This window comes from Streptomyces sp. NPDC059247 (genome assembly GCF_042754005.1).
Taxonomy (GTDB): Bacteria; Actinomycetota; Actinomycetes; order Streptomycetales; family Streptomycetaceae; genus Streptomyces.
Genome location: NZ_JBHYZW010000016.1, coordinates 3,937 through 119,279 on the forward strand (window position 1 = coordinate 3,937; position 115,343 = coordinate 119,279).

The 115,343-nt window shown below is 73.3% G+C and carries 91 protein-coding genes (1 of these 91 running past the window's edge); 60 read left to right on the top strand and 31 right to left on the bottom strand.

Features of this window, described 5'->3' with window-relative positions:
- The 8 genes from ACFXGN_RS24805 to ACFXGN_RS24840 form a co-directional block, all read left to right on the top strand.
- Nucleotides 1–4,929: HAMP domain-containing protein (locus tag ACFXGN_RS24805; RefSeq protein WP_384863060.1), on the top strand; the 4,929-nt coding region annotated here is incomplete at its 5' end.
- A gap of 317 nt (nucleotides 4,930–5,246) precedes the next feature.
- Complete coding sequence (locus ACFXGN_RS24810; RefSeq protein WP_030694290.1) at nucleotides 5,247–5,918, top strand: two-component system response regulator; 672 nt, start codon at nucleotides 5,247–5,249, stop codon at nucleotides 5,916–5,918.
- Between the two features lie 125 nt (nucleotides 5,919–6,043).
- Nucleotides 6,044–8,863: a DNA translocase FtsK gene (locus ACFXGN_RS24815; protein WP_384863063.1), complete on the top strand. Its 2,820-nt coding sequence runs from the start codon at nucleotides 6,044–6,046 to the stop codon at nucleotides 8,861–8,863.
- A gap of 343 nt (nucleotides 8,864–9,206) precedes the next feature.
- The gene (locus ACFXGN_RS24820) at nucleotides 9,207–10,037 is read left to right on the top strand and encodes a helix-turn-helix domain-containing protein (protein WP_384863067.1); all 831 of its coding nucleotides are present in this window, start codon (nucleotides 9,207–9,209) and stop codon (nucleotides 10,035–10,037) included.
- A 92-nt stretch (nucleotides 10,038–10,129) separates the two neighbouring features.
- Nucleotides 10,130–11,629: a 30S ribosomal protein S12 methylthiotransferase RimO gene (rimO, locus tag ACFXGN_RS24825; RefSeq protein WP_384863069.1), complete on the top strand. Its 1,500-nt coding sequence runs from the start codon at nucleotides 10,130–10,132 to the stop codon at nucleotides 11,627–11,629.
- Entirely contained in the window at nucleotides 11,626–12,297 is a 672-nt protein-coding gene (pgsA, locus tag ACFXGN_RS24830) for a CDP-diacylglycerol--glycerol-3-phosphate 3-phosphatidyltransferase (protein WP_384863072.1), read from the top strand. Before rimO ends, pgsA begins: the two co-directional genes overlap by 4 nt.
- Nucleotides 12,294–12,830, top strand: coding sequence for a CinA family protein (locus tag ACFXGN_RS24835; RefSeq protein ID WP_384863074.1), 537 nt, complete (start codon nucleotides 12,294–12,296; stop codon nucleotides 12,828–12,830). The genes pgsA and ACFXGN_RS24835 overlap by 4 nt, the downstream gene beginning before the upstream one ends.
- A 94-nt stretch (nucleotides 12,831–12,924) precedes the next feature.
- Nucleotides 12,925–13,308: a helix-turn-helix domain-containing protein gene (locus tag ACFXGN_RS24840; protein WP_384863077.1), complete on the top strand. Its 384-nt coding sequence runs from the start codon at nucleotides 12,925–12,927 to the stop codon at nucleotides 13,306–13,308.
- A gap of 746 nt (nucleotides 13,309–14,054) precedes the next feature.
- On the opposite strand, the gene ACFXGN_RS24845 is transcribed toward ACFXGN_RS24840, so the two are convergent.
- From ACFXGN_RS24845 to ACFXGN_RS24855, 3 genes are all read right to left on the bottom strand, one after another.
- The gene (locus ACFXGN_RS24845) at nucleotides 14,055–14,822 is read right to left on the bottom strand and encodes an SDR family NAD(P)-dependent oxidoreductase (RefSeq protein WP_384863080.1); all 768 of its coding nucleotides are present in this window, start codon (nucleotides 14,820–14,822) and stop codon (nucleotides 14,055–14,057) included.
- A gap of 172 nt (nucleotides 14,823–14,994) precedes the next feature.
- The gene (locus ACFXGN_RS24850) at nucleotides 14,995–15,810 is read right to left on the bottom strand and encodes an Fpg/Nei family DNA glycosylase (RefSeq protein WP_384863083.1); all 816 of its coding nucleotides are present in this window, start codon (nucleotides 15,808–15,810) and stop codon (nucleotides 14,995–14,997) included.
- Nucleotides 15,811–16,003: 193 nt separating this feature from the next.
- Nucleotides 16,004–20,656: a DEAD/DEAH box helicase gene (locus ACFXGN_RS24855; RefSeq protein ID WP_384863085.1), complete on the bottom strand. Its 4,653-nt coding sequence runs from the start codon at nucleotides 20,654–20,656 to the stop codon at nucleotides 16,004–16,006.
- A 91-nt stretch (nucleotides 20,657–20,747) separates the two neighbouring features.
- Here ACFXGN_RS24855 and ACFXGN_RS24860 point away from each other — a divergent pair, with 91 nt between their 5' ends.
- The 3 genes from ACFXGN_RS24860 to ACFXGN_RS24870 all read left to right on the top strand — a co-directional run bounded on the left by ACFXGN_RS24860 (nucleotide 20,748) and on the right by ACFXGN_RS24870 (nucleotide 23,111).
- Entirely contained in the window at nucleotides 20,748–21,584 is an 837-nt protein-coding gene (locus ACFXGN_RS24860) for an AraC family ligand binding domain-containing protein (RefSeq protein ID WP_384863088.1), read from the top strand.
- 391 nt (nucleotides 21,585–21,975) lie between these two features.
- Nucleotides 21,976–22,806 carry an AzlC family ABC transporter permease gene (locus ACFXGN_RS24865; RefSeq protein ID WP_384863091.1) on the top strand — a complete coding sequence of 277 codons (831 nt, stop codon included), beginning with the start codon at nucleotides 21,976–21,978 and terminating at the stop codon, nucleotides 22,804–22,806.
- Nucleotides 22,803–23,111, top strand: a complete 309-nt coding sequence (locus ACFXGN_RS24870; protein WP_384863094.1) for an AzlD domain-containing protein — start codon at nucleotides 22,803–22,805, stop codon at nucleotides 23,109–23,111. The genes ACFXGN_RS24865 and ACFXGN_RS24870 overlap by 4 nt, the downstream gene beginning before the upstream one ends.
- A 79-nt stretch (nucleotides 23,112–23,190) precedes the next feature.
- Here the strand turns inward: ACFXGN_RS24870 and ACFXGN_RS24875 are convergent, their stop codons facing one another.
- Entirely contained in the window at nucleotides 23,191–24,120 is a 930-nt protein-coding gene (locus ACFXGN_RS24875) for a hypothetical protein (RefSeq protein WP_384863097.1), read from the bottom strand.
- Nucleotides 24,121–24,199: 79 nt separating this feature from the next.
- Here ACFXGN_RS24875 and ACFXGN_RS24880 point away from each other — a divergent pair, with 79 nt between their 5' ends.
- Both ACFXGN_RS24880 and ACFXGN_RS24885 read left to right on the top strand, forming a co-directional pair.
- Entirely contained in the window at nucleotides 24,200–24,394 is a 195-nt protein-coding gene (locus ACFXGN_RS24880; protein WP_351791127.1) for a DUF3046 domain-containing protein, read from the top strand.
- A gap of 426 nt (nucleotides 24,395–24,820) precedes the next feature.
- Nucleotides 24,821–26,044: an AI-2E family transporter gene (locus ACFXGN_RS24885; RefSeq protein WP_384863330.1), complete on the top strand. Its 1,224-nt coding sequence runs from the start codon at nucleotides 24,821–24,823 to the stop codon at nucleotides 26,042–26,044.
- A 103-nt stretch (nucleotides 26,045–26,147) separates the two neighbouring features.
- On the opposite strand, the gene ACFXGN_RS24890 is transcribed toward ACFXGN_RS24885, so the two are convergent.
- Nucleotides 26,148–27,746: an IucA/IucC family protein gene (locus ACFXGN_RS24890; RefSeq protein ID WP_384863099.1), complete on the bottom strand. Its 1,599-nt coding sequence runs from the start codon at nucleotides 27,744–27,746 to the stop codon at nucleotides 26,148–26,150.
- A gap of 63 nt (nucleotides 27,747–27,809) precedes the next feature.
- Here ACFXGN_RS24890 and ACFXGN_RS24895 point away from each other — a divergent pair, with 63 nt between their 5' ends.
- Nucleotides 27,810–29,483 (top strand): IucA/IucC family protein, encoded by a 1,674-nt coding sequence (locus ACFXGN_RS24895; protein WP_384863102.1) that lies wholly within the window; start codon nucleotides 27,810–27,812, stop codon nucleotides 29,481–29,483.
- A gap of 83 nt (nucleotides 29,484–29,566) precedes the next feature.
- On the opposite strand, the gene ACFXGN_RS24900 is transcribed toward ACFXGN_RS24895, so the two are convergent.
- From ACFXGN_RS24900 to ACFXGN_RS24910, 3 genes are read right to left on the bottom strand one after another with little or no spacing between them, the layout of a single operon-like run.
- Complete coding sequence (locus ACFXGN_RS24900) at nucleotides 29,567–30,472, bottom strand: NAD-dependent protein deacetylase (RefSeq protein WP_384863105.1); 906 nt, start codon at nucleotides 30,470–30,472, stop codon at nucleotides 29,567–29,569.
- A gap of 60 nt (nucleotides 30,473–30,532) precedes the next feature.
- Nucleotides 30,533–31,042 (bottom strand): DUF3291 domain-containing protein, encoded by a 510-nt coding sequence (locus ACFXGN_RS24905; RefSeq protein WP_384863107.1) that lies wholly within the window; start codon nucleotides 31,040–31,042, stop codon nucleotides 30,533–30,535.
- Between the two features lie 32 nt (nucleotides 31,043–31,074).
- The gene (locus tag ACFXGN_RS24910; protein WP_384863110.1) at nucleotides 31,075–31,878 is read right to left on the bottom strand and encodes a helix-turn-helix transcriptional regulator; all 804 of its coding nucleotides are present in this window, start codon (nucleotides 31,876–31,878) and stop codon (nucleotides 31,075–31,077) included.
- Nucleotides 31,879–32,149: 271 nt separating this feature from the next.
- Between ACFXGN_RS24910 and ACFXGN_RS24915 the strand changes: the two genes are divergently transcribed.
- The 3 genes from ACFXGN_RS24915 (at nucleotide 32,150) to recX (ending at nucleotide 34,746) form a co-directional block, all read left to right on the top strand.
- A complete protein-coding gene (locus ACFXGN_RS24915; RefSeq protein ID WP_384863113.1) occupies nucleotides 32,150–32,599 on the top strand; it encodes a PTS glucose transporter subunit IIA in 450 nt (149 codons plus the stop codon).
- A 445-nt stretch (nucleotides 32,600–33,044) separates the two neighbouring features.
- Nucleotides 33,045–34,175 carry a recombinase RecA gene (gene recA, locus ACFXGN_RS24920; RefSeq protein ID WP_384863115.1) on the top strand — a complete coding sequence of 377 codons (1,131 nt, stop codon included), beginning with the start codon at nucleotides 33,045–33,047 and terminating at the stop codon, nucleotides 34,173–34,175.
- Between the two features lie 4 nt (nucleotides 34,176–34,179).
- Nucleotides 34,180–34,746 carry a recombination regulator RecX gene (gene recX / locus ACFXGN_RS24925; RefSeq protein WP_384863118.1) on the top strand — a complete coding sequence of 189 codons (567 nt, stop codon included), beginning with the start codon at nucleotides 34,180–34,182 and terminating at the stop codon, nucleotides 34,744–34,746.
- Nucleotides 34,747–35,195: 449 nt separating this feature from the next.
- Here the strand turns inward: recX and ACFXGN_RS24930 are convergent, their stop codons facing one another.
- From ACFXGN_RS24930 to ACFXGN_RS24965, 8 genes are all read right to left on the bottom strand, one after another.
- Nucleotides 35,196–35,603, bottom strand: a complete 408-nt coding sequence (locus ACFXGN_RS24930; RefSeq protein ID WP_384863120.1) for a rhodanese-like domain-containing protein — start codon at nucleotides 35,601–35,603, stop codon at nucleotides 35,196–35,198.
- On the bottom strand, nucleotides 35,600–36,241 hold the full coding sequence (locus ACFXGN_RS24935) for a cysteine dioxygenase (RefSeq protein ID WP_384863123.1): 642 nt from the start codon (nucleotides 36,239–36,241) through the stop codon (nucleotides 35,600–35,602). Before ACFXGN_RS24935 ends, ACFXGN_RS24930 begins: the two co-directional genes overlap by 4 nt.
- Before the next feature lie 94 nt (nucleotides 36,242–36,335).
- Complete coding sequence (locus ACFXGN_RS24940) at nucleotides 36,336–36,422, bottom strand: putative leader peptide (protein ID WP_315986099.1); 87 nt, start codon at nucleotides 36,420–36,422, stop codon at nucleotides 36,336–36,338.
- 32 nt (nucleotides 36,423–36,454) lie between these two features.
- Nucleotides 36,455–38,305 (bottom strand): FAD-dependent monooxygenase, encoded by a 1,851-nt coding sequence (locus tag ACFXGN_RS24945; RefSeq protein ID WP_384863125.1) that lies wholly within the window; start codon nucleotides 38,303–38,305, stop codon nucleotides 36,455–36,457.
- A gap of 189 nt (nucleotides 38,306–38,494) precedes the next feature.
- Nucleotides 38,495–39,385, bottom strand: coding sequence for an amino acid ABC transporter permease (locus ACFXGN_RS24950; protein WP_384863129.1), 891 nt, complete (start codon nucleotides 39,383–39,385; stop codon nucleotides 38,495–38,497).
- Nucleotides 39,382–40,056: an amino acid ABC transporter permease gene (locus ACFXGN_RS24955; RefSeq protein ID WP_384863132.1), complete on the bottom strand. Its 675-nt coding sequence runs from the start codon at nucleotides 40,054–40,056 to the stop codon at nucleotides 39,382–39,384. Before ACFXGN_RS24955 ends, ACFXGN_RS24950 begins: the two co-directional genes overlap by 4 nt.
- A 120-nt stretch (nucleotides 40,057–40,176) precedes the next feature.
- Nucleotides 40,177–40,998, bottom strand: a complete 822-nt coding sequence (locus ACFXGN_RS24960) for a glutamate ABC transporter substrate-binding protein (protein WP_384863135.1) — start codon at nucleotides 40,996–40,998, stop codon at nucleotides 40,177–40,179.
- 53 nt (nucleotides 40,999–41,051) lie between these two features.
- Nucleotides 41,052–41,837, bottom strand: coding sequence for an amino acid ABC transporter ATP-binding protein (locus ACFXGN_RS24965; RefSeq protein ID WP_384863137.1), 786 nt, complete (start codon nucleotides 41,835–41,837; stop codon nucleotides 41,052–41,054).
- Between the two features lie 266 nt (nucleotides 41,838–42,103).
- On the opposite strand from ACFXGN_RS24965, the gene ACFXGN_RS24970 reads away from it, so the two are divergent.
- Entirely contained in the window at nucleotides 42,104–42,814 is a 711-nt protein-coding gene (locus ACFXGN_RS24970) for a response regulator transcription factor (RefSeq protein WP_384863140.1), read from the top strand.
- Between the two features lie 18 nt (nucleotides 42,815–42,832).
- A complete protein-coding gene (locus ACFXGN_RS24975) occupies nucleotides 42,833–44,263 on the top strand; it encodes an ATP-binding protein (protein ID WP_384863143.1) in 1,431 nt (476 codons plus the stop codon).
- On the opposite strand, the gene ACFXGN_RS24980 is transcribed toward ACFXGN_RS24975, so the two are convergent.
- Nucleotides 44,242–45,240, bottom strand: coding sequence for a TAXI family TRAP transporter solute-binding subunit (locus ACFXGN_RS24980; RefSeq protein WP_384863146.1), 999 nt, complete (start codon nucleotides 45,238–45,240; stop codon nucleotides 44,242–44,244). The genes ACFXGN_RS24975 and ACFXGN_RS24980 overlap by 22 nt on opposite strands.
- A gap of 445 nt (nucleotides 45,241–45,685) precedes the next feature.
- A complete protein-coding gene (locus ACFXGN_RS24985; RefSeq protein ID WP_384863148.1) occupies nucleotides 45,686–47,335 on the bottom strand; it encodes a glutamate--tRNA ligase in 1,650 nt (549 codons plus the stop codon).
- A gap of 224 nt (nucleotides 47,336–47,559) precedes the next feature.
- Between ACFXGN_RS24985 and ACFXGN_RS24990 the strand changes: the two genes are divergently transcribed.
- From ACFXGN_RS24990 to hemL, 13 genes are all read left to right on the top strand, one after another.
- Entirely contained in the window at nucleotides 47,560–48,804 is a 1,245-nt protein-coding gene (locus ACFXGN_RS24990) for an MFS transporter (RefSeq protein ID WP_384863151.1), read from the top strand.
- On the top strand, nucleotides 48,801–49,718 hold the full coding sequence (locus tag ACFXGN_RS24995; protein ID WP_384863154.1) for a TIGR03619 family F420-dependent LLM class oxidoreductase: 918 nt from the start codon (nucleotides 48,801–48,803) through the stop codon (nucleotides 49,716–49,718). Before ACFXGN_RS24990 ends, ACFXGN_RS24995 begins: the two co-directional genes overlap by 4 nt.
- Before the next feature lie 27 nt (nucleotides 49,719–49,745).
- Complete coding sequence (locus ACFXGN_RS25000; RefSeq protein ID WP_384863157.1) at nucleotides 49,746–50,681, top strand: LysR family transcriptional regulator; 936 nt, start codon at nucleotides 49,746–49,748, stop codon at nucleotides 50,679–50,681.
- Nucleotides 50,682–51,148: 467 nt separating this feature from the next.
- A complete protein-coding gene (locus tag ACFXGN_RS25005) occupies nucleotides 51,149–52,084 on the top strand; it encodes a DMT family transporter (RefSeq protein WP_384863160.1) in 936 nt (311 codons plus the stop codon).
- Nucleotides 52,085–52,270: 186 nt separating this feature from the next.
- Nucleotides 52,271–52,843 (top strand): LuxR C-terminal-related transcriptional regulator, encoded by a 573-nt coding sequence (locus ACFXGN_RS25010; RefSeq protein WP_366444279.1) that lies wholly within the window; start codon nucleotides 52,271–52,273, stop codon nucleotides 52,841–52,843.
- A gap of 74 nt (nucleotides 52,844–52,917) precedes the next feature.
- On the top strand, nucleotides 52,918–53,349 hold the full coding sequence (locus ACFXGN_RS25015) for a 4-oxalocrotonate tautomerase family protein (protein WP_384863162.1): 432 nt from the start codon (nucleotides 52,918–52,920) through the stop codon (nucleotides 53,347–53,349).
- A gap of 418 nt (nucleotides 53,350–53,767) precedes the next feature.
- On the top strand, nucleotides 53,768–54,391 hold the full coding sequence (locus tag ACFXGN_RS25020) for an arylmalonate decarboxylase (protein WP_384863165.1): 624 nt from the start codon (nucleotides 53,768–53,770) through the stop codon (nucleotides 54,389–54,391).
- On the top strand, nucleotides 54,388–55,641 hold the full coding sequence (locus tag ACFXGN_RS25025) for an FAD-dependent oxidoreductase (protein WP_384863168.1): 1,254 nt from the start codon (nucleotides 54,388–54,390) through the stop codon (nucleotides 55,639–55,641). The genes ACFXGN_RS25020 and ACFXGN_RS25025 overlap by 4 nt, the downstream gene beginning before the upstream one ends.
- The gene (locus ACFXGN_RS25030; RefSeq protein WP_384863171.1) at nucleotides 55,610–56,410 is read left to right on the top strand and encodes an aspartate/glutamate racemase family protein; all 801 of its coding nucleotides are present in this window, start codon (nucleotides 55,610–55,612) and stop codon (nucleotides 56,408–56,410) included. The genes ACFXGN_RS25025 and ACFXGN_RS25030 overlap by 32 nt, the downstream gene beginning before the upstream one ends.
- Nucleotides 56,411–56,673: 263 nt before the next feature.
- Complete coding sequence (gene hemB / locus ACFXGN_RS25035) at nucleotides 56,674–57,693, top strand: porphobilinogen synthase (protein ID WP_384863173.1); 1,020 nt, start codon at nucleotides 56,674–56,676, stop codon at nucleotides 57,691–57,693.
- A 4-nt stretch (nucleotides 57,694–57,697) separates the two neighbouring features.
- Nucleotides 57,698–59,206, top strand: coding sequence for a glutamyl-tRNA reductase (gene hemA / locus ACFXGN_RS25040; RefSeq protein ID WP_384863176.1), 1,509 nt, complete (start codon nucleotides 57,698–57,700; stop codon nucleotides 59,204–59,206).
- Complete coding sequence (locus ACFXGN_RS25045) at nucleotides 59,203–61,284, top strand: acetate--CoA ligase family protein (RefSeq protein ID WP_384863178.1); 2,082 nt, start codon at nucleotides 59,203–59,205, stop codon at nucleotides 61,282–61,284. Before hemA ends, ACFXGN_RS25045 begins: the two co-directional genes overlap by 4 nt.
- Nucleotides 61,281–62,582: a glutamate-1-semialdehyde 2,1-aminomutase gene (hemL, locus tag ACFXGN_RS25050; RefSeq protein ID WP_384863181.1), complete on the top strand. Its 1,302-nt coding sequence runs from the start codon at nucleotides 61,281–61,283 to the stop codon at nucleotides 62,580–62,582. Before ACFXGN_RS25045 ends, hemL begins: the two co-directional genes overlap by 4 nt.
- A 169-nt stretch (nucleotides 62,583–62,751) precedes the next feature.
- Here the strand turns inward: hemL and ACFXGN_RS25055 are convergent, their stop codons facing one another.
- Nucleotides 62,752–63,168 carry an Ohr family peroxiredoxin gene (locus ACFXGN_RS25055; protein ID WP_384863184.1) on the bottom strand — a complete coding sequence of 139 codons (417 nt, stop codon included), beginning with the start codon at nucleotides 63,166–63,168 and terminating at the stop codon, nucleotides 62,752–62,754.
- 233 nt (nucleotides 63,169–63,401) lie between these two features.
- Between ACFXGN_RS25055 and ACFXGN_RS25060 the strand changes: the two genes are divergently transcribed.
- On the top strand, nucleotides 63,402–64,487 hold the full coding sequence (locus ACFXGN_RS25060; protein ID WP_384863187.1) for a CaiB/BaiF CoA transferase family protein: 1,086 nt from the start codon (nucleotides 63,402–63,404) through the stop codon (nucleotides 64,485–64,487).
- 166 nt (nucleotides 64,488–64,653) lie between these two features.
- Here the strand turns inward: ACFXGN_RS25060 and ACFXGN_RS25065 are convergent, their stop codons facing one another.
- Complete coding sequence (locus ACFXGN_RS25065) at nucleotides 64,654–65,322, bottom strand: DedA family protein (protein ID WP_384863189.1); 669 nt, start codon at nucleotides 65,320–65,322, stop codon at nucleotides 64,654–64,656.
- A gap of 155 nt (nucleotides 65,323–65,477) precedes the next feature.
- Entirely contained in the window at nucleotides 65,478–66,230 is a 753-nt protein-coding gene (locus ACFXGN_RS25070) for a GntR family transcriptional regulator (protein WP_384863191.1), read from the bottom strand.
- Between the two features lie 283 nt (nucleotides 66,231–66,513).
- Between ACFXGN_RS25070 and ACFXGN_RS25075 the strand changes: the two genes are divergently transcribed.
- The 7 genes from ACFXGN_RS25075 (at nucleotide 66,514) to ACFXGN_RS25105 (ending at nucleotide 74,812) form a co-directional block, all read left to right on the top strand.
- Nucleotides 66,514–67,668 carry an ABC transporter substrate-binding protein gene (locus tag ACFXGN_RS25075; protein ID WP_384863194.1) on the top strand — a complete coding sequence of 385 codons (1,155 nt, stop codon included), beginning with the start codon at nucleotides 66,514–66,516 and terminating at the stop codon, nucleotides 67,666–67,668.
- A complete protein-coding gene (locus ACFXGN_RS25080) occupies nucleotides 67,668–68,690 on the top strand; it encodes an ABC transporter permease (protein ID WP_384863196.1) in 1,023 nt (340 codons plus the stop codon). The genes ACFXGN_RS25075 and ACFXGN_RS25080 overlap by 1 nt, the downstream gene beginning before the upstream one ends.
- Nucleotides 68,691–69,352: 662 nt before the next feature.
- Nucleotides 69,353–70,159 (top strand): ABC transporter permease, encoded by an 807-nt coding sequence (locus tag ACFXGN_RS25085; protein ID WP_384863335.1) that lies wholly within the window; start codon nucleotides 69,353–69,355, stop codon nucleotides 70,157–70,159.
- A 1-nt stretch (nucleotide 70,160) separates the two neighbouring features.
- Nucleotides 70,161–71,312, top strand: a complete 1,152-nt coding sequence (locus tag ACFXGN_RS25090; RefSeq protein ID WP_384863199.1) for an ABC transporter ATP-binding protein — start codon at nucleotides 70,161–70,163, stop codon at nucleotides 71,310–71,312.
- On the top strand, nucleotides 71,309–72,043 hold the full coding sequence (locus ACFXGN_RS25095; protein ID WP_384863202.1) for an HAD family hydrolase: 735 nt from the start codon (nucleotides 71,309–71,311) through the stop codon (nucleotides 72,041–72,043). The genes ACFXGN_RS25090 and ACFXGN_RS25095 overlap by 4 nt, the downstream gene beginning before the upstream one ends.
- 3 nt (nucleotides 72,044–72,046) lie before the next feature.
- Nucleotides 72,047–73,567, top strand: coding sequence for a tRNA (N6-isopentenyl adenosine(37)-C2)-methylthiotransferase MiaB (miaB, locus tag ACFXGN_RS25100; RefSeq protein WP_384863205.1), 1,521 nt, complete (start codon nucleotides 72,047–72,049; stop codon nucleotides 73,565–73,567).
- 504 nt (nucleotides 73,568–74,071) lie between these two features.
- Nucleotides 74,072–74,812, top strand: a complete 741-nt coding sequence (locus ACFXGN_RS25105; RefSeq protein WP_384863208.1) for a class III extradiol dioxygenase subunit B-like domain-containing protein — start codon at nucleotides 74,072–74,074, stop codon at nucleotides 74,810–74,812.
- Nucleotides 74,813–74,988: 176 nt separating this feature from the next.
- Here ACFXGN_RS25105 and ACFXGN_RS25110 read toward each other — a convergent pair whose 3' ends face one another.
- Entirely contained in the window at nucleotides 74,989–75,246 is a 258-nt protein-coding gene (locus tag ACFXGN_RS25110) for an antitoxin (RefSeq protein ID WP_384863211.1), read from the bottom strand.
- 62 nt (nucleotides 75,247–75,308) lie between these two features.
- The gene (locus ACFXGN_RS25115) at nucleotides 75,309–75,503 is read right to left on the bottom strand and encodes a hypothetical protein (protein ID WP_384863214.1); all 195 of its coding nucleotides are present in this window, start codon (nucleotides 75,501–75,503) and stop codon (nucleotides 75,309–75,311) included.
- 179 nt (nucleotides 75,504–75,682) lie between these two features.
- Here ACFXGN_RS25115 and miaA point away from each other — a divergent pair, with 179 nt between their 5' ends.
- The 6 genes from miaA (at nucleotide 75,683) to hflX (ending at nucleotide 84,947) form a co-directional block, all read left to right on the top strand.
- Nucleotides 75,683–76,621, top strand: a complete 939-nt coding sequence (gene miaA, locus ACFXGN_RS25120) for a tRNA (adenosine(37)-N6)-dimethylallyltransferase MiaA (RefSeq protein ID WP_384863216.1) — start codon at nucleotides 75,683–75,685, stop codon at nucleotides 76,619–76,621.
- A 108-nt stretch (nucleotides 76,622–76,729) separates the two neighbouring features.
- Complete coding sequence (locus ACFXGN_RS25125; protein WP_384863338.1) at nucleotides 76,730–77,248, top strand: hypothetical protein; 519 nt, start codon at nucleotides 76,730–76,732, stop codon at nucleotides 77,246–77,248.
- Between the two features lie 210 nt (nucleotides 77,249–77,458).
- Complete coding sequence (gene dapF / locus ACFXGN_RS25130) at nucleotides 77,459–78,328, top strand: diaminopimelate epimerase (protein ID WP_384863219.1); 870 nt, start codon at nucleotides 77,459–77,461, stop codon at nucleotides 78,326–78,328.
- Nucleotides 78,329–78,558: 230 nt separating this feature from the next.
- On the top strand, nucleotides 78,559–80,892 hold the full coding sequence (locus ACFXGN_RS25135; RefSeq protein ID WP_384863221.1) for a RelA/SpoT family protein: 2,334 nt from the start codon (nucleotides 78,559–78,561) through the stop codon (nucleotides 80,890–80,892).
- 945 nt (nucleotides 80,893–81,837) lie between these two features.
- The gene (locus ACFXGN_RS25140; protein ID WP_384863224.1) at nucleotides 81,838–83,328 is read left to right on the top strand and encodes a M1 family metallopeptidase; all 1,491 of its coding nucleotides are present in this window, start codon (nucleotides 81,838–81,840) and stop codon (nucleotides 83,326–83,328) included.
- A gap of 122 nt (nucleotides 83,329–83,450) precedes the next feature.
- The gene (hflX, locus tag ACFXGN_RS25145) at nucleotides 83,451–84,947 is read left to right on the top strand and encodes a GTPase HflX (RefSeq protein WP_384863227.1); all 1,497 of its coding nucleotides are present in this window, start codon (nucleotides 83,451–83,453) and stop codon (nucleotides 84,945–84,947) included.
- 268 nt (nucleotides 84,948–85,215) lie between these two features.
- Here the strand turns inward: hflX and ACFXGN_RS25150 are convergent, their stop codons facing one another.
- Complete coding sequence (locus ACFXGN_RS25150; protein ID WP_384863230.1) at nucleotides 85,216–86,376, bottom strand: trypsin-like serine peptidase; 1,161 nt, start codon at nucleotides 86,374–86,376, stop codon at nucleotides 85,216–85,218.
- A gap of 277 nt (nucleotides 86,377–86,653) precedes the next feature.
- Nucleotides 86,654–87,826 carry a trypsin-like serine peptidase gene (locus ACFXGN_RS25155; protein ID WP_384863233.1) on the bottom strand — a complete coding sequence of 391 codons (1,173 nt, stop codon included), beginning with the start codon at nucleotides 87,824–87,826 and terminating at the stop codon, nucleotides 86,654–86,656.
- A 663-nt stretch (nucleotides 87,827–88,489) separates the two neighbouring features.
- Between ACFXGN_RS25155 and ACFXGN_RS25160 the strand changes: the two genes are divergently transcribed.
- Together ACFXGN_RS25160 and ACFXGN_RS25165 are read left to right on the top strand one after the other, a co-directional pair.
- A complete protein-coding gene (locus tag ACFXGN_RS25160; protein WP_384863236.1) occupies nucleotides 88,490–89,884 on the top strand; it encodes a diaminobutyrate--2-oxoglutarate transaminase family protein in 1,395 nt (464 codons plus the stop codon).
- A gap of 38 nt (nucleotides 89,885–89,922) precedes the next feature.
- The gene (locus tag ACFXGN_RS25165; RefSeq protein ID WP_384863237.1) at nucleotides 89,923–92,205 is read left to right on the top strand and encodes an IucA/IucC family protein; all 2,283 of its coding nucleotides are present in this window, start codon (nucleotides 89,923–89,925) and stop codon (nucleotides 92,203–92,205) included.
- Nucleotides 92,206–92,630: 425 nt separating this feature from the next.
- Here the strand turns inward: ACFXGN_RS25165 and ACFXGN_RS25170 are convergent, their stop codons facing one another.
- A complete protein-coding gene (locus tag ACFXGN_RS25170) occupies nucleotides 92,631–92,765 on the bottom strand; it encodes a hypothetical protein (RefSeq protein ID WP_384863349.1) in 135 nt (44 codons plus the stop codon).
- On the opposite strand from ACFXGN_RS25170, the gene ACFXGN_RS25175 reads away from it, so the two are divergent.
- The 3 genes from ACFXGN_RS25175 to ACFXGN_RS25185 all read left to right on the top strand — a co-directional run bounded on the left by ACFXGN_RS25175 (nucleotide 92,706) and on the right by ACFXGN_RS25185 (nucleotide 97,804).
- Nucleotides 92,706–93,404 (top strand): GNAT family N-acetyltransferase, encoded by a 699-nt coding sequence (locus ACFXGN_RS25175; RefSeq protein WP_384863341.1) that lies wholly within the window; start codon nucleotides 92,706–92,708, stop codon nucleotides 93,402–93,404. The two genes, ACFXGN_RS25170 and ACFXGN_RS25175, sit on opposite strands and share 60 nt — an antisense overlap.
- Nucleotides 93,405–94,016: 612 nt before the next feature.
- The gene (locus tag ACFXGN_RS25180) at nucleotides 94,017–95,780 is read left to right on the top strand and encodes an IucA/IucC family protein (RefSeq protein ID WP_384863344.1); all 1,764 of its coding nucleotides are present in this window, start codon (nucleotides 94,017–94,019) and stop codon (nucleotides 95,778–95,780) included.
- 50 nt (nucleotides 95,781–95,830) lie between these two features.
- Nucleotides 95,831–97,804, top strand: coding sequence for an ATP-dependent DNA helicase (locus ACFXGN_RS25185; protein WP_384863240.1), 1,974 nt, complete (start codon nucleotides 95,831–95,833; stop codon nucleotides 97,802–97,804).
- A 94-nt stretch (nucleotides 97,805–97,898) separates the two neighbouring features.
- Here the strand turns inward: ACFXGN_RS25185 and lexA are convergent, their stop codons facing one another.
- Nucleotides 97,899–98,687: a transcriptional repressor LexA gene (gene lexA, locus ACFXGN_RS25190; protein ID WP_366444238.1), complete on the bottom strand. Its 789-nt coding sequence runs from the start codon at nucleotides 98,685–98,687 to the stop codon at nucleotides 97,899–97,901.
- 495 nt (nucleotides 98,688–99,182) lie between these two features.
- Between lexA and nrdR the strand changes: the two genes are divergently transcribed.
- Both nrdR and ACFXGN_RS25200 read left to right on the top strand, forming a co-directional pair.
- Nucleotides 99,183–99,692, top strand: a complete 510-nt coding sequence (nrdR, locus tag ACFXGN_RS25195; protein WP_384863243.1) for a transcriptional regulator NrdR — start codon at nucleotides 99,183–99,185, stop codon at nucleotides 99,690–99,692.
- Nucleotides 99,693–99,863: 171 nt separating this feature from the next.
- Nucleotides 99,864–102,758, top strand: coding sequence for a vitamin B12-dependent ribonucleotide reductase (locus tag ACFXGN_RS25200; RefSeq protein WP_384863246.1), 2,895 nt, complete (start codon nucleotides 99,864–99,866; stop codon nucleotides 102,756–102,758).
- 550 nt (nucleotides 102,759–103,308) lie between these two features.
- Here the strand turns inward: ACFXGN_RS25200 and ACFXGN_RS25205 are convergent.
- A complete protein-coding gene (locus ACFXGN_RS25205; RefSeq protein WP_384863249.1) occupies nucleotides 103,309–103,839 on the bottom strand; it encodes a TerD family protein in 531 nt (176 codons plus the stop codon).
- A 308-nt stretch (nucleotides 103,840–104,147) separates the two neighbouring features.
- Here ACFXGN_RS25205 and ACFXGN_RS25210 point away from each other — a divergent pair, with 308 nt between their 5' ends.
- Nucleotides 104,148–104,753: a YdbC family protein gene (locus ACFXGN_RS25210; RefSeq protein WP_384863252.1), complete on the top strand. Its 606-nt coding sequence runs from the start codon at nucleotides 104,148–104,150 to the stop codon at nucleotides 104,751–104,753.
- 225 nt (nucleotides 104,754–104,978) lie between these two features.
- Nucleotides 104,979–105,638 carry a histidine phosphatase family protein gene (locus tag ACFXGN_RS25215; RefSeq protein WP_384863255.1) on the top strand — a complete coding sequence of 220 codons (660 nt, stop codon included), beginning with the start codon at nucleotides 104,979–104,981 and terminating at the stop codon, nucleotides 105,636–105,638.
- 19 nt (nucleotides 105,639–105,657) lie between these two features.
- On the opposite strand, the gene ACFXGN_RS25220 is transcribed toward ACFXGN_RS25215, so the two are convergent.
- The gene (locus ACFXGN_RS25220) at nucleotides 105,658–106,188 is read right to left on the bottom strand and encodes a DUF4240 domain-containing protein (protein ID WP_384863258.1); all 531 of its coding nucleotides are present in this window, start codon (nucleotides 106,186–106,188) and stop codon (nucleotides 105,658–105,660) included.
- 520 nt (nucleotides 106,189–106,708) lie between these two features.
- On the opposite strand from ACFXGN_RS25220, the gene ACFXGN_RS25225 reads away from it, so the two are divergent.
- From ACFXGN_RS25225 to ACFXGN_RS25235, 3 genes are all read left to right on the top strand, one after another.
- The gene (locus ACFXGN_RS25225) at nucleotides 106,709–107,617 is read left to right on the top strand and encodes an ADP-ribosylglycohydrolase family protein (protein WP_384863261.1); all 909 of its coding nucleotides are present in this window, start codon (nucleotides 106,709–106,711) and stop codon (nucleotides 107,615–107,617) included.
- 372 nt (nucleotides 107,618–107,989) lie between these two features.
- On the top strand, nucleotides 107,990–108,700 hold the full coding sequence (locus ACFXGN_RS25230) for a ribonuclease HII (RefSeq protein ID WP_384863264.1): 711 nt from the start codon (nucleotides 107,990–107,992) through the stop codon (nucleotides 108,698–108,700).
- Nucleotides 108,701–108,808: 108 nt separating this feature from the next.
- The gene (locus ACFXGN_RS25235) at nucleotides 108,809–109,444 is read left to right on the top strand and encodes a hypothetical protein (protein ID WP_384863267.1); all 636 of its coding nucleotides are present in this window, start codon (nucleotides 108,809–108,811) and stop codon (nucleotides 109,442–109,444) included.
- Between the two features lie 78 nt (nucleotides 109,445–109,522).
- On the opposite strand, the gene ACFXGN_RS25240 is transcribed toward ACFXGN_RS25235, so the two are convergent.
- The gene (locus tag ACFXGN_RS25240; RefSeq protein WP_384863269.1) at nucleotides 109,523–110,152 is read right to left on the bottom strand and encodes a hypothetical protein; all 630 of its coding nucleotides are present in this window, start codon (nucleotides 110,150–110,152) and stop codon (nucleotides 109,523–109,525) included.
- A gap of 227 nt (nucleotides 110,153–110,379) precedes the next feature.
- Nucleotides 110,380–112,563: a RecQ family ATP-dependent DNA helicase gene (locus tag ACFXGN_RS25245; RefSeq protein WP_384863272.1), complete on the bottom strand. Its 2,184-nt coding sequence runs from the start codon at nucleotides 112,561–112,563 to the stop codon at nucleotides 110,380–110,382.
- A gap of 140 nt (nucleotides 112,564–112,703) precedes the next feature.
- On the opposite strand from ACFXGN_RS25245, the gene ACFXGN_RS25250 reads away from it, so the two are divergent.
- The gene (locus ACFXGN_RS25250; RefSeq protein ID WP_384863275.1) at nucleotides 112,704–114,167 is read left to right on the top strand and encodes a DUF4192 domain-containing protein; all 1,464 of its coding nucleotides are present in this window, start codon (nucleotides 112,704–112,706) and stop codon (nucleotides 114,165–114,167) included.
- A 115-nt stretch (nucleotides 114,168–114,282) separates the two neighbouring features.
- Nucleotides 114,283–115,343, top strand: the 5' portion of a protein-coding gene (locus ACFXGN_RS25255; RefSeq protein ID WP_384863278.1) for a glycogen debranching N-terminal domain-containing protein. The gene runs 1,015 nt beyond the window's last position; only the first 1,061 of its 2,076 coding nucleotides appear in the window; the start codon lies at nucleotides 114,283–114,285; the stop codon falls past the right edge of the window.

Genomic DNA, 115,343 nt, shown 5'->3' on the forward strand with positions numbered 1-115,343 from the left:
GCGGTGACCCGGGTCGCCGTCGAGGTGGGTACCGACGGAAAGCTGGGCGGGCAGGCGCACGTGCGGGGGGTGTCCGGTTCGTGGAAGGACCTCACGGACTCGGTCAACACGATGGCGAACCGGCTGACGGCGCAGGTGCGGGACATCGCCCTGGTGACGACGGCGGTCGCCAACGGCGATCTGTCCCAGAAGGTCACGGCGAACGTGGCCGGGGAGATGCTGGAGCTGAAGAACACCGTCAACCGGATGGTGGACCAGCTGTCGTCGTTCTCCTCCGAGGTGACCCGGGTGGCCCGCGAGGTGGGCACGGAGGGCGAACTGGGCGGTCAGGCGGAGGTGGCAGGGGTGTCCGGGGTCTGGAAGGACCTCACGGACTCGGTCAACACCATGGCCGGGAACCTGACCAACCAGGTGCGGGACATCGCCCTGGTGACGACGGCGGTCGCCAACGGCGATCTGTCGCAGAAGGTGCGGGTGTCGGCGCGCGGGGAGATCGCGCAGCTCGCGGACACCATCAACCAGATGACGAAGACGCTGCGGATCTTCGCCGACGAGGTGACCCGGGTGTCGGGCGAGGTCGGCGCGCAGGGGCTGCTCGGCGGTCAGGCGCAGGTGCCGGGCGCGGCGGGGACGTGGAAGGACCTGACCGACTCGGTCAACACCGTCTTCCGGAACATCACCACGCAGGTGCGGGACATCGCCCAGGTGACGACGGCCGTGGCCAGTGGTGATCTGTCGCAGAAGGTCACGGTGGACGTGGCCGGGGAGATGCTGGAACTGAAGAACACCGTGAACACGATGGTGGACCAGCTGTCCGCCTTCGGTTCGGAGGTGACCCGGGTGGCCCGGGAGGTCGGTGTCGAGGGTCTGCTCGGGGGGCAGGCGGAGGTGCCCGGGGCGGCGGGGACGTGGAAGGACCTCACCGACTCGGTGAACACGGCCTTCCGGAACCTGACCAACCAGGTGCGGGACATCGCCCTGGTGACCACGGCGGTCGCGAACGGCGATCTGTCGCAGAAGGTCACGGTGGACGTGGCCGGGGAGATGCTGGAACTCAAGAACACCGTGAACACCATGGTGTCGCAGCTGTCGTCGTTCGCGGACCAGGTCACCAGGATGGCGCGGGACGTGGGCACCGAGGGCAGGCTGGGCGGGCAGGCACGGGTGGACGGCGTCTCCGGGCGCTGGCGGGAGCTCACCGACTCGGTCAACTTCATGGCGGGGAACCTGACCTCGCAGGTGCGGCAGATCGCCCAGGTGACGACGGCCGTGGCGCGCGGTGATCTGTCGCAGAAGATCGACGTGGACGCGCGCGGCGAGATCCTGGAGCTGAAGAACACCATCAACACGATGGTCGACCAGCTCTCCGCCTTCGCCGACCAGGTGACGCGGGTGGCCCGTGAGGTGGGCACCGACGGACGCCTCGGCGGTCAGGCGCAGGTGCCGGGCGTGGCCGGGGTGTGGCGCGATCTGACGGACTCGGTGAACGGCATGGCCGGGAACCTGACCACCCAGGTCCGCAACATCGCGCAGGTCGCCACGGCGGTCGCGCGCGGCGATCTGTCGCAGAAGATCGACGTGGACGCGCGCGGCGAGATCCTGGAGCTGAAGAACACCCTCAACACGATGGTGGACCAGCTGTCGAACTTCGCCGAGCAGGTGACCCGGGTGGCCCGTGAGGTGGGCACCGAGGGGATGCTCGGCGGTCAGGCCGAGGTGCAGGGGGTCTCCGGCACCTGGAAGGACCTGACCCAGTCGGTGAACTTCATGGCGAACAACCTCACCATCCAGGTGCGGCAGATCGCCGAGGTGACGACGGCGGTCGCCAAGGGCGACCTGTCGAAGAAGATCACGGTCGACGCCCGGGGCGAGATCCTGGAACTGGTGACGACCGTGAACACGATGGTCGACCAGCTGTCGAACTTCGCGGACGAGGTCACGCGGGTGGCCCGCGAGGTGGGCACGGAAGGCATCCTGGGCGGTCAGGCGCGGGTGCGCGGGGTCACCGGCACCTGGAAGGACCTCAGCGACAACGTCAACCTGATGGCCAACAACCTGACGAGCCAGGTGCGGAACATCGCCCGGGTCTCGGCGGCGGTGGCCAACGGCGACCTGACGAAGAAGGTGACGGTGGAGGCGCGCGGCGAGGTCGCCGAGCTGGCCGAGACCGTCAACACGATGGTGACGACCCTGTCGTCGTTCGCGGACGAGGTGACCCGGGTCGCCCGCGAGGTGGGCACCGAGGGCGAACTCGGCGGCCAGGCGAGGGTCCCGGGCGTCGCGGGCACCTGGAAGGACCTCACCGAGTCGGTGAACTCGATGGCGTCCAACCTGACCGGTCAGGTGCGGCAGATCGCCGCCGTGACCACCGCCATCGCCAAGGGCGACCTCACCAAGAAGATCGACATCGACGCGCGCGGTGAGATCGAGGAGCTGAAGAACACCATCAACACGATGGTCGACCAGCTGTCGAACTTCGCCGAGGAGGTCACCCGGGTGGCCCGTGAGGTGGGCGTCGAGGGCATCCTCGGCGGTCAGGCGCACGTGCGGGACGTGGACGGCACCTGGAGCGATCTGACCGAGTCCGTCAACGAGATGGCCGGGAACCTGACCCGTCAGGTGCGGGCCATCGCGGCGGTCGCCACGGCGGTCACCCGGGGCGACCTCAACCTGAAGATCAACGGGGTCGACGCGGCGGGCGAGATCCAGGCCCTCCAGGACAACATCAACACGATGATCACCAACCTGCGCGACACCACCCTCGCCAACGAGGAGCAGGACTGGCTGAAGGGCAACCTGGCCCGTATCTCCGGTCTCATGCAGGGCCGCCGGGACCTGGACGACGTGGCCTCGCTCATCATGAGCGAGCTGACGCCGGTGGTGTCGGCGCAGCACGGGGCGTTCTTCGTGGCGATGCCGACCGGTTCCGCGCACAGCGACGCGGAACTCGTCGGTGAGGGCGACGGCTCGTACGAGCTGCGGATGCGCGGGAGTTACGGGTACTCCACCGGTTCCATGCCGACCTCGTTCCGGCCGGGCGAGACCCTCATCGGTACGGCCGCCGAGGAGAAGCGGACCATCCAGGTCAATGTGCCGCCGGGGTATCTGAAGATCTCCTCGGGGCTCGGCGAGGCGGCTCCCGCGCACGTGATCGTGCTGCCGGTGCTCTTCGAGGGCAAGGTCCTCGGGGTGATCGAGCTGGCGTCCTTCCAGCCGTTCACCCAGATCCAGCGGGACTTCCTCAACCAGCTGGCCGAGCTGATCGCGACGACCGTCAACACGATCAGCGTCAACACCAAGACCGAGGTGCTGCTCCAGCAGTCGCAGCGGCTCACCGAGCAGCTCAAGGAGCGGTCGGCGGAGCTGGAGCACCGGCAGAAGGAGCTCCAGGGCTCCAACGCCGAACTGGAGGAGAAGGCCGAGCTGCTGGCCCGGCAGAACCGTGACATCGAGGTGAAGAACACCGAGATCGAGGAGGCGCGGCAGGTGCTGGAGGAGCGGGCCGAACAGCTCGCCGTCTCCATGCGGTACAAGTCCGAGTTCCTGGCGAACATGTCGCACGAGCTGCGCACCCCGCTCAACTCGCTTCTGATCCTGGCCAAGTTGCTCGCGGACAACGCCGAGACCAATCTGACGCCGAAGCAGGTCGAGTTCGCCGAGACCATCCACGGCGCCGGTTCCGACCTGCTCCAGCTGATCAACGACATCCTCGACCTGTCCAAGGTGGAGGCGGGCAAGATGGACGTGTCGCCGACCCGGATCGCGCTCGTCCAGCTCGTCGACTACGTGGAGGCCACGTTCCGGCCGCTCACGGCGGAGAAGGGCCTGGACTTCTCGGTGCGGGTCTCGCCCGAGCTGCCCGCCACGCTCCACACCGACGAGCAGCGGCTGCTCCAGGTGCTGCGCAACCTGCTGTCCAACGCGGTGAAGTTCACCGACACGGGCGCGGTGGAGCTGGTCATCCGGCCGGCCGGGGCGGACGTGCCGCAGTCGATCCGCGAACAGCTCCTGGAGGCCGGTTCGCTGCGCGATCCGGAGGCCGATCTGATCGCGTTCTCGGTCACCGACACCGGAATCGGGATCGCCGCGAGCAAGATGCGGGTCATCTTCGAGGCGTTCAAGCAGGCGGACGGGACGACCAGCCGGAAGTACGGCGGTACGGGTCTGGGGCTCTCGATCAGCCGGGAGATCGCTCGGCTGCTCGGCGGTGAGATCTACGCGGCGAGCGAGACGGGCCGCGGTTCGACGTTCACGCTGTATCTGCCGCTGAGTCCGATCGAGTCCCCGTCGCCCGGTCACGGGCAGGGGGCGCAGGACGCCGACGAGCCGCAGGGCGGCGGGGCGGCGGGCCTCCAGTCGTTCCCGTACTTCCCGCCGCCGTCCGGGCGCTCGGAGGACCGGTCGGGCGCCGGGGCGCTGTTCCGGCACCGGCGGAAGGCCGCGGCGGAGGCGACCGGGGCGGGCACCGTCGTGCCGCAGGGGTCCGGCCGGGCGGAGGCGCGGGAGCGGGCGGAGCGGGAGCCGGAGCCCGAGAAGCGCCGGGGCTACGGCTTCTCGGGCGAGCGGGTGCTCATCGTCGACGACGACATCCGCAACGTGTTCGCGCTCACCAGCGTCCTGGAGCAGCACGGGCTCGCGGTGCTCTACGCGGAGAACGGCCGGGAGGGCATCGAGGTCCTGGAGCAGCACGACGACGTGGCGCTGGTCCTGATGGACATCATGATGCCGGAGATGGACGGGTACGCGACGACGACCGCGATCCGGCGGATGCCGCAGTTCGCGGGGCTGCCGATCATCGCGCTCACGGCGAAGGCGATGAAGGGCGACCGGGAGAAGGCGATCGAGTCGGGCGCCTCGGACTATGTGACGAAGCCGGTGGAGTCCGACTACCTGCTGTCCGTGATGGAGCAGTGGATGCGGGGCGAGTGACCCCGTGCGGGGGCCCGTGGCGAGGGGAGGACACCGCGCGCCACGGGCCCCCGCACGCACCCGGGGAGGCCGTCGGACGGCTTCGGTGAGAAGGGTGTGAGAAGGCCGCGCACGGGGAACCTTCTGATCTCCCACCGCGTTTCAGGTACGTGCGCAGTGACATCGCGGTGACAGGGTGTGGCGACGGGCGGGGTGCGGCTACGATGACCGGCACAAGGACGGACGGCGTCAGAGAGTCGTCCCCTGGGGCGGCGCCCGGTGCCACCCCCGGTTCGGGGAGCCGGGGAGAGCCGTTGCCGGGGCGAGGAGGACGGGGCATGGTGCAGAAGGCCAAGATCCTCCTGGTCGATGACCGGCCGGAGAATCTGCTGGCGCTGGAGGCCATTCTCTCCGCGCTCGATCAGACGCTGGTGCGGGCATCGTCAGGGGAGGAAGCGCTCAAGGCGCTGTTGACGGACGACTTCGCGGTCATCCTGCTGGACGTCCAGATGCCGGGGATGGACGGTTTCGAGACCGCCGCGCACATCAAGCGGCGTGAGCGGACCCGCGACATCCCGATCATCTTCCTCACCGCCATCAACCACGGTCCCCACCACACCTTCCGGGGATACGCGGCCGGCGCGGTCGACTACATCTCGAAGCCGTTCGACCCGTGGGTGCTGCGCGCCAAGGTCTCCGTCTTCGTCGAGCTGTACATGAAGAACTGCAAGCTGCGGGAGCAGGCGGCTCTGCTGCGGCTCCAGTTGGAGGGCGGCGAGGGCGGTCACGGCAAGGAGTCCGCCGGGCTCCTCGCCGAACTCTCCGCCCGGCTCGCGGCCGTCGAGGAGCAGGCGGAGGCGCTGTCCAAGCAGCTCGACGACGACTCCGCCGACGCCGCCGCGGTCGCCACCGCCGCGCACCTGGAGCGGAAGCTGACCGGACTGCGCCGCGCCCTGGACGCGCTCGAACCGGGCACGGGAGCCGCGCCGACGCTGCCCGCCCAGGGCTGACGTACCGTCACGGCCGGTTCTGACGGCCGTCGTCCGGGGCGGGACGGCGTCACCTTCGTGCCCCGGCGGGGCGACACGTTCGGGTGAGGCGGACAGCGGCTGCTCACACCGGTAACCTCGGCACCATGGCTTCACGTACGTCCGGCAAGGGTTCCCAGGGCACGGCGGGCACCGCCAAGCCGCGCGCCGGCCGTACGGCGGGCGCCGCGAAGAAAGCGGCCCCCGCGAAGTCCCCCGCCAAGCCGCCCGCGAAGAAGGCGCCCGCGAAGAAGGCCGCGCCCGCCAAGCGCGCGCCCGCGCGGAAGACCGCGGCGAAGAGGGCCCCGGCCCGGCCCGCGCCGTCCCCGACCGGGGGCGTGTACCGGCTCGCGCGGGGCGCGTGGCTGGGGGTCGCGCACGGCGTGGGGGCGATGCTGCGGGGGATGGGGCGGGGCGCCAAGGGCCTCGATCCGGCCCACCGCAAGGACGGTCTCGCGCTGCTCCTCCTCGGGCTCGCGCTGATCGTCGCCGCCGGTACCTGGTCCAATCTGCGGGGTCCGGTCGGCGACCTCGTCGAGATGCTGGTCACCGGCGCCTTCGGCCGGCTCGACCTGCTCGTCCCGCTGCTGCTCGGCGCGATCGGCGTACGGCTGGTCCTCTATCCGGAGAAGCCGGAGGCCAACGGGAGGATCAGCATCGGCCTCTCCGCCCTCGTCATCGGTGTCCTCGGCCAGGTCCACATCGCGTGCGGCTCGCCGGGGCGCGGCGACGGCAGCGCCGCCATGCAGGACGCGGGCGGGCTGATCGGCTGGGCCGCTTCCCAGCCGCTGGTCTTCATGATGGGCGAGGTCCTCGCCGTACCGATGCTGGTGCTGCTCACGGTCTTCGGGCTGCTGGTGGTCACCGCCACCCCGGTCAACGCGATCCCGCAGCGACTGCGCGCCCTCGGCGCCCGGCTCGGCATCGTCGAACCCGCGTACGACCCGGTGCGGGCCGAGGGGTACGAGGGGCACGAGGGGTACGACGAGGACTGGCGCGAGGCCCGTTCGGGGCCCCGCGCGGCCGGTCCGGTGCGGCGGCGCGGCCCCGCCGAGCCGTACGACGTGGACCGGGCCGAGGAGGAGATGCTGGAGCGGCGCAAGGGCGCGGCCCGGCGTCCGGCCGAGCGGCCCGCCTTCGACGACGGCCCGGACCCGGTGGACATCGCGGCGGCGGCCGCCGCCGCGCTCGACGGCGCGGTCCTCAACGGGATGCCGCCGTCCCCGATCGTCGCCGATCTGACCAGGGACGTCACCGCCGACCGGAAGGCCGCCGCGCAGGCCGCCGCCGGGGGTGGGCGGGGGCGGGGGGGAACGGGGGTCGGAGGTGCGCCCGTGCCGCCTGCTCGTGGGAGTGACCAGCGGCCCGGCGGAGGCGTACCGGATCTGACCAAGCCCGCTCCCGAGCCGACGGATCTGCCGCCCCGGGCGGAGCAGCTCCAACTGGCCGGGGACATCACCTACGCGCTGCCGTCGCTGGACCTGCTGGAGCGGGGCGGGCCCGGCAAGACGCGCAGCGCCGCCAACGACGCCGTGGTGGACGCGCTCTCCAACGTCTTCACCGAGTTCAAGGTGGACGCCGCCGTCACCGGTTTCACCCGGGGGCCGACGGTCACGCGGTACGAGGTCGAGCTCGGGCCCGCCGTGAAGGTCGAGAAGATCACCGCCCTGACGAAGAACATCGCCTACGCGGTGGCCTCCCCGGACGTCCGGATCATCTCACCGATCCCCGGCAAGTCCGCGGTCGGCATCGAGATCCCGAACAGCGACCGCGAGATGGTGAACCTCGGTGACGTGCTGCGGCTCGCCGCCGCCGCCGAGGACGACCACCCGATGCTGGTGGCGCTCGGCAAGAACGTCGAGGGCGGCTACGAGATGGCCAACCTGGCGAAGATGCCGCACGTCCTGGTCGCCGGGGCCACCGGCTCCGGAAAGTCCTCGTGCATCAACTGCCTGATCACCTCGATCATGATAAGGGCGACCCCCGAGGACGTCCGGATGGTCCTCGTCGACCCCAAGCGGGTCGAGCTCACCGCGTACGAGGGCATCCCGCACCTGATCACCCCGATCATCACCAACCCCAAGCGGGCCGCCGAGGCCCTCCAGTGGGTGGTGAAGGAGATGGACCTCCGCTACGACGACCTGGCGGCCTTCGGCTTCCGGCACATCGACGACTTCAACCAGGCCATCCGGGACGGCAAGATCAAACTGCCGGAGGGCAGCGAGCGCGAGCTCAACCCCTATCCGTACCTGCTGGTCATCGTCGACGAGCTGGCCGACCTGATGATGGTCGCGCCCCGGGACGTCGAGGACTCGATCGTCCGCATCACCCAGCTCGCGCGCGCCGCCGGAATCCATCTGGTCCTCGCCACACAGCGGCCGTCCGTGGACGTCGTCACCGGTCTCATCAAGGCCAACGTGCCGTCCCGGCTGGCCTTCGCGACCTCCTCGCTCGCCGACAGCCGGGTCATCCTCGACCAGCCCGGCGCCGAGAAGCTCATCGGAAAGGGTGACGGACTGTTCCTGCCGATGGGCGCCAACAAGCCCGTCCGCCTCCAGGGCGCCTTCGTCACCGAGCACGAGGTCGCGGCCGTCGTGCAGCACTGCAAGGACCAGATGACCCCGGTCTTCCGGGAGGACGTCACCGTCGGCACCCGGCAGAAGAAGGAGATCGACGAGGACATCGGCGACGACCTCGACCTGCTGTGCCAGGCGGCGGAACTCGTCGTCTCCACCCAGTTCGGCTCCACGTCGATGCTCCAGCGCAAGCTGCGCGTCGGCTTCGCCAAGGCGGGCCGGCTGATGGACCTGATGGAGTCGCGGAACATCGTCGGGCCGAGCGAGGGATCGAAGGCGCGGGACGTGCTCGTGAAGCCCGACGAGCTGGACGGGGTGCTCGCCGTGATCCGAGGCGAGTCGGGGGCGTGAGGGCGGGGCCGCGAGGGTGCGGGGACGCCGGGGCGCGCGGGGACGTCGGTGTGCGTGGGTGCGTGGGCAGCGGGTGCGGGGGGCGTGAAGACGGGGTGGCGTGGCGGGTGGGGCGGGTGTGGTGCCCACCGGGCGGGGTACCCGGTCGGGACCGGGCCGAGACTCACTCGTAAGGGAACGGCGGGCAACCGTTTCCCCTGGCCGTACGTCAAGTTGGACGGAGGGACAGCAGGATGTCCCAGCCTCATGGCGTACAAACAGCACCCGCCCGGTTGCCCCACCCTTTCGTACCACCCATAGACTGAACGTCCAGCAGGTGGCTACACGCTCGAAAGGCGCTCTCGTGTCCATCGGCAACTCCCCCGAAGACGACCGGACCTTCCCGGCAGACGACCGGGACTCGATCGGTCGCGCTCTCCAGCAGACCCGCATCGCCGCCGGTCTCACCGTCGAAGAGGTCAGTGCCTCCACCCGTGTCCGGATTCCGATCGTGCACGCGATCGAGGAGGACGACTTCTCGCGCTGCGGCGGCGACGTCTACGCCCGTGGGCACATCCGTACCCTCGCGCGCGCCGTCGGTCTCGATCCGGCACCGCTGATCGAGCAGTACGACGCCGAGCACGGAGGCCGCCCCGCGCCCACCCCCGCCGCCCCGCTCTTCGAGGCGGAACGCATCCGCCCCGAGCCCCGGCGGCCCAACTGGACCGCCGCGATGGTCGCGGCCATCGTCGCCGTCGTCGGCTTCGTCGGCTTCACGATGTTCAACGGGAACGACGACACGAAGGGCGCCACCACCGCCGCCGAGGGCGGCCCGGCGCCCGCCCCCGACAAGGCCACCTCCGCCGCCAAGCCCAAGCCGGTCAAGCCCGTCGCCCCGAAGCCCACCGAGAGCGCCATCGCCGCCGTCCCCCAGGACAAGGTCACGGTCAAGCTCTCCGCCCTCGACGACAAGAGCTGGATCTCGGCCAAGGGCCACGACGGCAAGGTGCTCTTCGACGGGCTCCTCCTCAAGGGCGAGTCCAAGACCTTCCAGGACGACGAGCGCGTCGACCTCGTCCTCGGCAACGCCGGAGCGATCGAGCTCTACGTGAACGGCAAGAAGCTCGCGGACAAGTTCGAATCCGGTCAGGTGGAGCGGCTGACCTACACCAAGGGCGACCCCGAGGCCGGCTGAGCCCCGCCGGAAACGGCGCCGGATGTGACCCCCGTCGCTCAGGTGAACCCTGCGCGACGGGGGAACGGCCGGGACGAAGTAGTCTTGAGTCCATGCCCGAACGCCGTACCGTCGCCCTTGTCACTCTTGGCTGCGCCCGTAACGAGGTGGACTCGGAGGAGCTCGCAGGCCGCTTGGCAGCGGACGGCTGGGAGCTCGTCGAGAACGCCGAGGACGCGGATGTCGCCGTCGTCAACACCTGTGGGTTCGTCGAAGCCGCCAAGAAGGACTCCGTCGACGCCCTGCTCGAAGCCAATGATCTGAAGGACCACGGCAAGACCCAGGCCGTGGTCGCCGTCGGCTGCATGGCCGAGCGGTACGGCAAGGAACTCGCCGAGGCCCTCCCGGAGGCCGACGGCGTCCTCGGCTTCGACGACTACGCCGACATCTCCAACCGCCTCCAGACCATCCTCAACGGTGGCAGCGTCGAGGCCCACACCCCCCGCGACCGGCGCAAGCTGCTGCCCCTGTCGCCCGTCGAGCGGCAGCAGGCCGCCGCCGCGGTGGCCCTGCCGGGCCACGGCACCGTGGCGGCCCCCGAAGCCCCCGAGGACGTACCGAGCGACCTGCCCGACGGGCTCGCGCCCGCCTCCGGGCCCCGGGCCCCGCTCCGCCGCCGCCTCGACACCAGCCCCGTCGCCTCCGTGAAGCTGGCCTCCGGCTGCGACCGCCGCTGCTCCTTCTGCGCCATCCCCTCCTTCCGGGGCTCCTTCGTCTCGCGCCGTCCCTCCGACGTGCTGAACGAGACGCGCTGGCTCGCCGAGCAGGGCGTCAAGGAGGTCATGCTGGTCTCCGAGAACAACACCTCGTACGGCAAGGACCTCGGCGACATCCGCCTCCTGGAGAGCCTGCTGCCCGAGCTGGCGGCCGTGGACGGCATCGAGCGCGTCCGCGTCAGCTACCTCCAGCCCGCCGAGATGCGCCCCGGCCTGATCGACGTCCTCACCTCCACCGAGAAGGTCGCGCCCTACTTCGACCTCTCCTTCCAGCACAGCGCCCCCGACGTGCTGCGGGCCATGCGCCGCTTCGGCGACACCGACCGCTTCCTGGAGCTCCTGGAGACCATCCGCTCCAAGGCCCCGACCGCCGGTGCCCGCTCCAACTTCATCGTCGGCTTCCCCGGCGAGACCGAGGCGGACTTCGCCGAGCTGGAACGCTTCGTCACCCACGCCCGCCTCGACGCCATCGGCGTCTTCGGCTACTCCGACGAGGACGGCACCGAAGCCGCCACGTACGAGCACAAGCTCGACCAGGACGTCGTCGACGCACGGCTCGCCCACCTCTCCCGGCTCGCCGAGGAGCTCACCGCGCAGCGCGCGGAGGAGCGCATCGGCGAGATGCTGGAAGTGATGGTCGAATCCGTGGACGACGAGGACGGTGTGATCGGCCGCGCCGCCCACCAGGCGCCCGAGACCGACGGACAGGTCCTGCTCACCACGGCCGACGGCGCGAGCCCCGACCTGGCCCCGGGCCGTATGGTCAGGGCGAAGGTCGTCGGCACGGAGGGTGTCGACCTGGTGGCCGAGTGTCTTTTCGAGGAGGCGGGCAGATGACCGGAGTCCCGGCATCCGCGACGGGCGGGACCGGAAGGCCGACGCCCCGAGGCAAGCTGGGCACGGCGGCCGTCAACCAGGCCAGTCTGTGGAACATCGCCAACATCCTGACCATGATCCGGCTCGTCCTCGTACCGGGCTTCGTGCTGCTGCTGCTCCAGGACGGCGGTCACGACCCGGTCTGGCGCGCCTGGGCCTGGGCCGCGTTCGCCGTCGCCATGATCACGGACATCTTCGACGGGCACCTGGCCCGTACCTACAACCTGGTCACCGACTTCGGTAAGATCGCCGACCCGATCGCCGACAAGGCGATCATGGCGGCCGGGCTCATCTCGCTCTCGATGCTCGGGGACCTGCCCTGGTGGGTCACCGGGGTCGTCCTGGCGCGGGAACTGGGGATCACCCTGATGCGCTTCTGGGTGATCCGGCACGCGGTCATCCCCGCCAGCCGCGGCGGCAAGATGAAGACGCTGGCCCAGGGCACGGCCGTCGGCATGTACGTGCTGGTGCTCACCGGGCCCCTGGCCACCCTGCGCTTCTGGGTGATGGCGCTGGCCGTCGTCCTGACGGTCGTCACGGGCCTGGACTACGTCCGGCAGGCCGTCGTGCTGCGCCGTGAGGGGCTCGCCGCCGAGCGGGCGAACCGGCCGGAGACGGCGGCACGGTGACCGAGGCCGCCCGGGTGCTGGCGCTGCTCGCGGAGCGTGGTCACACGCTGGCCGTGGCGGAGTCGCTCACGGGTGGTCTGGTGGCCGCCGAACTCACCTCGGTGCCCGGCGCCTCCGCCGTCTTCCGGGGCTCCGTCACCGCCTACGCCACGCCCCTCAAGCACGAGCTGCTCGGCGTCGACCCGGACCTCCTCGCGGCGCGCGGAGCGGTCGACCCCGAGGTCGCGCTGCAGATGGCGGCGGGTGTGCGGGACCGGCTCGGCGCCGACTGGGGGATCGCGACGACCGGGGTCGCGGGCCCCGACCTCCAGGACGGACAGCCCGTCGGAACCGTCTACGTGGCCGTCGCCGGACCCGCCGCGACGGACGCCCGCGCCGGGAAAGTGGCCGCTCTGCGATTGAACGGCGACCGCGCGGAAATCCGTAGAGAGAGCGTACGGAGCGTGCTGGAGCTGCTCCGTGGGGAACTCCCGGCGAATGCGCGGGCACAGGATACGGAACACGACGGGGAGAATGGATGTTTGCAGCCCTGAGTGAACACGACATCGCTCCCCGCACGGCTGCGGCGCGAGGCGGTACGGTGGGGCGTGAAGGATGCGGCTACGCGGTCCGAGGAGGGAGCCACCGATGATTCTGCTCCGTCGCCTGCTGGGTGACGTGCTGCGTCGGCAGCGCCAGCGCCAGGGCCGTACTCTGCGCGAAGTCTCCTCGTCCGCCCGAGTCTCGCTCGGCTATCTCTCCGAGGTGGAGCGGGGGCAGAAGGAGGCTTCCTCCGAGCTGCTCTCCGCGATCTGCGACGCGCTGGACGTACGGATGTCCGAGCTGATGCGTGAAGTGAGCGACGAGCTGTCCTTGGCCGAACTGGCCCAGTCGGCAGCGGCGAGCCAGCCGGTGCCGACGCCGGTCCGCCCGATGCTCAATTCGGTGTCGGTGACGTCGGTGGGCAGTGTGCCCACCGAGCGGGTGACCATCAAGGCACCCGCGGAAGCGGTCGACGTCGTCGCCGCCTGAACCGAAACCGGACGGAACCCCGGTCGGCACCCTCCAGAGGGCGCCGACCGGGGTTCCGTCTTCGTGCGTCTTCGCGGGGTCCTTCCACGGGCGGGGTGTTCCCGTGATCTTCCGTGCGGGGCGTTCCGCGGTCCTCCCGCGAGGACGTCCTGTGGTTGCCGTGTGCGGGAGTCCCGTGGTCGTCGTGTGCGGCGGTGCGGTGGTCCGCTCTTCGTTTTGTGGCGAGATGCCTGAGATGCCGGGTTCTGGTCGGGCTGCCATGGTGGGGGGAACGTGCGACCGGGCCGTGTGCGCCGGGTCTGCCTCCGGTGCGCCCTCCCGCGGGGTGATCCCGCCGGTCTAGCGTCGACGGCAGGAGGCGGCCATGGTACGGCGACGGGTGCCGCCGGCGACGCTCGCGCTGGTCGCGGTGGGGCTGGTGGCCGGGGGGCTCTGGTGGTGGGCGGTGCTGCGCCTGCTGCTGGTGCCCGGCGAGGCCGGACCGGTCGAGGGGGCGGTGGCGGCGGGGGGCTGGGGGCTGAGCCTGCTGCCGGTGCACGCGGCGGCGGCATCGGTCCGGGCCGGGAGGGTCGGGGGGGCAGGGGGATCCGGAGGGTCAGGAGGGTTGTGGTTCGGCCGGGCCCGGGGGTCGGGCGATGCGGGGGCGGGTGGTTCCGGGGCGGGTTGTTCGGGGCCGGGTGGTGACTCGGCGCGGGCTCCCGACTCCGGTGGTGCGGGTGGTGCGGGGCGTTTCCGGGTGCGGGGGATCACCAGGGCATGGCCACGCCGCCGTTCGGGCGGAGGATCTGGCCGGTCGTGAAGGCGGAGGCGTCGCACGCGAGGTGCAGGACCGCGTGCGCCACGTCCTCGGCCTCCCCGACCCGCCCCAGCGGTGAGTGGCGGACCATCGCCGCCTCCGCCTGTTCCTGGGCCGCCGGGTCGTGCCGGTCGGTCATCGGGGTGCGGATCCAGCCCGGGGCGACCGCGTTGACCCGGATGCCGTAGCGGCCCGCCTCCACCGCCAGGGTCTTCGTCAACTGGACGACGGCTGCCTTGGCGACGCTGTAGCAGAGCAGCCCCGGGCTCGCGGTGTCCATCGCGCCCGACGCCATCGTGACGATCGAGCCGGGCACGCCCGCGTCGATCATCGAGCGGGCCGCCTCCTGGCAGGCGTGGAGGACGCCCTTGAAGTTGACCGCGAGGACGCGGTCCAGATCCTCGTCCCGGGTCTCCAGGACCGTGCTCGTGTGCATGATCCCCGCGACCGCCGCCATCACGTGCAGCGGTCCGGCCGCGCGGACGGCGGCGGCCAGTGCGGCGCGGTCCGTGACGTCCAGGACGTGCGCGTACGCGATGCCCCCCGCCCGGGTGATCAGCGCGGCGGTCTCCTCGGCGCCCCGCGCGTCGAGGTCCGCGCCGTGCACGGTGGCGCCGGACCGGGCGAGGAGGAGCGCCGTCGCCCGCCCGATGCCGCTCGCCGCGCCGGTGACGAACGCGGTGCGGCCGGTGAGGTCGTACGCGGGGAGAGCCGTCATGACCGGACCGTACGGGCAGATCTGACGGATCGTCAATTGGTGCGCGTGGGTGGGATGGACGGGATGGACGGGGTGGGCGGGGCAGTGAGGTTGTCTGGAGCTGGTGGAGCTGGTGGAGCTGGTGGAGCTGGTGGAGCTGGTGGAGCTGGTGGAGCTGGTGGAGCTGGTGGAGCTATGGGGACTTGGGGGCTTGGCGGGCTTCGGGGGCGGGGCCGTGCTGGCAGCCGGGGCACCAGTACGTCACCCGGTCGTTCAGCTCCGCCTCGCGGATCGGGGTGCCGCAGCGCAGGCAGGGGCGGCCCGCCCGGCCGTAGACGTACAGCGGTGTCCCCGGGTGGCGGGTCGTGGTGGTGCGGCGCTCCGGGTGGGCCTTGTTCGCCTCCAGGAGGCGGTGGGCGGTGGCGGCCAGCCGGTCGGGGACGTCGGGGGCCAGTTCGCCCATCGGGAGCCAGGGGGTGACGCCCGCGAGGAAGGCCAGCTCCGACTTGTACACGTTGCCGATGCCCGCCAGGTTCCGCTGGTCGAGCAGGGCCTCGCCGAGCGGTCGGCCAGGGTCGGCCCCCAGGCGGCGCGCGGCCTCCGCCGGGTCCCAGTCGGGACCCAGCAGATCCGGACCGAGACGGCCCACCGCGCGGGACTCCTCGGCCGTGCGGATGAGTTCGAGCACGGGGAGCCGGTAGCCGTACGCGGTCCACTCCGCGTTTCCGAGGACGGCCCGGATCTGGTGGTCGGGGCCACCGCCCGGGCGCCGCCCGGTGACGTACACCCGCCAGGCACCGTCCATCCGCAGATGGGAGTGGAGGGTCAGTCCGCCCTCGATCCGGGTGAGCAGGTGTTTGCCGCGCGGGGTGACGTCCAGGACCGTGCGGCCGGTCAGGTCGGCGGTGGCGAACCGGGGCACCCGGAGGTCCGAGCGGGTCAGCACCCGCCCGGCGAGCGCGATGTGCAGGCGCCGGGCGGCCTGCCAGACGGTGTCTCCCTCGGGCACGGTTCCATTGTGCCGGGCGGGCGAGATCCGTAACGGGTGGACCGGTGACCCGGGGCGGAAGCTCCTCGGCGGCTCCTCCGCCGGACCGACCGGTGGCCGTGCCCGCCTCCGGTCATGGTGCGGCTCGACCCGGCATCGTGTGCGGCGGCGCCGGGGGCCGTACGCGATGCCGGTCGAGGACCTCTGGCCCGGGTCACCCCGCGCGCAGGCGCAGACCTCTGGGGGTGGCCACGAAGCCCGCCGTCTCCAGGGGGCGGGCCAGCGGGGACGTCAGGGCCGTCGCGCCGTTGATCCGCTCCACCGTGACCGTGCCGAGCGTGCCCGTCCGCGCCGCCTCCGCCAGGGCGCCCGCCGCCGCCGTCAGGACCGGGTCGTCCGGCTCGGCGGGCCAGCACAGGAGCGTCTTGCCGCCCCGCTCCATGTACAGCGTCAGCTCGCCGTCGACCAGGACCACCAGCGCGCCCGCCTTCCGGCCCGGCTTGTGCCCGGCGTCGGTGGGCGGCTCGGGCCAGGACAGGGCGGCCCCGTACGCGTTCGCCGGATCGGCCGCCGCGAGGACCAGCGCGCGCGGGCCCGCCGCCGCCTCCACGCCCCGGTCGCGCGCGGTGGCCGCCGCCCGCAGCCGGTCCACCGCCCCGTCCACCGCGAACTGCGCCGCGCCGAGCCCCTCCACCACGTATCCGCGCCGGGCCTGCCCGCTGTCCTCGAAGGCCGCGAGGACCCGGTACACCGCCGAGAAGCCGCCCGCCACGCCCTCGGCGGCCACCGCGCCCCGGGTGACCACACCGTGCCGGTCCAGCAGGGTCCTGGCCAGGGCGTGAGCCCGGTGCGTCGGCTCCGGTTCCGGCGGGGGCAGCAGCGACCAGCGGCCGGAGACCGTCGGCGGGCCCGTCCGGGACGCGGGACGGGCGGCGCCCGTCAGCGAGCCGTACCGGCCGCGAGGGACCGTGCGGCGCGCCCGGTGGGCGGTCGCCCCCGCCGTACGGCCCGAGCCGAGGACCGAGCGCAGCGGGGCGAGGGTGTCGTTGGTCAGCCGCCCCGACCAGGCCAGGTCCCAGACCGCGTCGGCGAGCTGCGGATCGGTCGCGTCCGGATGGGTGGTGGCCCGGATCTGGTCGGCGATCTGCCGGAAGAACAGGCCGTACCCGCCGGACAGCACGGTCAGCACCGACTCGTGCAGCGCGGACAGCTCCAGGGGCTGCGGCGGCGGCAGCAGCAGCGGGGCCGCGTCCGCGAGGTACAGCGAGACCCAGCCGTCCTTGCCGGGCAGCGAGCCCGCCCCGGCCCACAGCACTTCGCCGGTGGTCGTCAGCTCGTCCAGGAGCCCGGGGGAGTAGTCCCGCACCCGGGACGGCAGCACCAGCTTCTCCAGGGCCGAGGCGGGCACCGGCGCGCCCTGGAGCTGTTCGACCGCGCGGGCGAGGCCGTCGATCCCGCGCAGCCCGCCGCCCCCCAGGTGCTGCCACTGCGGCAGGAACGTGGCGAGGGCCGCCGGGGGCACCGGCTCCAGCTCGTGGCGCAGGGCCGCGAGGGAACGGCGGCGCAGTCGCCGCAGCACCGTCGCGTCGCACCACTCCTGGCCGATGCCGGAGGGGTGGAACTCGCCCTGGACGACCCGGCCGGACGCGGCGAGCCGCTGGAGCGCGCCGTCGGTGACGGCCGCCCCCAGCCCGAACCGGTCGGCGGCCGACGAGGACGTGAACGGGCCGTGGGTACGGGCGAACCGCGAGAGGAGGTCCCCCAGCGGATCCTTGACCGGCTCGGTGAAGGCCTCGGGAACCCCCACCGGCAAGGCCGTGCCCAGGGCGTCCCGGAGACGGCCCGCGTCCTCGATCGCGGCCCAGTGCTCCCGGCCCCCGATCCGCACCCGGATCGCCCGCCGGGCCGCCCCCAGCTCCGGCGCCCAGACCGCCTCCGCACCGCGCTCGGCCAGCTCCGCTTCGGTGAGCGGCCCCAGCACCCGCAGCAGGTCGGCGACGCCCTCCACGTCCTTGATCCGCCGGTCGTCCGTCAGCCACTGGAGCTCCCGCTCCAGCTCCGTCAGGACCTCCGGGTCGAGCAGCTCGCGCAGCTCCGCCCGGCCGAGCAGCTCCGCGAGCAGCCGGGAGTCCAGGGACAGCGCCGCCGCCCGCCGCTCGGCGAGCGGCGAGTCGCCCTCGTACAGGAACTGCGCCACGTAGCCGAAGAGCAGCGAGCGGGCGAAGGGCGAGGGCTCGGGGGTGGTGACCTCGACCAGACGGACCCGGCGGGCCTCGACGTCCCCCATCAGCTCCACGAGTCCCGGCAGGTCGAAGACGTCCTGGAGGCATTCGCGGACCGCTTCGAGGACGATCGGGAAGGAGCCGAACTCGCTCGCCACCTGGAGCAGTTGGGAAGCGCGCTGGCGCTGCTGCCAGAGCGGGGTGCGCTTGCCCGGGTTCCGCTTCGGCAGCAGCAGGGCGCGCGCCGCGCACTCGCGGAAGCGGGACGCGAACAGCGCCGAGGCGCCCACCTGGTCGGTGACGATCTGCTCGATCTCGCCCCGGTCGAAGAGGGTGTCGGCCGCGCCGACCGGCGCCGTGTCGGCGTCGTACGTCGTGTCGAGGTGCCGCCCGGGATCGACCGGCTCGTGGTCGAGCAGGTCGAGGCCCATGTCCAGGCCCATCAGATCGGCGTCGGGCAGCCGCAGCACGATGCCGTCGTCCGCGTGCATCACCTGCGCGTCCATGCCGTACCGCTCGGCGAGCCGCGCCCCGAGGGCCAGCGCCCACGGGGCGTGCACCTGTGCCCCGAACGGGGAGTGGATGACGACCCGCCAGTCCCCGAGCTCGTCCCGGAACCGCTCGACGAGGATCGTCCGGTCGTCCGGCACGTGCCCGCAGGCCTCGCGCTGCTCCCCGAGGTAGGCGATCACGTTGTCCGCCGCCCAGGCGTCGAGCCCCGCGGCCAGCAGCCGCAGCCGGGCGTCCTCCTCCGGGAGGGCGCCGACCTCGCGCAGGAACGCGCCCACGGCCCGGCCCAGCTCCAGCGGGCGGCCCAACTGGTCGCCCTTCCAGAACGGCAGCCTGCCCGGCACCCCGGGCGCGGGGGAGACCAGGACCCGGTCACGGGTGATGTCCTCGATCCGCCAGGAGGTGGTGCCGAGCGTGAACACGTCGCCGACCCGGGACTCGTACACCATCTCCTCGTCGAGCTCCCCGACCCGTCCCCCGCCCTTCTTGGGGTCCGAACCCGCCAGGAACACGCCGAACAGACCCCGGTCGGGGATCGTGCCGCCGGAGGTGACGGCGAGCCGCTGGGCGCCCGGCCGTCCGGTCACGGTCCCGGCGACCCGGTCCCAGACCACGCGCGGGCGCAGCTCCGCGAAGGCGTCCGACGGATAGCGGCCCGCGAGCATGTCGAGCACGCCCGTGAACGCCGACTCGGGCAGGGACGAGAACGGCGCCGCCCGGCGGACCAGCGCCAGCAGGTCGTCCACCTGCCAGGTGTCGAGGGCTACGGTCGCCACCAACTGCTGCGCCAGTACGTCCAGGGGATTGGCGGGGATCCGCATCGACTCGATCGCCCCGGCGCGCATCCGCTCGGTGACCACCGCCGCCTGCACCAGATCGCCCCGGTACTTGGGGAAGACCACGCCCGTCGACACCGCGCCGACCTGGTGCCCCGCGCGGCCCACGCGCTGGAGCCCGGAGGCCACCGAGGGCGGTGACTCGACCTGCACGACCAGGTCGACCGCGCCCATGTCGATGCCCAGCTCCAGGCTGGAGGTGGCCACCACGGCGGGCAGCCGGCCCGCCTTCAGGTCCTCCTCGACCTGGGCGCGCTGCTCCTTCGAGACCGAGCCGTGGTGGGCGCGGGCGAGCAGCGCGGGGGCGCCCCTGGCGGCCCCCGACTGGGCCATGACCTCGGCCGGGGGAGCCCCCTCGGGCAGCGGTTCGCCGGTCGCCCGCTCGTACGCGATCTCGTTGAGCCGGTTGCACAGGCGCTCGGCGAGGCGGCGGGAGTTGGCGAAGACGATGGTGGAGCGGTGGGCCTGGACGAGGTCCGCGATCCGCTCCTCGACGTGCGGCCAGATCGACGGCCGGTCGCCGCCGTCCTTGCCCTCGGACGCGGGCGAGCCGCCCAGCTCGCCCATGTCCTCGACGGGGACGACGACCGACAGGTCGAACTCCTTGCCCGACGCGGGCTGGACGATCTCCACGGCCCGCCCCGGCGACAGATAGCGCGCGACCTCGTCCACCGGGCGGACCGTCGCGGACAGGCCGATCCGGCGCGCCGGGCGGGGCAGCAGCTCGTCCAGCCGCTCCAGGGAGAGCGCAAGGTGGGCGCCGCGCTTCGTGCCCGCGACCGCGTGCACCTCGTCGAGGATGACCGTCTCCACTCCGGAGAGCGCCTCGCGGGCGGCGGAGGTCAGCATCAGGAACAGCGACTCGGGGGTGGTGATCAGGATGTCCGGCGGGCGGGTGGCGAGGGCCCGGCGCTCGGCCGGGGGAGTGTCGCCGGAGCGGATGCCGACCCTGACGTCCGGCTCGGGCAGGCCCAGCCGCACCGACTCCTGGCGGATGCCGGTCAGCGGCGAGCGCAGGTTCCGCTCGACGTCCACGGCGAGGGCCTTCAGCGGGGACACGTACAGCACGCGGCAGCGCTTCCTCGGCTCGGCGGGCGGGGGCGAGGAGGCCAGCCGGTCCAGGGAGGCGAGGAAAGCGGCCAGGGTCTTGCCCGAGCCCGTGGGGGCGACGACGAGGACGTCGGAGCCCGCGCCGATGGCGGTCCAGGCGCCCTCCTGCGCCGCCGTGGGCGCGGTGAAGGCCCCGGCGAACCAACCACGGGTCGCGGGGGAGAACGAGTCGAGCGCGGACCTGACCATGCCCTCCATCGTGCACCCGCCCACTGACAACCGCCCGGACCTGGGGAAACCCGTTCGCGCCCCGGTGGGTCGGCTGCCGCAGAATGGAGGCATGACGAGCGGGGAGCGGGCCCGGTACTGGCAGTACCCCGAGCTGCCCGGGGTGGACCTGCTGCACGCCCGCTACGTCCGCAAGGTCTTCGCCCGGCACACCCACGAGACCTTCGTCTTCGCGGCGGTCACCGAGGGCGTCGAGGCCTTCCACTACCGCGACGACCTGGTCCGCACGGGCCCGGGGCAGGTCGCCCTGGTGAACCCCGACACCCCGCACACCGGGCACGCGGGCGTGCCCGAGGGCTGGACGTACCGGACGATCTACCCCGACGCGGAGATCGTCCGGTCCATCGCCGCCGACGTCCTCGCGCTGCGCGGCTCGGTCGGCTTCACGCTTCCCGTCGTCGACGACCCGGCCGCCGCCCGGCTCGTCGTCGGTGTCCACCGGGCCGCCGAGGAGGGCAACGCGCTGGCGGCCGACACCATGCTCCGGCTGGTCACCGCCCGGCTGCTGCGCGGCCACGGCGGGCTGATCAGTCCGCTGCCCCCGCGTACGGCGGGCGGGCGGAACGCGGCACGCGCGCGTGCCGTCCTGGAGGACCGCATGGTGGCGCCGCCGACCCTGGAGCGTCTCGCCACCGACCTGGGCACCAGCCCCTTCGCGCTGCTCCGGGCCTTCCGGGACGCGTACGGGATGCCGCCGCACACCTGGCTCACCGACGCGCGCGTGCGGCGGGCGCGGCGGCTGCTGGACGCGGGCACGCCACCGGCTGCTGCCGCCGCCGCCGTCGGCTTCACCGACCAGTCGCACCTCAGCCGCCACTTCACCCGCAGCGTCGGGGTGCCGCCGGGCGCCTACCAACGCGCACGTGGCACCGGAGGCCGGGCGTCCTAGCGGCGGCCCGGCCCGGCCACCACGTACGCGGTGGGCATCGTTCCGTCGGGAACGGAAGGGCGCCCGCCTCGACCGGCCGGGGTACGCGCGCGCGGGGAGGGCCGTGCGCGGTGCCCCGTACGGTTCCGGCGTCCACCGGCCCGGGTACGCGCGCGGGGAGGGCCGACGGTGGGGCCGCACGTCTCCGTTCGGCCCGAGTACGCGCGCGGGGGTTCCCCGGCCCCTGTCCGGGGGTGTGTACGCGCCCGTCCGGCCGGGGTACGCGCGCGGGAGTCCGTTCCGGGGGCCGTCCCCGCTCCACGACCTGGGCACGCGCGCGAGGAACCCCCTCGGGCACCCGCCGCAAGAACGTACAAGACCCGGTCGACGACACTGCCGTACCGTCCCTGACGTGGCAGAACAGACAGCACCTCCCGTCATACGCGACGGAGCACCCGACGAGACATCCCGAGCGGCGTCCGGCGAGACGCCCGAAGCGGCGCAGGGCACACCCGGCGCGGCACCGGCCGGGCCCGGCGCGGCACCCGCCAAGCCCGAGGCGGCCGTCGTCCGCGACGCGCTCGGTGTCGGAGTGGCCGTCGGCCTCTCCGGCTTCGCCTTCGGCGTGACCTCCGCGGGCTCCGGCCTCAGCGTCCTGCAGACCTGCGTCCTCAGTCTCCTCGTCTTCACCGGGGCCTCGCAGTTCGCGCTCGTCGGCGCCCTCGCCGCGGGCGGCAACCCCTTCACGGCCGCCGCCGGGGCCTTCTTCCTCGGCACCCGCAACGCCTTCTACGGTCTGCGGCTCTCCCAGCTCCTCGCCGTGCCCAGGGCCGTCAGGCCGTTCGCCGCGCACTGGGTGATCGACGAGACCACGGCCGTCGCGCTCGCGCAGCCGTCCCGCAGGGCCGCCCGGATCGGCTTCACCGTCACCGGCCTCACCCTGTACGTCCTGTGGAACGCGACCACCCTGCTCGGCGCCCTCGGCGCGGAGGCGATCGGCGACACCGCCGCCTGGGGGCTCGACGCGGCCGGTCCCGCCGTCTTCCTCGCCCTGCTCGCCCCCATGCTGAAGTCCGCGACCGAACGGACCACCGCCGGGATCGCCGTCCTGCTCGGCCTCGGGCTGCTGCCCTTCCTGCCCGCCGGGGTCCCGGTCCTCGCGGCGGCCCTCGCCGCGCCCCTGGTGCTGTGGTTCCACGGCCGCCGCACCGGCCCGCCCGCCGGGACGGAGGGCCCCCGATGAACGTCTGGATCGCCATCGCCCTGACCGCCGGCGGGTGCTACCTGCTCAAACTGCTCGGGCTGCTGGTCCCCGCCGGAGCCCTGGAACGGCCGCTCGTACGGCGGCTCGCCGCGCTCCTCCCCGTCGCGCTGCTCGCCGCGCTCACCGCCCAGCAGACCTTCGGCGCGGGCCACGCCCTGGTCCTCGACGCCCGCGCCGCCGGAGTCGCCGCGGCGGCCGTCGCCCTGGTCCTGCGGGCCCCCTTCCTGGTGGTCGTGGGCGCCGCCGTACTCGTCACGGCGGGGGTACGGGCCCTGGGCGGGTGACGGAGGGGCCGGGCGGCGGCGGGCCCTTCCGGGGGCGGCTGTGCCCGCGCGGCTGGAGCCCGCCGCCCGGCCCCTTCCGTCAGCCGATGGCCCGGCCGTGCGCCCGCAGGACGCGCAGGGCCTCGACCGTGACGATCGGACGCCACTCCAGGGCCGAGCCGGGGGCCCAGGCGCGCCAGCGGATCGGCCAGCCCCCGTCCGGCCGCTGGTCGGCCGCGAGCCGGTCGAGCGAGCGGGCCATCTCCGCGTCGGTGAACCAGCGGGCCGCCAGCGAGTCGGGCACGCGCGCGTAGTCGTGCGGATGGTGGAGCTCGCCGGGCGCGTACCCCTCGGGGACCGGGTGGTCGGCCTCCCGGTCCGGGTCAAGGACGACGAGCCGCTGCTCGCGCACGAGCCGCCCGAGACGGGCGGCGGCGGCCTCCGCGCGCGCGTGGTCCGGTGCCCCGTCCAGGAAGGCGACCGCGGCCTCGATCTCGTACGGATGCGACTTCTCCAGCGATTCCACGGCCGCCCAGCAGTACTCGGTGGCCCGGAACAGCCACGCGTGCCAGACCTGGTTGCGGTGCAGCAGGCCGACCACCGGGCCCGTGGTGAGCAGCGCGCTCGGTGGGGACTCGACGACCGGGACGAAGGGCGCCGACGGGTAGGGGCGCTGGGACGGGTGGACGGCGGGCAGCGCGCCGTCGGGGGTGGACACGGCGGTGAGGTAGCGGCAGATCCGCTCCGCGCGCAGCCCGCCGCAGCGGCCGATCGAGTCGAGGACGCGCAGCGCGTGCGCGGTGTGCAGCGGCTGGCTGACCGGGCCGCGCAGGTCGGGTTCGAGCGCGTGCCCGTAGCCGCCGTCCTCGTTGAGGTACGAGGAGAGGGCCGTCTCGACCTGGTCCGCGCCACCGTGCAGGAAGTGGTGGGCGAATCTGCGCTGTTCGAGGACGCGGGCCGTCAGCCAGACGAAACGCTCGGCGCGGGCCAGGGGAGTCGCGGGCGGGGCGGGGAGTGGATTTTCGGCCATGCTCCGACCGTAGAGCGGAACGCCGTGGTGACAAGGCTCACGGAGCGGGCTGCACTCTTGGGAGCGGGATACTGGCGTCATGCGGTTGACGATTTTCTGGGAGCGGATGGCCGACCACTTCGGTGCGTCGTACGCCGAGTCCTTCGCGCGTGACCATGTGATGGCGGAGCTGGGCGGCCGGACGGTGCGCGAGGCGCTGGACTCGGGCTGGGAGGCGAAGGACGTGTGGCGGGCCGTCTGCGCGGCCGTCGGCGTACCGGCCGACAAGCGCTGACGGCCGCCGGGGCCCCGCGGAAGCCCCCGGGGAACCCCGTCCCGCGAGCGGGGACCTCGGGGTGACCGGGGTGATGTGAGGGGGCCCGGGTGGAATGTCCGTGCGGTGCGCGAGACTGGCGGGGTGGCTCCGACTGACGAATCCGACGTGACACGACCGAACACATCCCGCGACCCGGACACATCCCGTGAACCGGGCGAATCTCCCGGACCGGCCGCCTTCCCGGCTCCGGCCTACGCAGGCGCCGACGGCGGTGCGACCCCCGCGCCCGCCGGCACGACGACGGCGGTCACCGGCGGCGGGGGCGTCGCCACGAAGACCGCGCCGGTCGGCGAGGGGACCCCCAGAGACGTACCGGACGGGCCCGACGGCGCCGGGGCCGGGGCCGACACGGCCCGGACCGCCGGTGCCGGGCCCGCCGGGAGCCTGCCCGTCGAGCGGGGCGGGTCCGTCGAGCGGGCCGGGTCCGTCGACGAGCGCGGTGTGCCCGCCGGGCAGGCCGCGCGGATGCCGCGCTGGCTGCCCCGCGCGCTCGTCCTCGCCCTGGCGCTCTACTCCTGCTTCCTCCTCGGCAACTGGGCCTTCCACCAGCTCGTCGGTCTCCTCGTCAACATCCTGCTCGCGTTCTTCCTCGCCCTGGCCATCGAACCGGCGGTCGGGCGGATGGCGGCCCGGGGGATGCGGCGGGGACTCGCCACCTTCCTCGTCTTCCTCGCCGTCATGGTCAGCAGCGTCGGCTTCGTCGTGCTCCTGGGGTCGATGCTCGCCGGGCAGATCGTGGACATGGTCGAGAACTTCCCCAAGTACCTCGACTCACTGATCAACTGGATCAACCAGAACTTCCACACGGACCTGTCCCGGGTCGAGGTCCAGGACAGCGTCCTGAGCTCCGACTGGCTGCAGAAGTACGTGCAGAACAGCGCCTCCGGCGTCCTCGACGTCTCCACCACCGTCCTCGGCGGCCTGTTCCGGCTGCTGACGATCTTCCTGTTCTCGTTCTACTTCGCGGCCGACGGACCCCGGCTGCGGCGCGCCCTCTGCTCCGTCCTGCCGCCCGCCCGGCAGACCGAGGTGCTGCGCGCCTGGGAGATCGCCGTCGACAAGACCGGCGGCTATCTGTACTCGCGCGGGCTCATGGCCCTCATCTCGGGCGTCGCGCACTTCGTGCTCTTCGAGATCCTCTCCGTGCCGTACGCGCCCGCGCTCGCCGTGTGGGTCGGTCTGGTGTCGCAGTTCATCCCGACCATCGGCACCTATCTGGCCGGTGCCCTGCCGATGCTGATCGCGTTCACCGTCAACCCCTGGTACGCGCTGTGGGTGCTCGGCTTCGTGGTCGTCTACCAGCAGTTCGAGAACTACGTCCTCCAGCCGAAGCTCACCTCCAAGACGGTGGACATCCACCCGGCGGTGGCGTTCGGCTCCGTCATCGCGGGCACGGCCCTGCTCGGCGCCGTCGGCGCCCTGATCGCGATCCCGGCGGTGGCGACCCTCCAGGCCTTCCTGGGCGCGTACGTGAAGCGGTACGACGTGACCGACGACCCGCGCGTCCACGGCCACCGGCGGTACGGCGAGGCCGTCGTCGCCCGGTTGCAGAAGGCCCTCCAGCACAAGAAGGAGCCGACGCCGGAGGAACCGGCCAGAGAGGGGTGACCGGTGCCCTCCGCGACGCGGGCGCGGACGGGTCCCGCGCGGGGACCGCTCCCCGCGCGCGTGGAGCGGCCGTTCCGGGGCCGTACGGGCGATGGCGGCCGAGCTACGCGCGCGTGCTGCCGACCGGGTCGTCCACGAGCGGGTTCGGGACCGGGAGGTAGTGCGGGGCGGTGCCCTCCGCCCCGATCCAGCGGGAGAGCAGGTTCGCCTTGCCGGGGAGGGTGGGCGCGGCGAGCAGCCCGGCGACGTCGGGCGCCCCGGGCGGTCGGCCGTCGCGCTCGAACTCGTCGCGGGCCCGTGCCCACAGGGCGGGCGCCGATCCCGGGAAGCGGTCGTCGAGGGCCCCGGCGATCTCGGAGAGGTTGTTGACCACCAGGCAGTAGACGAGCCGCCGCCAGGCCGCCTCGCGGGGCGTCTCGGGCACGGTCTTGGCGCCCTCCGCGTCACGGAACACCGACTGCACGGGGACGCCCAGGGAGTCCACGGCGATCAGGGTGTTCTGCAGATGGCACTCCACGACCACCCCGAAGCGGGCGAACACCTCCAGGACCGGTCCGACGACCCGGCGCAGATACGCCGACCACCACGCCAGGGGATCGGTGACCCGGTCGAGGGGATTGCCGGGGAAGCCCTCCACGAGCGCCGCCGCGAGCACCGCCGTCGTACCGGGCGCCAGATGCCGGTCCAGACCGTCCCTGACGAGCACGGCGCAGGTCTCGAAGAGCCCGTCCACCGTGCGGTAGCCCCGGTCGCTGAGCCAGGCCGACGGCCCGCCCACGGCGGCGAAGGCGGCGGTGACCCGGGGGTCGGTCCGGCGGACGTGCAGCAGCTCGTGACGGCGCATCCGGCGGATGTCGTTGGTGATCCGCACATCGAGGCTGAACTTCAGGAGCAGGTCGCCGCGCGCGCGGGAGCCGTCGCCGGGGACGTACAGGGTGCGCACCGACGAGGTCGGCCGGGCGTTCCCGCGCGTGGTGCCCAGCCGGACGAGACGGCCCTCGGCGAAGGCGGCGCGCAGCCGGGGGGTACGGGCCGAGAGCTCCAGCTGCCAGGGGTGGGCGGGGAGCAGGCGGTAGCCGGGCGGGGCCTCGCCGAGGGCGTCCAGGGCCCCGGTGTCGCCGTCCTCGACCAGGGCGTCCTCGCGTACGCCGAGCAGCACCAGCGGGAACCCGGCGTACGCCTCGGGGGCGTACCGCAGCCACGAGGTGGACGGACCCCAGGAGGTACGGGCCTTGGGCGCCGGATGGTACGGGTGGCCCATGACCAGGGACTGCTCGGAGCGGAGCCAGGGGTCCTCGGGCGGCACGGCGCGGGCGCGGGCGGCGAGGAGGGCCCGTACGGCGTCGCGGCTGGCGGCCATCTCGGCGGCCAGGACCGGATTGGAACGGCCGGTGGTGGCGCGCATCTCCTGGACGGCGAGGTCGACCAGACCGGTGTGGTCCAGGGCCCGCCAGGACCGGCCCGTCCACAGCTCGGGGGCCGAGGGCCGGTGCCCGGGGCGCACCCGCAGGAGACGGCCGCTGGCGCGCAGGCGGTGGACGGTCTGCCACGGACCCCGGCCGAGCGGACCGGCGGACCGGCCGGGCCCCGGTTCGTCCCGCTCGCCGTCCGGGGCCGGAGCGGGGTCCGCCGCCTCCCGGAGGAGGCAGTTGAGCAGGGGCGTCACCGCCAGCGCGTCGGCGGCCCGCGTCAGTGTGTTCATCGTTCTCAGTATGTGCGGACCGGGTCATGTGTGGATCGGCTTCGGCCGCGATAGAACAGAACCATGTGCAGAACCGCCGCGGAGCGGGCCCTCGCCGCCGAGCTCGACGCCGTACGGCCCCGGCTGACCGCCGCGTACACCACGGGGCTCCCGGGGACGAGGAGCGCGGTGCTGACCCGGCTGTGGCGCGGTCTCGTCCACGAGCCGATCCCCTGGATCACGGCCAGGACGGCCGACCGCGAGGGCGTCACCCTGCTGCTCGCCGACGGGCGGCGGCTGCACGGCCCGCCCTCGGACCCCTGGGCGACGGCCATGACGGCGACCCGGCTCGACCTGGACGGACGCCCCTTCGACCACCCGGCCGAACTGGTGGCGGCCCTCGCCGTCCCGGGCGGCGGGCGGCTGGCCGCCGAACTCGACCGCAGCGTCGCCTCGATGGCACTGTCGCGGACCACGCCCCGGCGAGCCGTCACCGTGCCGCCCACGGCCCCCTGGGACGCGGAACAGACCGACACCGACGGGCACCCGTACCACCCCGGCTGCCGTTCCCGACCGGGTTTCTCGGCCGCCGAGGAACTGGCGTACGCGCCCGAACACCGGCCCGTCGTCCCGCTGCGCCTGGCCGCCGTCGAGGACGCCGCCGTGTCCGGCGCGTGGCCCGACGAACTCCGCGACGGCGCCGCCGTACTGATCCCCGTCCACCCCTGGCAGGCCGAGCACGTCCTGTCCGGGGTCCCGCTGCGCCCCGGCCCGGACGCCCACCCGCTCCTGTCCCTGCGCACCCTCGCCCTGGGGGAGGACGCGCCCTGGGGCACGTACGCGTACGGGGAGGGCGGCCAGGACGGGAGCACGCGCGCGTACGGGGAGGGCGGTCCGCACGGGAGCACGCGCGCGTACGGGGAGGGCGGTCCGCACGGGAGCACGCGCGCGTACGCGTACGCGCGCGGCGGTGTGCACGTGAAGACCTCGCTGAGCACACGGCTCACCTCGACCGTCCGGGACATCTCCGCGTACACGGTGACCCACGCCGTCGCCACCTCCGCGTTCCTCGAAGGACTGGCCGGGCGGTTCGAGGGCCGGTTCCACATCGCCCGTACGCTGGCGGCGGCCGGGGCGGGCACCGCCGACCTGGCGGTGCTCCTGCGGGAGGCGCCCCAGGTCCACGCGCGCGCGGCGGCGGGGGAGAGCGTCGTGCCGGTGGCCGCCCTGCCCGCGCTGTTCGCGTCCCGCACCCCCGCCGAACGGTTCGACCGGACCGTGGGGTTCGCCCGGCTGGCCCTCGGCGTCTGCCTGGAACTGCTCGACCTCGGGGTGGCCCTGGAGGCGCACGGCCAGAACCTCCTCGTGGTCGTCGACGCCGAAGGGCGTCCGCTGCGGCTCGTCTACCGGGACCTCGCCGACATCCGGATCAGCCCCGCCCGCCTCGCCCGGCACGGCGTCGCGGCCCCGCCGCTGACCGGCCGTCTCCTGGACGACGACCCGGACGCGCTGCGCCGCAAGGTCCTCGGCGGCCTGGTCACCGGTGCGCTCGGCCCGCTGGCCGGGGACGCGCCGACCCTCGGCACGGTCCTGGAGAAAGTCCTCCCGGACCTCGTCCCGACCCCGGACCTGCGCGCCCTGCGCACCGATCCGCTCCCGGCGAAGGCGCTCACCCTGATGCGGCTGGACCCGGAGGGACGGGAGCGGTGGACCGGGCTCCCCAACCCCTTGGGGACGGCCTCGGGCCACCGCGCGTGAGTGGGGGAGCAGGTGAGGGACCGGGCGGGTCCGGAGCGGGTTCCGCCGGGCCCGGACCGTGACGGCCGCCCCCTCGGCCGTGCTCAGACCGTCGTCGGCCCGTCCTCGGCGAGCGGGACGCCGAGGCGTTCGGCGACGGTGGCGAGGGCCTTTCCGAGGGGGAGGGCGATCCGGGCATCGGCGAACTTGTCGCCGCGCGTGGGGTCGCGGTTGACGATCACCACGGGCGTACCGGCGTCGCCCGCCTGACGGACGAACCGCAGCCCCGACATCACCGTCAGCGAGGAACCCAGCACCAGGACCGAGGAGGCGGCGCGCACCAGTTCCCGGCAGTGTTCGACCCGTTCCACGGGCACGGTCTCGCCGAAGAACACGACATCCGGTTTGAGGATCCCGCCGCACACCACGCACGGCACCACCCGGAAGTCCGCGACCTGCTCGTCGGTGAGATCGGCGTCCCCGTCCGGGTTGATCGCGGCGGGCACCGGATCGAAGCCCGGGTTGGCCTCGCCCAGACGTTCGGCCAGCGCGTGCCGGGCGCTCCTGTCGCCGCAGCGGAGGCAGACGACCCGGTCGAGGCTTCCGTGCAGCTCCACGACTCCGGCGCTGCCCGCCGCCTGGTGCAGCCCGTCGACGTTCTGGGTGACGACCCCGCCGAGCAGCCCCCGCCGTCCGAACGCGGCCACCGCCCGGTGCCCGTCGTTGGGCCGGGCCCGCGCGAAGGTGCGCCGCCCGAGATGGCTCCGGGCCCAGTACCGCCGCCGGGCCCCGGCGCTCGCGGTGAAGTCCTGGTACGTCATCGGCGTGTGCCTGCTCAGGCTCCCGCCCGCGCCACGGTAGTCGGGGATGCCCGACTCGGTCGAGATCCCGGCCCCGCTGAGCACCAGCACGCGGCCGGTGCGCAGGGCCCCGACGACCGGCTCCAGGTCCGTCGTGCCCGGCGGGAGGTCCCCGTCCGGGGTCCAGCTGAGCGTGGGGCGCGTACGCATGACGCCAGGGTACGGAACCTCCCGCCGTCACGGCCCGTCGCGGGCCCGGCCCCGCGCCCTTCAGACGCCCGTGGGGTCTCCGGCGGGCGACACGCGCGCGTGCCCGGCGGCCTCGGCTGGGGTGTGGGCGGAGGCGAAGGAGAACGCGCGCGGGGACGGCCCGTTCTCCCGCAGGTCCGTCAGCCGCTCCAGGGCCTCGGCGACGGTCGGACGGTGACCGGCGGGCACCCACCACAGCACCAGGTGCGCCGCCGCGTGCCGCTCGAACCAGTCGCGCCGCCGCCGCATCACCTCCAGGTGGCCGCTGCGGTAGGTGAAGTCCCACAGGGCCTCCTGGGTCTCCCACACCGACATGTTGACGATGACGTCCTCACCGGCCGGGCGCAGGGCGGTGGCGTCGGCGGACCCGTCCGCGACGAGGCGCCACACGAAGCCGGGCGCGGCGTCGGCGGCGGCGTTGACCGTGTCGAGCATCTCGACGAAGGGCGCGACACGAGGGTCGTCGAGGGGGTGGAGGAGGGTGGCGACATTGAGCTGGGCGAGGTGCGCGGCAGGCGGGGACGCAGTCATGGCCTCATCCCAGCACGGCGCCGATTTCTATGTCAATCTTGATTGTTTTTAGAATCTTCGACGACGACGCAGCATTCGCCCGGACGGGAGTCCATCCGGGCCCGGACGGCGCCGCCGGTGCCGAGCAGCCCCTCCAGGAGGGCGAGGTTCATGCCGCAGACGAGCGGCGGGAAGCGTTCGGCGACGGAGTGGAAGGGGCAGTTGCGCATCCGGACGACGGCCGGGGGTGCTTCCGGCATCGCCTTTGTCGTCTCCGCCGGTCCGGCCGCTCCCGGTGCGGTGGGTGCCGGTCCGGTCGCCTTCGGCGCCGTTCCGGTGGCCCCGCCGGTCCGGTCGCTCCCGGTGTCCTCCGTGCCGCTGGGGGTGTCGGCCGGTTCGAGGTGGGGTTCGTAGCCCCGTGCGGCCAGGGTCTCCATGGCCTCCGTCAGGCTCCCGCAGGGGGTGGCGGGGCCGCGCAGGGCCTCGCCCCTGCGGCGCGCGGCCGTACGGAGCTCCGTGTCCAGACCGGCCCGCTCGGCGGCCTCGGCCAGCAGGTCGGCGGCGGTGAGGTAGTCCCGGGAGGGCAGGGACACCGCGTGCTCGGCACGCGCGCGGGTGTAGACCTTGGCGGGTCGCCCGGCCCCGGGGCCCGAGCGGCCCGTCAGGCGTCGGCTGCCGCTCTCCAGCAGGCCCGCCCCGGTCAGTCTGTCCAGATGGTGCGCGGCGAGCGTGCGCGTCACCCCGGTGGCCTCGGCGGCCTCGTTCCGGCCGACCTCGCGGCCCTGGGCCGCCACGTACTCGTACAGGCGGCGCCGTACCGGGTCCTGGAGCGCCGCGATCGCGTCGATGTCCTTCACCCGTCCATTCTAGGAACAACGCGGGTTGTCGATAGAGCTTCGCCGGTCGCGCGCGCGATGTCCGTACGGGCGGAGGCGGCGAGAGGTGTGTCACTCGGCGCGGGGTCGGCCGCTCCCCGCCGAAAGTCACACAACGTGCTAGGGCGCACACGTTCGGTTGGTAGAAATGGGGGTCGCGCTCCCGTGCTCCGGGGAATCCCCGGGGTGGAGGTGCGTACGGGTGCCCGGCGTCCGCCGGGGAGCCCGCTTCCTCCCGAAAGGTCCTGCTTTCATGACTACCGTGACGTCGCCGCTGGCCGGTCGTGCCGTCGGGCTGGCCAATGTGCCCGACCCCGTCTTCGCCGGTGCGATGGTCGGACCGGGCACCGCCGTCGACCCTCTGCGCGAGCCCATCGAGGCCGTGGCCCCCGTGGACGGCCAGGTCGTCTCCATGCATCCGCACGCCTTTGTCGTGATGGACGAGAACGGGCACGGCGTCCTCGTCCACCTCGGCATCGACACCGTCCAGCTGAACGGCGAGGGCTTCGAGCTGTTGGTGAACAAGGGAGACCGGGTCAAGCGGGGCCAGCCGGTCGTCAAGTGGAACCCCGCAGCCGTCGAGGCGGCGGGCAAGTCGCCCATCTCCCCGGTCGTGGCCCTGGAGGCGTCGGCGGACCAGCTGAGCGGCGTGGTCGAGTCCGGCGAGATCGCCGTGGGTGGCGAGCTCTTCGTCTGGAACTGACCCGGCGGGTGCGGGGCGAGGGGCGGCCGTGGCGCTCCTCTGGGTCGAGGCTCGCGGGAGTCCGACCCGCCGGGGTCGTCCGCAGGGTTCTCGTGGACGGCTCCCGCTCGGCGCTCCGCTGCTCCGGTCGGCGGCTTCGGGGGCTCGGGCCGGTGGTTCCGGTGGCTCGGGTGAGTGGTGTCCACGGCCCGGGGTGAGTGATGTCCGGTGGGACGAATCATCACCGAACGGACTTCGGTGAAGGGGCTCGACCGGTCTCCGGTGGGGCCGCGTCACGCTTGACACTGAAATCGAACATCCATTCTCATGGAGGTCCGGCCCCTGGAATCGCGGGCTTGTCGGCAAGTTGTCCACAGGTCGGAGGGGACGTCGGAGCCCGTTGTCAGTGGCAGGGGTTAGCGTCTTTCCCATGAAGCGATCGACTCAAGTAAACCGGGTGGAACCCATGGCAGGAACCGACCGCGAGAAGGCGCTCGACGCCGCGCTCGCACAGATTGAACGCCAATTCGGCAAGGGCGCCGTGATGCGCATGGGTGACCGCGTCCAGGAGCCGATCGAGGTGATCTCCACCGGATCGACCGCGCTCGACATCGCGCTCGGCGTCGGTGGCCTGCCGCGCGGTCGCGTCGTGGAGGTCTACGGACCGGAGTCCTCCGGCAAGACGACCCTGACCCTGCACGCCGTCGCCAACGCCCAGAAGGCCGGCGGCCAGGTGGCCTTCGTGGACGCCGAGCACGCCCTCGACCCCGAGTACGCCAAGAAGCTCGGCGTCGACATCGACAACCTCATCCTGTCCCAGCCGGACAACGGCGAGCAGGCCCTCGAGATCGTCGACATGCTGATCCGCTCCGGCGCCCTCGACCTGATCGTCATCGACTCCGTCGCCGCGCTCGTCCCGCGCGCCGAGATCGAGGGCGAGATGGGCGACTCGCACGTCGGCCTCCAGGCCCGGCTGATGAGCCAGGCGCTCCGGAAGATCACCAGCGCGCTCAACCAGTCCAAGACCACCGCGATCTTCATCAACCAGCTCCGCGAGAAGATCGGCGTGATGTTCGGCTCGCCGGAGACCACGACCGGTGGCCGCGCCCTGAAGTTCTACGCCTCGGTGCGCCTCGACATCCGCCGTATCGAGACCCTCAAGGACGGCACGGACGCGGTCGGCAACCGCACCCGCGTCAAGGTCGTCAAGAACAAGGTCGCGCCCCCCTTCAAGCAGGCCGAGTTCGACATCCTCTACGGCCAGGGCATCAGCCGCGAAGGCGGCCTGATCGACATGGGCGTGGAGCACGGCTTCGTGCGCAAGGCCGGTGCCTGGTACACGTACGAGGGTGACCAGCTCGGCCAGGGCAAGGAGAACGCCCGCAACTTCCTGAAGGACAACCCCGACCTCGCCGACGAGATCGAGCGGAAGATCAAGGAGAAGCTCGGCGTCGGCGTCCGGCCCGAGGCCGGGAAGACCGACGCGGCGGACGCGACCGCGAGCACCGACGCGACCGGTGCGGACGACGCGGCCAAGAGCGCCCCGGCGGCGGGCAAGACCGTGAAGGCGGCCAAGGTCACCGCGGTCAAGAGCTGAACCGGTGACCGGTCGTACCGAATGGCCGGGTGACAGCCCCGACTCGTCGAGGGCCGAGAAGGAGCTGTCGCCCCAGGAACCGGCTGAGCGGGCGCGGGCGATCTGCCTGCGCCTGCTCACCGGGAGCCCGCGCACCCGCAAACAGCTCGCCGACGCGCTGCGCAAGCGGGAGATCCCCGACGAGGTGGCCGAAGAGGTCCTCTCCCGCTTCGAGGACGTCGGACTCATCGACGACGCCGCCTTCGCCGGGGCCTGGGTGGAGTCCCGTCACCACGGCCGGGGGCTCGCCCGCCGCGCCCTCGCCCGGGAGCTGCGGACCAAGGGCGTCGAACCGGCTCTCGTCCAGGAGGCGGTGGAGCGGCTCGACTCCGAGCAGGAGGAGGCCACGGCCCGCGCGCTGGTCGACCGCAAGCTGCGCTCCACCCGTGGCCTGGAGCGCGACCGGAGACTGCGCAGACTCGCCGGGATGCTCGCCCGCAAGGGCTACCCGGAGGGCATGGCCCTCAGAGTCGTCCGCCAGGCACTGGAGGCGGAGGGCGAGGACACGGACGGGCTCGACGAGTCCTTCTGATCCCCCGGGGGAGATCAGAAGGACCCGGAGAGCGCCCGGAAGGCCGGTGAGGACCGACGACCGGAACGGAAGGCCCGGGGCGCCGGGGCCTGTCCACCGGCTGTCGGCCGCAGGGCGTCGGCCGTCCGTCGGCCACCGGCCCCTCGGCCGTCCGTAGATCATCGGCCACCGGCTGTCCGTCCGCGGTCTCCCGTCGCCGTCCGTCTTCAGGCCGGCCACCTGCCCACCGCCCGCCAGCAGCTCACCCGGCGGTCCGGCGGTCGTTCCGCCGTCACCCGTCACCCGTCACCCGTCACCCGTCACCCGTCACCCGTCACCCGTCACCCGTCACCCTCGCCCGTCACCCTCGCCCGTGGCTCTCCGCTCGGCTTCGGGTGGTTCGGCGGGCTGCGGTCGGTGGCTGCGGGCTTGCTGACGGGCCGTCTTCTCCACCGTCCCGGCGGGGGCCGTCAGGGCGCGGGTTTGGGGAGGAGGACCGGGAGGCCCGCAGCCTTCCACGCCTGGAAGCCGCCGATCAGGTCCGTCGCCCGGTGCAGGCCCAGACGGCGCAGGGACTCCGCCGCGAGAGAGGAGGCGTAACCCTCGTTGCACAGGACCACCACCCGCAGGTCGTGGCTGTCCGCCTCCGCCGCGCGGTGACTGCCCAGGGGATCGAGCCGCCATTCCAGCTCGTTGCGTTCCACGACCAGGGCGCCCGGGATCAGGCCGTCCCGTTCGCGCAGGGCCGCGTAGCGCGTGTCCACCAGGAGCGCGTCACCCGCTTGGTACGCCTCGTACGCGGCCCGGGGCTCGATCCGGTCGATGCCCGCCCTGACCTGTTCCAGGAGTTCGTCGATGCCCACCCGTCCGGTGCTCACTGCCAGTCCTCCGGACGCTCGACCTGCTCGAGACGGAGCACCGCGCCGGTCCGGCTGAACCGCCGGATCAGGGGGAGCGGCGGATAGTAGGCGTGCACCGACACCGCGTGGGTGTCGGAGGACTCGTTGAGGACCTCGTGCACATGGTGGCGGCCGAAGGCGCGGCCACCGCCCTCCGCGAGACGACGGGAGCGGTCGAGGCCGTCAGCCAGTTCCAGGGTCTTCCAGCCGGTCGCGGGCAGCCGGACGGCGAGCGCGTTCTCGGTCAGAGTGCCGTGCGCGGTGGCGAAGGCGCCCAGCGATTCGGCGTGGTCGTGCCAGCCGGTGCCCGTGCCGGGCGGCCAGCCGATCAGCCACGCCTCGCTGCCGCCGGGCCCGTCGAGGCGCACCCACGTGCGGCCCTCGGGGTCGAGCGGCAGGGAGTCGACCAGTGCGCGATCGGCGGCGGTGCGCCGTACGAAATCGAGGAGGTCGGCCTCCGTCGGCCTGCCGGAAGCACCCGACGGGCCCACCGCGCCGGAAGCGGCGGCGGTGACGGCGGTGACCGGGGCGGGACTGGGGGAGGGAAGGGAGCCGGACGCGGGCGCGGCGGGGGCGCCGACCGTGTCCGGGAGGTGTGCGGGCGCGGTGGAAGACATGGGTGACCGTCCTGGGTTCGCCGAGGGCGCGCGGCGGCACGGCACACGGACGGGAGCCGGTGGCGGCGGGGCGCGCGGGGAAAGGAGAGCGAGATCAGCAGGACGGGCGACACACGCAGCCCGCGTAGCGGACGAGGTCCATATGGACCCTCCGCCACAGGCGCGCATAGGTGTCGGTCACGTTCCGGAGTACACCATGCGCGCCGGTGGGAATCAACGCGTGTCCGCTGTGCGGTCACTCCCCGTGGACACTCCGGCCTTCGCGTCGGCCTTAGCGTCGGCCTTCGCGTCGGCTTTCGTGCCGGTCTTCGTACTGGTCTTCGCTCCGGTCTTCACGCCGGACGGTGCTTCGGCCTTCGCTTCGCGCTTCGACGCCTTCCTCGGGCCGCTCCCGGTGCCGCTCCCGGTGTCCGACCCCGTCTCCGTGCCGGGCTCCGCCCCGGGCTCCGTCTCGGGGTGCGGGGAGCCGCCGCGGACCGCGTCGGCCGCCGCGTACAGCTCCTCGGGGCGGACCCCGGAGAAGGCGGCGACGAGGTGTCCGTCGGGCCGGACGAGCAGGACGGCGTGGGCCGGGGCGCCCGGGTACGCCTCGGTGACGAGGACCTCCGCCTTCGCGGGGAGCGCGCGTACCGCCTCTTCGAGCCGGGGCATCACCCCCGCGCCCCGCCAGTGCCGCCGGTCCCAGACCCCGGTGCCGGGGGCGACCAGGAGGACCAGGAGACGGCCGTGGCCGAGCCGGTCCCTGAGCCGTACGGTCGTGCCGTCCGGCGCGGTCACCCGCACGTCCTCGACGGGGGCGCCCGTGGGGGTGCCGACCGGGACGCGCCCCTCGGTGGGCTCCGGGGCGAGAGGGGAGTGGGGGTGCGCGGGGGGTGCGCCGAGCGGGCCGCGTCCCACGTGTCCGTCGGCGAGGAGGGCGTCGTGGCCCCGCCCCGCCCCGGGGAGGTAGGCGCGCAGTCCGCCGCCGCCGCGCAGGACGGGCAGCGACTGGTCCGCCGCGCGCAGCCGGTCGGCGACGGCCGAGCGGCGTTCGCTCTGGTAGCTGTCGAGGAGCCGTTCCGAGGCGCCGTGGTGCCAGGTGTGGGCGAGCTTCCAGGCCAGGTTGTGGACGTCCCGGAAGCCCTCGTCGAGGCTCTGGGTGCCGACCGCGCCCAGCAGATGGGCCGCGTCCCCGGCGAGGAAGACCCGGTCGACGCGCCAGCGGCGGGCCAGCCGGTGGTGCAGCGTGTACACGCCGGTGTCGATGAGCTCGTACGGCGGTGTCACCCCCTCGCACCACCCGGCCAGGGTCTCGCGGATGCGGGCGACCAGGGCGTCGGGGGTGACGAGGTCGCCGCGCGGCGGCAGCAGCCAGTCGATCCGCCACACCCCGTCGGGCAGCGGCCGGGCGGTGATCTCGTCGGGCGCGCCGCGCCACGGCGGCTGACGGTGCGACAGGGCCTCGCCGGGCCAGGGGAGTTCGGTGCGGAGGGCGGCGACGGCGTGCCGTTCGACGGCGGTGCGGCCGGGGAAGCGGATGCCGAGCAGCTTCCGTACGGTCGAGCGGGCGCCGTCGCAGCCGACGAGGTGGCTGCCGCGCCACCAGGTGCCCCCGGGGCCCCGGGTGTGGGCGATCACGCCGTCCCGGTCCTGCTCGACGCCGTCGAGCCCGGCCCCGGTGACCAGGGTGACGAGGTCCTGCCGGGAGAGGGCGTCGCGCAGTCCCCGGGCGAGGGCGTGCTGGGGGATGTGCAGCGGCGCGGCCGGTGCGGAGGGGGCCTCGGGGTCCTCGGACCACTCCTCCGTACCGCCGAGGCCCAGGTCGAGGGCGAGGTGGCGGACCAGTTGGCGGCGGCGCACACCGCGCCAGCCGACCCAGCGCAGGCCCTCGTCACGGAGGGTGGTGCAGCCGAGCCGTTCGACCATGGCGGCCGTGTCGGCGCGCAGCACGACGCTGCGGGCGGGGCGGGGCTCGTCCTTGCCGTCGCCCTCGTCGAGGACGACGCTGGGCACGCCCTGCGCGGCGAGCGCGAGGGCGAGCGCGAGGCCGACCGGCCCCGCGCCCACGATGATCACCGGGTCCACGGCGCGGCTCCTGAAGGCCGGACGGTCATGAGGGCAGCACAGTCGAGTGTGGCACGAGCCCGGTGGTTGATCACAGAACGTATGCAACCCACTGAGGGTGCTTGCGTCAAGCGCCGGGCTGGGCGCGGTGCGGCTGACCTCGGGTCAGTACCGTTCCGGCCCAGCTCCGTCGCTCCGGGGCCGGTCGGGTCAGGCGCCGCTGACGGCTTCCGACTTGGGTTCGGGCGCTCCGGCCTGGGCGGGAAGGACGACCGCGCCGGACTTCCCGCCGCGCCGCAGACGCTTCTCCAGATACCCGGCGAGGGTGGTGAGGAGCGCGTTGAGGGCGATGTAGATCAGGGCGATGACGGTGAAGGTGGCGATGGTGTTGGCGCCGTAGTTGGCGGTGATCTGCCGGTTCTGGCTGAGCAGTTCCGTGAAGCCGAGGAGGGCGCCGCCGAGCGCGGTGTCCTTGAGGATCACGACGAGCTGGCTGACCAGGGCGGGGAGCATCACGGTCACGGCCTGCGGCAGCAGCACGGACAGCATGGTCTGGCCCTTGCGCATCCCCAGCGCCACGGCCGCGTCGCTCTGGCCCCGGGGCAGTGACAGCACACCGGCCCGGACGACCTCGGCGATCACCGAGGCGTTGTAGAGGACCAGCCCGGTGACCACCGCGTACAGCGGGCGGAAGTCGGAGCTGATCGAGGTGAACTGGGTGTACAGGGCGCTGGCGAACATCATCAGGAGCAGCACCGGGATGGCGCGGAAGAACTCCACGACCGTGCCGACGGGCACCCGTACCCAGCGGTGGTCCGAGAGCCGGCCGATGCCCAGGGCGGCGCCGAGCGGCAGCGCGATGAGGATGGAGAGCCCGGCCGCCTTGAGGGTCTCGGTGAGACCGGGCAGCAGATACGTGGTCCAGACCCGGGAGTCGGTGACGAACGGGCTCCACTTGTCGGCCGCGAGCTGGTTCTTGTCGGCCAGGGCGGAGAGCACCCACCAGGCGATCACCGCGAGGACCGCGAGGAAGACGATCGTGAAGACCGTGTTGCGCCGCTTGGCGCGGGGCCCGGGAGTGTCGTAGAGGACGGAGCTCATCGCTTCACCGCCAGTCGCTTGGCCGCCCAGCCCAGGATGAGGCCGGTGGGGAGGGTGAGGATGAGGAAACCGAGGGCGAAGAGGCTGAAGACGGCGAAGAGCGAGTCGGCCTCGTTCTCGATCATCGCCTTCATCAGGAACGCCGCTTCGGCGGCGCTGATCGAGGCGGCCACGGTGGTGTTCTTGGTGAGGGCGATCAGGACGTTGGCGAGCGGGGTCACCGCGGCGCGGAAGGCCTGGGGGAGGACCACCAGGGTCAGCACCTGGACGAAGCTCATGCCCAGCGCGCGGGCGGCCTCGGCCTGGCCCGGCGGGACGGTGTTGATGCCGGAGCGGAGGGCTTCGCACACGAACGTGCCGGTGTACGCGACCAGTCCGAGGATCGCGAGCCGGAATCCGATGGTGGTCGAGTCGTTGGCCCCGAGCGTGATGCCGAGGGTCTGATCGAGCCCCAGGGAGCAGGCGACGATGACGACGGTCAGCGGTGTGTTGCGGACGAGGTTGACGTAACCGGTGCCGAAGGCCCGCATCAGCGGGACCGGGCTGACCCGCATGGCGACCAGGGCGGTACCCCAGACGAGCGAGCCGATGGCCGAGTAGAGGGCGAGCTGTGCCGTCACCCAGAAGGCGCCGAACAGGTCGTACTGCCCGGAATCAAGAAAGTCGAACACGATGCCCGCGCTCTCCCCTGGTGGTCGGTCGGTGTGGAGGCCGGTGCGTCGGCAGCGGCCGGTGCCGGTGCGACGGCCGCCCCGGGCGGGGGCGGCCGTCGCTGCCGGGGGTGCGTCGGATCAGTTCGCGACCTTCGGCGCGGGCTCGTACTTGTAGCCGGAGGGGCCGAAGTGCTGCTTGACGAGCTTCTCCCAGGTGCCGTCGGAGACCATCTTCTCCAGCGCCTTGTTGATCTTGCCGCGCAGCTCGTCGTCGCCCTTCTTGACGCCGATGCCGTAGTTCTCGTCGCTCATCCGGAGGCCGACGAGCTTGAACTTGCCCTGGTTCTCCTTCTGCGCGGCGTAGCCCGCGAGGATGGAGTCGTCGGTGGTCAGGGCGTCGACGCGCTTGTTCTCCAGGCCGGTCAGGCACTCGGAGTAGCCGCCGAGCTGACGCAGGTCGGCCTTCGGGGCCAGCTTGTCCCGGACGTTCTGCGCCGAGGTCGAGCCGGTGACCGAGCAGAGCTTCTTGGCGTTGAGGTCCTCGACCTTGGTGATCGAGTTGTCGTCGGCGCGCACGAGGAGGTCCTGGTGGGCCAGGAAGTACGGACCGGCGAAGTCGACCTCCTTCTTGCGCTTGTCGTTGATCGAGTAGCTGGCGACGATGAACTTGACGTCACCGTTCTTGATCATGATCTCGCGCTGGGCGCTGGGCGTCTGCTTGAAGTTGATCTTGTCCTCGGTGTAGCCGAGCTCCTTGGCCACGTAGCGGGCGACGTCCACGTCGAAGCCGGCGTACTTGCCGTCCGGGGTCTTCAGGCCCAGGCCGGGCTGGTCGAACTTGATGCCGACGTTGATCTTGTCGCCGTTGCTGCCGGAATCCGAGCCGGTGCCACAGGCGGAGGCGGTCAGGGCGAGGACGACGGCGGCCGCGGCGGCGGCGGAGGTGCGACGAAGCTTCATCGAGGAATGTCCCTTGGTCTGGAGGCGAGTGGGGAGAATGGGCCCGAACTCGCTCAGTGGTGAAGGATCTTGGAGAGGAAGTCCTTGGCCCGGTCGCTGCGCGGGTTGCTGAAGAACTCCTCGGGCGTCGCCTGTTCGACGACGCGGCCGTCCGCCATGAAGACGACCCGGTTGGCGGCGGAGCGCGCGAAGCCCATCTCGTGGGTCACGACCACCATGGTCATGCCGTCCCGGGCCAGCTGCTGCATGACCTCCAGGACCTCGTTGATCATCTCGGGGTCGAGCGCGGAGGTCGGCTCGTCGAACAGCATGACCTTGGGGTCCATCGCGAGCGCGCGGGCGATCGCCACGCGCTGCTGCTGACCGCCGGAGAGCTGCGCCGGGTACTTGTCCGCCTGGGTGCCGACGCCGACCCGTTCGAGCAGGGCGCGGGCCTTGGTCTCGGCGGCCTTCTTCTCCGTCCTGCGGACCTTGATCTGGCCCAGCATCACGTTCTCCAGCACCGTCTTGTGCGCGAAGAGGTTGAAGGACTGGAAGACCATGCCGACGTCGGAACGCAGCCGGGCCAGCTCCCTGCCCTCCGCGGGCAGCGGCTTGCCGTCGATGGTGATGGTGCCGGAGTCGGTGCTCTCCAGCCGGTTGATCGTGCGGCACAGCGTCGACTTGCCGGACCCGGAAGGCCCGATGACGACCACGACCTCGCCGCGGCCGATCGTCAGATCGATGTCCTGGAGGACATGCAGTGCGCCGAAGTGCTTGTTCACACCGGACAGTACGACCAGATCGTCCGCGGCACGCGGGGCGTCCTCCGGACCCTTGGACACTGACTCTCCGCTCATCGGCCTCGCCCTCCTCGGTTGGGGAGGACACTAGAGACCCGATGTGATGACCGTCATCACATCTGAGCGGAAATTGAGGATAACGATCGGGCCGCAACCGGACACTCTGTGTGAAGAGGGCGCTCCGGGGCGTACCGGGCCCGGAGCGGAAGCACCACCGTCACCGGGGGACACTTGACTGTCGTACCCGTGTTCGGTGTTCATGTCCCGGTGGCACCTGGTACACAGAGAGCCGCCATCAGGACATCTTCACGGAGGAGGTACGCATGAGACTGCTGCTCGTCGAGGACGACGACCACGTCGCCGCCGCCCTCTCCGCCATCCTCGCCAAGCACGGCTTCGCCGTCACCCACGCCCGCAGCGGCGAGGAGGCGCTCCAGGCCGTCCTGCCCACCGCGCAGGGCGAGCGCCCCTCCTTCGGCGTGATCCTGCTCGACCTCGGCCTCCCCGACCAGGACGGCTACCAGGTCTGCGGACGCATCCGGAAGCTCACCGCCACCCCGGTGATCATGGTGACCGCGCGCGGCGACGTGCGCTCCCGGATCCACGGGCTCAACCTCGGCGCCGACGACTACGTCGTCAAGCCCTACGACCCCGGCGAACTGCTCGCCCGCATCCACGCCGTCAGCAGGCGCAACGGCCCCGCCGAGGAGACCCCCGGCGGCGCGCCCACCGACGGGACGCTGCTGCGGCTGGGCCCCGTCACCATCGAACTGCCCACCCGGCGGGTCAGCGTCCACGGCGAGAGCGTCCCCCTCACCCGCAAGGAGTTCGACCTCCTCGCCCTCCTCGCCCAGCGCCCCGGAGTCGTCTTCCGCCGCGAACAGATCATCAGCGAGGTCTGGCGCACCAACTGGGAGGGGACCGGCCGCACCCTGGAGGTCCACGTCGCCTCCCTGCGCTCCAAACTGCGGATGCCCGCCCTCGTCGAGACCGTGCGGGGCGTCGGCTACCGTCTGGTCACCCCCGCCGCCTGACCGCAGAACGGCCCCTCCGTGCGCACCCGCCTCCTTCCGCTGCTCATCGTCCTGATGGCGGGCGTCCTGCTCGCCCTCGGCTTCCCGCTCGCGGCCAGCCTCGCCGCCGCCGAACAGCAGCGGGTCGTCGTCGACCGGCTCGACGACGCCGCCCGCTTCGCCGCGCTCGCCCAGTTCGTCAGCGAGACCAGCCCCGGCACCGACGAACGACGTACCACCCTGCGCGGCGAACTCGCCAGCTACCACGACGTGTACGACATCCGCACCGGGATCTTCTACCGCGACAACCGTGCCATGGCCGCCGCCCCCGAGGGCTGGGTCGTCCCGTACGAGGGGGAGGGCAGGCGCGCCTTCAACGAGTCGCTGCTCGGCCGTCGCAGCCACGACCCGCCCCAGGTCTGGCCCTGGCAGCGCGACGCCCGGCTCATCATCGCCTCGCCCGTCGTCCGCGACGGGGACGTCGTCGCCGTCGTCGTCACCGACTCGCCCACCGGACCGCTCCGCTCCCGCATCCTGCGCGGCTGGCTGCTGATCTTCGCCGGAGAGGCCGTCGCCATGCTCGTCGCCGTCGGCGCCGCCTTCCGGCTCACCGGCTGGGTTCTGCGGCCGGTCCGCGTCCTCGACTCCGTCACCCACGACATCGCCACCGGCCGGATGAACTCCCGGGTCGCCGCGACCGGCGGCCCGCCCGAACTGCGGCGCCTCGCCAGCTCGTTCAACGAGATGGCCGACAACGTCGAAGAAGCCCTCGAACAGCAGCGGGCCTTCGTCGCCGACGCCTCCCACCAGCTCCGCAACCCACTGGCCGCACTGCTCCTGCGGATCGAACTGCTCGCCCTCGAACTCCCCGAGGGCAACGAGGAGATCGCCTCCGTACGGACCGAGGGCAAGCGCCTCGCCCAGGTCCTCGACGACCTCCTCGACCTGGCGCTCGCCGAGCACACGGCCGCCGAGCTGCGGCTCATCGACGTCGGCGCGCTCACCGCCGAACGGATCGCGTCCTGGCGGCCGGTCGCCGACGACAAGGGGGTCGCCCTCACCGGGGCGTGCGGGGCGGTCACCGCCTGGGCCGATCCGGTCGCGCTCTCCAGCGCCCTCGACGCGGTCATCGACAACGCGCTGAAGTTCACGCCCCCGGGAGAAGAGGTCGCGGTGGCCGTCGCCCCGGGCCGTACGGACGTCTCCGTCGTCGTCGCCGACCACGGTCCCGGCCTCACCGACGAGGAGCTGAGCCGGGTCGGCGACCGCTTCTGGCGCTCGGGACGCCACCAGAACGTGAAGGGCTCCGGCCTGGGCCTCTCCATCACCCGGGTGCTGCTCACGGCGGGCGGCGGCGGCCTCGCCTTCGCGCCGAACGCGCCGCACGGACTGCGGGTCACCGTCACCGTCCCGCGCCACCCCCCGGCGGACGCCGGGGACGGGGAACGTCAGGGTTTCACCGAGCGGTAGTAGCGGCGGGCGCCGTCGTGCAGGGTGAGTGGCTCCGTGTAGACGGCGGTCCGCAGGTCCACCAACTGGGCCGGATGGACCCGGCGGCCGATCCCGTCCCTGCTCCTGATCACCGTCCGGGTGAAGCCCTCCACCAGGTCCTCCTCCGCCTCCACCGTGGTGACCAGGAGGTTCGCCACCGCCAGGGTCTCTATCGGCCGCCCGTCCTGCGCCTTGGCGTACGCGTCGGCCGGGATCACCGCCGAGCGGTAGTGGCGGGTCGATCCGCCCACGTCGTGCAGCCGGTCGACGAGCCCCGCGTCCAGCGGGACCAGCCGCACCGGAGTGCGCTCCGACAGCGCCTGCACCGCCTGCGTCGGCAGCCCGCCCGACCAGAAGAAGGCGTCCAGCTCACCGCGCTCCAGACGCTCCGGCATCGTGTCGATGCCCGCCGGGACCGGTTCGACATCGCGTACGGGGGCGAGTCCGGCCGCCGCGAGGACCCGGTCGGCGATCAGCCGCACCCCCGAACCGTCCTGGCCCACGCCCACCCGCAGACCCCGCAGGTCCCGCACGGTCCGCACCCCGGAGCCCTTGGGCACCACGAGCTGGACGTAGTCGTCGTAGAGCCGGGCGCAGCCGCGCAGCCGCTCGAAGCCGGGCCTGCGCTCCCGCTGGTACTGGGCCACCGCGTCGGCGGTCGCCACGGTGAAGTCCGCCTCGCCCCCGGCCACCCGGGCCAGGTTCTGCTGGGAGCCCTCGCTGTCGGTGAGACGTATCGAGACCTTCGGCAGGTCCTTGGCCAGGGCCTGCTGGAGCAGTTCCCCGTACCGCTGGTAGACGCCGGTGGGGACGCCGGTGCTGAAGGTCACCGTGCCGCTGGGCGCGGGCGGACCGAAGGGAGCCGTCCACCACACCAGCAGCCCGCACAGCGCCAGCAGCGCGGCGGAGACCGCCAGGGCGCGTCGGCGAACGGCACGGGAGAGCGAGGGGGGCATCCCGCGATAGTGTCAGCTCCCCGTCGCCCTGGCCAGGCTGGACCGGGTCCGTGGCATTTCAGGACCGGCCGGGCGGGGGCCGCCCCCGGGGTCACCCCCGGCGCCCGCCCTTGTGAGGCCCCGGCACCGCCCCCGTGAGGCCCGCCTCGAGCCCGTACGTCACCGGCCCCCGCCCCCGTACCGGCCGGAAGGGGCGTACGCGCTCCGCCGAACTGGTGAGCGGTCGCCGGGGCGGGGGCCGTCGCCGTGTGTCCTGCCGGGGCGCCGGGACCCCGGCGGCTAGCGTCGGAACACGCTCGGTGATCCTGAGGGCAGTCCCCGGCCCGCCCCTGGCCTCCCGCCGAGCCGACCGGCACACCCCCGTCCCCGGGGAGTCCCGTGTCCCCGCCCGCGCCCCGGGCCCCCGCCGTGCGGTGCGCCGGGCGCCGGGGCCCCGGGCACCGCCTCAGCCCGCCACGGCGCTCAGCCGGCGCACCACCTCGTCCCGGCCCAGCGCCGCCGCCACCGTGAACAGGTCCGGGCTGCGGGTGCAGCCCGTCAGCGCCACCCTGATCACCTGGGCGATGGCCCTCGGCGGCCCCGCCCAGCGCTCCGGCTCCCGCCGCCACGCGGCCGTGTCCGGGGCGTGACCGTGCAGGACCGTCAGCGCGCGGAGCCTGCCGTACCACTCCTCCGGGGTCGCCACCCCCTCCGTCTCCCGTACGAACCCGGCGGCGACGGCCCGCACCAGGTCCCCCGGAAGACCCCCGTACCGGTCGTCCCCGGGCGCCGGTGCCGGACCGAACAGCTCCGCGAAGAAGAAGCCGTACCGGTCCCGGAAGCAGGACCAGCGGTCCAGGTCCTTCCGGGCGGGCGCGCCCTCCGGCCGCCCGGCGGCCACCGCGGCCAGCGCCAGGTCCCGGTGCCGGGCGAGGACCGACGCCAGCTCGGGGTCGTACTCCCGCGCCCAGGCGAGCAACTGCGCGTACAGCTCCTCCGGCGCCAGCGAGGCGATGAACTCCCGGCTCAGGGAGTGCAGTTTGGGCAGGTCGAGCAGCGGCCCCGAGGGGCGCATCCCGTCGAGCCGGACGGGCGCGGCGAGCGCCTCGGCGGTGGGCACGTCCATCAGCCGGATGTTGGCGAGACCCCGCAGATAGTGCTGCACGGCCGCCGGGGGATACCCGGCCGTCAGGTAGTAGTCCACCGACGCCTCGGGGTCCTTGCGCTTGCTGAGCTTGCGGCGCGAGGGGCCCTCGGCCTTCATCAGCGGCGCCAGGTGCGCGTACGAGGGCGGCTCGAAACCGAGCGCCGTGTGCAGCTGCAGGTGGACCGGCGTCGACGACAGCCACTCCTCCCCGCGCACCACGAGCGACACCCGCATCAGATGGTCGTCCACGACGTGCGCGAAGTGGTAGGTCGGCAGCGGGAGTTCCTCCTGCGAGGACTTCAGCAGCACGATGTCGTTGCCGTTGTCCTGCATGGTCACGGAGGACCGGATCCGGTCACTGAACCGGACCCGCCCGGGGAACTCGTACGGGCAGCGGAACCGCACCACGTACGGCTCGCCCGCCCCGATCCGGCGCGCCGCCTCCGCCGGGCCGAGCGTCCGGCACGGCGCCCACCGCCCGTAGTAGCCCAGCGGGGAGCGCCCCGCGCGCTGCTCCTCCCCGCTGAGGGCCAGCCGGTCCCTGTCGCAGAAGCACGGATAGGCGCGGTCCTTGCGCAGCAGTTCGCGGACGTGGCTGAGATAGACGTCCCGGCGCTCCGACTGGAGATAGGGGCCCCAGGCGCCGTCCCCGGACACCCCGCCCTCGTCGGGCGCGAGCCCGAAGGCGCCGAGCAGCCGGGAGAACTCCTCGGCTGCGCCCGCGACCCGGCGCGAGCGGTCGGTGTCCTCGACGCGCAGCACGTGCGTGCCGCCGCTCTGATGGGCCAGGGCGCGCGACACGGCCGCCGTGTACAGACCGCCGATGTGCAGATGGCCGGTGGGACTGGGGGCGAAGCGCGTCACCTCGGCGCCCCGCGGCAGGGCGCGCGGCGCGAACAGCCGCTCCCAGTCGGCCGGTTCCGGGAGATCGGGCGGGAACATCGCGTTGATGACGGAAAGGTCGAGCACGGTGGACTCCCTCCTGGGGTTCCTCGATCGGTCCACGGTAGGCCGGTGACCGGCCGATTCGAGCCGGACGGCCGCGCGAGGCTGCGGAACTCCGAACCCACTTCGGCGTTGTGGGCCCCGAGGGGGGTGCACGGTCAGTAGCGTCCCCATGACCGTTCCGTACGACGTACCCGCCCGTACCCGTACGCACCGAACCACACGACACACGCACACAAGGGGGTGTGATGGGCGGCACGCGCGCGGTGGCCCTGCTCGCGCTCGGCTCCTTCGCCATGGGGACCGACGCCTACGCGATGGCGGGGCTCCTCCCCGGCATCGGCGCCGACCTGGAGGTCTCCGTCTCCCTGGCGGGACAGTCCGTCACCGTCTTCACCCTCTGCTACGCCCTGGCGGCGCCCCTGTTCTCGGCCGTTCTCGCGCGCTGGGGCACCCGGACCGTCCTGATCACCGCACTCGTCGTCTTCGTCCTCGCCAACGCCGGTACGGCACTGACCGGTTCGTACGCCGGACTCCTCGGCACCCGGGCCCTCGCGGGCGCGGGCGCGGGCCTCTTCACCCCGGCGGCGGCCACCGCCGCCGGAGCGCTCGTCCCGCCCGAGCGGCGCGGCCGGGCCCTCGGCCTCGTCCTCGGCGGCATGAGCGCCGGAACCGTCCTCGGCGTCCCCCTGGGACTGCTCGTCGCCGCCCACTCCGGCTGGCGCACCGCGCTGTGGCTGATCACCGGACTCGGGGTGCTCGCCCTGCTCGGCGTCGCCACCCGGCTGCCCGCCGTCACCGGCGCCGCCGCGCCGGACCTGCGGGCCCGGCTCGGCGCCCTCGCCCGGCCCCGGGTCGCCGTGGTCGTCGCCGTCACCTTCACCCAGACCGTCGCCAGCCTCGGCCTCTACACCTATCTCCAGCCGGTCCTCCGGCGGACCGCCGACATCGGGAGCGCGGTGCCCCACCTGTGGGTCTGGGGCATCGGCGGGGTCTGCGGCAGCTTCCTCGCGGGCGCCCTCGTCGACCGGACCGGGAGGCCCGCGTTCCTCGCCGTCAGCCTGCTCGGCACCCTCGCCACCGCCCTGGCCCTGCTGCCCTGGACCGGCGCCGTCCCCGGTCTCGTCCTGCTGCCCCTGTTCGTCTGGGGCCTGGTCGGCTGGGCGTTCGTCGTCCCCCAGCAGCACCGGCTGCTCGCCGGGGACGGCGCCGGGGGAGCCGCCGCCGTCGGCCTCAACAGCTCGGCCACCTACCTCGGCGGCGCCGTCGGCTCCGCGCTCGGCGGCCTCGCCCTCGCCGGCGGGCTCGACGCCCGCTGGCTCCCGCTCCCCGCCGCCGGGGTCGCGCTCGCGGGAGTCCTCTTCCACCTCGCCGCGGTCGGGGCGTTCGCCGGACGCGGCGCCAGGACCGGCCGGAGCACCACGGACCATGCCAACAGGACCCGGGCCGCGGACGCGACCGCGGACGGGGACCTGGAAAGGAACGCCCCATGAAGTTCGGCGTCAATCTGCCCAACTACGGCCCCGAGGCCACCCCCGACGCCCTCGCCGACTGGGCGCTGCGGGTCGAGTCGACGGGCTACCACTACGCGATGGTCTCCGACCACGTGGCGCTCACCCCCGATGTGCAGCACCTCTTCCCCGCCCCCTTCTACGACCCCTTCGCGACGCTCTCCTGGCTCGCCGGGGTCACCAGGACCGTGGGCCTCGGCACGACGGTTACGATCCTTCCGTACCGGCACCCCGTGCACACCGCCCGGGTCGTCGCCAACATCGACCGGTTCAGCGGCGGGCGGTTCGTCTTCGGGGCCGCCGCCGGGTGGGCGGCCCGCGAGTTCGCCGTCATCGACGTCCCGTACCGCAAGCGCGGTGCGATCAGCGACGAGTACCTGGCCGCGATCAAGGCCTGCTGGGCGGACGAGGTCGCCTCCTTCGACGGCGCCCACGTCTCCTTCCGGGAGGTGCACACCGGGCCGCTGCCCGTGCAGCGGCCCGGCCCGCCGGTGTGGGTCGGCGGACACAGTTACGGGGCGCTGCGCCGGGCCGTCCGCCTCGGCGACGCCTGGCACCCCACCTCCGTCTCCGGCGACTGGCTCCTCGGCGTGGGCGTGCCGACGCTCCGTCAGGTCGCCGAGGAGCACGAGCGGCCCGTCCCCGGCCTCTGCCCCCGGATCAAGCTCCGGGTCACCCCCCGGCCGCTGGGCCCGGGGCGGCTCCTCGGCGAGGGCACCCTGGGGCAGATCGCCGACGACCTCGGACTCCTCCAGGACCTGGGCGCCCAGGCGGTGGTCCTGGACCCGACCTACCCGGGCGACCGGCGCGAACCGGGCCGCACCGCGCGCGACCTGGACGTCCTGGAGACACTGGCCAAGGAGATCATCGACCTGGACGCGGGCTGCGTACGATGACCGGTCGGTGAGGGAGGGGTGCGCGAGATGGTCGATCCGGACCTGCGGAAGCTGCGGGTGCTGAGGGAACTCAGCGAGCGCGGCACGGTCAGCGCGGCGGCCCAGGCGCTCCACCTCACTCCGCAGGCCGTCTCGCAGCAGATCAGCGCCCTGGGGCGGGAGTTGGGCGTACAGCTCACCGAGCCGTCGGGGCGCCGACTGCGGCTCACGGAGGCCGCCCGGATCGTGCTGCGGCACGCGGACGCGGTCTTCACCCAGATCGAGCAGTTGCGCGCCGAGCTGGCCGCCCACCGGAGCGGCGAGCGGGGGCAGGTGGCGGTCGCCGGGTTCTCCACCACCCTCTCGGCCCTGATCCTGCCGGCCGTGGCGCGGCTGCGGCAGACCCGGCCGCTGCTGCGGACCTCGCTCGCCGAGGTCGATCCGCCGGAGAGCTTCTCCCTGCTGCACCGCGGCGAGACGGACGTCGTCATCTCCGCGGACACCACCCGCACGGCCGGGAGCGCGGGGGAGGACGGCCGCTCCGACGGCCGGTTCCACCGGGTCGCGCTCTGCGACGACCCCTTCGACATCGCCCTGCCGGAGGGGCACCGGCTCCTCGACCGGGAGCGGCTCGTCCTGGCCGACCTCGCCGAGGAGACCTGGATCTTCGCCACCACCGGCATGTGCCACGACATCGGCGTCGCCGCGTGCACGGCCGCCGGGTTCACCCCGCAGGCCGCGCACGCCATCGGCGACTGGGACGCGACCCTGTCGGCGGTACGGCTCGGCCTCGGGGTCGCGCTGGTGCCCCGGCTCGCCAAACCGGCGCCCCGGCCGGAGGTGACGATCCGGGCGTTCAGCGAACACGCGCCGTCCCGGACGGTCTTCGCGGCCGTCCGCGAGGGCAGCCAGACCTCGCCGGAGATCGCCGCGGTCCTGGACGCGCTGCGGACGGTGGCACGGGCGGCGGTGGCGACGGCCTGACGACCGGGTGCCTACCGGGGCGGGGCGGGTGCCGGGGGCCATGCGGGGCCCATCGGGGCCCCTTCGCGCCCGGAGCCTGAGGCCTCAGGCCTCAGGCCTGGGCCTCATCCGCCCGGACCCGCCCGGCCGCCCGGCCGTTCACCCCCGCCGGACGCACCCGCTGTGCGCGCTCGCCGCACACTCCCGTCGTACGCCCCCGTCGTACGTGCCCGCCGGGCACGACCGGTGCCGGATACGACCGTGCTCGCCGGTCGGCCCCGCCCCGTACCCCCCCCCGCCCGACCAGGGCGAACGCGCCCGCTCGTGAAGGCCGTCCGTGATTCGCCACGGCTGCTGGAAGGTACCGTCCACCAGCCGTTGCTGGACCCGGCCGGGCCCCGGTGCCAGGCTCGTGGTCGTACCGCGGAACGTACCGCGCGTCCCCTTCCCCCTTCCTTCCCTGACTCCTCCGGAGAGCGGAAACACCCATGTCCAAAGCCACGTACACACGGCTGGCCGCGCTGAGCCTCATCTGGGGCTCCGTCTTCCTGTGGATCAAGATCGCCGGGTACGGCTTCTCGCCCGTGCAGATGGTGCTGATCCGGCTCGCCCTCGGCGCCGTCGTCATCCTCGCGATCGGCTACGCGAAGGGGCTCCGGCTGCCCAAGGAGGCCGCCACCTGGGGGCATCTGTCGGTCGCCGCGCTGCTCGGCAACGCCATCCCCTGGACCCTCTACGCGGAGGGCGAGATCGACGGCTCCAGCAGCGTCGCCGCCGTCGTCAACGGCAGCGCCCCGATCTGGACCCTCGCCGCCGCCCTGCTGCTCGGCCAGGAGAAGCGGGTCTCCGGCTTCAAGGCGGGCGGCGTGCTGCTCGGTCTCGGCGGCACCGCGCTCATCGCCTCCCCGTGGAACTCCGCCTCCGCGGGCTCCGGCTGGAGCATCCTCTGCTTCGTCCTCGGCTCCATCAGCTTCGGCGCCAGCTTCGCGTACATGGGCAAGTTCCTGGTGGGCAGGGGCATCCCGCCGCTGATGCTCGCGGGCGGGCAGCTCGGCGTCGCCACCCTGATGCTCCTGGTCGCCTTCCCGTTCCTCGGCCTCCAGGCCGTCACCTGGCGGACCGACTCGGTGATCGCGGTCCTCGTCCTCGGCGTCGTCTGCACCGGCTTCGCCGCCCTGCTCAACTTCGAACTGATCATCAAGGACGGGGCCACGGTCGCCTCGACCGTCACCTATCTGATGACCGCGGTCGCCGTCGTCCTGGGCGCCGCCGTGCTCCAGGAGCCGCTCGGCTGGACCGTGTGGGTCGGCGCCGTCGCGGTGCTCGCGGCCACCGGGCTGCTGCGGCGCAAGCCCCGCCCGGCACCCGAGCCGGAGCCCGCGCCCGCCCCGACCCCCGTGGCGACCACGACGGCGGCCGATTAGCGACCGCCCGGGAAGCAGTGACGCGGGGCGACACCCGGCCGTTTCCGACGGCCGGGCGACCGCCATTCCCCCAGGAAATGCCGGGCCGCCGACCGCAACATTGTGTTCATTAATGGGGCCGGTGGTGGGTGGTAGCGTCACAAGTGGAAACACCCGGCCTTTGTGGGGGAGTCGTACGTGGCTTTTGTGGTCGAACTCGTTTTCCGTGGCAATGAGACGGACCGGCTGAGTTTCGGGGAGGCTCACCGGACCTACTGGAAAAGGATGGCCGCACGCGGCATCCTGCTCGGCGGCGGTCCCTGGCGGGACGGCACCGGGGAACTCCTCGTCTGTGACGCCCGTGACCGCCGGACGCTCCTGCGGGTCCTGTACGCCGACCCGTACGCGCAGGCCCAGGTCATCGGGGAACTGCGGGTCCGGGAGTGGAACGCGGTCATGGGACATGTCGTGCTCGCCGGTCTGGAACGGTCCACCGGAGGCGCCGGGACCCACGAACGAATACGCGGGGGCGTCCCGACGCCCGTCCCGCCGGCGCTCCGCGAGGAGACCGCCGTCCGCGAGGAGCTGACCGCCCACGAACGGCGCATCGCCACGATGATGCTCGACGGACTGACCAACAAGCAGATCGCCGAGTCCTTCACGGTGTCGACCCGCGCCGTGGAGCTGCACATCACCCGGATCTACCGGAAGCTCGACATCCGCCGCCGCGCCCAACTGGCCGCTGCCATCGACCGGTTCGAAGCCGCGCTGGCCTGCTGATCCTTCACCTCACCCGTATCCGCCCATCCATATCCGCGCACCCGTATCCGCGCGCACATCCGCTGGGAGTCGTCATGCCGCTGGTCGAGATAACCGTCCCCGAGGGCAGTGTCACCGGAGCCGCCGCGGAGGTCCTGCAGCAGCGGGTCGCCGCCTCCGTGCTGACCGCCATGCAACTGCCCCCCACCGACTTCTTCGCCTCCGCCACCTGGGTGTACGTCCGCGAGGCGCCCAAGGGCCTCGCGGTCACCGGCGCGGGCACTCCCCCCGGCGTCCTGGTGGTGCTCACCCCCCTGAAGGGCTTCCTGACCCCCGAGCGCAACGAGGCGCTGGGGGCCGAGGTGACCCGGCACGCGCGGGAGGCGACCGGGAGCGCCGACACGGTCGTCTGGCTCGTCGTCAACGAGATCCCGGAGGGGAACTGGGCCGTCAACGACGCCCTCACCCGTCGCGCGAAGATCGACGAATTCATCGCCGAGGCCGCCGCCGCGACCCGGGCCCAGTAATTCCGTTTCCGCTTTCCGGATGCCCCGCACGGGCATCTCGCATTCCGGATGGTCCGGGGGACCGCACGTCCCGCATTCCGGACCGTCCCGCATTACGGACGCCCACGGCGCCGCACCGTATTCATCGGTGCGGCGCCGTTCGCGTGCACGGAACGGATTCGGCCACGGGTGCGGAATCCCGTATCGATGTGCGGTGCTTTTCCCTCGTACGGTGATGTCAATGGCACCGACGGATCGGAGAGACTCGCTCATGGCTCTGCAATCGGCGCCCCGACTCGGTGTGGTGGTTCCTTCCGGAAACGCCGCGGCCGAACCCGAGATCGTGGGCCTCGTAAGCCCCGCACTGAATGTCCACACCGCGCGATTCCCGGTCCTTCCCGGAAATGACCTGCGCGGCCGTCTCGAGAAGTACAACGAAGTGCTCCCCGATGTCCTGGGGAATTTCGGCGGACTGCGTCCCGACGCCACCGTCGTCTCCTGCACGGGATCCCACTATCTGCTCACCCCGGACGGCGACCGCGCCCTCTGCGCGGAACTCTCCGAGCGGACCGGCGCGCCCGTGCGCTCCGCCGCCCTCGCCATCCTCGACACCGCGCGCGCCGTGGGCTCCGAGCGGCTCGTCCTCGTCTCCCCGTACGAGCCGTGGCTCACCGAACTGAGCCACGGCTACTGGGAAGCCGCCGGGCTCGCCGTCGACCGGGTCGTCAAGATCCGGGCCGGTGCCCGCTTCTCCCCGTACGACGTGACCACCGACGAACTCGTCGCCCAGGTCCGGGAGGCCGAACTGCCCGAGGACGCCACCCTGTTGTTCACCGGCACCGGCATGTTCACCTTCGACGCGCTCGCCGAACTGGGCCGCGACAGCGCGCGGACCCTGCTCACCTCCAACCTGGCGAGCGCCTGGTGGGCCCGGGACGTCCTCGGCGTCCCGGCCGACGGCCCCGACGCCCACCCGCTGCTGCGCAGGCTCGCCGAACGGACCGGCACCGCCCGGGGCGACCGGTCCGACGCCTCCGGCCGTACCGCCGTGACCGTGTCGTGAGCGGTCCCGCCGCCTCCCGGCGGGAACCCGTCGCCGTCGTCGGCGCCGGTCCCGTCGGACTCGCCGCCGCGCTCGTCCTCGCCCGGTCCGGCATCCCGGTCGCCCTCCTGGAGTCCCGTACGGAACTCGCCACCGAGTCCCGCGCCTCCACCTTCCACCCGTCCACCCTCGACCTCCTCGACGAACTCGGCGTCGCGGCGGCCCTGCGCCGCCAGGGCCGCGTCGTCGACCGCGTCCAGTGGCGCGACCTGGACGGCGGCGTCCACGCCGAGCTGGACTACGCCCTGCTCGCCGGGGCGACCGGCCACCCGTACCGGCTCCACGTCGAACAGTCCCGGCTCACCCCGCTGCTGCTCGCCGAACTCGCCGCGACCGGACTCGCCGACATCCGCTTCGGCGCCACCGTCACCGGCGCGGAGGACACCGGCGACGGGGTCCGGCTGCGCGCCGAGGACCCCGCCGGGCGGACCACCGCCACCCGGCACCCGTACGTCCTGGCGGCCGACGGCAGCCGCAGCGTCCTGCGGGACCTCGCCGGACTCCCCGGCACCGCCGAGGTCTACCCCGACTACGCGCTCCGCGTGGTCACCGAGACCCCGCTCGACGAACTGGTCCCCGGGCTCGCCGCGCTCAGCTACGTCCGCGACCCGCGGGGCTCGTACAGCGCGCTCGGCATGACCGACCACTGGCGGCTGATCTTCCGCGTCCCGCGCGGCACCGACCGGGACGAGATCCTCGCCCCCGACGCCGTACGGGCCAGGGTCGAGCGGGCGCTGCCGGGCGACGCGGGGCGCGCGGTCCGCGTCGGCGACGCCCACACCTACCGGCTCGCGCGGTTCCTGCTGCCCCGCTACCGGGCCGGACGGGTGCTGTTCGCCGGGGACGCGGCCCATCTGACGTCCACCGCGGGCGGCCTGAACATGAACTGCGGGCTGCACGACGCGGTGGAGACCGGCCGGGCCCTCGCCGCCGTGCTGCGCGGCGACCCGGCGGGGGAGAGCGTCCTCGACGCCGCCCTCGACCGGCGCAGGAGCGTCGTCGAGACGGCCGTCATCCCGCGCAGCGAGGCCCGCACGGCGGGCATCGGGGGACCGGCCGGACTCACCGAGGCCCTCGCCGCCGTGAAACGCACCGCCGCCGACCCCCGGTCGGCCGCCGACTACCTGTTCAAGGCGTCACTTCTCGACGTCGCACCACGACCCCTGAAAGGTGACGCACATGCGGATCTGGTTTCACAAGCACACCGTTGAGGGACGCCTGCCGCTGCTCGACCAGTGGTACCGCGAGCACCTCGACGCCATCGCCTCACCCGGCACCACCGTCGACATCAAGACCCTGCCGGCCGACACCTACCCCGACCGCACCCCCTTCGGCCTGGTCGGCCACCACTCCGCCCAGGTCCTCTTCAGCAGGCACTTCTCCGAGTCCGCGCTCGTCGCCGAACGGGAGGGCTACGACGCCTGGGTGATCGCCGCGGGCCAGGACCCCGGTCTGCGCGACGCCCGCCACCTCGCCTCCATCCCGACCCTCGGCTACGGCGAGACGGCCTTCTTCCTCTCGGCGCTCACCGGGCAGCGCTTCGGCGTCCTCGGCTTCATGCCGCCGCTCGAAGAGCCCATCAGGGCCAACATCCGCCAGTACCGCCTGGAGTCCTCGCTCAGCTCCTACGAGGTCGTCCCCGGCGGCTGGGACTCCGTACACCGCTCTCTGGAGGGCGACTTCGACGAGTTCGTCGAGGTGTACTCGGCCGCCGCGCTGCGCGCCGCCGAGGCCGGAGCGGAGGTCATCATCCCCGCCGAGGGCATCCCCAACGAGATCCTCTGGCACCTGGGCATCCACGAACTGCACGGCCTGCCCGTGATCGACCCGGCCGGACTCGCCGTCAAGCTCGCCGAGACCCTCGTCCAGCTGGGCGAGCTGAAGCTCTTCCAGCGCAGCGGCCACGGCTACTGGTTCAGCCGCCCCGACGAGCCCGTCTCCAAGCACCTGGAGCAGGTCTTCCTCGGCTCGGCGCTCTAGAGCGCGCCAGGAGATGCCGTGTACGCCGCCCGGCGCCGGTCCGGGCCCCCGGGGAACGTCCCGCCCACCCCACCGGACTCGCTCCGGCCGTCAGGACACCCCCCGCACCTCACCGCCCGACCCCAACCCCTCGCGCGACCGCACCTCACCGTGCGACCGCATCCCCTCGCGCGACCACGTCCCACCGTGCGACCGCACTCCACCGTGCGACCGCACCCCACCGCCACCGCCCCAGCCGGTACGCCTCCCGAGGAGTCACGCTCATGACGTACGACGCCTACGGCCGCAACACCGCGGCCACCGACCCCGCCGCCCCTTACTACCGCCCCCGCCGACTGCGCCGCACCCCCGCCCTGCGCCGGTTCGCCGCCGAGACCCGGGTCGGCCCCGCCAACCTCGTCCAGCCCCTCTTCCTCCGCGAGGGCCTGACCGAACCGCGCGAGATCCCGTCCATGCCGGGCGTCTTCCAGCACACCCGCGACAGCCTCCGCAAGGCCGCCGCCGAAGCGGTCGCCAACGGGGTCGGCGGACTCATCCTCTTCGGCATCCCCGAGCACAAGGACCCCACCGGCACCGGCGCCGTCGACCCCGAGGGCATCCTCCAGGTCGCCCTGCGGGACGTCACCGCCGAGGTCGGCGACTCCACCGTGATCATCGGCGACATCAACCTCGACGAGTACACCGACCACGGCCACACCGGGGTCCTCGACGCCGACGGCGACGTCGACAACGACGCCAGCATCGAGCTGTACGCGCAGGCGGCCGTCGTCCAGGCCGACGCGGGCGCCCACATCGTCGCCCCCAGCGGCATGATGGACGGCCAGGTCCGCCGCATCCGCGAAGCCCTCGACCAGGCCGGACACCAGTCCGTGGCCATCCTCGGCTACTCCGCCAAGTACGCCTCGCACTTCTACGGCCCCTTCCGGGACGCCGTCGAGTCCACCCTGCGCGGCGACCGCAAGGGCTACCAGCAGTTCCCCGGCAACATCCGCGAATCCCTCCTGGAGGTCTCGCTCGACGTGGCCGAGGGCGCCGACCTCGTCATGGTGAAGCCCGCCCTCGCCTACCTCGACATCGTCCGGCTCATCGCCGACCACGTCCAGGTGCCCGTCTCCGCCTACCAGGTCTCCGGCGAGTACTCCATGGTCGAGGCCGCCGCCGCCAAGGGCTGGATCGACCGCGACCAGGTCGTCCGCGAGAGCCTCGCGTCCATCCACCGCGCGGGCGCCACCCAGATCATCACCTACTGGGCCTCCGAGTTCGCCCAGACCCTGGACCGGTGACCCGGTGACCTCGTCCTCCTCCATGCTGGTCCTCGGCATCAGCCACGCCAGCGCCCCCCTCGACCTCCTGGAGAGACTCGCCGGCACCGACCGCCCCGCCGAGGACCTCGTCTCCGACGCGACCTCCGTGGACGGCATCGACGCCGCCGTCGTCGTCTCCACCTGCAACCGCCTGGAGATCTACGCCGAGACCCGGGGCCCGTCCGGCGGCCCCGGCGACCCCGGCGGACTGAGCGGCCTCGGCGAGCTGTTCGCCCAGCACACCGGCGTCGACCACGAGGAGATCGCCCCGCACCTCTACAGCCACCACGCCGACGGAGCCGTACGCCACCTGTTCGCCGTCGCCTCCGGCCTGGAGTCGGTCGTCGTCGGCGAGGACCAGATCCTCGGCCAGGTCAAGCTCGGCCTCGAACGGTCCCAGCGGCTCGACCGGACCGGCCGCGTCCTCGCCAAGGCCGTCCAGACCGCCCTGCGGGTCGGCAAGCGCGCCCGCAACGAGACCGGACTCAACGAGGCGGGCCGCTCCCTCGCCACCGCCGGACTCGGCTTCTTCGAACGCCGGGTCGGCTCCCTGCACGGCAAGACCGCCCTCGTCATCGGCGCCGGGGCCTTCGCCGGAGTCGTCGTCGCCGCGCTGCGCCGCTCCGGACTCGACCGGGTGCACGTCGCCAACCGCACCCCGGAGAAGGCCCAGCGCCTCGCCGAGACCACCGGGGGAGTGGGGTACGACCTCACGGACCTGCCCCGGCTGCTCACCGAGGTCGACGTGGTCGTCGGCGCCACCGCCGCCACCGGACACCTCGTCACCACCCGTGACGTGGAGGCCGCGCTGGCCGCCCGGGACGGCCGCGAGCTGTTCCTGCTCGACCTGTCACTGCCCCACAACATCGCCCCCGCCGCCGCCGAACTGCCCGGCGTCACCTTCGTCGACCTCCGCCGGATCGCCGAGGAGGGCCAGGAGGACGAGATCTCCGCGGCCAGCGTCCAGGCCGCGCACGAGCTGATCGACGCCGAGGTCGAGCAGTTCCGCACCGGCCTCCGGCTCGCCGGGGCCAAGCCCGTCCTCACCGCGCTGCGGGCCGCCGCCGCCGAGGCCGCCGAGGCCGAACTCGACCGGCTCGCCCGCCGCCTCGAAGGTCTCGACGGCACCGCGCGGCAGGAGATCGACCGCAGCGTCCGGCGCATCGTCGACAAGGCGCTGCACCAGCCGACCGTCCTGGTCCGCGAACTGGCGGCCGACCCCGACGGCGCCCGGCACATCGCCGCCTTCACCCGGCTCTTCGCGGCGGCGGAGACCGGCGGCGGCACCGGTGCGCACCCGGGCGCGGCGACCACGCCCGGCACCGGGGCCACCGCCGCCGCGGCCACTTCCGGAGCCGGAGCCACTTCCGGCACCGCGACGACCCCCGGCACCGCGACCACTTCCACCACCCCCACCACCCCCGGCACCGCGACCCTCCCCGGCGCGGGCACGAACGACCCGAACGAGAAGAAGATCGAGGCCATCGCATGAGTGACATCTCGGCCCTCTGGGAAGCCGAATCCATCGCCGTCATCGGGGCCAGCGAGCGCCCCGGCGCCCTGGGCCGCAAGCCGCTCGACTACCTCCTCCGGTACGGCTACAAGGGCCGCATCCTGCCGGTGAACCCGCGCTCCCCGGAGATCCTCGGCGTCCCCGCCTACCCCAGCGTCAAGGACGCCCCCGGCCCGGTCGACCTCGCGCTGATCATGGTCTCCGCCGAGCGGGTCCTCGGCGCCGTCGACGACTGCGTGGCCGCCGGGGTCAAGCTCGCCGTCATCGCCTCCTCCGGCTTCGCCGAGACCGGCGAGGAGGGCGCCCGCCTCCAGGCGGAGGTCGTCGCCAGGGCCCGCGCGGGCGGCCTGCGGATCATCGGCCCCAACTGCATCGGCGCCGTCGCCTACGAGAACCGCGTCCTCGCCACCTTCAGCCCCCTCTTCGGTGCCGAGTCCGTGCCCTTCGAGCCCGGCACCCTCGCCTTCGTCAGCCAGAGCGGCGCCCTCGGCTTCGGGGCCGCCAGCCTCGCCCTGGAGCGGGGACTGCGCCCCGGCTGGGTCGTCAGCACCGGCAACGACGCCGACGTCACCGCCCTCGAAGTCCTCCGCGAACTCGCCGCCGTGCCCGAGGTCACCGGCCTCCTCGGCTATCTGGAGGACACCCCCGACATCGGTACCCTGCGCGAACTCGCGGGCTCAGGGAAGCCCGTCGCCCTGCTCAAGTCCGGCCGCACCGAGGCCGGCGGCCGGGCCGCCGCCTCCCACACCGGCGCCCTCGCCACCGACGACCGGGTCCTCGACGCCGCCCTGCGCGGCCTCGGCATCGTCCGCGTCGACGACATCGACGAACTCCTCGACGTGGCACGGGTCTTCGAGTCCGAGCGGCGCCCCACCGGCAACCGCGTCGCCGTCGTCACCACCTCCGGCGGCTCCGGCATCCTCGCCGCCGACGCCGTCGAGGCGTACGGACTCGAACTCAGCGACCTGGAACCGCGCAGCAAGGAGGCGCTCGCCGAGATCGTCCCCGCCTTCGGGGCCATCGACAACCCCGTCGACATCACGGCCACGGTCCTCAGCGACCCGTCCCTCTTCGACCGCTCGCTCGACGTCCTCATCGCCGACGAGACCGTCGACATCATCGTCGCCGCGTTCTGCGTGATGGCGGGACCCGACGTCGAGAAGGCCGTCAACGCCCTCTCCCGGGCCGCCGTGAAGGGCGGCAAGCCGATCCTCGTCGCCCGCACCGGCGCCGACTTCCTCGCCCCCGACGCCCCGCGCGACCTGCGCGAGGCCGGACTCCCCGAGTACCCGACCCCGGCCCGCGCCCTGCGCGCCGCCGCCGCCCTGTGGGAGGTCAGCCGCCCCCGGGTGCTGCCCGAGGCCCCCCGCCCCGGCACCGTGCCCGGCCCCGGCGACGGCGTCGGCGAGCCGGAGCTGAAGGCCCTCCTCGCCGAGGCGGGGATCGCCGTGCCCGAGGGCCGGATCGCCGGGAGCCCCGAGGACGCGGTCGCCGCCGTGGCCGAAGTCGGCGGCACCGCCGTGTTCAAGGCCGTCGTCCCCGGTCTGCTCCACAAGACGGAGGCGGGCGGCGTCGAGGTCGGCGTCACCGCCGAAGCCGCACCCGGGGCCCACGCCAGGCTCGCCGCGCTCGGCGGCCGGGTCCTCGTCGAGGAACTCGTCGACGAGGGCGTCGAGTTGATCGTCGGCGTCCACACCACCGACCTGGGCCCGGTGCTCACCGCCGGTCTCGGCGGGATCTTCACCGAGGTCCTGGACGACGTCGGCCACCGGCTGCTGCCGCTGGCCCCGGGCGAGGGCGCCGAACTGCTCGCCGGACTGCGCGGCGCCAAGATACTCGCCGGGACCCGGGGCCGGGCCGCCGTGGACGTCGGGGCAGCCGCCGAACTCCTGCACAAGGTCGGCGAACTCGTCCAGGACTGGCCGCCCGGCTTCGCCCTCGACCTCAACCCGGTGCGCGTGCTGTCCACGGGCGCCGTCGTCCTGGACGCGGCACTGACCACCGAGGCCCCGGCCGCCGACGAGGCCCCCGCCACCACCGAGGAGACCGGCCGATGAGCGGCGGAGAGCACGCGAGCAAGGCCCTGTTCGAGCGGGCCCGCAAGGTCACCCCCGGCGGAGTCAACTCCCCGGTCCGTGCCTTCGGCGCCGTCGGCGGCACCCCCCGCTTCATCGCCTCGGCGCAGGGCCCGTACCTCACGGACAGCGACGGCAACGAGTACGTCGACCTGATCTGCTCCTGGGGCCCGATGATCCTGGGCCACCGGCACCCGGCCGTCGTCGAGGCCGTCACCCGGGCCCTGGACCACGGCACCTCCTTCGGCGCCCCCTCCACCGGGGAGGTCGAACTCGCAGAGGAGATCGTCGACCGGGTCGCACCGGTCGAGCAGGTCCGCCTCGTCAGCTCCGGCACCGAGGCCACCATGTCGGCGATCCGGCTGGCCCGGGGCTTCACCGGACGCGGCAAGATCGTGAAGTTCGCGGGCTGCTACCACGGCCATGTGGACGCGCTCCTCGCCTCGGCCGGTTCGGGCCTCGCCACCTTCGCGCTGCCCGACACCCCCGGCGTCACCGGCGCCCAGGCCTCCGACACGATCGTCCTGCCGTACAACGACCTGGTCTCCGTCGAGAAGGTCTTCGCGGAGATCGGCGACGAGATCGCCGCCGTGATCACCGAGGCCGCCCCCGGCAACATGGGCGCCGTCCCGCCGCTGCCCGGCTTCAACGCGGGCCTGAAGGAGATCACCGCCCGGCACGGCGCGCTCTTCATCTCCGACGAGGTCATGACCGGCTTCCGGGCCAGCCGCGCGGGCTGGTTCGGCCGCGACGGAGTCACCCCCGACCTGCTGACCTTCGGCAAGGTCATGGGCGGCGGCTTCCCGGCGGCGGCCTTCGGCGGCCGGGCCGACGTCATGGCCCACCTCGCCCCGGCGGGCCCCGTCTACCAGGCGGGCACCCTCTCCGGGAACCCGGTCGCCACCGCCGCGGGCCTCGCCACCCTCCGGCACAGCACCCCCGAGGTGTACGCACGGCTCGACGAGGTCTCCACGACCCTCGGCACCGAGGTGTCGGCGGCCCTGACGAAGGAGGGCGTGGCCCACCGGGTGCAGTACTCCGGCACCATGTTCTCGGTCTTCTTCACCGAGGACCAGGTGGTCGACTTCGACGACGTCCGCGCCACCGAGGCGTACCGCTACACGCCCTTCTTCCACGAACTGCTCCGCCAGGGCGTCTATCTGCCGCCCTCGCCCTTCGAGGCGTGGTTCATCTCCGCCGCCCACGACGACCGGGCCGTCTCCCGGGTCGTCGAGGCGCTCCCGGCGGCGGCGCGTGCCGCGGCGGCGGCGCGACCGTGACGGATGCGGCCGGTCCGCCGTGGCACGACCACGGCGGACCGGCCGCACGGGGGAAGGCCCCCGAACGGACCGGACACACGGGGAAGCCCCCGTGGCAGCTGCCACGGGGGCTTCCCCCTGCGTCCGGCGCGGCCGGTCCGGGCCGGGGCCCGTACCGGCCGGTGCCGGATCAGACGGTGACGTCCACCCGCACCTCGACATTGCCCAGGACCGCCTTGGAGTACGGGCAGCGGCCGTGCGCCGCCTCCGCGAGCCGCCGCGCCTCGGCGGGGGCCAGCCCCGGAAGCACGACGCCGAGCACCACCGACAGGTGGAAGCCGCTCTCCTCCTTGTGCAGGGCGACCTCGGCGGTGACCGTGTCGTCCGTGAGCGCCGTCCTCGACTCGCGCGCGGAGACCCGGAGCGCGCTGTGGAAGCAGGCGGCGTAGCCCGCCGCGAAGAGCTGCTCGGGATTGGTGGCGGTGCCGGAGCCCCCGACGGCCTTGGGGCTCGACAGGGGAAGGTCGAGGAGCCCGTCGGAGGAGTGCACGGCGCCGTTGCGCCCGTCTCCGGTGGAGGTGACCTCGGCGGTGTAGACGACGGCCATTCGCTTGCCTTTCGGAATCGGGGGACCGGCGGGCCGGAGAACCGGGAGCCGGGAAATCGGAGAACCGGAGAGACCGGAGGGCCGGAGGACCGGAGGGGTCCGGTCGGCTCGGTATTTCCCCCAGTCTCCGGCGCCGCCGAATTCCCGGCGCTACGGATCTCCGCAGTCCTTCCGCCTTCCCGCCGCAATACCGTGGAACGCGTCACCGAATCGAGAATTCAAGGGAGTTGGCCATGGCCGGACCGCTGACCGGAGTGCGCGTACTGGAATTCGCGGGCGCGGCGCCCACCGCGTACGTCGGCACCGTCCTCTCCGGTCTCGGCGCCGACGTCGTACGGATCGACCGGGCACCCGGCACCGTGCCCGGCCCCGACGCACCGCGCCCGGGGGAGAACCCGCTGTCCCGGGGCCGCCGTTCGGTCGCCCTCGACCTCAAGAGCCCGGAGGGCGTCGAGCAGGCCCTCGCGCTCGCCGAGCACGCCGACATCCTCGTCGAGGGCTTCCGCCCCGGCGTCGCCGACCGGCTCGGCATCGGCCCCGAGGCGGCCCTCGCCCGCAATCCGCGCCTGGTGTACGGACGGGTCAGCGGCTGGGGCCAGCAGGGCCCGTGGGCCGGCCGCGCCGCACACGACCTGGCGGTCCTGGCGCTGACCGGCGCCCTGGACACCGACGCGACGACCGGGGACCCGGTGCTGCCCCCGACCGCGTACCTCTCCAGCTTCGCGGGCGGCGCCAACGCCCATGTCCAGGGACTGCTCGCCGCCCTCCACGAGCGCGAGCGCTCCGGGCGCGGCCAGGTCGTCGACACCGCCCTCGCGGACGGCGCCGCCCTGATCGCCACCCTGGTCCACCAGTGGCGGCGGGCCCCCGGCATCCACACCGTCACCGACGCCCCGCACTACTCGCTCTACCGCGCCGCCGACGGGGGCCATCTCGCGGTCGCCGCCATCGAGCCGAAGCTGTACGGGAACCTCCTCGACCAACTGGGTCTGACCGGGGCCGAGGAGCTGCCGGACCGCGCCGACCCGGCCGCCTGGCCCGCCCTGCGCGCCCTGATCGCGGAGCGGTTCGCGGCCCGGGACCGCGACCACTGGGTGAAGGTCTTCGACGCCGTGGACGCGGGGGTGGCCCCGGTCCTCACCGCCGCCGAGGCGGCCGGTCACCACCAGCTCGCCGCGCGGGGCTCCTTCGTGCCCGTCGGCGACTCGGTCCAGCCCGCCCCCGCCTCGCGCTTCGGCCGCACTCCCGCCGAGGCGCCGGGCCGCGCCCCGCTCCCCGGCGAGCACACCGAGGAGGTCCTCGCGGAGTGGCGCGGCTGACCCGCGACGGCGGTCGGCCATGAGCCCCGGTGCCGCTTCGGCGTACGGGCCCGGCGCCGCGTACGGTGCCCGCGCGGGGCTCGGCGTACGTACGCGTCCGGGGCGGCGCACGGGCCCGCGCGCGGGCCCGGCCGGGTGTCCGGGACCGTCCGGTGCCGGGCGGGCGTCAGGAGACGCGGCGGTGCCTGCCCTCGCTGCGGCTGCGGAGCCGTACCGCCAGGAACGCGGCCAGGGCCAGCACGGCCAGGGCGAGGACCGCCTTCGACAGGATGCCCACATAGCCCTCGACCAGGTCCCAGCTGTCGCCGAGCCAGTACCCGGCCATCACGAGGACGGTGTTCCATATGAAGCTGCCGAGGGTGGTGAGCAGCAGGAAGACGGGCAGCGGCATCCGCTCGACTCCTGCGGGCACCGAGATCAGGCTGCGGAAGACCGGCACCATCCGGCCCAGGAGCACCGCCTTGGTGCCGTGCCGGGCGAACCACCGCTCGGTCCGTTCCAGGTCGCTCGCCTTCACCAGCGGCAGTTTCGCCCAGGCCGCGTGCATCCGTTCCCGTCCGAACAGCGCCCCGATCCAGTAGAGCGCCGCGGCTCCGGTCACCGAGCCCAGGGTCGTCCAGAACAGGGCGGAGGCCAGGGAGATCACGCCCTGTCCGGCGGCGAAGCCGGTCAGCGGCAGGATGACCTCGCTGGGCAGCGGGGGGAAGAGGTTCTCCAGGGCGATGGCGAGCCCGGCGCCGGGCCCGCCCATCGTGTCGACGAGCTCCGTGGCCCATCCGGCGACACCGCCCGCGGGCTGCTGGGCGGCGACGAGGGACGTGGTCGTGAAGGGCATGTGGGGGGAATCTCCGGGGCGTGGGGGACGGCCGCCGGGCGGCGCCCCGGCGTCCCTTCCGACACGGGAACCCGGGGGTGGTTCCCGGCACGCGGGCTCCCGTCCGGCCACCCTGCGGGAGAGGACAGGGTACGGGTTCGCGTGTAGGGGCGGCGTCAGGGCGCCGGAGCGCCCCGGCGCCGCTCCAGCGGGGTCGTGGTGGCGGAGTTCGTCACGCTGAAGGTGACGCTGCCGGGCCGGTAGCGGTCGTCCGTCCACTCGATCGGCCGCCCCGACTGGTCGCGGCTCACGTGCCGCTGCCGCAGCAGCGGGCTGCCCCGGCGTACGAGGAGCAGTTCCGCGTCCCGGGAGCCCGCCGCCACCGCGTCGATGAGGTGCTCGCCGTACTGGGCGACGATGCCCGACTCCCGGGCGATGCTCTCCATGATCGAGACGCAGTCCTCGGGGAGCGCCTCGACGGCGGGCGCCGCCCAGCCCGCGTACGCGGTCCGCTCGATCATCGCCGGTTCGCCCTCCAGACGGCGCAGCCGCAGCACGTGCAGGACCTCGCTCCCGGCCGGTACGGCGAGACGGCGGGCCTCCTCGGGCGTGGCGGCCCGCCGCGACCGCAGCAGGATGCGGCTGGTGACGCGCAGCCCCATGCCGTGCGCCCACTGGGCGAAGCTGTTGAGCTCGGCGAAGCTGTGGCGGCGCTCCTGGCGCAGCACGATGCGCCGGGCGCCCTGCCGGGAGCCGACGAGCCCCTCCGACTCCAGGACGGCGACCGCCTGACGGACCGTCCCCCGGGAGGCCGACCAGCGGGCCACGAGGTCCGCCTCGGAGGGGAGCTGGGAGCCCACGGCGTACTCGCCTTCGAGCACCGCCTGCCGGACGGCCTCGGCGATCTCCAGATAGCGTGCCGTGCCCACGTGCCCCCCTTCCGTCGATCGCTGTGCGCAGCCGGTCACTCCGCGTTCCGGTCCCGAGGCTCACTCTAACCCCGCCGCACGCCCCTGGGACCGCTTTCGGACACAGCCAACTGCCCGCAGTTCACCAGCGGTTCACGTGTTCCCGGTCTTCGCGCACTCCTCCCCGGCGGGCCATGTCCCGTTCATCTCCGCGTCGCGGGACCCGGGCGAACTGGAGCCCAACTTGTTCAGACAAGTGACAGCCCCTTCAAGTGACGCCCCCCGTCTCGTCCCAGGAGTGACCGTGCCCAGATCTTCCGGCCGTCGCGCCGCCGTCCTGCTCGGCGCCGCCGTCCTCACCACCCTCACCGCCGCCTGCGGCGCCGCTCCCGACGGCCCCGCCACGGGCCCCGCCGGGGCGGAGGCCGCCAAGGCCACCTCCGCGACCGCCTTCGGCGGCATGAAGGAGCTGGTCGCGGCGGCCGAGAAGGAGGGCGCCCTGCACGTCATCGCCCTCCCGCCGGACTGGGCCAACTACGGCGAGATCATCAAGGCCTTCCAGGCCAAGTACCCCAAGATCAAGATCCAGAGCGAGAACCCGGACGCCGCCAGCGCCGACGAGATCGCCGCCGTCAAGTCCCGCAAGGGCCAGGACCGCGCCCCCGACGTCCTCGACCTGGGCATCGCCTTCGCCCGCAGCGGCGCCGAGGAGGGCCTGTTCGCCCCGTACAAGGTCACGGCCTGGGACAAGATCCCCGACGCCCAGAAGGACGCCGACGGCCGCTGGTACAACGACTACGGCGGCTACGTCTCCATCGGCTGCGACGCCAAGCGCGTCCCGAACTGCCCGCGCACCTTCGCGGACCTGCTGAAGCCCGAGTACAAGGGCAAGGTCGCCCTCAACGGCAACCCCACCAAGTCCGGCTCCGCCTTCGGCGGCGTCTATGCGGCGGCCCTCGCCGCCAAGGGCTCCTTCTCCGACATCCAGCCCGGCATCGACTTCTTCGGGAAGCTGAGGAAGAGCGGCAACTTCATCCCCGTCGAGTCCACCCCGGCCACCGTCGAGAAGGGCGAGACGCCCATCTCCATCGACTGGGACTACCTCAACGCCGGTTACGCCGACCAGTTCGCCTCCAAGGGCGTCGACTGGAAGGTCACCGTCCCCGCCGACGGCGTCTACGCCCAGTTCTACTCGCAGGCCATCAACAAGGACGCCCCGCACCCGGCCGCCGCCCGCCTGTGGATGGAGTTCCTCTACAGCACCGAGGGACAGAACCTCTGGCTCAAGGGATACGCCCGCCCGGTCCTGCTGCCCGTGATGACCGCCGACGGCACCGCAGACAAGTCCTTCGTCGCCAAGCTCCCCCAGGTCGAGGGCACCCCCGCCTTCCCGGCCTCCGCCGAACTGGACAAGGCCAAGGCCACCCTCGCCGAGAAGTGGGACAAGGCCGTCTCCTGATGACCGCATCCGCCACACCCCACCGGGGCACGGACAACGCTCCCGCCGTGCCCCGCCGGGACACGGACCCCGTGCCCACCGCTCCCCACCCGGGGACGGACAGGCCATCCGCCTCCCCCCACCCGGGTACGGACACCACCGGCGGCCCCCGCCGCCGACGGCGCGGTCCGCGCACCTGGCTCGCCGTCCTCCCCCTCGTCCTCTTCGCCGGAGTCTTCTTCGGCCTCCCGCTCACCGCCCTCCTCCTCGGCGCGGTGACCCGCACGGACCCCGTGGGACCCGGCGCCCCCGAGGGCGCCACCACCACGTCCCTCACGGGTGACCACCTGGCGCTCTCGCTCCAGGGCCCGTACCTCGGCTCGCTCCTCGGCAGCGTCCAGCTCTCCGCGCTCACCGCGCTCCTCGGCGGCGTCCTCGGCGTCCTCGTCGCCCAGGCCGTCGTCACCTCCCGCTCGGGAGGCCTGCGCACGGCGGCCCTCACCGCCTCGGGCGTCCTCGCCAACTTCGGCGGCGTACCGCTGGCCTTCGCCTTCATCGCCACCCTCGGCATCTCGGGCGTCGTCACGCAGCTCGGCGACCTGGGCGCGCTCGGCTGGGACCTGTACTCCTTCACCGGACTGACCGTGGTCTACCTGTACTTCCTGATCCCGCTGATGGTCCTGGTCACCGTGCCCGCCCTCGACGGACTGCGCCCCCAGTGGCGCGAGGCCGCCCGCAACGCGGGCGCCACCCCCTGGCAGTTCTGGCGGCACGTCGGCCTGCCCGTGCTCGCCCCCTCCCTCCTCGGCGGCCTGGTCCTGCTCTTCGGCACGGCCTTCGCCGCCCACGCCACGGCCGCCGCCCTGGTCGGCGGCTCGGTCCCGCTGGTCACCCTGAAGATCGCCGACGCCCTCTCCGGCAACGTCCTCACCGGCCAGGAGAACGTGGCCCTCGCCCTGGGCCTCGACATGATCCTGGTCGCCGCCCTGGTGATGGCCGTCTACCTGCCCCTGACCCGACGGAGCGCCCGATGGCTGCGATGACACCGAGCACGACGGACGGCCCCACGGAGCCCCGCACGCCCTCCGGCCCCGCCACCGACTCCACGAGCCCGCGTCCGACGGCCGGACCTGCACCCGCGAGCCCGCGCACGGCAGACGGCCACGCGGAGCCGAGTACGGCCATCGGCCACACGGAGCCGAGTACGGCCGGTGGGGGTCCCCGCACGGCCGACCACCCTCCGGCACCGAGTCCGGCCACGGCCCCCGCGAGCCCGCTTACGGCCGCCGCCAGCCCCTCGGAGCCGCGCCCGGGGACTGCCTCTGCGGCACCGCGTTCCGCCACCGACCCCGCAGACCCGCGTACGCCCACCGGCCCTTCGGACCCGCGCCCGGCCGACCGCTCCACCGGCCCCCGTACCGCCGCCACCCCGGACACCGGCATTACCCCCGTCACCGGCACCGCCGACCGCGCGGCGGACACCCCGTGCGGTACCGAACCGGGCCGAGCCACCCACCCCGGCCCCGAGGCGGCCCCCGACCGGACGACCGGCCCTGGCCCCGAGGCGACCACCGACCCAGCGACCGGCCCCGGCCCCAGGGCGGCGGCCCCGGACCAGAGCGCCGCCGCCAGCCACAAGCCGGGCACCGGCCACCCGGCCGCCCCCCTCACCGTCCCCGCCGCGCCGCGCCGCCCCCGCCCCCGGATCTGGCGCGGTGCCGTCCTCACGCTCGCGGGCGCGTACTTCCTGCTCCCGCTGCTCGCGTCCTTCGTCTTCACCGTGCACGTGCCCGGCCAGGGCGTCTCCTTCGACGCCTACACCCAGCTCATCGGCGCCGACGGCTTCACCGAGAGCCTGCTGCTCTCCCTCGGCCTCGCCGCCGCCACGATCGCGCTCTCCCTGCTGCTCACCGTGCCCGCCCTCATCGCCGTCCGCATCGGCCCGCCCCGGCTGCGCCCCCTCGTCGAGGTGCTCTGCACCCTGCCCCTGGTCGTACCGCCGATCGCCCTGGTCACCGGCATCACCACGGTCCTGCGATGGGGCCCGGAACACCTCTCGCGCACCCCGTTCTACCGCACGTTCCTCGCCGTGCAGGACGAGTCCTTCCCGGTCGTCCTCGTCCTCGCGTACACGGTGCTCGCGCTGCCGTTCGTCCACCGCTCCCTCGACGCCGGACTCCGCGCGGTCGACGTGCCCACCCTGGTGGAGGCCTCCCGCAACTGCGGGGCGAGCTGGCCGTACACCGTCTTCCGGGTCATCCTGCCGAACCTGCGGACCTCCCTCGCCGGAGCCGCCTTCCTCACCCTCGCCCTCGTCCTCGGCGAGTTCACCATCGCCTCGCTGCTCGGCTTCCGGCCCTTCGCCGTCTGGATCGTCTCGATCTCCGGCTCCCACGCCCGGATGTCCGTCGCGGTCTCCCTCCTCAGCCTCGTCATCACCTGGGTGCTGCTCCTCGCGCTCTCCCGCGCCGGAACGGCCCACGCCGCCGCACCCGCCCGTAAGGAGTCCTGACATGTCATCGGCCACCGCGGAGCGCCCCGCGCGCCCCGCCACCGGAGCCCGCCTGGAGTTCCGCTCGCTGCGGCGCGCCTTCGGCCCCACCGTCGCCCTCGACGGACTCGACCTCACGGTGGAACCCGGCGAACTCATCGCCCTCCTCGGCCCCTCGGGCTGCGGCAAGACCACCGCCCTGCGCATGGTGGCCGGATTCGAACGCCCCGACTCCGGCGCCGTCCTCGTCGACGGCCGGGACATCACCGACGTCCCCGCCGACCGGCGCGACGCGGGCATGGTCTTCCAGTCGTACAGCCTCTTCCCCCACCTGACCGTCCGCGACAACGTCGCCTTCGGCCCGCGCGTCCGCAAGGTCCCCGCCGCCCGCCGCGCCGCACGCGCCGCCGAACTCCTCGACCTCGTCGGACTCCCCCGGCACGGCGACCGCTACCCGCACCAGCTCTCCGGCGGCCAGCAGCAGCGCGTCGCCCTCGCCCGCGCCCTCGCCCTCGAACCCCGGGTGCTGCTCCTCGACGAACCGCTCTCCGCGCTCGACGCGAAGGTACGGCTCAGCCTCCGCGAGGAGATCCGCAGGCTCCAGCTCTCCCTCGGCATCACCACCGTCTTCGTCACGCACGACCAGGAGGAGGCCCTCTCCATGGCCGACCGGGTCGCCGTCCTGAACGCGGGCCGCCTGGAGCAGTGCGCCGCCCCCGCCGAGCTGTACGCGCGCCCCGCCACCGCCTTCGTCGCCGAGTTCGTCGGCACCATGAACCGGCTCCCCGGCCGCCGCACCGGCCCGGACACCGTCGAGGTCGCGGGCCGCACCGTCCCCGTCGACCCGACCGCCGCACCGGAACCGGAGAACAGCACCGGGACCGGGACAGGGACACGGACCGGGACAGGGACACAGACCGGGACAGGGACCGACGTCGATGTCCTCGTCCGCCCGGAGAACGTCCTCGCCACCCCCGACCCCACCGGGGACGCCACCGTCGTCGGCACCTCCTTCTTCGGCGCCGTCACCCGGGTCCGCCTCCTCCTGCCCACCGGCACCGAGGTCAAGGCCGACCTGCCGTCCCGCGACGCCACCGGCCTCACCGTCGGCGCCCGCGCCCGGCTCGACCTCGCCCCGCAGCCCGTCCTCGTCCTCCCGGGAACCGCCGCGTGACCGCCCCCCGGACCACGGCCGCCACCCCCCGGCTCGGCGCCGTCCTCTTCGACATGGACGGCACCCTCGTCGAGACCGAGGGCCTCTGGTGGCAGGTCGCCGAAGAGGTCGCGGCGGGCCTCGGCCACCGCCTCACCCCCGCCGACGCGCCCCACGTCGTCGGCCGCGCCGTCGAGGACACCGCCGCCCACCTCGTCCGCGTCACCGGAACCGCCGACCCCGCCCGGGTCGCCGCCGACCTCGGCCGGGAGTTCCTCGCCCGCGTCGACGCGGGCGCCCCGCTGCGCCCCGGCGCCCAGCGGCTGCTCGACCGGCTGGACGCCGAAGGCATCCCGTACGCCCTGGTCAGCGCCTCCCCCCGGAGCGTCGTGGACAGCGTCGTCGGGGGCTCCCTCGCGCACGTCCCGTTCGCCTTCACGCTCTCCGCCGACGACACCCCGCGCACCAAACCGCACCCCGAGCCCTACCGGACCGCCGCCGCCCGCCTCGGCCTGCCGGCCGGAGCCTGCGTCGCCGTCGAGGACTCCCCGGACGGAACGGCCTCCGCCGACGCGGCGGGCTGCGCCGTCCTCGTCGTCCCGTCCCTGCTGCCCGTCCCCGCCTCGCCCCGCCGCACCTTCGCCGACACCCTGGAGGACGTCGACCCGGCCCGGCTCCGCGCCTGCCTGTCCCGCACGGCCGGGGCCGGGGAGCCGCCGGACGGAGGGTCTCCCGCGACCGCCTACCCTTGAGCCATGACCAGCAGCAGCGACCGGAGCAGCATCGTGGGCGAAGCCAAGACCTATGAGATCCGCACCTACGGGTGTCAGATGAACGTCCACGACTCCGAGCGGCTCTCCGGTCTGCTGGAGGAGGCCGGGTACGTCCGGGCCCCCAAGAGCGCGGACGGCGACGCCGACGTCGTCGTCTTCAACACCTGCGCGGTCCGCGAGAACGCCGACAACAAGCTGTACGGCAACCTCGGCCGCCTCGCCCCCATGAAGACCACCCGCCCCGGGATGCAGATCGCCGTCGGCGGCTGCCTCGCCCAGAAGGACCGCGAGACCATCGTCTCCAGGGCCCCCTGGGTCGACGTGGTCTTCGGCACCCACAACATCGGCAAGCTCCCCGTCCTGCTGGAGCGCGCCCGCGTCCAGGAAGAGGCGCAGATCGAGATCGCCGAATCCCTGGAGGCCTTCCCCTCCACGCTCCCGACCCGGCGCGAGTCGGCGTACGCGGCCTGGGTCTCGATCTCCGTCGGCTGCAACAACACCTGCACCTTCTGCATCGTCCCCGCGCTGCGCGGCAAGGAGGAGGACCGCCGTCCCGGCGACATCCTCGCCGAGATCGAGGCGCTGGTCGCCGAGGGCGTCTCCGAGATCACCCTGCTCGGCCAGAACGTCAACGCGTACGGCTCCGACCTCGGCGACCGCGAGGCCTTCTCCAAGCTGCTGCGCGCCTGCGGCCGGATCGAGGGCCTGGAGCGGGTCCGCTTCACCTCCCCGCACCCCCGCGACTTCACCGACGACGTGATCGCCGCGATGGCCGAGACCTCTAACGTCATGCCGCAGCTCCACATGCCGCTGCAGTCCGGCTCGGACGCGATCCTGCGCGCGATGCGCCGTTCGTACCGGCAGGAGCGTTTCCTCGGGATCATCGAGAAGGTCCGCGCGGCCATCCCGCACGCCGCCATCTCCACCGACATCATCGTGGGCTTCCCCGGCGAGACGGAGGAGGACTTCGAGCAGACCATGCACACCGTCCGCGAGGCCCGCTTCGCGAACGCCTTCACCTTCCAGTACTCCAAGCGCCCCGGGACCCCGGCCGCCGAGATGGACCACCAGATCCCCAAGGAGGTCGTCCAGGAGCGCTACATGCGGCTCGTCGCCCTCCAGGAGGAGATCTCCTGGGAGGAGAACAAGAAGCAGGTCGGCCGCACCCTCGACGTCATGGTCGCCGAGGGCGAGGGCCGCAAGGACGGCGCCACCGACCGCCTCTCCGGCCGCGCCCCCGACAACCGGCTCGTCCACTTCACCAAGCCGGACGGCGGGGTGCGCCCCGGCGACGTCGTGACCGTCGCGATCACCTACGCGGCCCCGCACCACCTGCTCGCCGAGGGCCCGGTCGAGGCGGTCCGCCGCACCCGCGCGGGCGACGCCTGGGAGAAGCGCCACACGACCGCGGCGAAGCCCGCGGGAGTCCTGCTCGGCCTGCCGCAGATCGGCGTCCCGGCCCCCCTCCCGGCCGCCACCGCCCCGGCCTGCGGAACCCACTGACACCGCTCCCGCCGGGCGGGACCCGCACGGCCCGTATCGGCACCGACGGGCGCCCGGAGGAGCACGGCACCGGGCACCCGAGCCCTGGCGCCCGGCCCGCGTGACAGCCGCTGGGCGGCGCGGGGCACGGTTCTGGGACCGGAGCGCCCGGCCCCTTCCGGCGTCCGGAACGCCCGCGCGACCGGGCCGGGGGAGCACCACTCACCGGGACCGGGCACGGCCCGCCACTCCCGTACGAGGGGCCAGGCGCGCCCGGCTCCCCTGGCCTCAGGGACGCCCGGCAGGCCCGTCCCGCCCACCCTGCGAGCCCCGCTGAGCCTCCTCGGGCCATGGCCGGGCTCCGGCGTGGGCGGACCGCACGGCCCGCCGCCGGACGCCCGCCGCCGGTCCCGCCCCCGGAGGCCGTACGGCGGCGTGCCGGGCCGAGGCACCGCCCGGCGCGGTCGGGCCTCGGTCGCGGTTCGGTCGCGGTCCGGCGCGGGGCCGCCCAGTAGGCTGCGGATCATGCTTGTCGCCGCCGCAGTCTGCCCCTGCCCCCCGCTCCTCGTGCCCGAGGTCGCGGCCGGTGCCGCCCCCGAGCTCGACACCGCGCGGACGGCCTGCGCCGACGTCCTCGGGCTGCTCGCCGCCGCCCGCCCGGACCGGCTGTACGTCGTCGGGCCCGCGGGCGAGGGCGCGGTGGGCGTCCACCCGGCCGGTTCGACGGGCTCCTTCGCCGGTTTCGGCGTGGACCTCTCCGTACGCCTGGGAGCCCCTGGGACACCGGCCGGCCGGGCCGACCCCGCGGCACCGGCCGGTGACCGGCCCCTGCCCGCCTCCCTCGCCGTCGGCGCCTGGCTCCTCGACCGGGCCGGGTGGGCCGACGCGCCGGTCGAGGGCCTGGCCGTCGACGAGGCCGCGACCCCGGACGTGTGCGCCGGGCTGGGCCGGGGCCTGGCCGCCTCCGCCGCGCGGGTCGCCCTGCTCGTCCTGGGCGACGGCAGCGCCTGCCGGACGGTGAAGGCCCCCGGCTACCTCGACGAGCGGGCCGAGGACTTCGACGCGACGGCCGCCCGCGCGCTCGGCGCGGCCGACGGCCCCGCCCTGCTGGCGCTCGACCCGGAGCTGGCGTACGAACTGAAGGTACCGGGCCGCGCCCCCTGGCAGGTCCTCGCGGGCGCCGCCGAGGGCGCGGGGCTCGACGGGCGGCTGCTCTTCGAGGACGCCCCCTACGGCGTCGGGTACTTCGTGGCCGCCTGGTCCTGAACCCCCGGGAACGACGGACAACCCCCGGCAACGACGACAGCCCCCGGGAACGACGAGAACACCCGGGAACGACGGGCGGTACTCGGGAACGACGAGAACACCCGGGAACGACGACGGCGGACGGCCGCGGAGCACGAGGCTCCGCGGCCGTCCGCCGTACGGAGGGGCCGCCGGTGTCAGGCGGCGGGCGGCGGGGTCGTCCCGCCGTTCCCGGGCGTGCCGTCGTCCTTCTGACCGATCCGGTCCAGCGCGTCCTTGGCCTTGTCCGTACCGGTGTGGATCTTGTCGCTGTACTTGCCCTTGGTCTTCTCGTCGACCAGCTTCGCGGCCTTGTCGAGGCCCTGGTCGATCTTGTCCCCGTGCTGCTGCGCGAGGTCGGCGACCTTGTCCTTCGCCGGGCCGAGCTTGGCCTTCAGCGAATCCAGGAGACCCATGGGGAACCTTCCCTCCGCGGACCCCGTGGGGCCCGTCCTTCGGTGTGCCGTCTGTGTGCCGTCTATGCGCCGGCGTCTTCACCGGTCCGGCCGTCGGCGGCTTCCGCCGACGACTGCTGCCTGGGGATGTCGACGGTCGCGGCCGTCGGGGGAGTCCCTTCCACGCCGTCCGGTCCGCTGCCGGACCCGGCTCCTCCCCGCGTCTCCTCCTCGGCCACCGGGACGACGGCGACCTGCTCCGACTCGGTCTCGGTCACCTTGCTCGTCCTGCGGCGAAACGCTGAAAAAACGCCCATTGCTCACTCCATAGCGTACTCGGACGGGACGGGTTCCGTGGCGAACGGGGCCGGAACCCCGCACCGCGCAACGAAGCCCGCGACGGCCCCGTCACGTAGCTCGTTCGGGGACGGGCCCGGAGGTTTGCGAGACTGGGGCGGTGAGAAGCGCAGCTCCCGCACCGCGGGTCATCGCCGTCGTCGGCCCCACGGCGGCCGGAAAGTCCGATCTGGGTGTGTTCCTGGCCCAGCAGCTCGGTGGAGAGGTCGTCAACGCCGACTCCATGCAGCTCTACCGGGGGATGGACATCGGCACCGCCAAGCTGACGCCGGAGGAACGCGGCGGCGTCCCCCACCACCTCCTCGACATCTGGGACGTGACCGAGGCGGCCAGCGTCGCCGAGTACCAGCGGCTGGCCCGCGCCGAGATCGACCGGCTGCTCGCCGCCGGACGCGTCCCCGTCCTGGTCGGCGGTTCCGGTCTGTACGTACGGGGGGCCGTCGACGCCCTGGAGTTCCCCGGCACCGACCCCGCCGTCCGGGCCCGTCTGGAGGCCGAACTGGAGGAGTACGGCTCCGGCGCCCTGCACGCCCGGCTCGCCGAGGCGGACCCCGCCGCGGCCCACGCGATCCTGCCCGGCAACGGACGCCGCATCGTCCGCGCCCTGGAAGTGATCGAGATCACCGGAAAGCCCTTCACGGCGAACCTGCCGGGCCCGGACTCCGTCTACGACACGGTGCAGATCGGCGTCGACGTGGCCCGTCCCGAACTGGACGAGCGGATCGCCACCCGGGTGGACCGGATGTGGGAGGCGGGGCTCGTCGACGAGGTCCGCGCCCTGGAGGCGCGCGGTCTGCGCGAGGGGCGCACCGCCTCCCGCGCCCTCGGCTACCAGCAGATCCTCACCGCGCTGGCCGGGGAGTGCACCGAGGACGAGGCCCGTGCCGAGACCGTGCGCGCCACCAAGCGCTTCGCCCGCCGCCAGGACTCCTGGTTCCGCCGCGACCCGCGCGTCCACTGGCTCAGCGGGGCCGTCGAGCACCGGGGGGAACTCCCGGGACAGGCGCTGTCGTTGGTCGAACGAGCGGTCACAGCCTGATCACGTGATGGCATCGGGACGCCCTGCCCGTCAATCCGGCGGCCGGGAGCGTGCCATCATCGAGCGACGATCGACCGAGTGAAGTCCGAGTGGGGAGGGCGCGTGGCGATGGAGGCCGGCCCTCGCGACAGAGAACAGCATGGAGCGGCCCTCGGCGACCCGGCGGGTGACGCCCCCGGTGTCCCGGCGGGCGCGGCGGACCTGGGTCCGGACCTCCCGGTCGGCGCCTCGGGCCTGACCCCGGACGGACCGGACGACGTGCTGGGCACCTCCGTCGAGGTGGACGCCGTCGAGGTCGAGGTCGAACTGCGGCCCCAGCGCAGGCTGCGGATCTGGCAGCTCGCCCCCATCGTGGCGCTCGCCGCCCTCGGCTCGCTGATGTTCGCGTTCCCGCTCGCCTTCGGTTCGGGGGACGGCGGCGCCGTCGTCGCGATGCTCGGACTCCTCATCAGTTCCTGCGCGGCGGGCTGGGGCGTGATGGCCGCCCGCAGGGTCGGCCACACCTGGCCGGGTCTGCGCAGCCGAGGTTCGGCCGAGCGCCCGAACTGGCGGGCGCTCCTGCTGTACGCGGTGACGATCACCGCCCTGGTGTCCCTCGCGGTCTGGCGCGTCGCCCGCCTCCGCTGACCCGGTCGCCCGCCCCGGGACCGGCTCCCGCGACCCCGGTCGCCCCCGGACCGACGCCCGCGCCGACGGTCGCCCGCTCCGACCGGTTCCCGCGCCGCCGGGCACCCGCCCGGACCCGCTTCTCCGCCCTCCGGTCACGGCCGGTGGCCCGCGGGGACCGGCCCGTGGACGGCCGGGCGGCGCCCGGGGCCACCCCGTACAGTTGATCGCGTGACCAACGCGCAGACCTCACCGCTCCCGTTCCTCAAGGGCCACGGCACCGAGAACGACTTCGTGATCGTCCCCGACGCGCAGAACGCCGTCGACCTGCCGCCCGCCCTCGTCGCACGGCTCTGCGACCGGCGGGCCGGGATCGGCGGCGACGGACTGCTGCACGTCGTGCGCAGCGCCGCCCACCCGGAGGCGCGGCACCTGGCCGACGAGGCCGAATGGTTCATGGACTACCGCAACGCGGACGGCTCGGTCGCCGAGATGTGCGGCAACGGGGTCCGGGTCTTCGCCCGGTACCTGGAGCACGCCGGGCACGTCACCGCCGGTGAGGTCGCCGTCGCCACCCGGGGCGGGGTCAAGCGCGTCCACCTCGACAAGGACGGTTCCGTCACCGTCGCCATGGGCCGGGCGGTCCTCCCCGGGGACGGGGTCACCGTCACCGTCGACGGCCGCCACTGGTCCGCGCGGAACGTGAACATGGGCAATCCGCACGCCGTCGCCTTCGTCGAGGACCTCGCCCACGCGGGCGACCTCTTCACCGAGCCGTCCTACGAGCCCGCGACGGTCTACCCGGACGGGGTGAACATCGAGTTCGTCGCCGACCTCGGCCCCCGGCACGTCGCCATGCGCGTCCATGAGCGCGGCGCCGCCGAGACCCGCTCCTGCGGCACCGGCGCGTGCGCCGTGGCCGTCGCCACCGCCCGCCGGGACGGTGCCGACCCCGCCGTGACCGGCACCCCCGTGACGTACACCGTGGAGGTGCCCGGCGGGACCCTGGTCATCACCGAGCACCCCGACGGCCGGATCGACATGACGGGCCCCGCGGTGATCGTCGCCGAGGGCGCGATCGACCCCGAGTGGCTGGGCTGAACCACCCACCGGACCCCGAACGGCCGGGCTGAGCCGCCGCACCGCACCGCCCGTGCCGGAGAGCGGCGGAATCGAAATCGTCAACGACTGATTTTTCGCTCGAATGGGTGATCCGGTTCACGCTGGGCGAGAGCGTGACGGTGCCGCGTGGTGGGGTCGGTAGCATCAAGCACCGGCCCCCCGGGCACGCCTGGCCCGCCCACCGCCGGTCGACGTCGCCGGAGGTGCCCATGAGCGCAGAGGCAGCCAACCCCGTGAGCGCGGCGGAATCCGCCGACACCGGGACGACCGCCCGCAGACGCGGGCGCGCCAGGATCGACCTGCGCCGCCTCGGCCGCGCCGCCCTGCTCGGCGCCACCGCGGGACCCGCCCCCCGCGACCGGCTACCGGACGCCATCAGCCATGTCGCCGAGGCGCACCGCGCCCACCATCCCGAGGCCGATCTGACGGTGCTGCGGCGGGCGTACGTGCTCGCCGAGCGCTCGCACCGGGGCCAGTTCCGCAAGAGCGGCGAGGCGTACATCACCCACCCGCTCGCGGTCACCCTCATCCTCGCCGAACTCGGCGCGGAGACCACGACCTTGACCGCCTCCCTGCTCCACGACACCGTCGAGGACACGGAGGTGACGCTCGATCAGGTGCGCCGCGAGTTCGGCGACGAGGTGGCCTATCTGGTCGACGGCGTCACCAAGGTGGAGAAGATCGACTACGGGGCCGCCGCCGAGCCCGAGACCTTCCGCAAGATGCTCGTCGCCACCGGTGACGACGTCCGGGTGATGTCGATCAAGCTCGCCGACCGGCTGCACAACATGCGCACCCTCGGGGTGATGCGGCCCGAGAAACAGGCCAGGATCGCCAAGGTCACGAGGGACGTCCTCATCCCGCTGGCCGAACGGCTCGGCGTCCAGGCGCTCAAGTCGGAGCTGGAGGACCTGGTCTTCGCCATCCTCCACCCCGAGGACTACGAGGTGACCCGCGCGCTCGTCGCGGGCGCCCCGCGCTCGGGGGACGCGCTCGGCGCCGTCGCCGAACAGGTGGCGTCGGTGCTCCGCGAGGCGGGCATCGGCGCCGAGGTCCACGTCCGCCCCCGGCACTTCGTCTCCCTCCACCGGACCCGGCTCAAGCGCGGCGAACTGCGCGGCTGCGACTTCGGACGGCTCCTGGTCCTGGTGGCGGAGGACGCCGACTGCTACGGGGTGCTCGGCGAGCTGCACACCTGCTTCACCCCGGTGATCTCCGAGTTCAAGGACTTCGTCGCCGCGCCCAAGTTCAACCTCTACCAGTCGCTGCACACCGCGATCGCCGCCCCCGACGGAGCGGTCGCCGAAGTCCTCATCCGCACCCACCGGATGCACAAGGTCGCGGAGGCGGGCGTCGTCGCCCTCGGCAACCCGTACGTGGGGCAGGACCCGGCCGCACAGCCCGGCGCGGAAGCCCCGGCGGGCACCGCACCGGCCCCCCGGGAAGCACACGCGGCCCCCACCGGCCCCGGGAGCCCCACCGGCCCGCAGAGCCGCCCGGGTCCCGCCGGAGCCGTCACTTCCGCGACTTCCGCCGCTGCCGCCCCTTCCGCCGCGTCCGCAGAAGTGGTGGACGCATCCGTGGAGGCGGAGGACGAGCGCGTCGACCCCACCCGTCCCGGCTGGCTCTCCCGCCTGCTGGACTGGCAGCAGGCGGCTCCCGACGCGGACACGTTCTGGTCCTCGCTCCGCGCCGACCTCGCCGAGGACGACGAGATCACCGTCTTCCACGCGGGCGGCGGCCTCCCCGGCACCATCAGCCTGCCCGCCGGGGCCAGTTGCGTCGACGCCGCCTACGCCCGGCACGGCGAGGCCGCCCACACCTGTCACGGCGCACGCGTCAACGGCCGTCTCGCCCCGCTGAGCACCGTCCTCGGCGCCGGGGACACCGTCCAACTGCTCCTCGACCCGGACACCGGGTCGGGCCCCTCGCCCGAGTGGCTGGACCACGCCCGCACCCCCGCCGCCCGGATCGCGATCACCGGCTGGCTCCGGGACCACCCCGAGAGCACCCCGCCACCCGCCGCCAGCACCGGCCCACGGCCCCCGGCGGGGCCCTTCGCCGACCGGTGTACCGGCGCGGAGCTGCACGCCGATCTGGCGGGAGAACCGGCCCCGGCCGTCCGCCCGGCGGGCTGCTGCACGCCCGTACCCCCCGACAAGATCACCGGCTTCCGGGTGCGCGGCGGATCGGTCACCGTCCACCGCTCGGGCTGCGCCGCCGTCGACACCATGCGCGGTCTCGGCCGCGAGCCGGTCGCGGTCCGCTGGGGCGACACCGCCCACGGCAGGGTCACCCTGGTCGCCGAGTCCTTCGGGCGGCCCGGTCTCCTGGCCGACCTCACCGAGGCCATCGCCGTCGCCGGGGCGGCCGTCGTCGCCGCGACCGTCGAACCGCCGAGCGAGCAGCGCGTCCGGCACACGTACACCCTCCACCTGCCCGACGTGGCCCGCCTCTCCGCCCTCATGCGGGCCATGCGGGACGTGCCCGGCGTGTACGACGTGACCCGGGCCCGCCACCGCCCGTCCCCGCGCCGCGCCTGACGACCCCGAGAGGCCCGGCCCGGCCGAACGCGTAACCACCCTCGCGGCCGGACCGGGGCGGGAGTTACGGGTCCGGGCCCCCGCGCGATCCGCACGAGGAACCCGTACGACGGGTCCGGAGCGTTTTCCTGTCGGGCCCGGAGAGGGCGGGACCCGCCGGGTCCGGGTGGGCTTCGCGCGGGGCCCGGTGAGGACCTGCCCGCCGGGTCCGGGGCGGGGAGCCCGTACGACCCCGGGCATGGGCTGGTGCCGCACCACACGACACGCGAGGTCCGGTGGGCCTCGTGCCGGGCCCGGCCCGGACCAGCCCGCTGGACCCGCACGCCCGGCCCGCACGCCCGGCCCGCACGCCCGGCCCGCACGTCCAGCCCGTGAGGCCGGGCCCCGAGCGGGTCCCGCGTCGGGTCTAAAGAGGGCGGGACCCGCCGGGCCCGGACGAGCCCGATGGGCATCCCGCCCGCCCGGATCGGGTACGGCCCCCGGACCGCCGCTCGCGGGTGAGTACCGCGGGCGGCCCGGCAAGGACACCACCAGGTCCGCGCCGGACCCTCGTACGGACCTCGTACGGCCCCCATACGACCCTCGTAAGGCCCTCCACCTGGTCGGGAACGACTCCGTACGGCCGGTGCCCGCGCCGGGCCCGGCGAAGGGCGGGCCGCCGGACCCCCCCTGGCCTCACGAGCCCCGGTCCGGCGAGGGCCCTCTCGCCGGTCCTGGTCCCGGTCCCGGTCTCCCGCCGACCGGGGCCAGCCGACGCCCCCCCGGACACTCCGGGGGCGGTACCCCGGACGGCCGGGCCCCGCGACCGTCCCGGCCGGGGCGGTCGGCCCGGCCCCCCTGGCCCGTCCCGCGTGAACCCCTTCGAGTGGCGGGCGGGCGCGTCGGCCGGGGCCCGGGGGAGCGTCCTGGTAGCCGTAGGGCCAGTCCTCAGGAAAGGCCCGGCCCATGCCGCTCCTCCGCACTCCCCCGTCCCGCGCGCGGTGGCTCCGCTCCGCCGTCCTGGTCGCCGCCTCGGCCGGGCTCGTGGCCGCCGCGCTGCCCGCCCCGCAACCCCTCGGCATCGGCGACCCGCTCTTCCCGGAGCTGGGGAACCCCGGCTACGACGTCCTCGCCTACGACCTCGACCTCACCTACACCGGCGTCAACACCGAGCCCCTGGCGGCGGTCACCCGGATCGACGCCCTCGTCACCGCCGACCTGGAGCGGATCAACCTCGACTTCACCCACGGCACGGTCTCCGCCGTCAGCGTCGACGGCCTGCCCGCCGCGTACGCCACCGTGGACGAGGACCTCGTCGTCACCCCGGCCGTACCGGTCGACGCGGGGGAGCGGGTGCACATCGTCGTCACCCACACCAGCGACCCCCGGGGACCGGCCTCGGCGGGCGGCTGGGTGCGCACCACCGACGGACTCGCCATGGCCAACCAGGCCAACGCCGCCCACCGGGTCTTCCCGTCCAACGACCACCCGGCGGACAAGGCGTACTTCACCTTCCGCGTCACCGCCCCCCAGACGCTCACCGTCGTCGCCAACGGCCTGCGCACCGGCCGCGTCCGGCACGGCGCCACCACCACCTGGACCTACCGCGTCACCCACCCCATGGCCACCGAACTCGCCCAGATCTCCATCGGCGACTCCACGGTCCTGCACCGCGAGGGCCCGCACGGCCTGCCCGTACGGGACGTGGTCCGCACCGTCGACCGGGAGCTGATGGAGCCCTGGCTGGCCCGGACCCCCGGACACCTGGAATGGATGGAGCGGCGGGTCGGCCCGTACCCCTTCGAGACGTACGGGGTCCTCGTCGCCGACGCCTCCACCGGCTTCGAGCTGGAGACCCAGACCCTCTCGCTCTTCGAACGCAGGCTGTTCGCCGACCCGAGGTACCCGCGCTGGTACGTCGACTCGGTCCTGGTCCACGAACTGGCCCACCAGTGGTTCGGCGACAGCGTCTCGCCCCGCACCTGGTCCGACCTGTGGCTCAACGAGGGCCACGCCACCTGGTACGAGGCGGTGTACGCCGAGGAGAACGGGGGCCCGACCCTGGAGCGCCGCATGAAGGCCGCCTACGCCGCCTCCGACGGCTGGCGGGCGGACGGCGGACCGCCCGCCGCGCCCGAGCCGCCCACCCCCTCCCACCAGATCAGCCTCTTCCGGCCCGTGGTCTACGACGGAGCCGCCCTCGCCCTCTACGCGCTCCGCGAGGAGATCGGCGACGACGCCTTCCGCCGCCTGGAACGCCGCTGGGTCGCCGACCACCGGGACTCCACCGCCACCACCACCGACTTCGTCGCCCTGGCGGGCGAGATCGCCGGACGCGACCTCACCGCCTTCTTCCACGGCTGGCTGTACGAGCGGAGGACCCCCGCCATGCCCGGCCACCCGGACTGGCGCAGCGACCCCGTCGAAACCGCCCCGGACACCGTGAAACCCGGGTGACGCGTCCGGCGGGGCCGTGTCACCATCATCGGGTCGGCGACGCGGCCGGGACCGGGAATCTTCCGGTGCCCGCGAGCGTTGTGCGGACATCAGACTCATCGCTCTCTCGACGTAAGGATCAAATGACCTCCTCTTCCTCCCCTTCCCCTGACGAGCAGAGCTCCGCGCAGACGAGCCGTACCGAGAGCCTTCGGGCCGATGCCCTGATGGAAGAGGACGTCGCCTGGAGCCACGAGATCGACGGAGAGCGGGACGGCGAGCAGTTCGACCGCTCCGAGCGGGCGGCGCTGCGCCGCGTGGCGGGCCTCTCCACCGAGCTCGAGGACGTCACCGAGGTCGAGTACCGCCAGCTGCGCCTGGAGCGCGTCGTGCTGGTCGGTGTCTGGACCTCCGGGACCGTCCAGGACGCGGAGAACTCCCTCGCGGAGCTGGCCGCCCTCGCCGAGACGGCGGGCGCGCTCGTCCTCGACGGCGTGATGCAGCGCCGTGACAAGCCGGACCCGGCGACCTTCATCGGTTCCGGCAAGGCCCGTGAGCTGCGGGACATCGTCGTCGAGACCGGTGCCGACACCGTGGTCTGCGACGGTGAGCTGAGCCCCGGCCAGCTCATCGCCCTCGAAGACGTCGTCAAGGTCAAGGTGGTCGACCGGACCGCGCTGATCCTCGACATCTTCGCCCAGCACGCCAAGTCCCGCGAGGGCAAGGCGCAGGTCGCGCTCGCGCAGATGCAGTACATGCTGCCGAGGCTGCGCGGCTGGGGCCAGTCGCTCTCCCGGCAGATGGGCGGCGGCGGCGGCGGTGGCGGCATGGCCACCCGTGGCCCCGGTGAGACCAAGATCGAGACCGACCGGCGCCGCATCCGCGAGAAGATGGCGAAGATGCGCCGGGAGATCGCGGAGATGAAGACCGGCCGTGACATCAAGCGGCAGGAGCGGCGCCGCAACAAGGTGCCGTCGGTCGCCATCGCCGGATACACCAACGCGGGCAAGTCCTCCCTGCTCAACCGGCTCACGGGCGCGGGCGTCCTGGTGGAGAACGCGCTGTTCGCCACCCTCGACCCGACCGTCCGCCGGGCCGAGACGCCCACCGGCCGGGTCTACACCCTGGCCGACACGGTCGGCTTCGTCCGGCACCTGCCGCACCACCTGGTCGAGGCGTTCCGCTCCACCATGGAGGAGGTCGGCGACTCCGACCTCATCCTGCACGTGGTGGACGGCTCGCACCCCGCCCCGGAGGAGCAACTGGCCGCCGTCCGCGAGGTGTTCCGGGAAGTCGGCGCGGTGAACGTGCCGGAGATCGTCGTCATCAACAAGGCGGACGCGGCCGACCCGCTGGTCATCCAGCGCCTGCGGCGGATGGAGAAGCACTCGATCGTGGTCTCGGCCCGTTCGGGCGCGGGCATCCCGGAGCTGCTCGCCCTGATCGACGCCGAACTGCCGCGCCCGCAGGTCGAGCTGGAGGTCCTCGTGCCGTACACGCAGGGCGGTCTGGTCTCACGGGCGCACGCCGAGGGCGAGGTCGAGTCCGAGGAGCACACCCCGGAGGGCACCCTGCTCAAGGTCCGGGTGCACGAGGAACTGGGCGCGCTGCTCACGCCGTACGTTCCGGCCGCGCACTGAACTGAACGGACGGTCCACGCCGTACGCGAAGGGCGCCGCCCGCCACCCCGGTCAGGGGAGGCGGGCGGCGCCCTTTGTCATGGACTTCGCCGACTTCGCTCATGGACTTCGGCCGTGGAAGCCGGGTGTCATGAAAACCGGGTGTCGTGGAAGCCGGGCGTCGTGAAAACCGGGTGTCATAGAAGCCGGGCGTCATGGAAGCCGGGCCGAGGGCCCCGGTCGGCTCACCGATGCCACCGGCCCCACCGGCCCCACCGACCCCCTCGGCTCAGCGGGCGAACTTCTTGCTGACCATGTCGTGGGCCGCCTTGGCACCCTGCCCGAGCTGCGGTCCCGCGAGCCAGCCGTTGCCGCCCGCCGGGCCGATCGAGGTGTTCGACACCAGGGCCGTCGTCCCGTTCGGCAGCACGCGGAACCAGCCGCCGCCGGAGGAGCCGCCGGTCATGGTGCAGCCGATCCGGTACATCACCGGTGTGGCCGGGGCGGTCGTGAGCCTGCTCGCCGGGCCCAGGCACTTGTGCATGATCATGCCGTTGTACGGCGGTGCCGCCGGGTAGCCCCAGGCGCCCACCGTCCCCGTCCGCGCGGGCGCGGGCGCCGAGAAGTCGACCGGCAGCGCCGCGCCGACGGTCTCCTCCAGGGACGTGGAGCCCCGCTGCGGCTTCACGTGCAGGACGGCGTAGTCGTACGGCCAGGACCGGCCGCTGCCACCGGACTTGATCCACTCGCCCGAGGTCACGGCCCAGTCGGCCCAGTACTGGCCGTAGGGCTGGACCTCGTGCGGCTGCGCGTCGTTCAGGGCGGCCGGGGACTTGCCCAGGTCGTTGAAGGCGGGGACGAAGGTGATGTTGCGGTACCAGCCGCCCTTCCCGCCCGCGTGCACACAGTGGCCCGCCGTCCAGACCAGGTTGGACTTCCCGGGCCTGCGCGGGTCCTTCACGACCGTGCCGGAACAGACCATGTGGCCCTGCGGCGAGTCGAAGAAGATCTTGCCGACCGGGGCCGCGTTGCGGTGGTACGGCGTCTTCTCGCGCTGCGCCCGCACCGGCGGCGGCGTCGGGTCGGTCCCGCCGCCTCCCGCCTGCGCGGTGATCGTCTGGTCCGGGTTCTTCGCCGACCGCATCCTGGCCGGGTCCCAGAGCCCCTCGATGACCGGATTGACGAAGTCCTCGGCCTCGCGCAGCCAGGTGCCCCTGTCCCAGTCCTTCCAGGCGCCGCCGCGCCACTGGTCCAGGTCGACGCCGTGCTTCTTGAGCTTGTCGGCGAGGTCCGCGGTGAGGCCGGAGCCGCTGTCGGCGGCGGGCGCGGAGCTGGCCCCGGCCGAGGGCTTGTCCGAGGCCGGGGTCCCGGTGGGCCCGCAGGCCGTGGCGGTCAGCGCGAGCGCGGTGACCAGGCCAAGGACGGCGGGCAGAAGTCTCGCGGAACGCATGTGGTGTATTCCCCCTGTGATGATTCCGCGTCCGGGAACGGGCACGACGTCGGCGGGTTCTCGCCTCGGCGTGGCCATGGACGCGTCACTTGTGGTGCACGGTGTGCCGGTCGGAACCGGCACGGCCACGGGCCGGTTCCGACCCGTACGGCGATGGGCGCGGACGGCCCGCACCGGACGTCCGTGGTCCGGGCGCGGAGGAGGCGGGACCCCGGGAACAGAACACCGGGACCCCGCCCCGCCGCCCGGCGAAGAGGCCGGGAAAGGACGACAGGTCCTAGCGGCTCGCGTACTTCGTGCTGACCTCGGAGAAGACGGCCTTGGCCTCGGGGCCGAACCTCGGCCCCGCGAGCCAGCCCGCCGTCGACGGGCCGATCGAGGTGTTCGACACCAGCGCGGGCTTCCCGTCGCGCCCCTGGGCGACCCAGCCGCCGCCCGACGAACCGCCGGTCATCGTGCAGCCGATCCGGTACATCGTCGGCTGGTCCGCCTTCAGGGACAGCCGCCCCGGCCTGTCCGCGCACTGGAACATCTTCTGGCCGTCGAACGGCGCCGCCGCCGGGTAACCCGTCGCCGTCAGACGCGCGACCTTCGGCACGGCCGGAGCGTTGAACTCCACCGGGAGCGCCGAACCGACCGTCTCCTCGAGGGACTTGCGCGAAGAACCCTTCTCCGGGGTCACCCGGATCACCGCGAAGTCGTACGGGGCGCCCGCGCCACCGGTCGAGGCGCCCTGGGCGATCCACTGGTCCGAGGTCTTGACCCAGTCCGCCCACCACACCCCGTACGGGGCGATCTGCTCCCGCGTGGCCTTCTCCAGGTCCGAGGTCGGCAGCGCCGCGTCGTTGTACGAGGGGACGAAGGCGATGTTGCGGTACCAGCCGCCCTTCTTGCCCTTGTGGACGCAGTGACCGGCCGTCCACACCATGTTGGACCTGCCGGGGTGCGCCGGGTCCTTCACGACCGTGGCCGAGCAGACCATCGAGCCCTCGGGCCCGTCGAAGAAGACCTTCCCGGACGCCGGGGCGCTGGCGTGGTACTTCGCCGGAACGCCCTTGGCCCGCACCGGGTCCGGCGTCGGGTCGGTCACGCCCTCGTCACCGGAGATGTCCTCCTCCTCGACCGGCTTGTCGGGGCGCTCGGCCTCCCGCATCCGGTCCGGGTCCCAGAGGTCCTCGATGATCGGGTTGACGAAGTCCTTGGCCTCGCGCAGCCACTTGTCGCGGTCCCAGTTCCGCCACTCGCCGCCGCGCCACTTGTCGATGTCGATCCCGTGGTCCTTCAGACGCTGCTTCAGGTCCTCCGGAATCTTGATCTTGTCGGCTATCCGGGTCGTGGACGCGCTGGGCTTGTCCCCGGCGTTCTCCTCGCTCGGGCCGCAGGCAGTGACGGTCAGCGTCAGCGCCGCGACGGCGGAAGCCGCCGTCAGCAGCGGACGAATCGATCGCATCTCGTGATCCCCCTGGAACTACGTCTACCGATGTCTTCTCGTGCACGGGTGAGCCGTGGCCACGTCCGTACGGACGGTGGCCGAAGGCCCCACTATGCCGGTGCCGGAGGGGACGGTACGCGCCGGGCGACCGGTTCCGGGAACCCTTCGGCCGTTGCCGTGCCGTGATCCGGGACACGCCAAGTTCCTTCCGCCGGGCCCGTGATCCCCGGCATCCCGCGTCGTTGGTACGTACGGGGGACACAACGGCGGCGCCCCGGACGGCTCTTGAGGCGGTCCCGCGCCACCCCGATGTGCAACGCAACCGTTACAGCGGGAGGACACCGAGCCGTGGCCGTGACCGAATCAGCTCCGGCCGTCCCACCGGCCGCGCGGGCGCAGAGCCGGACACCGGGAGACCCGGACACCGGGGCGCGCGACGAGGCGGAACGCGCGGGGGAGGGCCGGAGCCCCGCCCCGCCGACGGGACGGACGCACCCCCGGACCCCTCCGGCCCACGGACACCCGGAACCGGGACGGTCCGGGCCGGGCGAGCCGGAACCGGGACGACCGGAACCGGACCAGTTCCGGGCGGGGCAGCCGGAACCCGAACGGCCGGAGCCCGAAAAGGCCGAGCCCGAAAAGGGCGAGTCTGAAAAGGCCGAGCCAGGACGGCCGGGCCCCGTGGCCCAGGAGCGGGGCGGCGGCGGGTACGAGGGCATCCTGCGCCGCCAGTCCCTGCGCGAGTCCGCCGCCCGTACGTACGCCCGTTCCCTGCCGATCGTCCCCGTCCGGGCCCGGGGCCTGACCATCGAGGGCGCCGACGGCCGCCGCTACCTCGACTGCCTCTCCGGCGCCGGGACCCTGGCCCTCGGCCACAACCACCCCGTCGTCCTCGAAGCCGTCAGGAAGGTCCTGGACTCCGGTGCCCCCCTGCACGTCCTCGACCTCGCCACCCCCGTCAAGGACGCCTTCACCACCGAACTGTTCGCCACCCTGCCGCGCGGCCTCGCCGACGACGCCCGCATCCAGTTCTGCGGCCCCGCCGGTACGGACGCCGTCGAAGCGGCGCTCACCCTGGTCCGTACGGCCACCGGCCGCACCGGCCTCCTCGCCTTCACCGGCGCCTACCACGGCATGACGTCCGGCGCCCTCGACGCCTCCGGCGGAGCCGCCGACGTCCGCGTGACCCGGCTGCCGTACCCCCAGGACTACCGCTGCCCCTTCGGTGTCGGCGGCGCCCAGGGCGCCCGGCTGGCCGCCCGGTGGACCGAGAACCTCCTCGACGACCCCAAGAGCGGGGTCACCGCCCCCGCCGGAATGATCGTCGAGGCCGTCCAGGGCGAGGGCGGGGTCATCCCCGCCCCCGACGACTGGATGCGCGCCATGCGCCGCATCACCGCCGACCGCTCCGTCCCGCTCGTCGTCGACGAGGTGCAGACCGGCGTCGGCCGCACCGGCGCCTTCTGGGCCGTCGAGCACAGCGGGATCGTCCCCGACGTGATGGTCCTCTCCAAGGCCATCGGCGGCTCCCTGCCCCTCGCCGTCATCGTGTACCGCTCCGAGCTCGACGTCTGGGAGCCGGGCGCCCACGCGGGGACCTTCCGCGGCAACCAGCTCGCCATGGCGGCGGGCGCGGCCACCCTCGCGTACGTCCGCGAGAACGGACTCGCCGAACGGGCCGGCACCCTCGGCGCCCACATGCTCGAACGGCTCGGGGAACTGGCCGTCGCCCACCCCTGCGTGGGCGACGTCCGGGGCCGGGGCCTGATGATCGGCGTCGAACTCGTCGACCCCGAAGCGACCGGGCCGCATGACACCGTCCCGCCCGCCGCCCCCGCCCTGGCCCGCGCCGTCCAGCGGGAGTGCCTCGCCCGGGGGCTCATCGTCGAACTCGGCGGGCGCCACTCCGCGGTGGTCCGGCTGCTGCCCCCGCTCACCCTCACCGACGAGCAGGCCACCGCCGTCCTCGACCGCTTCGCCGACGCCCTCGCCGCGGCCGAGCGGGCCCACACCCCCCACCCGGCCGCCCCCCGACGGGCCCCGGCCCCCCGGACCGCCACCGGGCCGTCCCACTGAACCCGGACCGCCCCCGGCCCCACCCCAAGGAAGCCCCCGTGAACGCCACCCCCACCTCCCCGGCGCCCGCACCCACCACGGCACCGGGCACCCCCGCACCCGACACGGCCACACCCGAAGCCCTCACCGGCTCCACCGGACACGACGCCTCCGCCACCGTCATCGGCCCGCCCGCCACCTCCGCCGGACCGGCGGCCAGGACCGCCGCACCCGTCCCGAGCGCCACCGCCACCTCCGTACACGGCCCGCCCGCCGCCGTACTCGCCACGCACGGCCCGACCAGCCACGGCCCGACTACGCACGGCCCGACTACGCACGGACCGACTACGCACGGACCGACCGGTCACGGGTCCACCGGACACGGCCCGGCTGCCCACGGATCGACCGGATACGGGTCTGCCACCCATGGATCGACCGGCCATGGATCGACCGGCCACGGACCGACCGGTCACGGACCCGCCGCGCACGGACCCGTCGCCGCCGGACCGGCCGCCCCCGCGCCCCGCTCCTCCGCGTACGGCCCCGCGAGCGCCGCCGACCCCACCGTCCCGCGCCAGCACAGCGGGCCGTGGGACCTCCGGCCGCACCGCCCGGCCACCGCCGCCGACCCCCTGGACGACCCCGACCCGGCGCGCGCCGCCGACGCCGCCGCCGTCGAGAACCTGCTCCGCTGCTGGGTCAGGGAGACCGGCCGGTCCGCCCCCGCCTCCACCACCCTGCGCGTCCCCCTCGACGCCAGCGGCGCCGCCCTCCTCGTCCCGGTCCTCCACTGGTCGCCCACCGGCTGGCACCGCTTCGGCGCCCCCGTCCTCGAAGGACTCCCCGCCACCGCGCCCCCCGTCGACGCCGTGACCGTCGCCGCCCTCCTCGGCCGGGAGAGCGGCCGACCCGAAGGCACCGAACTCGTGGGCCGGGTCGCCGACTCCACCCGCCGCACCGCCGAGTTCCTGGCCGAGCGCCGCCGCGGCCCCCAGGCGCACCCGGCCGCCGATCCGTTCCTCGCCGCCGAGCAGTCCCTCGTCCTCGGACACCCGCTCCACCCCACCCCCAAGAGCCGCGAAGGACTCTCCGAGGCGGAGTCCCGGCTCTACTCGCCCGAACTCCACGGCTCCTTCCCGCTCCACTGGTTCGCCGTCGCCCGCTCGGTGCTGGCCGCCGACTCGGCATGGACCGAACAGGGCCGCCCCGTCAGCGCCGAACAGCTCGCCGGTGGCCTCGCCGAAGGGCTCGCCCTGCCCGCCGGGACCGTGCCCCTGCCCGTACACCCCTGGCAGGCCAGGGAACTCCGGCACCGCCCCGAGGTCCGCGCGCTCCTCGACGCCGGGCTCCTCCGGGACCTCGGCCCGTACGGCAGCCCCTGGCACCCCACCTCCTCCGTCCGCACCGTGCACCGGCCCGGCGCCCGCGCCATGCTCAAGCTCTCCCTGGGCCTGCGCATCACCAACTCCCGCCGCGAGAACCTCCGCAAGGAACTCCACCGGGGGGTGGAGGTCCACCGGCTGCTCCGCACCGGGCTCGTCGACGAGTGGCAGGCCGCCCACCCCGGCTTCGACATCGTCCGCGACCCCGCCTGGCTCGGCGTCGACACCCCCGACGGCGTCCCCGTCCCCGGGCTCGACGTGATGATCCGGCACAACCCCTTCGGGCCCGACGACGACGCCGTCTGCGTCGCCGCCCTCACCTCGCCGCGCCCCTGGCCCGGGTCCGCCGTCCTGCGCTCCCGGCTCGCCGACGTCGTCGACGGGCTCGCCGTCCGCACCGGCCGCCCCACCGCCGCCGTCTCAGCCGAATGGTTCCTTCGCTACCTCGACCAGGTGGTCCGGCCCGTGCTCTGGCTCGACGGACACGCGGGCATCGCCCTGGAGGCCCACCAGCAGAACACCCTGGTCCTGCTGGACCGCGACGGCTGGCCGGTCGGTGGCCGCTACCGCGACAACCAGGGCTACTACTTCCGCGAGTCCCGCCGCGGCGAGCTGGAGTCCCGCCTCCCCGGCATCGGGGACGGGAGCGACACGTTCGTCTCCGACCAGGTCACCGACGAACGCTTCGCCTACTACCTCGGCATCAACAACGTCCTCGGTCTGATCGGCGCGTTCGGCTCCCAGCGCCTCGCCGACGAGCGGGTCCTGCTCGCCGCCCTCCGCAGCTTCCTCACCGCCGCCGACGGCCTCGGCTCACCGCTGCCGCGCCTGCTCCTGGAAGCCCCGACCCTGCGCGCCAAGGCGAACCTCCTCACCCGCCTCCACGGTCTGGACGAACTCGTCGGCCCGGTCGACACCCAGTCCGTGTACGTCACCGTCACCAACCCCCTCCGCACCTGACCCCGCCCGTCCCGCCCGAGTCCCCGACGCCCGCCCGGGGCCGGACACCCCCGGCCACCGGACACCCGGTCCACCGGGCAGACGCGACCGCCCCACCCAGCCGGTACGGAACCCACCGCCCCGCCCCCACTCACCCCACCGACCCGCCCCGACCCCCTGACCAGGTCCGTCCCCGACCGAGCCGCCGCCAGCCCCGGCCCGTTCCCCAGACCGCCCCCACTGCCCCCACCGCCCTCGATCAGGCCGACCGGGACGCCCAACCCGTACGACCACCTGGCCGAGCCGCCCCCGATCGGTCACGGCCCCACCCGATCAGCCCGACCCGCCAGGCCCTGACCACTCCACCCCGGCCCGCCCCCCGGCCCCCCGACCGGTCACCGACCGCCCCGCCCCGCCCGTATCGCCGAAAGGAGAGCGACACCGTGTCACCCGCCCGCCCACCGGCCGACCCTCCCGGGGACGACACCCTCGACCTGAGGCTCGACGACCTCGCCGCCCTCCTGGAAGGCGGTCACCTGGGAGACGGTCACCTGGGAGACGGCCTCCTCGAAGACGGTCACTTGGAAAGCGGCCTTCTCGAAGGCGGCCACCTCGACGCGGGCCGACCCGGCGCCGGACTGCTCGACGGGGACCTGCTGGACTCCGTGGCCTCCTGGAACCCCGCCGTCACCCCCTTCGGCGGCTTCCGGCTCCTCCCCGTCCGTCTGGAACGGGACCTCCCGCTCCTGGTCCGCTGGATGAACGACCCCGCCGTCGCCGCCTTCTGGGAACTGTCGGGACCCGACTCGGTCACCGCCGACCACCTCCTCGCCCAGGTGGAGGGAGACGGCCGCAGCGTCCCCTGCCTCGGCGTCCTCGACGGCACGCCCATGAGCTACTTCGAGATCTACCGCGCCGATCTCGACCCGCTCGCCCGGTACTACCCCGCCCGCCCCCACGACACCGGCGTCCATCTGCTGATCGGCGGCGTCACCGACCGGGGGCGCGGTGTCGGCGCCACGCTCCTGCGGGCCGTCGCCGACCTCGTCCTCGACCACCGCCCCGACTGCACCCGGGTCGTCGCGGAACCCGACCTCCGCAACACGCCCTCCGTCGCCGCCTTCCTCGGCGGCGGCTTCCGGTACGCGGCGGAGATCGACCTGCCCGACAAACAGGCCGCGCTCATGCTGCGCGACCGGGCCCTCCGGCACGTGCTCTGACGACCCGACCCGACCCGACCCGACCCGACCCGGTACGGAACCCCAGCCCCCGGAAGCCCAGACCCCGGGCCCGCCCCGCCCGGATCTCCCGCCCGGACCTCCCACCCGGATCTCCGGCCCCGGACCCCCCCGGACCCCACCGCCCGTCCCCGACCTCGCCCTTCCGACACCGGACACGGACCGACTCCCGGTTCGCCCACCGGCCCCGTCCGTCCCCCACCTCGCTCCGCCCCCACCGGACACAGACCCACTCTCCGCCCACCGTGCTCGTCCCGCCCCACCCGTCCCGTCAGCTCCACCGCCCGACCCACGGCGGTCCCACTCCGAGGAGTCCTCGTGTCGACCTCCCCTGCACCACACGACTCCGCACGCCCCGTCCCCGCCCCCCGACCGGCCGCCCCCCTCCCCGCCCCGGCCCAGGAAGGCCCGGCCTCCACGGAACCGGCCTCGAAACGGCGGGCCTCCGCCCCCGCCACGCCCCCCGCCCCGGAAGAACCGGCCCCAGCCACCCCCGCCCGGACCCCGGAGCACCGGGCCACGGCCCCGGAAGAACCGGCCCCGGACGCCCCGAGGCCCCCGCGCCCCGCCCCCGAGCGCCCCTCCGCGCCCGTCCTGCTCGCGCCCCCCGAGCTGACCGCCGATGGCTGGACCCGGGCCTCCTCGCGGCTCCTCGCCAAGGCCCTAGCCGAGTTCTCGTACGAGGAGATCCTCGTCCCCGTACCCGACACGACACCCGGCGAGGGACCCACGCGGTACGCGCTGCCGCTCGACGACGGCAGCACCCTGTCCTTCCGCGCCCGCCGGGGCGCCTACGGCGGCTGGTACGTCGCCGCCGACTCGATCACCCACGAGGACCGGCCGCTGACCGACCCCCTCGACTTCCTGGTCCGCGCCCGAGACCTCCTCCGGCTCGACGGCGCCACCCTCGGACACCTCATCCGCGAACTCTCCGCGACCCTCGCCGCCGACGCCCGTCTCGACCACACGGCCCTCACCGCCGACCGGCTCGCCGACCTCCCGTACGCGGAACTCGAAGGCCACCAGACCGGCCACCCCTGGCTCGTCCTCAACAAGGGCCGCATCGGCTTCTCCGCGGGAGACGCCGCCCGCTGGGCCCCCGAGGCCCGCAACACCACCCGCCTCCCGTGGATCGCCGTCAGCAGGCGCATCGCCGCCTACCGGGGCGTCACCGGCCTCGACACCCCCGAGCGGCTCTACGCCCAGGAACTGGACCCCGAGGTCCACGCGGCCTTCCGCGCCGGACTCGCCGCCCGGGGCCACCGGCCCGACGACTACCTCCTGCTGCCCGTCCACCCCTGGCAGTGGGACGAGATCCTCCTCCCGCTGTACGCCCCGGCCGTCGCCGACGGCTCCGTCGTCCCGCTCTCCGCCGACCCCGACCTACGGCTGCCCCAGCAGTCCGTCCGCACCTTCCTCAACACCAGCCGCCCCGACCGGCACACCGTCAAGCTGCCCCTCTCGGTGCTCAACACCCTCGTCTGGCGCGGCCTGCCCACCGAGCGGACCCTCGCCGCACCCGCCGTCACCGCCTGGGTCCACGGACTGCGCGACACGGACCCCTTCCTGCGCGACGAGTGCCGGGTGATCCTGCTCGGCGAGGTCGCCTCCGTCACCGTCGAGCACCCGCTGTACGACCGGCTGCCCGAAGTCCCGTACCAGTACAAGGAACTCCTCGGCGCGATCTGGCGCGAACCGCTGCGCCTCCCGCCGGGCGAGCGCGCCCGCACCCTCGCCTCGCTGCTCCACACGGACCCCGAGGGGCGCGCCTTCGTCGCCGAGCTGGTCGCCCGCTCCGGCCTCGCCCCCACCGTCTGGCTCCAGCACCTCTTCGCCGCCCTGCTGCCCCCGCTGCTGCACTTCCTCTACCGCTACGGCACGGTCTTCTCCCCGCACGGCGAGAACGCCATCGTGATCCACGACGACCGGGACGTCCCCGTACGGCTGGCGATCAAGGACTTCGTCGACGACGTGAACATCAGCGCCCGTCCCCTCCCCGAGCACGACACGCTGCCCGACGACGTACGGGCCGTCCTCCTCACCGAGGAACCCGGCTTCCTCGTCCAGTTCATCCATTCGGGGCTCTTCGTCGGAGTCTTCCGCTACCTCGCTCCGCTCTGCGAGGAACAGCTCGACGTCCCCGAGAGCGACTTCTGGGCGCTCGTCCGCGCCGAGATCCTGCGCCACCAGGCCCGCTTCCCCGAGCTGAAGGAACGGTTCGAACTCTTCGACCTCCTCACGCCCCGGATCGCACGGCTCTGTCTCAACCGCAACCGTCTGCACCTGGACGGTTACCGGGACCGGCCGGACCGCCCCCACGCGGCCGTCCACGGAACCATCCCGAACCCGCTCGCGTGAGGCGCGCGCGTGCCCTCGCTGTCGGTGCCGCCCCGTAGGCTGGGTGGGCTATGACGAAGCCATCCCTCCCCGACCTCCTCCACGCCGCCGTCTCCGCCGTCGGCGGCACGGAGCGGCCCGGCCAGGTCACCATGGCCGAGGCCGTGGCCGAGGCCATCGACGACAATTCCCACCTGCTCGTCCAGGCGGGCACCGGCACCGGCAAGTCGCTCGGCTATCTGGTGCCCGCGCTGGCCCAGGGCGAGCGGGTGGTGGTGGCCACGGCCACCCTGGCGCTCCAGCGCCAGCTCGTCGAGCGCGACCTGCCGAGGACCGTGGACGCGCTGCACCCGCAGCTGCGCCGCCGTCCCCAGTTCGCCATGCTCAAGGGCCGGTCGAACTACCTCTGTCTGCACCGGCTCCACGAAGGGGTCCCGCAGGACGAGGAGGAGGGCCTGTTCGACCCCTTCGAGGCCGCCGCGCCCACCAGCAAGCTCGGCCAGGACCTCATCCGGCTCCGCGACTGGTCGGACGAGACGGAGACGGGCGACCGGGACGACCTGACGCCCGGCGTCTCCGACAAGGCCTGGGCCCAGGTCTCCGTCTCCTCCCGGGAGTGCCTCGGCGCCTCCAAATGCGCGTACGGCCCGGAGTGCTTCGCCGAGGCGGCCCGCGAGCGCGCCAAGCTCGCCGATGTCGTCGTCACCAACCACGCCCTGCTCGCGATCGACGCCATCGAGGGCGCCCCGGTGCTCCCGCAGCACGAGGTGCTGATCGTCGACGAGGCGCACGAACTGGTCTCCCGGGTGACCGGCGTCGCCACCGGCGAGCTGACCCCCGGGCAGGTCAACCGTGCGGTGCGCCGGTCCGCCAAACTCGTCGACGAGAAGGTCGCCGACCAGTTGCAGACCGCGGCCGAGGGCTTCGAGCGGGTGATGGAGCTGGCCCTGCCGGGACGTCTTGAGGAGGTCCCGGAGGACCTCACGTACGCGCTGATGGCGCTGCGGGACGCGGCCCGCGCGGTGATCACGGCCCTGGGCTCCACCCGGGACCGGTCCGTGCAGGACGAGGACGCGGTGCGCAAGCAGGCGCTGGCCTCGGTGGAGACCGTGCACGGCGTCGCGGAGCGGATCACGGCCGGCTCGGAGTACGACGTCGTCTGGTACGAGCGGCACGACCGCTTCGGAGCCTCCCTGCGGGTCGCGCCGCTCACCGTGTCGGGCCTGCTCAGGGAGAAGCTGTTCACCGAGCGGTCCGTGGTCCTGGCCTCGGCCACCCTCAAGCTGGGCGGCGACTTCAACGGGGTCGGGGCTTCGCTCGGCCTGGCCCCCGAGGGCACCACGGGCGACGACCTGCCGGTCTGGAAGGGCCTCGACGTCGGCTCCCCGTTCGACTACCCCAAGCAGGGCATCCTGTACGTCGCCAAGCACCTGTCCCGGCCCGCCCGGGACGGCGACCGGGGCGACATGCTCGACGAACTGACCGAACTGATGCAGGCGGCGGGCGGCCGGACCCTCGGCCTGTTCTCGTCGATGCGCGCGGCCCAGCAGGCGGCCGAGGAGCTGCGGAGCCGGATTCCCGAGCTGCCGATCCTGCTCCAGGGCGAGGACACGCTGGGCGAGCTGATCAAGAACTTCGCCGCCGATCCCCGGACCTGTCTCTTCGGCACGCTGTCGCTCTGGCAGGGCGTGGACGTCCCGGGGGCGAGCTGTCAGCTGGTCGTCATGGACAAGATCCCGTTCCCGCGCCCGGACGACCCGCTGATGAGCGCCCGGCAGAAGGCCGTGGAGGAGGCGGGGGGCAACGGCTTCATGGCGGTCGCGGCGACGCACGCGGCGCTGCTCATGGCACAGGGCGCGGGCCGGCTGGTCCGGGCGACCGGGGACCGGGGTGTCGTGGCGGTGCTCGATCCCCGGCTGGCCACCGCGCGGTACGGCGGTTATCTGAAGTCCTCGCTGCCGGACTTCTGGTACACGACGGACCGCAACCAGGTGCGGAAGTCCCTGGCGGCCATCGACGCGGTGTCGAAGGCCGCGGGTACCTGAGGTACTGGCCGCTGAGGTACCGGCCCCGCGACACGGCAGGGCCCCTGGACCGGCACAGTGGGTCCAGGGGCCCGGTTCGGAGCCGACGGGCGGGTCACACCCGTCGCAGCACCGCCACGACCTTGCCGAGGATGGTGGCCTCGTCACCGGGGATCGGCTGGTAGGCGGCGTTGTGCGGGAGCAGCCAGACGTGCCCGTCCTCGCGCTTGAAGCGCTTGACGGTGGCCTCGCCGTCCAGCATGGCGGCGACGATGTCGCCGTTCTCGGCGACGGGCTGACGGCGGACCGTGACCCAGTCGCCGTCGCAGATGGCCGCTTCGATCATCGAGTCGCCGACGACCTTGAGGACGAACAGCTCGCCGTCGCCGACCAACTGCCGGGGGAGGGGGAAGACGTCCTCGACGGACTCCTCGGCCAGGATGGGGCCACCGGCGGCGATGCGGCCGACCAGCGGGACGTACGACGCGGCGGGCTTGCCGGTGGTGTCCGTCGGCTGGGTGCTCGGCTGGTCGGAGCCGCGCACCTCGTAGGCGCGGGGCCGGTGCGGGTCGCGGCGGAGGAAGCCCTTGCGCTCCAGGGCCATCAGCTGGTGCGCCACGGAGGAGGTGCTGGAGAGGCCCACCGCCTGCCCGATCTCGCGCATCGACGGCGGATAGCCGCGCCGCTGGACCGAGTCACGGATGACCTCGATGACCCGGCGCTGCCGGTCGGTGAGGCCTGAACTGTCCGCCCTGATGCCAGGAGGTCGACCGGGGAGCGCGCGCGGGGGGCGCCCGGGATCATCGCCGGTCATGCCGATGTCGTTCATGCCATGCACCTGCTCGAGTCGGCCCTGGGAGCGGTCCTGGGCGGTGATGGTGGCACTGTCTGCGGTGGTGGTCACGTCGGCCCCTCTCGAATGGTCTCCCTGGCTGGCACAACGGTAGTAGCTTTCGAAAGGTTGCGCCAAACACACGTTCGAGTGAAAATTCGCAGATTGCCTTACGCCTGTCCGGGTGGAGGTGTATGAGCACTCTCACTCGGCTCCCGCTCGGTTCCCGCTCGGCCCTCGCTCCGCGGGGCCCCGCCGACTCAATTCGGTCATTACGGTAACCTCGCCGCTGGGCCGCAGGGCGTCGCACGAGGGCCGTGGGCCGGTGCGCGCCCCTCAGTGTCGCACCCGGAAGGCCCGGAATCCCGGAGTCGACGCGCCGCGACACGCGCAGGGTCCGGAATCGCCCACAACCCAAGATCTAGTGGTTGTATGTCATCGGCCACCCAGGGGTAGTGGTCCCCCGGTCCTCTGGGGGTGCCCGGATCACCTATGCTGGTGGTCGTTCCGCAGGGCCCACCGGCCCGCGGGATTCACCAGTCGTGCCGTGAGGGAGGGTCGGAACCAATGCACTGCCCCTTCTGCAGGCACCCCGACAGCCGTGTCGTCGACAGTCGCACCACCGACGACGGGACGTCGATCCGGCGTCGTCGCCAGTGCCCCGACTGCTCCCGTCGTTTCACGACGGTCGAGACGTGCTCGCTGATGGTGGTGAAGCGGTCCGGTGTCACCGAGCCCTTCAGCCGTACCAAGGTCATCTCCGGCGTCCGCAAGGCGTGCCAGGGACGGCCGGTCACCGAGGACGCCCTCGCCAAGCTCGGCCAGTGGGTCGAGGAGGCGGTGCGCGCCACCGGCAGCGCCGAGCTGACCACCCATGACGTGGGCCTGGCCATCCTCGGCCCGCTCCAGGAGCTGGATCTGGTCGCGTACCTGCGGTTCGCGTCCGTCTACAAGGCCTTCAACAGCCTGGAGGACTTCGAGGCGGCCATCGCGGAACTCCGCGTGCGGCCTCCCGCCGAGACCTCCGGGACCGGAGCGACCCCCGCGGTCCCCGTTCCCGCCACCGCCGCCGACTGATCGGCGGACCGGGCCGTCAGGGCCCGGCGACCGGCCGCCGTGCGGCCCGGCAGACGTGCCCCGGACGATCCCCCGTGACGTCCGTGGCAGCAGTACAGAACGAGTACAGAAGACGGTGCCCTGGGACTATCTGGGCGCCAAAGTGTGTTTTGCCCGTATATGGGAGGCGGCATGACAGAGACGGCGAGCGGCCCGGCACGTGGTTCCCGCACCAAGGGACCCAAGTCGGCGAGCAAGGGCCTGCGCATCGAGCGCATCCATTCCACCCCCGGCGTGCATCCGTACGACGAGGTGGTCTGGGAGCGTCGTGACGTCGTCATGACCAACTGGCGCGACGGCTCGATCAACTTCGAGCAGCGTGGCGTCGAGTTCCCCGACTTCTGGTCGGTGAACGCGGTCAACATCGTCACCAGCAAGTACTTCAGGGGCGCCGTCGGCACCCCGCAGCGCGAGACCGGTCTCAGGCAACTGATCGACCGCATCGTGAAGACGTACACGAAGGCGGGCGAGGAGTACGGCTACTTCGCCTCGCCCGCCGACGCGGAGATCTTCGAGCACGAGCTGGCGTACGCCCTCCTGCACCAGATCTTCAGCTTCAACTCGCCGGTCTGGTTCAACGTCGGCACGCCGCAGCCCCAGCAGGTCTCCGCCTGCTTCATCCTGTCCGTCGACGACTCCATGGAGTCCATCCTCGACTGGTACAAGGAAGAGGGCATGATCTTCAAGGGCGGCTCCGGCGCCGGCCTGAACCTCTCCCGCATCCGCTCCTCCAAGGAACTGCTCTCCTCCGGCGGCAACGCCTCCGGCCCGGTCTCCTTCATGCGCGGTGCCGACGCCTCGGCGGGAACCATCAAGTCGGGCGGCGCGACCCGCCGTGCGGCCAAGATGGTCATCCTCGACGTCGACCACCCCGACATCGAGAACTTCATCGAGACCAAGGTCAAGGAGGAGGAGAAGATCCGCGCCCTCCGCGACGCGGGCTTCGACATGGACCTGGGCGGCGACGACATCACGTCCGTCCAGTACCAGAACGCCAACAACTCGGTCCGCGTGAACGACACGTTCATGAAGGCGGTCGAGTCCGGCGGTACGTTCGGCCTCACCTCCCGGATGACCGGCGAGGTCATCGAGGAGGTCGACGCCAAGTCGCTCTTCCGCAAGATGGCCGAGGCCGCGTGGGCCTGCGCCGACCCGGGCATCCAGTACGACGACACGATCAACCAGTGGCACACCTGCCCCGAGTCCGGTCGTATCAACGGCTCGAACCCCTGCAGCGAGTACATGCACCTGGACAACACGTCCTGCAACCTCGCCTCGCTGAACCTGATGAAGTTCCTCAAGGACGACGGCAAGGGCCACCAGTCCTTCGACGTCGAGCGCTTCGCCAAGGTCGTCGAGCTCGTCATCACCGCGATGGACATCTCCATCTGCTTCGCCGACTTCCCCACCGAGAAGATCGGCGAGAACACCCGCGCCTTCCGCCAGCTCGGCATCGGCTACGCCAACCTCGGCGCCCTGCTGATGGCGACCGGTCACGCGTACGACTCCGACGGCGGCCGTGCCCTCGCCGGTGCCGTCACCTCCCTGATGACCGGCACCTCGTACAAGCGCTCCGCCGAGCTCGCCGCGGTCGTCGGCGCGTACGACGGCTACGCCCGCAACGCCGAGCCGCACCAGCAGGTCATGCGGCAGCACGCCGACGAGAACACCAAGGCCGTCCGCACGGGCGACCTGGACGCGCCGATCTGGGCCGCCGCCACGGAGGCCTGGCAGGACGTGATCCGCCTCGGCGCCAAGAACGGCTTCCGCAACGCCCAGGCCTCGGTCATCGCCCCGACCGGCACCATCGGTCTCGCGATGTCCTGCGACACCACCGGCCTGGAGCCCGACCTCGCCCTGGTCAAGTTCAAGAAGCTGGTCGGCGGCGGCTCGATGCAGATCGTCAACGGCACCGTCCCGCAGGCCCTGCGCCGCCTCGGCTACCCGGAGGAGCAGATCGAGGCGATCGTCGCCCACATCGCCGAGAACGGCAATGTGATCGACGCCCCCGGTCTGAAGACCGAGCACTACGAGGTCTTCGACTGCGCCATGGGCGAGCGTTCCATCTCCGCGATGGGCCACGTCCGCATGATGGCCGCCATCCAGCCGTGGATCTCCGGCGCCCTCTCCAAGACCGTGAACCTGCCGGAGACGGCCACGGTCGAGGACGTCGAGGAGGTCTACTTCGAGGCCTGGAAGATGGGCGTCAAGGCGCTCGCGATCTACCGCGACAACTGCAAGGTCGGCCAGCCGCTCTCCGCCAAGAAGAAGGAGAAGGAGAAGGACGAGGTCACCGCGAAGTCCGAGGCGACCATCCGCACGGCCGTCGAGAAGGTCGTCGAGTACCGTCCGGTCCGCAAGCGCCTGCCCAAGGGCCGCCCGGGGATCACCACCTCCTTCACCGTCGGTGGCGCCGAGGGCTACATGACCGCCAACTCCTACCCGGACGACGGTCTCGGCGAGGTCTTCCTGAAGATGTCCAAGCAGGGCTCGACGCTCGCGGGCATGATGGACGCCTTCTCCATCGCGGTCTCGGTCGGCCTCCAGTACGGCGTCCCCCTGGAGACGTACGTCTCGAAGTTCACCAACATGCGCTTCGAGCCCGCCGGCATGACGGACGACCCGGACGTGCGGATGGCGCAGTCGATCGTCGACTACATCTTCCGCCGCCTGGCGCTCGACTTCCTGCCCTTCGAGACCCGCTCCGCCCTCGGCATCCACTCCGCCGAGGAGCGTCAGCGTCACCTCGACACCGGCTCGTACGAGCAGTCCGAGGAGGACGAGGTCGACGTCGAGGCGCTGGCCCAGTCGGCCCCCCGCGCCCAGGAACTGAAGCCCGTCGCCGTCCCGGCGCCGAAGGCCGAGGTCCCGGCCCCGAAGCAGGCCCACACCTCCGCGGAGCTCGTCGAGATGCAGCTCGGCATCAGTGCCGACGCCCCGCTCTGCTTCTCCTGCGGCACCAAGATGCAGCGCGCCGGTTCCTGCTACATCTGCGAGGGCTGCGGCTCGACCAGCGGTTGCAGCTGACACCGAGCGCCTTGAAGGCGTGAAGTAGCTGTTCAGGGCGGTGGAGCCGGTATCGCGGCTCCACCGCCCTGACGCGTGTGACGCCTGGGTGACATCGCGCTCGTTCTGGACACGCATTTCGCGAGGACCTCTGCCCCGCCCGGCGCACCGGCCGACGTCTTCCACGACGTCCGTGTCCCGATCCGCCACAACGAGCACATCGCCGCCGCGGCTGCGCGGGTGGACACGGAACGCGCTCGTCGAACGGGCCGCTGGCTGGTCCGCTACGGCACCGATCGCCGCTCAGCCACCGTCGGGCTTGCCCTACTCGCCGTTGTGGGAACAGCCGACGACATCCCATCGAGAGCCGGACACCGAGGAACAGCGCACGTCGGCAATAAGTGATCTCCACCGGTACACCGGCCGGACCGCGCGGGACACGGCGTCCGACGTGGCCCGCGCGGCTGGCTGAGCGGTGGCTCATGAAGGGGACCGGCCCCGGGTCGGTCCCCTTCGTCGTGCGCGGAGTGCGCGGCGGCCCGTGGCCGAAGGCCCGGTGGCCGGGCCGAGGTCAGGGGCGGACGGAGCCGAGCAGTGCGGCGAAGGCCTGCGGGTCGGCGTCGAAGCCGTGGCTGAGGGGGTGGAACGACCAGTCGTCGGCGCCCTCGCGGACGAACTCCACGATCGTCGCCGACCGCGCGTCCGCGACGTCCGCGAAGTCGTGGACCAGGAGATCGGTGTAGCCCTCGCGGACCCGCACGCCCACATGCGCTATGTCGCCGAAGGCCAGCCGCCCCGCGCCCTGCTGGATCGCCACGCCCACCACCACGCGCGTGTAGCGCGGTGCCAGACGGTTCAGCTCCACGGTCATCGCCTCGTCGAAACCGAAGCCCTGCCCCGTACGGCTGTCGCGGTGGAGCGTGATCGTGCCGTCGGGGGAGCGGCTGCCGAAGTGCACCAACTGGGCCGGTGCCCCGTGCGGGTCGTCCGCCGTGAAGACGCCCGCGACCAGGTCGAGGTCGTGGGACGGCGCGCCGGACGGCGCGGGGTCCCATTTGAGCGCCACCTCGACCCGTCCGACCCCTTTGCTGAGTCCGCTCATGGTGCTTCCCCTCTCCGCGTACGTCCCCGCGCACGCCTCCGTCGTACCGTCCGACCCGTCCGAAGCCCGTAGTCGTGAGCCGATCACTCATGGTGTCATGCGGCGGTGACACCGGACCCGGGAGCGAGGAGGAGAGCACCGCGAAGGGGCTGTGAGGAGCCGGATCTCGCCCCACGAATGGCTCGAATTCGCGCACGTGGGCGGGGGGTCGATGAACTCGCCTTGAGCGGTGGGGGACTTGGCGCACGGCCTGCTGCGGGCCTCGACGGGGTCTGCCGGGGCGGTCGTCCGCCCCGTACGATGGCGCGGTGCTGGTCAAGTGGATTCGCTGCACCGTGATGGACCGTCGAGGGTTCGAGCGGGGGCAGCGGAAATGGGCGGGGCTGCTCGGTGAGCCGGGATTCCGGGGCCAGGGCGGCGGGTGGAGCCGGGCTCGTCCGGACGTCGCCCATGTCTTCGCGTTCTGGGAGAGCCGGGCGTTCTACGACTCCTTCATGGCGCGTTCCCACGACCGGCTCGCGGCGACGCAGGCGGGCACCTTCAAGAACGCCCAGGTCAAGCTGTTCGACCACCGTTTCGACGTGAAGACGGGGTTCGAGCCGAAGTTCGCCGACGCCGACGTGGCGCGCGTCGCCCACTGCCGTGTCCACGAGGAGCGCGCGGAACACTTCGCGCTCATGCAGGAGAAGGTCTGGAACCCGGCGATGGCCGGGTCCCCGGGTATGCTCCGGGGCCTGTTCGGGGAGGCGCCGGGCAGCGAGTTCATAGTGCTGTCCCTGTGGCAGTCCGCGGCGGAGCACGGCAAGTACCGCGTGGAACGCATCGAGCGGCTGGGCCTGCGGGCCCACACCGCCGCCGACGTGGCGGCACTCGACGGCGACGTGGTGCGGCTCGAAGGCGCCTGGACGGTCTGAGGGGCCGTCCGCCGGGTCGGCCACCGGGGCACGTTCGGCCCGTGACGGACGCGCCCCTCGCCTTCACCGCCCGGCCGACCGCCGGAGGGCCGCTCGCGAGGAGCCCTCGTGGTGGTCTCGTACGACCGGGCCCCGCGCCGCCGCTCCACCGGGGACATACGCCGGATGGACTCCGGACGCCTCCTCGGTCGAGCCTGCTCGAAGACGGCGATCTAGGGTCGGGGTATGGCACGACCGCGGCGCATCGTCCTCGTACGACACGGAGAGTCCGAAGGCAATGTCGATGACACGGTGTACGAACGGGAGCCCGATCACGCCCTGAGGCTCACCGGGACGGGACGGCGGCAGGCGGCGGAGACGGGGGAGCGGCTGAGGGAACTCTTCGGGGACGAGGCGGTCAGCGTGTACGTCTCCCCGTACCGCCGCACCCACGAGACGCTCAGCGCCTTCCGGCTGGCACCGGAGCGGGTGCGTGTGCGGGAGGAGCCACGGCTGCGCGAGCAGGACTGGGGCAACTGGCAGGAGCGGGAGGACGTACGCCTCCAGAAGGCCTACCGGGACGCCTACGGGCACTTCTTCTACCGCTTCGCCCAGGGCGAGTCGGGCGCGGACGTCTACGACCGCGTGGGGGCCTTCCTGGAAAGCCTCTACCGCAGCTTCGAGGCGCCCGACCATCCTCCCAACGTCCTCCTGGTCACCCATGGACTGACCATGCGCCTGTTCTGTATGCGCTGGTTCCACTGGACGGTCGCGGACTTCGAGTCCCTGTCGAACCCCGGCAACGCCGAGACCCGGGTCCTTCTGCTCGACGAGGACGGAAGGTACCGCCTGGACCGGCCGTTCGAGCGCTGGCGGACCCCGGAACCGTACGGTCCCACCGGCTAGGCACGTCGTGCCGCCGGTCCTACAGGTGGAGAGCGGCCAGGCGGGGGAGGCGGCGGGCTATCTCCTCGGAGTCGCCGAAGTCGAAGGCCCAAGTGGGGTCCAGCGGGGGGTAGCGGATGGCTGGAGCTCCCGCGGGAGGCTCGCCGGTCGCTGTGACGTGCGCGTGCCAGGCGATGCCCAGCATGTCCTCGCACTCCAGATCGAAGCCCTCTGTAGCGGACGTGTGAACGACGGGCAGGTCCGCGAGCGTGTCCGGATCAGCGACAGCGCGTTCGAATGCGTCGTGACCCTGAGCGATCAACCAGCCGCGGAAGTAATCGAAGCCGTCGTCGGAGCACCCGCCGTTGACGGTGTAGGCGGCGGCCCACAAGGGGCTGGTGTAGGACCTGGCCATCAGATCCCACAGCACCTGCTCGGCGCCGACGATCTCCTCGCCCGGCCGGTCGGCCAGCAGCGAGGTCGCCTCGCGCGCGACGGCTTCGCTGTCGTGCGGGTCGGCCACCCGGCCTCGGGCCGCCTCGACCAGTTCCCAGAACTGCTCCTTGTCCATGTGGCGGAGCATGTCACCCGGCACTGACAGAGCGGTTCCTCCCAGCGGGCCCTGGTGAGGAGCGAGGCGCTGCCGTGGGCGTTCATGGCGTGGGTGCGTGGGTGCGTGGGTGCGTGGGTGCGTGGGTGCGTGGGTGCGTGGGTGCGTGGGTGCGTGGGTGCCGGGGCGTCCGGCGTCAGGGGCGTCCGGGGCGTCCGGGTGGGCGGGTGGGCGGGTGGTGCTCGTGCGGCGGAGAACCGGGCAGGTCGGTCGGAGTGTGCTCATGGGTTCCGGGGTGTCGTGCTGTGGCGGAGGCGAGTCGTTCCTTTCCCGGGGTACGGGTGCCGGCGCCGGTCATGAGGAGCCGCAGGACAGGCGGCGGCCTGATTCCAGAGACAGGACGCGCGTCGGCAGGTCCGGAGGCTCGTGCCGGTCGCAGTGGCCACAGGCACCACGGTCGCTGTGATCGAACAGGCCAGGCAGCACCACCTGGGTGCCAGGTGGTGCTGGATCCACCGTGACGAATTAGAGTTGCCGACCGATGACCGCTGACTCCGCATTCGACCGGCGCTTCGACCGCGCCCTGGCCAGCCTGCGCGGGCTGTCCGTGGGAGATGCCCTGGGCTCCCAGTTCTTCGTTCCCGCCCACTACCCCCTGCTGAAGCGGCGCGAGCTGCCCGAAGGCCCCTGGCAGTGGACCGACGACACCGAGATGGCGTGCTCCGTCCTCGCCGTCCTCGTCGGCCACCACCGGATCGACCAGGACGCCCTGGCCCTGTCCTTCGCCCACCACCACGACTTCGACCGGGGCTACGGCCCGGCGGTCAACCGGATGCTCCGGCTCGTCCGGGAGGGCGGCGACTGGCGGGAGCTGGCCGCCGCCCTCTTCCAGGGCCAGGGGTCCTGGGGCAACGGCGCCGCCATGCGGATCGCGCCGCTCGGTGCCTGGTACGCGGACGACCCCGAGCAGGCGACGCACCAGGCCGAGATCTCCGCGTACACGACCCATCAGCACCGCGAGGCCGTCGTCGGCGCCATGGCCGTGGCCGCCGCGGCGGCTCTGGCGGCGGCCCCCGCCGGACCTCCCACGCCCGAGGCACTGCTCGACGGGGTCATCGCCCTGGTGCCGCGCAGCGCGGTGGGCGCGGGGCTGCGCAGGGCCCGCGACATGCTCGACTACGGCGACGCGAGCACCGTCGCGGCCGTTCTCGGCAGTGGTCGCCGGACCAGCGCGCACGACACGGTTCCCTTCGCGCTCTGGTCGGCGGCCCGGCGGCTCGGTGACTTCGAGGACATGTTCTGGACCACCGCGCAGGTCGGCGGTGACGTCGACACGACCTGCGCCATCGCCGGAGGCGTGGTGGCCTCCGCCACGTCCGGTGCCCCTCCGGCGGACTGGCTGCGCCAGACCGAAGAGCTGCCGGAATGGGTCCCGGCCGTCCCTCGCTGAGGTGCGAGACGGCATTCGCGGATGCGATGTGGAGAGGGCCGGTCGGCTCTCGGTCTGGAGGCTGAGAGCTGGATCGGGTGTCGTCGATCCGTGCCGGCGGTGTGCTGATTCTCTCCGAGAGCAGGAGAGTTGAGGCCGGGATGGGTCTTGGGTAGCCGTTTCGGAATCGACTACTCTTCCGTCCCGATGGTCTTTTGATGCTCTCCAAGCATGTGTGCGGAAGCGAACAGGTGGGCATCGGTCCAGTTGATCCCTTCGGCCGGACCGTGCCCTTCCGGGGCCGTGTCGGAGCCCGTCGGGGCGGCCCCCGGGGCGGCCGGACGGAAACCGGGTATCGCACCCGGTGCCGAGCGGCGTAACCTGTCAGGCGCCATGCCGTATGAACCCCCCACCCACACTGTCGAGCGATCGATCCGAGCGACCACCGGCGCCAAGATCGTCGCCGGAGTCGACGAGGTCGGGCGCGGGGCGTGGGCCGGTCCCGTCACCGTGTGCGCGGCCGTCACAGGTCTGCGCCGACCGCCCGAGGGCCTCACCGACTCCAAGCTGATCACTCCCAGGCGACGTACCGCGCTCGCCGCGGAACTGGAGCGGTGGGTCACCGCGTACGCGCTGGGCGACGCCTCTCCTCAGGAGATCGACGAACTCGGTATGACCGCGGCCCTGCGGCTCGCCGCCGTACGGGCCCTCGAAGGCCTCCCCGTACGGCCCGACGCGGTCATCCTCGACGGCAAGCACGACTACCTCGGCGGCCCGTGGAAGGTCCGTACGGTGATCAAGGGCGACCAGTCCTGCATCGCCGTGGCCGCCGCCTCCGTCATCGCCAAGGTCCGTCGGGACACGGTCATGGCGGAGCTCGGAGCCGGGACGGAGGAGTACGCGGCGTACGCCTTCGGGGCCAACGCGGGCTACCCTTCGCCGGTCCACAAGGCCGCGCTCGAAGAGCTGGGGCCCACCGCTCAGCACCGTCTCTCCTGGTCCTACCTGGACGCCATGCCCAGGTGGAGCCATCTCAAGAAGGTCCGCCTCTCCGCCGAGGCGGCCGTGCTGGAGAGCGGGGGCCAACTCGGCTTCGACTTCTGAACTTCCGGTCGCGGGGCCCTGACCGAAGGGGCCCGTCACGCGACCGGGGCGCACATCTGTGCCCACCCGCCGATGCCTCGTGCAGCGGCGTTTGATAGACATCCACCCATGCCGCTCATCCCCGAGGAGCCTCAGATTCACGAGAGCGCCCAGGGTCCCCGCGCGACCGCGGCCACCGGCCGCCCCGCGCAGACCCCTCGTCCCGTACCCGGCCCGCGTTCCGCGGCCTCTCCCCGCCCCGGACAGCCCGTGCCGGGTCCGGCCAAGCCCGCCGCCCCCGCCCGGCGACCGCAGCCCGGTGCCGTGCCCGCCCCGGCGAACACCACGGAAAATCGTTCCGGCGGTTCGTCCGCGCCGCAGCTCCAGCTGATCCCGGCCCCCGTCGACGGTGCCCTGGACGCCGCCGAGGAGGCCCTGGACCTGCTCCTGGAGAGCGGCCGGGCCCCCGGCGAGGTCCTGGTGATCACCACCGGCGACCCGCACCCGTGGGCGACCCACGAGCTGTCCTTCGGCGAAGCCGCCTACTGGGCCCAGCAGGACACCGGTGGCGACGTCTTCTTCGCGCACGCCTCCGCCCTGGAGCGGGCCTCGTCCCGTCCCGTGGTGATCGTCGCCGTCAACGGCGGGGAGGACAGCCTCGCCGAGGCCCTGCCGTCGGCGATGGCCCGCGCGGGTGCGCTGCTCGTCGTCTGCGGCGACCCCCAGCGCGTCACCTCGCTCCTCGGAGCGGGCGCGAGCGTCTGAACGGCCGCTCCTCCGCCGGACCGTTCCGGGTCCGGCGGAGGAGGACGTCGTTCCGTCCTCGCTCCGTCCTCTGTGCCGTCAGCGTGCGGCGACCCGGCGCAACGGCTCGTTCGCACCGCTCGCGGTACGCGGTGTGTGCAGGTCCAGCTCGGCGGGTCCGTCACCGAGGGGCACGGGCGGCGAGTCGGAACTCGGGCGCCGGCCGCCCCGGCCCTCGCCGAACACCTGCCAGCCCCCTCGGGTCAGCGTGACGTAGGCACCGCAACGGAGCCCGTGCAGCGTGCAGGCGTCCCTGAGCCCCCACATCCAGGCACCGTCCTCCTCCGTCCACCGCTCGTCACCGTCACGGCAGTACAGCAGGACCGCCGTCCTGACCGGTGAGCGTCTGCGGAGGTCGTGCGGGATGACCCGGCGCAGATGCGCGAGCAGTGCGTTGCGGAACTCCCAGCCGTCCGCCGGGGCGGGGCGGCGGACGAACGAGGCACTGGCGGCGAGCCGTTCCTCGTGGTCGAGGACCGCGAGGACCGCCATGGAGGGCGTCGGCTCGTGACGTGAGTGCAGTCCGCTGACGACCTCGCGCGGGTTGCGCAGCAGGGGGATCCCCGCCGCGCTCCACTCGGAGGGTTCGAGTATCCGAGAGAGACGGCTGGCGGACTCGGACGAAGATCTGAACGAGGTTGCTGTGGGCGGAGCGAATCCGAGGGTCACGGTCCTCCCTTCGGATACGCGCCCGCACAGCGGGCAAGGTCGGGTGAGGGCGCACCACGGCACAGTCCTTCAGGGCCGCTGACGGCCGTGCGGGGCGGTTTCCCAATTCTTGCTGGCCCGTGCGCGGGCGGCAACGAGCAATTGAGGTCGCTGACGGGAATGCGTGGGTATGCCTCTCATATCCCTGCCCAGTTGCCCATTGTTCACTCCCCGTTTCCCCTCCTGTTTCACCCCTGGACGGCGAGGACCAACGGAAACACCCCGTCCGCTCCGGCCCGTCGCAGCAGTCGTGCCGCCATCGCCAGGGTCCAGCCGCTGTCCGACAGGTCGTCCACCAGCAGGACCGGCCCGTCCGCCTCGGCCAGTCGACCGGCCAGCTCGGCGGAGACCGTCAGGGTCCGCTGCAGCCCCACCACCCGCTGGGCGCTGTTCGTCCGGGACAGTTTGAGGTCCTCCGCCTCCGGCACGTACTCCACCGAACCGAGCAGGGGCATCCTGCCGATCTCGGCGATCCGTCGTCCGAGCGAGCCCACCAGCCGGGGTCTGCGGTGGGAGGCCACCGTGACCACTCCGGCGGGTCTGGCCGGGGCCTCCGGTGCCCCGGAGGCCCAGCCGCCGGGTCCCTTGGCCCAGTCGGCGAGCACATGCACGACGGCCTGCACGACATCGTCCGGCACCGGCCCGTCGGCGGCCCCGTCGGCGAGCAGCGGACGCAGCCGGTTGCCCCAGCCGATGTCCGAGAGCCGTCCCAGGGCCCGGCCGCCGAAGGACTGCTCGCCCGGCGGGATGCGGCCCTTCAGGTCGACCCCTACGGCGGCGAGCCCCGTCGGCCACATCTTCCGCGGCTCGACCTCCACGCCCGGACGGCCCAGCTCCCCCTTCGCCGCGTCGAGCGCCGCGTCGGACACCTTCGGGTCGAAACGGTTCCCCGCGCAGTTGTCGCAGCGACCGCACGGAGCGGCCTGCTCATCGTCCAACTGGCGTCGCAGGAACTCCATGCGGCAGCCCGTCGTCGCCGCGTAGTCGCGCATCGCCTGCTGTTCGGCGGCCCGCTGCCGCGCCACCCAGGCATACCGCTCCGTGTCGTACACCCAGGGCTGCCCGGTGCTCTCCCAGCCGCCCTTCACCCGGCGTACCGCACCGTCCACGTCCAAGACCTTCAGCATCGTCTCGAGACGTGTCCTGCGCAGCTCCACCAGCGGCTCCAGGGCGGGCAGCGACAGCGGCCGACCGGCTTGCGCGAGCACGTCGACGGTCCGCCGCACCTGCTCCTCCGGAGGGAAGGCCACCGAAGCGAAGTAGCGCCAGATCGCCTCGTCCTCCTGTCCGGGCAGGAGCAGCACCTCCGCGTGCTCGACCCCGCGCCCCGCACGGCCGACCTGCTGGTAGTAGGCGATCGGGGAGGACGGCGACCCGAGGTGGACGACGAAGCCCAGGTCCGGCTTGTCGAAGCCCATGCCGAGGGCCGAGGTCGCCACGAGCGCCTTCACCCGGTTCGCCTGCAGGTCCTCCTCCGCCTGCTGCCGATCCGCGTTCTCTGTGCGGCCCGTGTACGTGGACACGATGTGCCCGCACTGACGCAGATAGGCCGTGACCTCGTCCGCCGCCGCGACCGTGAGCGTGTAGATGATCCCGGAGCCCGGCAGCTCACCGAGGTGGTCCGCGAGCCAGGCCAGCCGGTGGGCGGCGTCCGGCAGTCTCACCACGCCCAGGCTCAGGCTCTCCCGGTCCAGTGGCCCCCGCAGCACCAGGGCGTCCGTGTCGACGCCCGTACCGAGCTGCTCGGCCACGTCGGCCGTCACCCGGGCGTTCGCCGTCGCCGTCGTGGCGAGGACCGGAACGCCCGGGGGCAGATCGGCCAGCATCGTGCGCAGTCTGCGGTAGTCCGGCCGGAAGTCGTGCCCCCAGTCCGAGATGCAGTGCGCCTCGTCGACCACCAGCAGCCCCGTGGCCGCCGCGAGCCGGGGCAGCACCTGATCGCGGAAGTCGGGATTGTTGAGCCGCTCGGGACTCACGAGCAGGACGTCCACCTCACCTGCGGTCACCTCCTCCTGGACGGTGTCCCACTCCTCCGTGTTGGAGGAGTTGATCGTGCGGGCGCGGATGCCCGCCCGAGCCGCCGCCTCCACCTGGTTGCGCATCAGCGCGAGCAGGGGAGAGACGATCACGGTCGGACCGCTGCCGCGCTCACGGAGCAGGGAGGTCGCCACGAAGTAGACCGCGGACTTGCCCCAGCCCGTCCGCTGCACCACCAGGGCCCGGCGCCGGTCGACGACCAGGGCCTCGATGGCCCGCCACTGGTCCTCGCGGAGTCTCGCGCGGCCCGTCGGGTCCGAGACGAGACGGGCGAGCACGGTGTCGGCGGCGGTCCTGAGGGCGGCGCGGTCTTCCGGGGCAGCTGAGTGGGTCATGGCTCCATGCAACCCGATGCCTCGGACATCGCGCGAACGAGGCGCCGATCTGTGGACAACTCGACGGGCGGCGAAAGCCTCGTTCCGGAAGTTATCCACAGGGGTTTCGGAATTCGGGAGATCACGAGACGGTCCTGACCATGAACGCGAATCGCCATGAAACCAGCGGACCTTCCCGTACCCAGCAGATCACCCTGCGCGGCCCGGCCGAACTGGCGGACGCCCTGCCGTTCGTCCTGGGCTTCCATCCCACCGACTCCGTCGTCCTGGTCGCCCTCCATGGCGAGCGCGGCCGGTTCGGCGGCCGGGTCAGGCTCGGCATCCCCCGCTCGCCCGGCGAATGGGAGTCGACCGCCGACCACCTCGCCGAATGCCTCGTCGAAGGGGACACCAGGAGCGGCGGCGCCCGGCCGGACGGCATCGTCGTCTTCCTCTGCCAGGACCCCGGGCCCGGCGAGACGGGCCGCCGGGTCATGGAGCGCCTCCGTCCCTTCGCCCAGCGGCTCCGCACCGCCTGCGGGGCCCTGGACATCCCCGTCTACGAGGCCCTCTGCATCACCGACGGCCTGTACTTCTCCTACTGCTGCCCGGACGCCCGCTGCTGCCCGCCCGACGGCACCCCGCTCGCGCTCAGCGGGACGACGGTGATGGCCGCCACCGCGACCTACGCCGGAGTACAGGTGCGGGGCTCCCTCCGGGACATGGAGAACCGGTTCAGGCCGTCCGAGGAGCCCGGTGCGGAACAGCAGCGGGCGGCGCTCGACACGACCGCCGCCTCGATCGTCCCGAAGATCCTCACCGACACCGGAGACGGGGGACGGGAAGAAGTGCGCGAGCGGACACTGACCCTCGCCCGCGAGATCCTCCGCCGATTCGCCGGCCCGAAGGACGACCCGAAGGGCCAAGGGAGCGCGAGCGCGGCGAAGAGCCCGGCGGGCCCGACCGCCCCGCCGGGCACGGTGACCGCACCGGGCACGGGCAGGCCCGGCGGCGGCACGGCGGAGCGGGACGCGGCCGACGAGGCCCTCGTCGACGCCGACGAGGCCGCCGCGCTCATCCTCGGCCTCCAGGACCGCGTCACCCGGGACCGCGCCGCCGAGTGGATGGAGGGCTGGGAGGGAGCCACGGCCCTGCGCCTCTGGCGCGTGCTCGCCCGGCGCTGCGTCACCCCCTACCAGGAACACGCCGCCGCACCCCTCACCCTCGCCGCCTGGACCGCCTGGTCGACCGGCGACGAACCGACCGCCCGGGTCGCCCTCGGTCTCGCCCTCGACGCCGACCCCGAGTACGTCTTCGCCCGCCTTCTGCACCAGGCCTGCAACGAGGGACTCGACCCGGAGTCGCTGCGCTCCTGCCTGCGGGCCGAACGGGACACCCGGTCCGAGGTGAGGGAGCCCGAGCCGTCCGCCGCGCGAGGAACCCGACTCCCCGCGCACCCGGCCCGCCCGCGGGGCACCCGCCAGACCCTCGCGAAGCCGGTGCGACGGACCGGAGGAGCACGCCGCCCCGGCGCCGGAGTCGGGCCCGGAGGCCCCGCCGCCACCCGCCCCGGGAGCGGCACCGCGAAGCCCGACGGGCAGCGCGGCAGCAGGAGCGGACGATGACGACCGTGACCCGGCCGCCCACCGACGCGTTCAGCTCTCTGGCGGAGCCGTCGCAACGGGCCCGCCGACGTCCCTCCGGCCGCCCGGTCCGCACAGAGAGCACCCTGTACCCGCCATGGCCCTCAGACCCGCCCCGGCCCCCGGCCGCCCCACCGGACACCCCCTCGGCCCCCCGCCGGGGCGCCCCCCGGGCGGCGCCGCCCCGCCCCCACGCGCGACAGCCCCTCCCATGGAACTCCCCTCGGTGCACGGCGCGCTCCTCTGCGTGGCCCTGCCCGCCCTCGCTGTCTGCCCCGAACACGGCCAGCTCACCGGCGACGGACCCGACGGCGTGTACGCGGCGGGCAGACGGCTCCTCTCACGGTGCGTCCTCCGGGTGGCGGGACGGGAGCCCGTCGCCCTCCAGGGCCGGATGGCGACGGCGGACCGCGCGGTCTTCACCGGTGTCCTGCGCGCCCCCGGAGCACCCGGACCCGACCCCGGCATCACCGTCGAACGCACCCGGAGCGCCGACGGGACCGAGCGCATCACCCTGCGCAGCGCCGTCCTCCGCCCCCTCCGGCTCCCGGTGGAAATCGCGCTGGGCACGGATCTCGCCGACCTGGGCGCGGTGGCGTCCGGACGGCACCGACCCGAACTCCCCGCGACCGTGCACGGCACCGGACTGCGCTGGACGGGAGCCGACGGACGGTCGGTCGCCGTCACGGCGGACCCGCCGCCCATGGACGCCCTGGCGGCGGCCGGAGTCCTGCGCTGGGAGGCCGAACTGGCCCCGGGAGCCGCGTTCACCGTCCGGCTGCGGCTGCGCGAGGAGTCCGGCCGGTCCACCGGAGCACCAGGAGCGGGCACCGGACGACCCGGCGGACACCTCTTCGCCGAGGCCCGCGCCGAGAGTGACGACCCGCGCCCCGGAGAGCTGCTGCGGACCTCCGTCGAAGACCTGCGGGCCCTGCTCCAGCGCGACCCCGCCCACCCGGCGGACGTCCACCTCGCGGCCGGGGTCCCCTGGCGCTGCGGACCGGTCACCGCCGAGGCCCTCTGGGCCGCGCGCATGGCGCTCCCCCTGGGAACCCGGCTCGCCGCCACCACCCTCCGCGCCCTCGGACGCACCCAGATCCCCGGAGAAGGACCGGACTCCGGACGTGTCCAGGGCCCCCTCAGGGACGCGGGCCCCTA

Bases quoted from the DNA above. Each gene is read 5' to 3' on its own strand.
- ACFXGN_RS24810 (WP_030694290.1), top strand. From the start codon at position 5,247: ATGGTGCAGAAGGCCAAGATCCTCCTGGTCGATGACCGGCCGGAGAAT.
- ACFXGN_RS24815 (WP_384863063.1), top strand. From the start codon at position 6,044: ATGGCTTCACGTACGTCCGGCAAGGGTTCCCAGGGCACGGCGGGCACC.
- rimO (WP_384863069.1), top strand. From the start codon at position 10,130: ATGCCCGAACGCCGTACCGTCGCCCTTGTCACTCTTGGCTGCGCCCGT.
- pgsA (WP_384863072.1), top strand. From the start codon at position 11,626: ATGACCGGAGTCCCGGCATCCGCGACGGGCGGGACCGGAAGGCCGACG.
- ACFXGN_RS24840 (WP_384863077.1), top strand. From the start codon at position 12,925: ATGATTCTGCTCCGTCGCCTGCTGGGTGACGTGCTGCGTCGGCAGCGC.
- ACFXGN_RS24845 (WP_384863080.1), bottom strand. From the start codon at position 14,822: ATGACGGCTCTCCCCGCGTACGACCTCACCGGCCGCACCGCGTTCGTC.
- ACFXGN_RS24855 (WP_384863085.1), bottom strand. From the start codon at position 20,656: ATGGTCAGGTCCGCGCTCGACTCGTTCTCCCCCGCGACCCGTGGTTGG.
- ACFXGN_RS24860 (WP_384863088.1), top strand. From the start codon at position 20,748: ATGACGAGCGGGGAGCGGGCCCGGTACTGGCAGTACCCCGAGCTGCCC.
- ACFXGN_RS24870 (WP_384863094.1), top strand. From the start codon at position 22,803: ATGAACGTCTGGATCGCCATCGCCCTGACCGCCGGCGGGTGCTACCTG.
- ACFXGN_RS24875 (WP_384863097.1), bottom strand. From the start codon at position 24,120: ATGGCCGAAAATCCACTCCCCGCCCCGCCCGCGACTCCCCTGGCCCGC.
- ACFXGN_RS24880 (WP_351791127.1), top strand. From the start codon at position 24,200: ATGCGGTTGACGATTTTCTGGGAGCGGATGGCCGACCACTTCGGTGCG.
- ACFXGN_RS24890 (WP_384863099.1), bottom strand. From the start codon at position 27,746: ATGAACACACTGACGCGGGCCGCCGACGCGCTGGCGGTGACGCCCCTG.
- ACFXGN_RS24895 (WP_384863102.1), top strand. From the start codon at position 27,810: ATGTGCAGAACCGCCGCGGAGCGGGCCCTCGCCGCCGAGCTCGACGCC.
- ACFXGN_RS24900 (WP_384863105.1), bottom strand. From the start codon at position 30,472: ATGCGTACGCGCCCCACGCTCAGCTGGACCCCGGACGGGGACCTCCCG.
- ACFXGN_RS24905 (WP_384863107.1), bottom strand. From the start codon at position 31,042: ATGACTGCGTCCCCGCCTGCCGCGCACCTCGCCCAGCTCAATGTCGCC.
- ACFXGN_RS24915 (WP_384863113.1), top strand. From the start codon at position 32,150: ATGACTACCGTGACGTCGCCGCTGGCCGGTCGTGCCGTCGGGCTGGCC.
- recA (WP_384863115.1), top strand. From the start codon at position 33,045: ATGGCAGGAACCGACCGCGAGAAGGCGCTCGACGCCGCGCTCGCACAG.
- ACFXGN_RS24935 (WP_384863123.1), bottom strand. From the start codon at position 36,241: ATGTCTTCCACCGCGCCCGCACACCTCCCGGACACGGTCGGCGCCCCC.
- ACFXGN_RS24950 (WP_384863129.1), bottom strand. From the start codon at position 39,385: ATGAGCTCCGTCCTCTACGACACTCCCGGGCCCCGCGCCAAGCGGCGC.
- ACFXGN_RS24960 (WP_384863135.1), bottom strand. From the start codon at position 40,998: ATGAAGCTTCGTCGCACCTCCGCCGCCGCCGCGGCCGCCGTCGTCCTC.
- ACFXGN_RS24965 (WP_384863137.1), bottom strand. From the start codon at position 41,837: ATGAGCGGAGAGTCAGTGTCCAAGGGTCCGGAGGACGCCCCGCGTGCC.
- ACFXGN_RS24970 (WP_384863140.1), top strand. From the start codon at position 42,104: ATGAGACTGCTGCTCGTCGAGGACGACGACCACGTCGCCGCCGCCCTC.
- ACFXGN_RS24980 (WP_384863146.1), bottom strand. From the start codon at position 45,240: ATGCCCCCCTCGCTCTCCCGTGCCGTTCGCCGACGCGCCCTGGCGGTC.
- ACFXGN_RS24990 (WP_384863151.1), top strand. From the start codon at position 47,560: ATGGGCGGCACGCGCGCGGTGGCCCTGCTCGCGCTCGGCTCCTTCGCC.
- ACFXGN_RS24995 (WP_384863154.1), top strand. From the start codon at position 48,801: ATGAAGTTCGGCGTCAATCTGCCCAACTACGGCCCCGAGGCCACCCCC.
- ACFXGN_RS25000 (WP_384863157.1), top strand. From the start codon at position 49,746: ATGGTCGATCCGGACCTGCGGAAGCTGCGGGTGCTGAGGGAACTCAGC.
- ACFXGN_RS25005 (WP_384863160.1), top strand. From the start codon at position 51,149: ATGTCCAAAGCCACGTACACACGGCTGGCCGCGCTGAGCCTCATCTGG.
- ACFXGN_RS25015 (WP_384863162.1), top strand. From the start codon at position 52,918: ATGCCGCTGGTCGAGATAACCGTCCCCGAGGGCAGTGTCACCGGAGCC.
- ACFXGN_RS25030 (WP_384863171.1), top strand. From the start codon at position 55,610: ATGCGGATCTGGTTTCACAAGCACACCGTTGAGGGACGCCTGCCGCTG.
- hemB (WP_384863173.1), top strand. From the start codon at position 56,674: ATGACGTACGACGCCTACGGCCGCAACACCGCGGCCACCGACCCCGCC.
- ACFXGN_RS25045 (WP_384863178.1), top strand. From the start codon at position 59,203: ATGAGTGACATCTCGGCCCTCTGGGAAGCCGAATCCATCGCCGTCATC.
- hemL (WP_384863181.1), top strand. From the start codon at position 61,281: ATGAGCGGCGGAGAGCACGCGAGCAAGGCCCTGTTCGAGCGGGCCCGC.
- ACFXGN_RS25055 (WP_384863184.1), bottom strand. From the start codon at position 63,168: ATGGCCGTCGTCTACACCGCCGAGGTCACCTCCACCGGAGACGGGCGC.
- ACFXGN_RS25060 (WP_384863187.1), top strand. From the start codon at position 63,402: ATGGCCGGACCGCTGACCGGAGTGCGCGTACTGGAATTCGCGGGCGCG.
- ACFXGN_RS25065 (WP_384863189.1), bottom strand. From the start codon at position 65,322: ATGCCCTTCACGACCACGTCCCTCGTCGCCGCCCAGCAGCCCGCGGGC.
- ACFXGN_RS25080 (WP_384863196.1), top strand. From the start codon at position 67,668: ATGACCGCATCCGCCACACCCCACCGGGGCACGGACAACGCTCCCGCC.
- ACFXGN_RS25090 (WP_384863199.1), top strand. From the start codon at position 70,161: ATGTCATCGGCCACCGCGGAGCGCCCCGCGCGCCCCGCCACCGGAGCC.
- miaB (WP_384863205.1), top strand. From the start codon at position 72,047: ATGACCAGCAGCAGCGACCGGAGCAGCATCGTGGGCGAAGCCAAGACC.
- ACFXGN_RS25105 (WP_384863208.1), top strand. From the start codon at position 74,072: ATGCTTGTCGCCGCCGCAGTCTGCCCCTGCCCCCCGCTCCTCGTGCCC.
- ACFXGN_RS25110 (WP_384863211.1), bottom strand. From the start codon at position 75,246: ATGGGTCTCCTGGATTCGCTGAAGGCCAAGCTCGGCCCGGCGAAGGAC.
- ACFXGN_RS25125 (WP_384863338.1), top strand. From the start codon at position 76,730: ATGGAGGCCGGCCCTCGCGACAGAGAACAGCATGGAGCGGCCCTCGGC.
- ACFXGN_RS25135 (WP_384863221.1), top strand. From the start codon at position 78,559: ATGAGCGCAGAGGCAGCCAACCCCGTGAGCGCGGCGGAATCCGCCGAC.
- ACFXGN_RS25140 (WP_384863224.1), top strand. From the start codon at position 81,838: ATGCCGCTCCTCCGCACTCCCCCGTCCCGCGCGCGGTGGCTCCGCTCC.
- hflX (WP_384863227.1), top strand. From the start codon at position 83,451: ATGACCTCCTCTTCCTCCCCTTCCCCTGACGAGCAGAGCTCCGCGCAG.
- ACFXGN_RS25150 (WP_384863230.1), bottom strand. From the start codon at position 86,376: ATGCGTTCCGCGAGACTTCTGCCCGCCGTCCTTGGCCTGGTCACCGCG.
- ACFXGN_RS25155 (WP_384863233.1), bottom strand. From the start codon at position 87,826: ATGCGATCGATTCGTCCGCTGCTGACGGCGGCTTCCGCCGTCGCGGCG.
- ACFXGN_RS25185 (WP_384863240.1), top strand. From the start codon at position 95,831: ATGACGAAGCCATCCCTCCCCGACCTCCTCCACGCCGCCGTCTCCGCC.
- nrdR (WP_384863243.1), top strand. From the start codon at position 99,183: ATGCACTGCCCCTTCTGCAGGCACCCCGACAGCCGTGTCGTCGACAGT.
- ACFXGN_RS25200 (WP_384863246.1), top strand. From the start codon at position 99,864: ATGACAGAGACGGCGAGCGGCCCGGCACGTGGTTCCCGCACCAAGGGA.
- ACFXGN_RS25205 (WP_384863249.1), bottom strand. From the start codon at position 103,839: ATGAGCGGACTCAGCAAAGGGGTCGGACGGGTCGAGGTGGCGCTCAAA.
- ACFXGN_RS25215 (WP_384863255.1), top strand. From the start codon at position 104,979: ATGGCACGACCGCGGCGCATCGTCCTCGTACGACACGGAGAGTCCGAA.
- ACFXGN_RS25220 (WP_384863258.1), bottom strand. From the start codon at position 106,188: ATGGACAAGGAGCAGTTCTGGGAACTGGTCGAGGCGGCCCGAGGCCGG.
- ACFXGN_RS25225 (WP_384863261.1), top strand. From the start codon at position 106,709: ATGACCGCTGACTCCGCATTCGACCGGCGCTTCGACCGCGCCCTGGCC.
- ACFXGN_RS25230 (WP_384863264.1), top strand. From the start codon at position 107,990: ATGCCGTATGAACCCCCCACCCACACTGTCGAGCGATCGATCCGAGCG.
- ACFXGN_RS25235 (WP_384863267.1), top strand. From the start codon at position 108,809: ATGCCGCTCATCCCCGAGGAGCCTCAGATTCACGAGAGCGCCCAGGGT.
- ACFXGN_RS25245 (WP_384863272.1), bottom strand. From the start codon at position 112,563: ATGACCCACTCAGCTGCCCCGGAAGACCGCGCCGCCCTCAGGACCGCC.
- ACFXGN_RS25250 (WP_384863275.1), top strand. From the start codon at position 112,704: ATGAACGCGAATCGCCATGAAACCAGCGGACCTTCCCGTACCCAGCAG.